This window comes from Streptomyces sp. NPDC093097 (assembly GCF_044754325.1).
In the GTDB taxonomy this organism is placed as follows: Bacteria; Actinomycetota; Actinomycetes; order Streptomycetales; family Streptomycetaceae; genus Streptomyces.
Genome location: NZ_JBIVOW010000007.1, coordinates 56,020 through 171,362, shown reverse-complemented (window position 1 = coordinate 171,362; position 115,343 = coordinate 56,020). Strand labels below are relative to the sequence as shown.

The 115,343-nt window shown below is 72.8% G+C and carries 71 protein-coding genes, 3 tRNA genes and 3 pseudogenes (2 of these 77 only partly in view); 25 read left to right on the top strand and 52 right to left on the bottom strand.

Translation table 11 applies throughout. The features are described from left to right. Positions 1-1,002 carry the 3' portion of an oxygenase MpaB family protein gene (locus ACIQE0_RS14870; protein WP_402331882.1) on the top strand. The gene continues 147 nt to the left of window position 1, outside the view, so only the last 1,002 of its 1,149 coding nucleotides appear in the window; its start codon lies beyond the left edge, outside the window; it ends in the stop codon at positions 1,000-1,002. A 205-nt stretch (positions 1,003-1,207) separates the two neighbouring features. Here ACIQE0_RS14870 and ACIQE0_RS14865 read toward each other — a convergent pair whose 3' ends face one another. Beyond that, positions 1,208-2,527: an APC family permease gene (locus ACIQE0_RS14865; RefSeq protein WP_402331879.1), complete on the bottom strand. Its 1,320-nt coding sequence runs from the start codon at positions 2,525-2,527 to the stop codon at positions 1,208-1,210. Between the two features lie 115 nt (positions 2,528-2,642). On the opposite strand from ACIQE0_RS14865, the gene ACIQE0_RS14860 reads away from it, so the two are divergent. Continuing rightward, positions 2,643-3,149, top strand: coding sequence for an Lrp/AsnC family transcriptional regulator (locus ACIQE0_RS14860; RefSeq protein WP_402331876.1), 507 nt, complete (start codon positions 2,643-2,645; stop codon positions 3,147-3,149). A 31-nt stretch (positions 3,150-3,180) separates the two neighbouring features. On the opposite strand, the gene ACIQE0_RS14855 is transcribed toward ACIQE0_RS14860, so the two are convergent. The 3 genes from ACIQE0_RS14855 to ACIQE0_RS14845 form a co-directional block, all read right to left on the bottom strand. Then, positions 3,181-4,833: an AMP-binding protein gene (locus ACIQE0_RS14855; protein ID WP_402331873.1), complete on the bottom strand. Its 1,653-nt coding sequence runs from the start codon at positions 4,831-4,833 to the stop codon at positions 3,181-3,183. A 46-nt stretch (positions 4,834-4,879) separates the two neighbouring features. After that, positions 4,880-6,364, bottom strand: a complete 1,485-nt coding sequence (locus tag ACIQE0_RS14850) for an aromatic amino acid ammonia-lyase (protein WP_402331870.1) — start codon at positions 6,362-6,364, stop codon at positions 4,880-4,882. 749 nt (positions 6,365-7,113) lie between these two features. Continuing rightward, positions 7,114-7,320: a hypothetical protein gene (locus tag ACIQE0_RS14845; RefSeq protein WP_402331867.1), complete on the bottom strand. Its 207-nt coding sequence runs from the start codon at positions 7,318-7,320 to the stop codon at positions 7,114-7,116. Positions 7,321-7,701: 381 nt separating this feature from the next. Here ACIQE0_RS14845 and ACIQE0_RS14840 point away from each other — a divergent pair, with 381 nt between their 5' ends. The 3 genes from ACIQE0_RS14840 (at position 7,702) to ACIQE0_RS14830 (ending at position 10,529) form a co-directional block, all read left to right on the top strand. Beyond that, complete coding sequence (locus ACIQE0_RS14840; protein ID WP_402331864.1) at positions 7,702-8,583, top strand: serine protease; 882 nt, start codon at positions 7,702-7,704, stop codon at positions 8,581-8,583. Positions 8,584-8,847: 264 nt separating this feature from the next. Beyond that, complete coding sequence (locus ACIQE0_RS14835; RefSeq protein WP_402331861.1) at positions 8,848-10,065, top strand: serine hydrolase domain-containing protein; 1,218 nt, start codon at positions 8,848-8,850, stop codon at positions 10,063-10,065. Positions 10,066-10,118: 53 nt separating this feature from the next. Continuing rightward, on the top strand, positions 10,119-10,529 hold the full coding sequence (locus ACIQE0_RS14830) for a RidA family protein (protein WP_366328964.1): 411 nt from the start codon (positions 10,119-10,121) through the stop codon (positions 10,527-10,529). A 145-nt stretch (positions 10,530-10,674) separates the two neighbouring features. Here the strand turns inward: ACIQE0_RS14830 and ACIQE0_RS14825 are convergent, their stop codons facing one another. Next, positions 10,675-10,815 carry a hypothetical protein gene (locus ACIQE0_RS14825; protein ID WP_402331858.1) on the bottom strand — a complete coding sequence of 47 codons (141 nt, stop codon included), beginning with the start codon at positions 10,813-10,815 and terminating at the stop codon, positions 10,675-10,677. Between the two features lie 330 nt (positions 10,816-11,145). On the opposite strand from ACIQE0_RS14825, the gene ACIQE0_RS14820 reads away from it, so the two are divergent. Together ACIQE0_RS14820 and ACIQE0_RS14815 are read left to right on the top strand one after the other, a co-directional pair. Then, on the top strand, positions 11,146-11,739 hold the full coding sequence (locus tag ACIQE0_RS14820; RefSeq protein ID WP_402331855.1) for a pyridoxamine 5'-phosphate oxidase family protein: 594 nt from the start codon (positions 11,146-11,148) through the stop codon (positions 11,737-11,739). A 277-nt stretch (positions 11,740-12,016) separates the two neighbouring features. Continuing rightward, a complete protein-coding gene (locus ACIQE0_RS14815) occupies positions 12,017-12,145 on the top strand; it encodes a hypothetical protein (RefSeq protein WP_402331852.1) in 129 nt (42 codons plus the stop codon). A 269-nt stretch (positions 12,146-12,414) separates the two neighbouring features. On the opposite strand, the gene ACIQE0_RS14810 is transcribed toward ACIQE0_RS14815, so the two are convergent. After that, complete coding sequence (locus ACIQE0_RS14810) at positions 12,415-13,140, bottom strand: dienelactone hydrolase family protein (protein WP_402331849.1); 726 nt, start codon at positions 13,138-13,140, stop codon at positions 12,415-12,417. A gap of 397 nt (positions 13,141-13,537) precedes the next feature. Here ACIQE0_RS14810 and ACIQE0_RS14805 point away from each other — a divergent pair. Then, positions 13,538-13,611 (top strand) — tRNA-Met (locus ACIQE0_RS14805). A gap of 104 nt (positions 13,612-13,715) precedes the next feature. On the opposite strand, the gene ACIQE0_RS14800 is transcribed toward ACIQE0_RS14805, so the two are convergent. Then, complete coding sequence (locus ACIQE0_RS14800; protein WP_402331846.1) at positions 13,716-14,666, bottom strand: LysR substrate-binding domain-containing protein; 951 nt, start codon at positions 14,664-14,666, stop codon at positions 13,716-13,718. Positions 14,667-14,761: 95 nt separating this feature from the next. Between ACIQE0_RS14800 and ACIQE0_RS14795 the strand changes: the two genes are divergently transcribed. Both ACIQE0_RS14795 and ACIQE0_RS14790 read left to right on the top strand, forming a co-directional pair. Further along, positions 14,762-15,856 carry a YeiH family protein gene (locus ACIQE0_RS14795; protein ID WP_402331844.1) on the top strand — a complete coding sequence of 365 codons (1,095 nt, stop codon included), beginning with the start codon at positions 14,762-14,764 and terminating at the stop codon, positions 15,854-15,856. Positions 15,857-16,293: 437 nt separating this feature from the next. After that, a complete protein-coding gene (locus tag ACIQE0_RS14790; RefSeq protein ID WP_402331841.1) occupies positions 16,294-16,782 on the top strand; it encodes an LURP-one-related/scramblase family protein in 489 nt (162 codons plus the stop codon). A gap of 131 nt (positions 16,783-16,913) precedes the next feature. Here ACIQE0_RS14790 and ACIQE0_RS14785 read toward each other — a convergent pair whose 3' ends face one another. The 4 genes from ACIQE0_RS14785 to ACIQE0_RS14770 all read right to left on the bottom strand — a co-directional run bounded on the left by ACIQE0_RS14785 (position 16,914) and on the right by ACIQE0_RS14770 (position 20,741). Further along, positions 16,914-17,672, bottom strand: coding sequence for an ABC transporter ATP-binding protein (locus ACIQE0_RS14785; RefSeq protein ID WP_402331838.1), 759 nt, complete (start codon positions 17,670-17,672; stop codon positions 16,914-16,916). Then, a complete protein-coding gene (locus ACIQE0_RS14780) occupies positions 17,669-18,715 on the bottom strand; it encodes an iron chelate uptake ABC transporter family permease subunit (protein WP_402331835.1) in 1,047 nt (348 codons plus the stop codon). Before ACIQE0_RS14780 ends, ACIQE0_RS14785 begins: the two co-directional genes overlap by 4 nt. Further along, a complete protein-coding gene (locus tag ACIQE0_RS14775; protein WP_366328982.1) occupies positions 18,708-19,670 on the bottom strand; it encodes an iron chelate uptake ABC transporter family permease subunit in 963 nt (320 codons plus the stop codon). The genes ACIQE0_RS14780 and ACIQE0_RS14775 overlap by 8 nt, the downstream gene beginning before the upstream one ends. 81 nt (positions 19,671-19,751) lie before the next feature. Then, positions 19,752-20,741: an ABC transporter substrate-binding protein gene (locus ACIQE0_RS14770; RefSeq protein ID WP_366328984.1), complete on the bottom strand. Its 990-nt coding sequence runs from the start codon at positions 20,739-20,741 to the stop codon at positions 19,752-19,754. A gap of 343 nt (positions 20,742-21,084) precedes the next feature. Here ACIQE0_RS14770 and ACIQE0_RS14765 point away from each other — a divergent pair. Further along, positions 21,085-21,158 (top strand) — tRNA-Met (locus tag ACIQE0_RS14765). 43 nt (positions 21,159-21,201) lie between these two features. Here ACIQE0_RS14765 and ACIQE0_RS14760 read toward each other — a convergent pair. Next, positions 21,202-22,332 carry a GlxA family transcriptional regulator gene (locus ACIQE0_RS14760; protein WP_402331831.1) on the bottom strand — a complete coding sequence of 377 codons (1,131 nt, stop codon included), beginning with the start codon at positions 22,330-22,332 and terminating at the stop codon, positions 21,202-21,204. A gap of 70 nt (positions 22,333-22,402) precedes the next feature. On the opposite strand from ACIQE0_RS14760, the gene ACIQE0_RS14755 reads away from it, so the two are divergent. After that, positions 22,403-23,428: an NADP-dependent oxidoreductase gene (locus tag ACIQE0_RS14755; RefSeq protein WP_402331828.1), complete on the top strand. Its 1,026-nt coding sequence runs from the start codon at positions 22,403-22,405 to the stop codon at positions 23,426-23,428. Between the two features lie 266 nt (positions 23,429-23,694). Then, complete coding sequence (locus tag ACIQE0_RS14750; RefSeq protein ID WP_402331825.1) at positions 23,695-24,102, top strand: YciI family protein; 408 nt, start codon at positions 23,695-23,697, stop codon at positions 24,100-24,102. 102 nt (positions 24,103-24,204) lie between these two features. Here ACIQE0_RS14750 and ACIQE0_RS14745 read toward each other — a convergent pair. Then, positions 24,205-24,420, bottom strand: a pseudogene (locus tag ACIQE0_RS14745) (LysR family transcriptional regulator); the annotation flags it as partial. A gap of 265 nt (positions 24,421-24,685) precedes the next feature. On the opposite strand from ACIQE0_RS14745, the gene ACIQE0_RS14740 reads away from it, so the two are divergent. Next, a complete protein-coding gene (locus tag ACIQE0_RS14740) occupies positions 24,686-25,492 on the top strand; it encodes an ATP nucleotide 3'-pyrophosphokinase (RefSeq protein WP_402331822.1) in 807 nt (268 codons plus the stop codon). A 242-nt stretch (positions 25,493-25,734) separates the two neighbouring features. On the opposite strand, the gene ACIQE0_RS14735 is transcribed toward ACIQE0_RS14740, so the two are convergent. Then, complete coding sequence (locus ACIQE0_RS14735) at positions 25,735-26,166, bottom strand: SgcJ/EcaC family oxidoreductase (RefSeq protein WP_402331819.1); 432 nt, start codon at positions 26,164-26,166, stop codon at positions 25,735-25,737. On the opposite strand from ACIQE0_RS14735, the gene ACIQE0_RS14730 reads away from it, so the two are divergent. From ACIQE0_RS14730 to ACIQE0_RS14720, 3 genes are all read left to right on the top strand, one after another. After that, a complete protein-coding gene (locus tag ACIQE0_RS14730) occupies positions 26,153-27,061 on the top strand; it encodes an AAA family ATPase (RefSeq protein WP_402331816.1) in 909 nt (302 codons plus the stop codon). The two genes, ACIQE0_RS14735 and ACIQE0_RS14730, sit on opposite strands and share 14 nt — an antisense overlap. Positions 27,062-27,223: 162 nt before the next feature. Next, the gene (locus ACIQE0_RS14725; protein ID WP_402331813.1) at positions 27,224-27,397 is read left to right on the top strand and encodes a hypothetical protein; all 174 of its coding nucleotides are present in this window, start codon (positions 27,224-27,226) and stop codon (positions 27,395-27,397) included. Positions 27,398-27,402: 5 nt separating this feature from the next. Continuing rightward, positions 27,403-27,540, top strand: coding sequence for a hypothetical protein (locus tag ACIQE0_RS14720; protein WP_402331810.1), 138 nt, complete (start codon positions 27,403-27,405; stop codon positions 27,538-27,540). Positions 27,541-27,741: 201 nt separating this feature from the next. Here ACIQE0_RS14720 and ACIQE0_RS14715 read toward each other — a convergent pair whose 3' ends face one another. The 3 genes from ACIQE0_RS14715 to ACIQE0_RS14705 all read right to left on the bottom strand — a co-directional run bounded on the left by ACIQE0_RS14715 (position 27,742) and on the right by ACIQE0_RS14705 (position 28,549). Then, on the bottom strand, positions 27,742-28,086 hold the full coding sequence (locus ACIQE0_RS14715) for a hypothetical protein (protein ID WP_366328998.1): 345 nt from the start codon (positions 28,084-28,086) through the stop codon (positions 27,742-27,744). Between the two features lie 164 nt (positions 28,087-28,250). Further along, complete coding sequence (locus ACIQE0_RS14710; RefSeq protein WP_402331807.1) at positions 28,251-28,382, bottom strand: hypothetical protein; 132 nt, start codon at positions 28,380-28,382, stop codon at positions 28,251-28,253. Between the two features lie 95 nt (positions 28,383-28,477). Continuing rightward, positions 28,478-28,549 (bottom strand) — tRNA-Leu (locus tag ACIQE0_RS14705). A gap of 507 nt (positions 28,550-29,056) precedes the next feature. Here ACIQE0_RS14705 and ACIQE0_RS14700 point away from each other — a divergent pair. Continuing rightward, a complete protein-coding gene (locus ACIQE0_RS14700; RefSeq protein ID WP_402331804.1) occupies positions 29,057-29,554 on the top strand; it encodes a carbonic anhydrase in 498 nt (165 codons plus the stop codon). Positions 29,555-29,671: 117 nt separating this feature from the next. On the opposite strand, the gene ACIQE0_RS14695 is transcribed toward ACIQE0_RS14700, so the two are convergent. Further along, positions 29,672-31,144: a PLP-dependent aminotransferase family protein gene (locus tag ACIQE0_RS14695; RefSeq protein ID WP_402331801.1), complete on the bottom strand. Its 1,473-nt coding sequence runs from the start codon at positions 31,142-31,144 to the stop codon at positions 29,672-29,674. Positions 31,145-31,202: 58 nt separating this feature from the next. Between ACIQE0_RS14695 and ACIQE0_RS14690 the strand changes: the two genes are divergently transcribed. Then, on the top strand, positions 31,203-31,976 hold the full coding sequence (locus tag ACIQE0_RS14690) for a B3/4 domain-containing protein (RefSeq protein WP_402331798.1): 774 nt from the start codon (positions 31,203-31,205) through the stop codon (positions 31,974-31,976). A 185-nt stretch (positions 31,977-32,161) separates the two neighbouring features. Here the strand turns inward: ACIQE0_RS14690 and ACIQE0_RS14685 are convergent, their stop codons facing one another. Both ACIQE0_RS14685 and ACIQE0_RS14680 read right to left on the bottom strand, forming a co-directional pair. After that, complete coding sequence (locus ACIQE0_RS14685) at positions 32,162-33,154, bottom strand: isopenicillin N synthase family dioxygenase (protein WP_402331795.1); 993 nt, start codon at positions 33,152-33,154, stop codon at positions 32,162-32,164. A gap of 308 nt (positions 33,155-33,462) precedes the next feature. Next, entirely contained in the window at positions 33,463-34,113 is a 651-nt protein-coding gene (locus ACIQE0_RS14680) for a TetR/AcrR family transcriptional regulator (RefSeq protein WP_402331792.1), read from the bottom strand. Positions 34,114-34,171: 58 nt separating this feature from the next. Between ACIQE0_RS14680 and ACIQE0_RS14675 the strand changes: the two genes are divergently transcribed. Next, positions 34,172-35,605, top strand: coding sequence for an aldehyde dehydrogenase family protein (locus ACIQE0_RS14675; protein WP_402331789.1), 1,434 nt, complete (start codon positions 34,172-34,174; stop codon positions 35,603-35,605). A 188-nt stretch (positions 35,606-35,793) separates the two neighbouring features. Here ACIQE0_RS14675 and ACIQE0_RS14670 read toward each other — a convergent pair whose 3' ends face one another. After that, on the bottom strand, positions 35,794-36,396 hold the full coding sequence (locus tag ACIQE0_RS14670; protein ID WP_402331786.1) for a dTDP-4-dehydrorhamnose 3,5-epimerase family protein: 603 nt from the start codon (positions 36,394-36,396) through the stop codon (positions 35,794-35,796). Positions 36,397-36,848: 452 nt separating this feature from the next. On the opposite strand from ACIQE0_RS14670, the gene rfbA reads away from it, so the two are divergent. Beyond that, positions 36,849-37,754 carry a glucose-1-phosphate thymidylyltransferase RfbA gene (gene rfbA, locus ACIQE0_RS14665; RefSeq protein ID WP_402332273.1) on the top strand — a complete coding sequence of 302 codons (906 nt, stop codon included), beginning with the start codon at positions 36,849-36,851 and terminating at the stop codon, positions 37,752-37,754. Between the two features lie 79 nt (positions 37,755-37,833). On the opposite strand, the gene ACIQE0_RS14660 is transcribed toward rfbA, so the two are convergent. The 29 genes and pseudogenes from ACIQE0_RS14660 to ACIQE0_RS14520 form a co-directional block, all read right to left on the bottom strand. Beyond that, positions 37,834-38,718 carry a GNAT family N-acetyltransferase gene (locus ACIQE0_RS14660; protein WP_402331784.1) on the bottom strand — a complete coding sequence of 295 codons (885 nt, stop codon included), beginning with the start codon at positions 38,716-38,718 and terminating at the stop codon, positions 37,834-37,836. A 61-nt stretch (positions 38,719-38,779) separates the two neighbouring features. After that, positions 38,780-40,351, bottom strand: coding sequence for a VOC family protein (locus tag ACIQE0_RS14655; RefSeq protein WP_366329018.1), 1,572 nt, complete (start codon positions 40,349-40,351; stop codon positions 38,780-38,782). Continuing rightward, on the bottom strand, positions 40,348-41,535 hold the full coding sequence (locus ACIQE0_RS14650; RefSeq protein WP_402331781.1) for a DegT/DnrJ/EryC1/StrS family aminotransferase: 1,188 nt from the start codon (positions 41,533-41,535) through the stop codon (positions 40,348-40,350). The genes ACIQE0_RS14655 and ACIQE0_RS14650 overlap by 4 nt, the downstream gene beginning before the upstream one ends. Then, complete coding sequence (locus tag ACIQE0_RS14645) at positions 41,532-42,515, bottom strand: aspartyl/asparaginyl beta-hydroxylase domain-containing protein (protein ID WP_402331778.1); 984 nt, start codon at positions 42,513-42,515, stop codon at positions 41,532-41,534. Before ACIQE0_RS14645 ends, ACIQE0_RS14650 begins: the two co-directional genes overlap by 4 nt. A gap of 39 nt (positions 42,516-42,554) precedes the next feature. After that, a complete protein-coding gene (locus ACIQE0_RS14640) occupies positions 42,555-42,950 on the bottom strand; it encodes a DUF5990 family protein (RefSeq protein WP_366329024.1) in 396 nt (131 codons plus the stop codon). Further along, the gene (locus ACIQE0_RS14635) at positions 42,943-43,548 is read right to left on the bottom strand and encodes an ankyrin repeat domain-containing protein (RefSeq protein ID WP_402331774.1); all 606 of its coding nucleotides are present in this window, start codon (positions 43,546-43,548) and stop codon (positions 42,943-42,945) included. The genes ACIQE0_RS14640 and ACIQE0_RS14635 overlap by 8 nt, the downstream gene beginning before the upstream one ends. Then, positions 43,545-45,299, bottom strand: coding sequence for a condensation domain-containing protein (locus tag ACIQE0_RS14630; protein ID WP_402331771.1), 1,755 nt, complete (start codon positions 45,297-45,299; stop codon positions 43,545-43,547). The genes ACIQE0_RS14635 and ACIQE0_RS14630 overlap by 4 nt, the downstream gene beginning before the upstream one ends. Continuing rightward, positions 45,296-47,056 carry an ABC transporter ATP-binding protein gene (locus ACIQE0_RS14625; protein WP_402331768.1) on the bottom strand — a complete coding sequence of 587 codons (1,761 nt, stop codon included), beginning with the start codon at positions 47,054-47,056 and terminating at the stop codon, positions 45,296-45,298. The genes ACIQE0_RS14630 and ACIQE0_RS14625 overlap by 4 nt, the downstream gene beginning before the upstream one ends. Continuing rightward, positions 47,053-47,982 carry an aspartyl/asparaginyl beta-hydroxylase domain-containing protein gene (locus tag ACIQE0_RS14620; RefSeq protein WP_402331766.1) on the bottom strand — a complete coding sequence of 310 codons (930 nt, stop codon included), beginning with the start codon at positions 47,980-47,982 and terminating at the stop codon, positions 47,053-47,055. Before ACIQE0_RS14620 ends, ACIQE0_RS14625 begins: the two co-directional genes overlap by 4 nt. Before the next feature lie 83 nt (positions 47,983-48,065). Further along, positions 48,066-49,559, bottom strand: coding sequence for a D-glycero-beta-D-manno-heptose 1-phosphate adenylyltransferase (gene rfaE2 / locus ACIQE0_RS14615; protein ID WP_402331763.1), 1,494 nt, complete (start codon positions 49,557-49,559; stop codon positions 48,066-48,068). Beyond that, positions 49,549-49,833: an acyl carrier protein gene (locus ACIQE0_RS14610; RefSeq protein WP_402331760.1), complete on the bottom strand. Its 285-nt coding sequence runs from the start codon at positions 49,831-49,833 to the stop codon at positions 49,549-49,551. Before ACIQE0_RS14610 ends, rfaE2 begins: the two co-directional genes overlap by 11 nt. Beyond that, entirely contained in the window at positions 49,830-51,455 is a 1,626-nt protein-coding gene (locus ACIQE0_RS14605; protein ID WP_402331757.1) for a carbamoyltransferase C-terminal domain-containing protein, read from the bottom strand. The genes ACIQE0_RS14610 and ACIQE0_RS14605 overlap by 4 nt, the downstream gene beginning before the upstream one ends. Further along, positions 51,445-52,590, bottom strand: coding sequence for a glycosyltransferase family 9 protein (locus ACIQE0_RS14600; RefSeq protein ID WP_402331754.1), 1,146 nt, complete (start codon positions 52,588-52,590; stop codon positions 51,445-51,447). Before ACIQE0_RS14600 ends, ACIQE0_RS14605 begins: the two co-directional genes overlap by 11 nt. 380 nt (positions 52,591-52,970) lie before the next feature. Further along, positions 52,971-53,171, bottom strand: a pseudogene (locus ACIQE0_RS14595) (MbtH family protein); the annotation flags it as partial. A 10-nt stretch (positions 53,172-53,181) separates the two neighbouring features. After that, positions 53,182-54,465, bottom strand: coding sequence for a hypothetical protein (locus tag ACIQE0_RS14590; RefSeq protein ID WP_402331751.1), 1,284 nt, complete (start codon positions 54,463-54,465; stop codon positions 53,182-53,184). Then, on the bottom strand, positions 54,462-55,508 hold the full coding sequence (locus ACIQE0_RS14585) for a TauD/TfdA family dioxygenase (protein ID WP_366329044.1): 1,047 nt from the start codon (positions 55,506-55,508) through the stop codon (positions 54,462-54,464). Before ACIQE0_RS14585 ends, ACIQE0_RS14590 begins: the two co-directional genes overlap by 4 nt. Then, the gene (locus ACIQE0_RS14580; RefSeq protein ID WP_402331748.1) at positions 55,505-58,078 is read right to left on the bottom strand and encodes an AMP-binding protein; all 2,574 of its coding nucleotides are present in this window, start codon (positions 58,076-58,078) and stop codon (positions 55,505-55,507) included. Before ACIQE0_RS14580 ends, ACIQE0_RS14585 begins: the two co-directional genes overlap by 4 nt. After that, positions 58,075-65,943 (bottom strand): amino acid adenylation domain-containing protein, encoded by a 7,869-nt coding sequence (locus tag ACIQE0_RS14575; RefSeq protein ID WP_402331745.1) that lies wholly within the window; start codon positions 65,941-65,943, stop codon positions 58,075-58,077. The genes ACIQE0_RS14580 and ACIQE0_RS14575 overlap by 4 nt, the downstream gene beginning before the upstream one ends. A gap of 16 nt (positions 65,944-65,959) precedes the next feature. Then, complete coding sequence (asnB, locus tag ACIQE0_RS14570; protein ID WP_402331742.1) at positions 65,960-67,861, bottom strand: asparagine synthase (glutamine-hydrolyzing); 1,902 nt, start codon at positions 67,859-67,861, stop codon at positions 65,960-65,962. A gap of 5 nt (positions 67,862-67,866) precedes the next feature. Continuing rightward, the gene (locus ACIQE0_RS14565) at positions 67,867-69,564 is read right to left on the bottom strand and encodes an aspartyl/asparaginyl beta-hydroxylase domain-containing protein (protein ID WP_402331739.1); all 1,698 of its coding nucleotides are present in this window, start codon (positions 69,562-69,564) and stop codon (positions 67,867-67,869) included. Continuing rightward, positions 69,561-70,550 carry an NAD-dependent epimerase/dehydratase family protein gene (locus ACIQE0_RS14560; protein ID WP_402331736.1) on the bottom strand — a complete coding sequence of 330 codons (990 nt, stop codon included), beginning with the start codon at positions 70,548-70,550 and terminating at the stop codon, positions 69,561-69,563. Before ACIQE0_RS14560 ends, ACIQE0_RS14565 begins: the two co-directional genes overlap by 4 nt. 2 nt (positions 70,551-70,552) lie before the next feature. Then, positions 70,553-72,310, bottom strand: a complete 1,758-nt coding sequence (locus ACIQE0_RS14555) for a condensation domain-containing protein (RefSeq protein WP_402331733.1) — start codon at positions 72,308-72,310, stop codon at positions 70,553-70,555. Between the two features lie 7 nt (positions 72,311-72,317). Next, a complete protein-coding gene (locus ACIQE0_RS14550) occupies positions 72,318-80,552 on the bottom strand; it encodes an amino acid adenylation domain-containing protein (RefSeq protein WP_402331730.1) in 8,235 nt (2,744 codons plus the stop codon). Continuing rightward, positions 80,549-83,941 (bottom strand): amino acid adenylation domain-containing protein, encoded by a 3,393-nt coding sequence (locus ACIQE0_RS14545; protein WP_402331727.1) that lies wholly within the window; start codon positions 83,939-83,941, stop codon positions 80,549-80,551. The genes ACIQE0_RS14550 and ACIQE0_RS14545 overlap by 4 nt, the downstream gene beginning before the upstream one ends. Then, positions 83,938-88,449, bottom strand: coding sequence for a beta-ketoacyl synthase N-terminal-like domain-containing protein (locus ACIQE0_RS14540; protein ID WP_402331724.1), 4,512 nt, complete (start codon positions 88,447-88,449; stop codon positions 83,938-83,940). The genes ACIQE0_RS14545 and ACIQE0_RS14540 overlap by 4 nt, the downstream gene beginning before the upstream one ends. Next, positions 88,446-91,679, bottom strand: a complete 3,234-nt coding sequence (locus tag ACIQE0_RS14535) for an amino acid adenylation domain-containing protein (protein WP_402331721.1) — start codon at positions 91,677-91,679, stop codon at positions 88,446-88,448. Before ACIQE0_RS14535 ends, ACIQE0_RS14540 begins: the two co-directional genes overlap by 4 nt. After that, the gene (locus tag ACIQE0_RS14530) at positions 91,676-98,095 is read right to left on the bottom strand and encodes an amino acid adenylation domain-containing protein (protein ID WP_402331718.1); all 6,420 of its coding nucleotides are present in this window, start codon (positions 98,093-98,095) and stop codon (positions 91,676-91,678) included. The genes ACIQE0_RS14535 and ACIQE0_RS14530 overlap by 4 nt, the downstream gene beginning before the upstream one ends. A gap of 38 nt (positions 98,096-98,133) precedes the next feature. Beyond that, positions 98,134-100,506, bottom strand: coding sequence for a penicillin acylase family protein (locus ACIQE0_RS14525; protein WP_366329068.1), 2,373 nt, complete (start codon positions 100,504-100,506; stop codon positions 98,134-98,136). A gap of 984 nt (positions 100,507-101,490) precedes the next feature. Beyond that, complete coding sequence (locus tag ACIQE0_RS14520; RefSeq protein WP_402331714.1) at positions 101,491-101,919, bottom strand: hypothetical protein; 429 nt, start codon at positions 101,917-101,919, stop codon at positions 101,491-101,493. Between the two features lie 102 nt (positions 101,920-102,021). On the opposite strand from ACIQE0_RS14520, the pseudogene ACIQE0_RS14515 reads away from it, so the two are divergent. Next, positions 102,022-102,387 (top strand): annotated as a pseudogene (locus ACIQE0_RS14515) (sensor histidine kinase); the annotation flags it as partial. A 224-nt stretch (positions 102,388-102,611) separates the two neighbouring features. Here the strand turns inward: ACIQE0_RS14515 and ACIQE0_RS14510 are convergent. After that, a complete protein-coding gene (locus tag ACIQE0_RS14510) occupies positions 102,612-103,994 on the bottom strand; it encodes a rhodanese-like domain-containing protein (protein ID WP_402331711.1) in 1,383 nt (460 codons plus the stop codon). 455 nt (positions 103,995-104,449) lie between these two features. Here ACIQE0_RS14510 and ACIQE0_RS14505 point away from each other — a divergent pair, with 455 nt between their 5' ends. Further along, positions 104,450-112,906, top strand: a complete 8,457-nt coding sequence (locus ACIQE0_RS14505) for a type I polyketide synthase (RefSeq protein ID WP_402331708.1) — start codon at positions 104,450-104,452, stop codon at positions 112,904-112,906. A 113-nt stretch (positions 112,907-113,019) separates the two neighbouring features. On the opposite strand, the gene ACIQE0_RS14500 is transcribed toward ACIQE0_RS14505, so the two are convergent. Continuing rightward, positions 113,020-113,361, bottom strand: coding sequence for an SH3 domain-containing protein (locus tag ACIQE0_RS14500; RefSeq protein ID WP_402331705.1), 342 nt, complete (start codon positions 113,359-113,361; stop codon positions 113,020-113,022). A 745-nt stretch (positions 113,362-114,106) separates the two neighbouring features. On the opposite strand from ACIQE0_RS14500, the gene ACIQE0_RS14495 reads away from it, so the two are divergent. Both ACIQE0_RS14495 and ACIQE0_RS14490 read left to right on the top strand, forming a co-directional pair. After that, complete coding sequence (locus tag ACIQE0_RS14495) at positions 114,107-114,922, top strand: thaumatin family protein (RefSeq protein ID WP_402331702.1); 816 nt, start codon at positions 114,107-114,109, stop codon at positions 114,920-114,922. Positions 114,923-114,939: 17 nt separating this feature from the next. Further along, positions 114,940-115,343, top strand: partial view of a glycoside hydrolase family protein gene (locus ACIQE0_RS14490; protein WP_402331699.1) — the 5' portion only. The gene runs 469 nt beyond the window's last position; the window shows 404 of its 873 coding nt (coding positions 1-404); it begins with the start codon at positions 114,940-114,942; its stop codon lies off the right edge, out of view.

Below are 115,343 nucleotides of genomic sequence, written 5' to 3'. Positions count from 1 at the left end.
GGCCAGGACAACGCGCAACTGCCGGTTCGCTTGCGGGAGTTCCTGGAGGTGGCGGCGGCCGAGCCGCCGGGGTGGAGCGAGGCGGACGTGCAGGCCGCGGAGGGTTTCTTCGCCCACCACCACGGTGAGGCGTCGATGCTTCAGGGCACCGTCGGACTCATCGGCACCTACCTCTCCCCCACCGGCGCGTTCACGCTCCGTTCGACCGGGCGCCTGGGCGGTGTGGAGGGTCCGGGCCGGCGACTGTCGCAGTCCTCCCGTCTCTTCCTCGACATGGGCAACAGGAACGCGCTGCGGGACGGGTCGCTCGCCGCGACCGTCACCAAGGTGCGCCTGGTCCACGCCTCGGTGCGGCAGCTGCACAAGAAGAGCGGCGAGTGGGACTACGAGAAGTGGGGCGAGCCGGTCTCGCAGAAGTACACCACCGGCGCCTCCTTCGTCTTCAGCACCCAGATCCTCCAGGCGATGAAGCACCTCGGCATCGACGTCTCGCGCGCGGACGCCCGCGGCTTCGTGTGTGCCTGGCACTACGTCAACCACTATCTCGGCACCCCGGAGCAGTGGTTGCTGCCCAAGGACGCCGACGAGGCCGAGCAGCTGTGGAACTCCCAGCGGGACACCGAGTGGCAGAAGACCGACGACGGGGTCTTCATGACCCGGCAGGCCGTCGACTTCTACCGGAAGTTCCTGCCGCCGGGGGCGCATGACGCCTATATGGCGATGGTCCGCGTGGCGCTCACCGACACGTACGCCGACATGGCCGGCCTCCCCCGCAGCGTCCTGGACCTGGCCGGCCAGCCGCTGGCCGCCGGCCACGACGTCATCAGCGGCATCGGCGGCGGCCTCTTCGGCGGCGCCACCAAAGAGGCCATCGGCGTCAACCCGTACAAGGAGATCCTCGGCATCGCGTCCAAGGCGTTCAACGGCGTCGAGCGCTTCGCCCTCACTCACGACGAGGACGACCAGCCGCAGATGCACCAGGAACTCCACGACAACCGCTGACGCCACGGTGCCTGCCTGGCCGACGTCCGTCGCACGCGCGGCGCGGTGGCCCGCGGGCTGCGCCAGGCACGGAGGGCGCCGAGGCGTAGGCAGGGGTGCGGGCGTCCCAACTGCTCGGCGATGTCTCCGGGTTGGGCCGCCTGCCGCATTCCCGGTCGGTGGTGGTGAACGCGCTTCCCGTCGGCGGGCGCTTCGCCCGTTCCGCCTACGGTTGCGACGCCGCCGACTCCGTTGGTTCCGGCCAGTGTCGGGCGCACCAGGCAAGCGCGGCGGCGGCGAGGAGCAGCGGCCAGATCAGGTACCACCCGGTCAGCGCAAGCAGGACGACGATGGTGGCGAGTGACGTCATGGCGGCGGCCATGCCCCATCGGGTGCCGTGTCGCAGCAGTCGGGCGCCGGCCGCCGAGCCGATGGCGTAGACGGCTCCCAGGCATGCCGTGGTGCTCAACACCAGGGGCTGAACCTCCGACTTCGTGGCGGCGGCGACGAGGAAGACGGTTCCCGAGATCGCCCCGACGACGGACAGGCTGCGCCGGGGTACACCGCCTGCCTCGGCGCCGCTGCCGAGTGCCCCGGGCAGCGCTCCGTCGCGGGCCAGTGCGGCTCCGAGCTTGGCCGTGCCGGCGATATAGGCGTTCATGGTGCCGAGTGTGGTGAGGATCGCGATCACGCTGGCGAGTACCTCGCCGAAGGGGCCGAAACCCAGTTCCAGCAGCGAGGCCAGGGAAGTCGCCGTGGTGCCGGAGACGCTGCCGAGCGCCAGCACCGTGACGGTCGCCAGGCCCAGATAGAGGACCCCTATCGTGAGCAGCGCTCCGACGGTCGCGCGCCTGATGTCGCGTTGCGGATGGGCGAACTCCGCGGACAGATGCGTGACGGTCTCCCATCCCGTGAACGACCACACCAGAAGTGCCGCGGCCGGACCGATCGCCGACCATCCGTGCGGGGCGAAGGGCCGTAGGTTTCCCGGGTCCGCGTGCGGGAGCGCCACCAGGATGCCCAGGGCGAGCAACAGCGCGAGCGATCCCGACAGGATGAGTTGGACCCGTCCGGAGACCCGCACCCCGAAGACGTTGGCCGCGAAGCCCACCACCAGCAGGCATGCCGCGTAGCCGGTGGTCGCCGCCCAGCCGCCGCCGGTGCTCCGTTCCAGATAGGACGCGCCGAAGAAGGCCAACGCCGGAATGCCCACCGGGGCGCCCAGATAGAACCACCAGCCCACGACGGTGGCGGCCCGGTGGCCGAACGCCCGGCGCACATACGTCGACACGCCGCCCGAGTCCGGCTGCCGTGCGGCAAGTGCCGCGAACGTCGCGGCCAGCGGGACGGACGTCACGATGAGCGCGAGCCAGGCCACCAGGGAGGCCGGGCCGGCCGCTTTCGCGGTCAGGCCGGGGAGCGCGAGGACACCGGTGCCCAGCACCGCTCCCACATACAAGGCCGTCCCCTGCGCGAAGTTGAGCCTCCCGACGGGAACCGAACCCTTCCGCTCAGCGGCGACCTGCCCTGCCTGCCGGGTACCCACCACCATCCTCCTTGCGTAGACGCACTTAACTTTATGGCGCTCAACTCCGCACCTCACAGGGGAACTTGTAAGCATCTGGGAGATTCAACTATCGAAAATTACGTACCATCGGCCAATGACTGATGATGTGAAAGCGTCCCTCGATGCGACCGACTGGCACCTCCTCAGCGAGTTGCAGACCAACGCCCGCATCACCTTCAGCGAGCTGGGGCGGCGCGTCGCCCTCACTCCGCCGGCGGTCGCCGAGCGGGTCAGGCGCCTGGAGCAGAGCGGGATCATCGAGGGCTACCGGACGCAGGTCAACCTGCCCAAGCTCGGACTCCCGATCCTGGCGTTCGTCAACATCGTCTTCCCCGGCGGCGACTACCGGGACTACGTCGGCATCTTCCGTGACTCCCCGGAGATCCTGGAATGCCACCATGTGACGGGTAGCGACTGCTTCATCGCCAAGGTGGCGGCGCGCTCGATGAGTCACCTTGAGGACGTCACGGCGCGTATCACGAGGATCGGCTCCCTCACGACGACGATCGTGTACTCGACCAGTGTGAGCGGCCGCGTGATCACCCACGGCATGACCGAAGCCGACGCGTCCGCTCCGCCTGAGCACGAGCAGGCACCGTAGGCGCTGTCTTGCAGGGAAGATCCAGCAGAAGTCAACTGTCGAGAGGGAAACCGGTGGTGCGCAATCGCTCGTGCAGCAGGCGCTTGTCCACCTTGCCCAGCGTGTCCCGGGGCAGTTCGTCCACGATGACCAGATGGGCGGGCAGGTACCAGTCGGTCATGCCGTTCCGTTTCAGGTGGGTGTGGAGCTCCGCGAGCGTGGGCGGTCGGTCTCGGGGGACGACGACGGCCCAGGGCAGTTCGCCATGGCGCTCGTCGGGCCGACCGATGACGGCGGCATCCTGCACCAGGGGGTGGTCCCGCAGCTCGCGCTCCACGTCCGTCACCGGGATCATCAACGCGGCCCGGCCGGACACCCGCTCGGCGACCCGGCCGAGGTACCGCAGTCCGCCGCGGCCGTCGGGGCGGACCAAGTCCCCGGTGTCGTACCAGCCGTCGGTCGTCCGCGGTGTCCAGGTGGGCCGTGCGGTGTCCCGGTCGAGGGTGGCCAGACACACGGCGGGGCCGCGGACATACGCCCGGCCGGCCGGCGGTTCCGTGTCGTCCGCGGGGCCGGACCGCACCTCGACGCCCGGGCGGGGGCGGCCGATGCTGTGCGCCGCCCAGTCGGCCGGGTCGTCGCGGCCGGTGCAGGTCACCCCGGCGGTCTCGGTCAACCCGTAGGCGTTGAGCACGGGGCAGGGGAAGACGCCGCGGGCCAGGTCGACGTCGCCGCGGGAGAGCGGGGTGGCGGTGCAGGCCAACGCGCGCAATGCCGGCAGGTGGTGCCGCGACCTGGCCTGGCATTCTGCCAACTGCCGTAGGTGGGCGGGGCAGAGCAGCAGGAAGCGGACGCGGTGCCGGTCGGCGAGATCGAGCACGGTCGGGGCGTCGAACTCGTCCCAGACGACCGTGGTGTGCCCGTGGACGAGCGGGCCGAGGACGGAGAACTGCAGGCCCAGGGTGTGCCCGAGCGAGGCGGAGGTGGCCACGCACTGGGGCCGTTCGCCCCCCGTGAACGGGCGCAGCATCTGCCGTACCGCGGCGTAGAGCGTGTTGCCGCTGTGCAGTACTGCCTTGGCGGCTCCGGTGGTCCCGGAGGTGAACGCCACCATGGCCACCGCGTCCGGGGGCTGCGGGGCGGGCGGTGGTGCCTGGCCCGCCGGTCCCAGGACGGTTGCGAGGTCCCTCGCCGCCGAGGGCGCTCCGGTGTCGAGCGTGACCAGTTGTGCGGTCGGTCGGGCGCGCCCCACAGCGCGGAGGGTCTCCTCCCGGGCTCGCCCCCGCCACTGATGCACCGTCATGAACACCGCGGCCTCGGTGGCGGCCGTCGCCCGCGCCACCTCACGCGCACCGGTCGACATCGGCAGCGGTGCCAGTACGGCGCCCAGTCGCAGCACCGCCAGCGCCAGCGCGGCCGTCTCCCACCAGTCGGGAAGTTGGTGGACCACCACCTGTCCGGGGCGGACGCCGAGCCGGTCGAGGCCGGTGGTGAAGGAGGCGACCTGTTCGGCCAACGTGCCGAAGGTGAGGGTCTGTTCCCGGCCCTCGGCATGCCGCCAGGTGACGAGGGCCGGGCGCTGCGGGTCCTGTGCGGCCCGCCGGTCCAGGTCCGCGGCGAAGGTGGTGTCCCGCCACCAGCCGGCCTTCCGGTATCCGGCGGCCGCCGACGGTCCGGGAACGAGCCCGCCGAACAGGTTCAGCACGCCTGCCCCCGTCCCCGCGCCCGCGCAGCCCTGGGTGCCTGGCCGGTCACAGCTCCCCCAACCTGTCGAGCAGCCCGACGGCGACCTCCACGTCCCCGGTCAGCGGCCGGTCCTCCATGCGCCGGTCGAGGGCCTCGTCGGCCAGCAGGAACGCCCGGGCCGCGGGCGTCCCGGCGGCCGGTGGTGTGCCGCGCTGGCGCAGTGCACGCACCGCGGCGACCAGAAGGCACGCGAGGACGACGCGGAGGCTCTCGACGGTCCGCAGCCCTTGGCGGGCGGCGAGCGAGGCGAAACTCGCCAGCTCCTCGAAGCCCTGGCAGAGCACCACGTGGCCGAGGGTGGCGGGGACCGCGGCGTTGTGCAGGTCGCTCAGGGCGTCGGCGACGGTGTGCCCGAGCACCATCACCCCCGAGCTCCCCTCCACGGCGAGAAAGGGGCGCAGCCCGGTCAGTGCCGGTTTGCACAGCGCCCCCAGCAGCGCGTGGGAGAGCTGGGCGACCTTGCAGACGGCCAGCCGGAGATGGTCCAGGACCAGTGCGGTCTGCGCGGCGAAGAATCCCCCGTGGTGATAGGCGGCCTGGTCCTCCGCGCTGATCAGCGGGTTCTCCGCGGCGGCGTTCAACTCGACGTCGAGCACCCGCTCCATGATGTCGGCGGCCTCCAGTGCCGCGCCGTACACCTGCGGCAGGCAGCGGAAGGCGAACGGGTCCTGCACACGGTCCGTCGACGGGCCGGCACGCTGCGTCGCACCCAGCAGGCTCCGCATGTGCGCGGCGGAGCGCACCGATCCCGGGTGCGGCAGAGCGTGGTGCACCGGCTCGGCGTACGGCTCCATCGAGGCGTCCACGCCGAGCAGGCAGAGCGCGGCGACGGCGTGCGCGGCGCGCAGCAGACGGCGCAGGTCGTCCAGGACGAGTGCCGACCGGCCCAGTGCCAGTGCATTGCTGCTGATCAGGGAGAGCGCATCATTGCTGTCCAGGGGGGCGGGCGACGGGGTGCCCTCCCACGGGACCTCGCCGGCAAGGGCCAGGCCCGTCTGGGCCAGCGCGGCGAGATCTCCGGTGCCGACCCCTCCGTACTCCTGGACCACCGGGTGGGCACCGCTGTTCACCGCCGCCACCAGGGCGTGCGCCACCTGCGGGTTGATCCCCGAACCGCCGGCGAGCAGCTGGTTGGTGCGGACCGCGAGCATGGCCCGCACCTCGCGGGCGGGCACCGACCGGCCGGCCCCGCAGGCATGGCTGCGGAGCAGCCGCATACCGTGCTCGGCGGCGTCCTGCGGCGTGACGGACACACCGCTGTTGGCGCCGACGCCCGTGGTGCGCCCGTAGAGGCGCCGGATGGCGACGAGGCGCAGGGCGGTGGCGTGGCAGCGTGCCATCCGTTCCACCGCGACGGGGTCGAGCACGGCCCGGGCGCGGCCGTCGGCGAGCCGCACCACATCGGCGTAGCCAAGTCCTGCCCCGTTGAGCGGGATGGTCCCCGCGGCGGTCGGGGCAGGGTCGCGTCGGCTGGGAGGCCGGTGCCCCACGCGCATGTCCTCTCTCACAGCGCCACGGCTGTCGCCACCCGGGCGGTGAGCGCTTCCGCGGCACCACTGTGCACCATGATGCCGGTCTCGTCCGGTTCGGGCAGCTCGGGCCGAAGCGGGCCCGCACACCCCGGCCCGGACGGGAACGGCGGGTGGCGCTCACCTCACCGTGCGGCGTCCTCCAGGAGGTCTCCGGCGGCGCGGTGGGGCGGCCGGGGAAGGGGGCTGAGCGTCGGCGGGCCGGTGGGGAACGAGCGCGCACCACCACGTCGGAAAGCCGCCGGACCTCGGCTTCCTCGCCGCATGCGCCGCACCGACGGCGCCCTCGACCGTGATGGCACTGGGCGGAGCGACCATGATCCTCGTGGCCCTGGCCGCGTGGCCGCACTTCGCCAAACGACTTACGTGGCCGAAGAGTTGAGCCGCGAATGGTCGCTCCGCGTCGCGGAAGGCCGCTGCCCGAGCGCCGCCGAACAGCCTCCAGCCTCCAGGCAGGACGGACTCGCCGACCCATGCTTGGCAGGCTCAGGGCACCGCCCACCCCCAAACGACGAAGGTCCTCTCCTCATACGAGGGGAGGACCTTCTGTTGGAGCGCCCGGCAGGCCTTGCACCTGCATCTCCCACCGGTTGGTGGATGTCTTTCCTTGGACCACAGACGCATGGCTCCCGCCCGTCACCGCGGGCCGAAGCTGCACCATGATCATATCGGATCCGTGGCGCCCCGCCGACCACCGCGGCCTGGCATGCTCAGCCGCCGGTGCCTTTGTCCGCCAGGAGGTCCCTGATGCGTGCGTCGACCTCCTGGCAGTCATAGCCCCGCCGCACGATCTCGAACGGGAGCTGGGCGACTGGCGAGTCGGCCTCGGACAGGGCACGGAGGTAGTGGTCGACCTGCCGGCGGTCATAGCCCCGCCGCGCCACATTGAAGCCTCGGAACTCAGACGGTTTCGACACTGCGCGTACCACTCCAACCCGATAGGGAGACGGGTGCGGCCGCCGCCGGTCGCCGGTGCGCGGGACTGAAGTTCATGCAGTTGCCGCGGCCCACAGCGTAGACCCTGGCGGCCGCAACTTTTCTGCGAAGCAGGGAAGTTCGGCTACCAGCCCGCGCCCGCTTAGGTGAAGTGGAGCCGATGGAAGGCCGATTGGGGTTCCGCACAGCAAGAGCGCACCAGATTCCCCCACCTCTTGACGATCTCCGCCCCGACTCCGCATCGTTCTCGGAAGGGCATTGCCGTGGGGTGCGCTCCAGCGCACAATGTGCATGACAAATCCGCCCCGGCGGAAGGAAACTGACGCCGTGGAACTCCGGACTCAGAGCTGAGAGGACCCCACATGTCTCGACCTCTCGTCGGCACCCTGGCCACCGCCGCACTCGGCGCCGCCGCCCTGCTGACCGCCGCCGCCCCGGCGGGCGCCGCCCCGGTCGGCCCCGCCGCGCACCACAATCCCACGCCACCGCGCACCCAGGCCGTCGACTTCGCCGGCACGGTGGCGCTGAACAACTGCTCCGGCTCGATCGTCAAGATGCCCACCTCGCAGCCGAACGACCCGGCATTGGTGATGACCAACGGCCACTGTCTGGAGACCGGGATGCCGGCGGCGGGCGAGGTGATAGTCGACCAGCCCTCCAGCCGCAGTTTCACCGTCCTGGACAAGTCCGCCGGGAACCTGGGCACGTTGACGGCCACCAAGGTCGTCTACTCGACGATGACCGACACCGACGTGACGCTGTACCAGACCGGCTCGACCTATGCGCAGATCGAGCAGAAGTACGGGATCAAGCCGCTGGAGGTGTCCACCGACCACCCCACCAAGGGCGCCGCGATCTCCGTCGTCTCCGGCTACTGGAAGAAGACCTACAACTGTAGCGTGGACGGGTTCGCCCCGACCGTGAAGGAAGGCGATTGGACCTGGAAGGACTCGGTCCGCTACACCCCGGAGTGCAACGTGATCGGCGGGACCTCCGGCTCGCCGGTGATCGACAACGCCACCGGCAAGGTCACCGCCATCAACAACACCATCAACGAGAACGGTGAGCACTGCACCGTCAACAACCCCTGCGAGGTGGACGAGAGCGGCAACGTCACCGTCCACCAGGGCATCGGTTACGCCGAGGAGACCTACACCATCCCCAAGTGCTTCGGCGCCGGCAACAAGCTCGATCTGAACGGCGACGGCTGCACCCTGCCCAAGCCGTCGGGCGTCCGCCGCTGACGGCCGGCCGCGGTCGGCAGTGAACCGGGTCCCGTGCGCCATGTGCACGGGACCCGGCATTGGGTACGGGGAGCCCAATCGCCAACGGCCCCCGAAGCCGGACGGTCCGCACCCGAGTGAGATCCGAACCTGCCAACCCCTCAACGGAGCCCTCTCGGTGGGGGTTTTCCCCACCCCAGCACGGTGGTCTCCCCTATGTACCGTCATGCCGACGTCGACTTGACTGCTCACCGGTCGCGCTGAAGAGGCTCAAGGAGACGACTCATGGGGATACGTGCAAAGTCGGCCGGCGGCACCTCACTTGCCACTACTGTCCTGCTGGTCGTCGGCTCGCTGGCGGCAGCGGCCCCCGCGCCGGCGGCGTCGGTTCGCCCAGGACCGAGTGGCTACTCCGTCGCCCAACTGCGGCACGACGTCGCCGCCGTCCGACAGGCGGGCGGCGGCGCGGTGAACGTGGTGGCTCGGGTCGACGCGCCGGGTGGGCCGTTGCAGGCCCGGGCAGGCGCCGCTGCCGCCGGTTCGACGGCGCCTGTGCCGTGGGGCGCGGAGTTCCGCATCGCGAGCACCACCAAGACGTTCGTGGCGACCGTGGTCCTCCAACTGGTCGCCGAGAAGCGGCTGTCGCTCGACGACTCCGTTGAGCACTGGCTGCCCGGCGTGGTGGCAGGCCACGGCAACGACGGACGGCGGATCACCGTACGCGACCTGCTGCGGCAGACCAGCGGCCTGTTCGACTACATCGATGACGCCGGCGTGCAGAAGATGCTGCGGAACTTCGACGCCAACCGCTACAGCGACACCCCGCCCACCGAACTCGTCGCCATCGCCATGCTGCACCGCCCCCTGTTCGCCCCGCAGCCCGGCGGCCGTACGCGCTGGGCCTACTCCAACACCAACTACCTGCTGGCGGCGATGATCGCGCGGAAGGCGGGCGGTGCGGACTGGCGCGAGCTGGTCGAACACCGCATCATCGCGCGGCTGGGTCTGCGCCACACCGTGATCCCCGGAGCCAACCCGTTCCTGCCTGAACCGCACGCACGCGTCTCCCTCAGCACCGCGCCCGGCACCTCGCTGGACATCACCGACAACAGTTACCAGCACACTGCCGACTCCGGCATCGTCAGCACCACCGAGGACCTCAACACATTCTTCCGTGCTCTCGCGAGCGGGGAACTCCTCCCGGCCGAGCAGTGGCGCGAGATGCGACAGACGGTCTCGCGCACCGACGACCCCGAGGACGTCCGGGAGCAGCCCTTGGGCGACTACGGCCTCGGATTGCGGAAGATCCCGCTATCATGCGGGAGTTACTCCTACGCACACGAGGGCGACGGGATCGGCGTCTACACCCGTCCCGCGGTCACCGCCGACGGCCACCGCGCCGTGACGATCTCCCTCACCAGCACCTCGACCCTGCCGGACCTCCCCGCCCTCAACAAGGCGACCAACGCACTGATCGACAACGCCCTGTGCAACCGCTCCTGAGCGGTGCCACCGGGCCGTACGCTCACCACTCGATGGGAAAGGACCCGACGACCGTGGCTCGTGCCGTGACTCTGATCCGCTCCGCGTCCCTGTCCGACGTCGCCGAGTACGCCTATGCGGCCACGGCGCCCGCCGAGTCCCGCCTGGTCTTCCTCGCCGGTGCCTGTCCACTCAACGACGACGGGTCCACGGCGGCGGTCGGAGACTACGCGGGCCAGGCACGGAAGGCCGTTGAGAACATGCGGGCCGCTCTCGCCGCGGCCGGCGCGTCACTCCAGGACGTCATCAGCACCAGGGTCCTCGTTGCATCCGCCCGGCGCGAGGATCTGGTCGCGGCCTGGGAAGTGGTCCGGGACTCCTTCGCCGACCATGACGTCCCCAGCACCTTGATGGGCGTCACCGTGCTCGGCTACAAGGACCAGCTCGTCGAGATCGAGGCCGTCGCCGCCGTACTCGATTCGTGAGTCCGTTGACGCACCGCGGGGGGCCGGCAGGGCAGTTCGCCGTTGTTCTGCTTCCCCCCGGCCGGCTCGGCAGCAAGAAACCACATCCGGGGGCGTGCGGTACGGCGCTCTGATTCTGGCTGTCGGACGTGGCCGGGCGCCTGCTTCAGCTGTCGTGCCTGGCGGTTCGGCGCTGCTCGGCGCGGTGGGCCAGTGCATCGAGGATGCGCTGCCATGCCGGTGAGGTCCCGGAGATCAGGGAGCACACCAACTCCCCCGCCCCGTTGCTGTCCCGTTCGCGCTGCACCTCCCAGGCTTAGTCCAGGCCGACCGCGCTGGCGCCCGGCAGGAACACCACGGCCAACCCTGACGCAGGGTCAAGGTCAACCCCTTCCGCCGCCGCACCCGAGACGCACGCAGTGCGCGGCCCGCAGCCCGCAGCCACCGCGACCTACGCCGCACCTGGCTCGACACACCACCGGGACGTGCGCACGCCGGGCATCCGCCCAACGCACCTATCCGCTACGACAGTTGACGTCCCCGGACAACCAGCGCGGCAATGGCCGAGGGATCCTCCTGGCATGTGATCTCTGTCTGCCGTCTCGCAGGAAAGTGCCCGTCCGCCATAATCGCTCCCATGGGAAAGAGCTACGAGCGGATATCCGGCAGACTGCGTTCCTTCATCGAATCTCAGCACATCTTCTTCACCGCGACGGCGCCGCTGGACGGCGACGGCACCATCAACCTTTCACCCAAGGGCTTGACCGGCTCGTTCGCCGTGCTCGACGAACTCGCCGTGGCCTACCTCGATTTCGCCGGCAGCAACGCCGAAACGGTCGCCCATCTGCGCGAGAACGGCCGTATCACCCTGATGTGGTGCGCCTTCGACGGGCCGCCCAACATCGTGCGTGTGCACGGCCGCGGAGAGCCGGTCTTCCGCGACGACGCACGCTGGGCGGAGCTGATGAGCCACTTCCCGGACATCGACCCGACCCTGCACGGCCTGCGCGCGATCATCGTGGTGACCGCGGAGAAGATCCGCGACACCTGCGGTTACGCGGTCCCGTTCATGACCTATGACGAGGACCGCTCACTGCACGCGTCGCGCTTCGCGCGCGAGACCGACGAGTCTCTCGATGCGTACTTCCACAAGAAGGAGCACATCGCCTCCAGCATCGACGGCCTGCCGGGGTTGCCGCTGCCGCTGCCACCGCTTCCGGGCACCGAGTGAATCCCGGCCGCTGGAGCGGGCACCACGGCTGATCCGTCCGGAAGCCGGTCACGTCGCAGAGGACGCGGACGAAGGCGGCGGCACAGGCCGACGCCCCCTGGACCTGACTGCCGGCGCAGCGACAACCCCCCTGACCGGCAAGGCAGATCGGCCCTGCCCATCTACCCTCCCGGCAGGGCGTCCAGGTCAGGCCCCGACCAGGGCACTGATCAGCTTGCGGGCCACCGCCTTCGTCAGTCGCGGTGAGCCAGTCCTCCCCGCACCCGCAGTGACGGGCGTGGTGCTGGCCCACATCCGGCTCGGCGCCCCGCAGAACGGTCCGATCGTGCACCTGCTGGGACAGGGAGAGGCCCAACGGCTTGCGCAATCGCTGCGGCTGCTGGTCACCGGCATGCTGGAGGCGTGACGGCCCCCAGAGGGCCGCGCCGCCTCACGGCCGTAGACCCAGTCACCTCCCACTGGTTGGCACCAGAGACCGCGTCAGCGGACATCGCTTCTTTGGTGCCTGATCGTGCTCTGACTGGGGTGTTCGGGCGGCGTACCGGGGGCCGATGACCGGTCGGGACTGTGGGCTCGGTGTTGGTGGTGCATCGGCGGGGCCCGGGAGCCCGGCCGGCGAACCGGCCGGGCGTCCGGGGCCCTACATGCCTGCCGACCAGGCGGTTGCCGACCGGATCACCCCGTCAAGGGCAGGCACTCGGCGAGCAGGTCGACGACGTCACGCCAGGCTCGCTGCGCGTGCCGTGCGTGGTAGCCGACGCCGGGGAGCACGTCCTGGTCGACCGTCGGGTGATGGAAGGCGTGCAAGGCACCGCCGTAGACCACCAGGCGCCAGTCGACGCCTGCGGCCTGCATCTCGGCGGCGAACGCTTCCCGTTGCGCGGGCGGCATGATCGGGTCCTCCGACCCGACCCCGGCCCACACCGGGCAGCGAATGCGCGCCGCCTCCCCCGGTCGCCCCGTGATCAGTCCGTTGACCGTCCCGATCGCGCGCAAGTCGGCGCCGTCACGCCCGAGTTCCACCGCGATCGCACCCCCGGTGCCATAGCCGACGGCGGCGATCCGGTCGGGGTCGGTCCGCGGTTCGGCGCGCAACACGTCCAGCGCCGCATGGCCGATGCCCCGCATCCGGTCGGCGTCGGCGAGCAGGGGCATGATGCGCGCCAGCATCTCCTCGGGGTCGGTGAACCAGCGCCCGCCGTTGATGTCGAAGGCGAGCGCCACATACCCCAACTCGGCCAGCGCGTCGGCCCGTCGGCGCTGGAAGTCGTTCAGCCCCGGCCCCTCGGGCCCGACCAGGACCGCGGGCCGGCGGTCGACACCGGCCGGGAGCGCGAGGTGCCCGACCATCGTCAAGCCGTCGGCCGGGTACTCGACCGTGCGCGTGGTAATCGTCGTCATGAGACGGGACTGTAGTGATCGTCCAGCCCAGGCGGGCCGTGTTCACCGCCGGCAGAACAGCGCGGGTGCGCCTATGACATGCGGGGTGCCAGGTGCACGACGTCGCCTGCGCGGGGAGCTCCGACCGGGCCGTAGTCGCCGGTCGACAGACAGCAGACAGCAGACAGCGGTCAGCGCGTGGCGGCCCCCGCGGGCAGGCCGCGCTGCTCCGCCGGCCGCCGAGGCGGCAGGCCCACCGGGAAACAGGCCGCGCGATGCGAGGTCGAGCCGCGACGACCGCCGCCGACTCCATATCGCCGGGCAAGGCGGCTCCACGCGGTACAGGTGGCCCTCGATCCGACCGTACCGAAGCCGATTCGGTTGATCCAGGCTCATGCCGTACAGTTGACCATGCCGACGCGGGGTGGAGCAGCTCGGTAGCTCGCTGGGCTCATAACCCAGAGGTCGCAGGTTCAAATCCTGTCCCCGCTACTCGAAAAGTGAAGGCCCGGTATCCACCGGGCCTTCACTGCGTTCAGGGTCATGGCCCGACGCTGCTGAGAAGTTCCGGAGCCGGCGCCAGTGTGAACCACGCCCTAGAGAGCATCCTCTCGCCGGGCCACCATCACCAGTTCCGCCGCCGGGCCCACCAGGCGCCGTCCGGTGGGCCAGACCGCGCGCAGGTCGCGCGTGAGGTCGACACCCGCCACCTCGACGCCGGTCAGCCGGCCCTCGCTGATGTCCCCGCGAACGGCCAGCTCGCTCAGGACGGACGGGCCGGTGCCGGCGATCACCGCGCCGCGTACGGCGGCCGTGGAACCGAGTTCGACCAGGGGCCGGGCACGGTCGCAGCCGGCCAGGTGCAGGGCGCGGTCCAGGGTCTGGCGTGTGCCGGATCCGCTCTCCCGCAGCACCAGCGGCGTACGGGACAGTTCCCGCGCCGAGAGCGGTTCGCGTCGTCGCGCCCACGGGTGCCCGGGGTCGACCACGACGACGAGCCGGTCCTCTGCCACCTGCCGGGTGGACATCACGCGGGGCAGGTGCGGTCCCTCGATGAACCCGATGTCGGCCTCGCCTGATTCGACCAGTTCGGGCACGTGCTCGCTGTTGGTCACCTGAAGCCCGATGTACAGCTCCGGCCGGCGGCCGCGCAGCTCGCTGATCCAGGTCGGCAGCAGGTACTCGGCGATGGTCAGGCTCGCCGCGACGCGCAGTTCGGCCTCCCGCCTGTCACGCAACTTCCCGGCCCCGGCGAGCAGTTCGTCCAGCTCGTCCAGGACCCGCCGGGCCTGTCCCGTGACGACCTGCCCGGCCAGCGTCAGCCGGGAGCCGCGTCGGGTCCGGTCGACCAGTACCAGTCCCAGCCCGCGTTCCAGGGTCGAGAGCCGGCGGCTGGCGGAGGGTTGGGATATCCGCAGTTGCTCGGCCGCACGGCCCAGGCTGCCCAGGTCGGCCACGAGGACGAGGAGCCGCAGCGACTCCAGGTCCGGTGTGCGCACGGGGAGGCGGAGGGTGGGGCGGTCCGGCGGGGTGGAGGGGGTTGTCACAGCCGTAGCGTATGAGGTGGTCATACGGCTCCGCTATGAGCTCGTGCTCGATCAGGGGCTACAGGGCAGGCGTGGGGCCGCGCAGAGTGGTGATCATGAAGGACGCCACTCTCCCCCGGTCAGGGACCTCCCACCCGTCCCGCCGTGCCTCCGCCCGCAAGCCCGGCGCCGCCCTCGGCGCGCGGCTGCCCGGGCTCGCCCTCGCCGTCGCCGTCGCCCTCGTCGCAACGGCGCTGGGCCGGCTGGTACCCGTCGTCGGCGGGCCGGTGAGCGGCATCGTGCTGGGGGTGCTGGTGGCGGTCGTGGTCCGGCCCGGCGAGCGGATGCGGCCCGGCATCGCCTTCGCCGGACGCGGGGTGCTCCAGGCCGCGGTGGTGGTACTGGGCGCGCAGCTGTCCCTGGGGCAGGTGCTGCGGGTCGGTGTCGGCTCGCTGCCGGTGATGATCGTGACCCTCGTGGTGTGCCTGGCGGCGGCGTACGTCATCGGCCGCCGTCTCGGTGTCGTCCGCGATCTGCGCACCCTGATCGGTGTGGGTACCGGCATCTGCGGCGCCTCCGCGATCGCCGCGGTCACGCCGATCATCGGCGCGGCGGAGGCGGAGGTGGCCTACGCGGTCTCCACGATCTTCGTCTTCAACGTCGCCGCGGTGCTGACCTTCCCGGTCCTCGGGCATCTGCTGGGCATGGGCCAGCACGCCTTCGGTCTGTTCGCCGGCACGGCGGTCAACGACATGTCCTCGGTCGTCGCCGCGGCCACCACCTTCGGTGGCCCGGCGGCCGATTACGCGGTGGTCGTCAAGCTCGCCCGCACGCTGCTGATCATCCCGATCTGCCTCGGCCTCGCCGCTCTCGCCCGCCGCCGGGCGCGGAGGGCCGACGCCGGTGCGGCGGGTTCGGAGCAGGGGCTGCCCGGCCCGGTGCGCGTCGGCCGGCTGGTGCCGTGGTTCCTCGTCGGCTTCCTCGTCCTGGCGGCCGTGAACACCGCCGGTCTCGTCCCCTCCGCGGCCCACGGCCCGCTCAGCATGCTCGCGGTCTTCCTGATCACCGTTGCCCTGTCCGCGATCGGCCTGTCCACCGACCCCGCCAAACTGCGCCGAGCCGGCGCCGCACCGCTGTTGCTCGGGGGCTGCCTGTGGCTGGTGGTGTCCGTCACGAGCTTGGCCGTCCAGTTCCTCGTCCGGTACGTGTGACGGACGCTCGCAACAGGGCGCAGGGTCCCGGCGGGTACCGACAGACTCCCGCGGGCATCGACCGTCGACAGCACGCACTCAGCAGAGCGTGAAGCTGAGGAGAGCGCAGGTGCGGCCCGGCCTTACCGCCGGGCCGCACCTGCGCGCGCCCGGCGCCCTCCCCGAGCGGCACCTGGTCCACCCTGCGTGCCGTCCTCGTCCGACCGGACGGCTGCCTCGCCCACGCCCCCATCCGCCGCTCCCCTCAACTTGGCTGCGGCACCCGCCCGTTGGGCCGCTCCACGAGCCGGAGCCGGCACGTTGCCGAGCGGCCCCGCGCCGCTGCCGCGCGCCGTCCCCGCCCCCGCGGCGGCGTCGGATCCGGATCCCCGTTACGCTCTGGGCCGGCACGGCGCCACCGGCCGGCCTGGCACCAACGATCTGGACGGGGAATTTCCGTGCGCTACCTGGTACGCGACCGCTTGTTGGCTTTCCATGAGGAAGCCTGGATCGAAACCGAGCACCAGGAGAAGCTGTACAAGGTCAACAGGAAACTGCTGCGCCTGCGGACCACCTTCGACTTCGTGGACACCGACGGCAACCAGATCGCCAGCATCGTCAAGAAGGCCCTCACCTTTCACCACACCATCCTGATCAAACGGGACGGTGAACTGGTGGGCCGGATCAGCAAGCGGACGTTCAGCCTCTTCGGGGACCGGTTCAAGGTCAGTCTGCGCGACGGGCGGCGGCTGCACATCGCCGGGAACTTCTGGGACCGGGAGTTCGACATCCAGCACGACGGCACCACCCTGGCGCACGTCTCCCGGCGCTGGTTCACCATCCGGGACACCTACGCCGTCGACGTGATGAGCCCGCAGGACGACATGCTGCTGGTCATCCTGGCGGTGTGCGTCGACCACACCCTTGAGGACCTCAAGGACGAATAGTTCAGCGGCCTCTGATCCGGTCCGTTCCGTATCCCGCTCGGGGCGGAACCCGACGGCCGGGCGGAACGCACGAGGTCCCGCCCACAGGAGGGGCGGGACCTCGTCGCCGGGCCGGATGTCGTGCGCGGGTGTCAGCGGTAGTACAGGGCCGTCCGCTTGCCGTCCACCTCGTGGATCTGGACGGGGGTGTCGAACACCTCGCTGAGGATCTCCGGGCGCATCATGCCCTCCGCCGTGTCGGAGGCGGCGATGCGTCCGTCGCGCAGGGCGATGATGCGGTCGGAGTACGTCGCGGCGAAGTTGATGTCGTGGATGATCAGTACGACCGTCTTGCCCAACTCGTCGGCCGCGCGGCGGAGTTGGCTCATCATGCGCACGGAGTGCTTCATGTCGAGGTTGTTCAGCGGCTCGTCGAGGAGGACGTACTGGGTGTCCTGGGCCAGCACCATGGCGACGTAGGCGCGTTGGCGCTGGCCGCCGGAGAGCTGGTCGAGGTAGCGGTGTTGAAGATCGCCGAGGTGGAGGAAGTCCAGCGCCTCGTCGACGTGGGCGACGTCCTGGGCGGTCAGCCGCCCCTTGCAGTGCGGGAAGCGGCCGAACGACACCAGTTCCCGTACGGTCACCCGGGCCGTGAAGTGGTTCTCCTGCCGCAGGATGGACAACACCCGTGCCACGTCCTGCGACTTGGCTTGGTGCACATCGAGGCCGTCGACGGTCACGGTGCCCGAGGTCGGCTCGGCGAGCCGACCGAGGATGGTGAGCAGCGTCGACTTGCCCGCGCCGTTGGGCCCCACCAGCGAGGTGACGCCGCCAGCCGGGATGCGGCCGGAGACCGGTCCGAGCACCACATGCTCGCCGTACGCCTTGCGGATGTCGGTGAACTCGATCACAGGGTGCCCTTCCGGAGCAGACGGACGAGGAAGACCGCCCCGCCGAGGAATTCGATGACGACGGTGAGCATGCCGGAGGCGTAGAAGACGTGCTCCATGACGAACTGCCCGGCCACCAGGGTGAACAGCCCGATCAGGAAGGCCAGCGGCATGACCGCGGAGTGCCGGTGGGTGCCGGCCATCTGGTAGGCGAGCAGCGCGGTGACGAACCCGAAGAAGGTCATGGGGCCCGCGAGCGCCGTGGACAGGGAGACCAGTACGGCGATCACCACCAGCATCAGCGTCATCTCGCGCTTGTGGTCGATGCCCAGGTTCGTCGCGGCGTCGCGGCCGAGCAGCAGGGTGTCGAGGCGGTGGCGCCGCCGCCAGAGGATGGTCCCCGCGACCAGGCACACCGCGCCGGCCAGCGGCAGGTAGGACGCCTCGGCGCTGCTGAGCCGCCCGAACAGCCGGGCCGAGAGCACGTCGTACTCGGCGGGCGACAGCAGCCGTTGGAGGAAGAGGGACAGGCTGGTGAAGGCGAGGCCGAGCGCGACGCCGACCAGCAGCAGTACCTGCATGCTGGCGTGGCTGCCGGAGAACAGCCAGCGGAACAGCAGGGTGGTGAAGGCGACCATCAGCAGGGTCTGGGTGATGAGCTTGGGCAGCCCGTCGGTGGTGGCGAAGACGCTGCCGCCGAAGACGAAGACCATCAGGGTCTGCATCAGTGTGTAGACGGAGTCGAAGCCCATGACCGAGGGGGTCAGGATGCGGTTGTGGGTGATGGTCTGGAAGACCACGGTGCCCACGGCCTGTGCGAAAGCGGCCACGACCATCGCGCCGAGCATGGTCAGCCGCCGCTCGATGGCGAAGTCGAACGAGCCCTGGACGAAGAGGAAGAGGAAGCACACCACGGCGGCGGCGGTCAGCGCGGCCGTCACTCCGATCCGTGCGCCGACCGACAGTCCCCGTCGTGCGCCGGCCTCGGCGGGCGGGGTCTGTGCGACGGGTGCGGGCGGTGAGCTCCGGGGAGCCTCGGTGGCCGTCGCGGGAGTCTCAGACATACGCCTTACCTCGCTGACGCAGGATCATCACGACGAACACGGTCGCCCCGACCGCACCGAGCACCACGGTGGCCGGGATCTCCAGTGGGAAGACCACGACGCGTCCGACGAGATCGCAGGCGATCATCAGGGCGACGCTGCTGAGCACGACCCACGGGAGGTTGCTCCGTACGTCGTCGCCGCGGACGAGGGAGACCAGGTTGGGCACGATCAGTCCCAGGAACGGGATGAAGCCCACCACCACGGCGGTGACGCCGGTCGCCAGGGCGACCATGGTGATCCCGGCGAACATGATGCGCCGGTAGGGCAGGCCGAGGCTGGTGGCCACGTCCTTGCCGAGTCCGGCGATGGTGAACCGGTCGGCCGCGAAGTAGAGCGCGACGACGATGAGTCCGACCACCCACAGCGGTTCGTAATTGCCGCGCACCACGGAGCTGAAGCCGCCGGAGCGCCAGGCGGCGAGCATCTGCAGCAGCTCGGTGGAGTTGGCGATGTACAGCGTCACCGCGCTGACCAGCGTGCCGAGCATGATGCCCACGATCGGCACGATGACCTGCGATCTGAGCGCGATGCGCTGGAGTACGCCGAGGAAGACGAGCGCGCCCGCGAAGGCGAACAGGCTCGCCACGATCATCTTCACCATCACCGGCGCGGCCGGCAGGTACAGGGTGAGCAGCAGAATGCCCAGGGCCGCCCATTCGCTGGTCCCGGTGGTGGTCGGTTCGACGAACCGGTTCTGTACGAGCATCTGCATGACCACGCCGGACACGGCCATCGCCGCGGCGGCGAAGACCAGCGCGAGCGTGCGCGGCACCCGGGAGATGAAGAACATGCTCCGGGCGTCGGGGTCCGTGAACAGGGCGGGGATGTCGATGTGGTAGCCGCCGACGAGCAGTGAGGCGGCGATCAGCGCCAGCACACACAAGGTGGCCAGCGCGAGCGGAAGTTTGCGCATGCGGTTTCCGAGGGGTCAACGGACGGCGTGCGGGCACCCGTGCCGTGGCGGCAGGGTGCCCGCGCCGGCGGGGGGGAGGGGTCAGCCGGCCTTGGTGAAGGCGGTCGCCACCTGGTTGAAGGCGTCGGTGTATGCCTGGGCGCCCTCGGTGACGTAGAAGTCCGTCGGCAGGTAGACGACCTGTCCCTTCGTGCGGAAGGTGGTCTTGTCCCATGCCTCCATGCCGTCGACCAGCTTCTTCGCGGCAGCGGACTCCTTGCCCGGCTCGGCCACGGCGGCGTCCCGGTCCATCAGGATCACCCAGTCGGGGTTGAGTTGGGCGATGGTCTCGGGGGCGAGCCCGGAGTCGTTGTGGACGGAGGTGCTCTTCTCGCCGTCGGCCTTGAGCACGTTCTCCAGCTTCAGCGGCTCGATGATCCGCCCGATGCGGCTGGCGCCGTTGTCGACCTTTCCGGCGGTGACGACGCCGAGGAACACCTTCTCGCCCTTGGTGGCGTCGGCGGCGGCGCTCTTGGCCTTGTCGAGCGCGTCGACGATCTCCTTGGCCTTGTCCTCCTTGCCGAAGATCTTGCCCAGCGCCTCGGTCTGCGTCTTGAGCGCGTTCACGTACCCGCCCTTGGCCTCGTCGGACGGCGCGACGTCCACGGTCTTCGCGATCTTGGACAGCTTGTCCTGGTGGCTGGCGAACCGGTAGCCGCCGATGATCAGGTCCGGCTCGGCGGCGTTGACGGCCTCGAACTTGGGCTCGCGGTGGCTGCCGGCGTCGGCGATCGAGGAGTCGTTCTTCCAGTCCTCGAACCCCTTCTTGGGGAGCAGCGGCTTCGGCACGGCGACGGGCTTGACGCCGAACGCCTTGAGGGTGGCGAAGGAGGTGTTGTCCAGTGCGACCACCCGTGCGGGCTTGTGCGGCACCTTCATCTCGCCGTTGCCCGTCGCGACCGAGACGGTGTCCTTGCCCTTGCCCTCGTCGGACTTCTTGTCGTTGCCGGATCCGCAGGCGCTCAGCATTGCGCCCGCGCACAGGATCGTGCCGGTGACGGCGAAGGTCTTACGAAAACGTGTGGAACGCACGGCGGTGACTCCTAGTTAGGTCTGACGGGCAGCCGGCAACGCCCCCTCCCGCAGCGCCGGCCACGTGCTACCCCCGGAAGGCTTTGCTTAGCCTAACCTAACTTTTGGAAGTGTTGATCCATTCATTACCGAATCACGGGATTGGGGACCCTTCCTCCGGGTCCGCGGCACATGCGGCCGGCCCCTCCCCGCCTGGCGTCGTCCGCTGTGCGGCGTCGGCACCGGCGTCTTGGCGACGGCCCGCGCGAACGCCGCCCAGGCGCCCCGACGCCATGGCCTTCCCTGCCGCTGCGGCCCTCGATTCGTTTGTGCCGCGTAAGTGCCGTAGAGTTCACCGTGCCGACGCGGGGTGGAGCAGCTCGGTAGCTCGCTGGGCTCATAACCCAGAGGTCGCAGGTTCAAATCCTGTCCCCGCTACTCAAAAAGTGAAGGCCCGGTATCCACCGGGCCTTCACTGCGTTCACGGCCCTTCTGCTGCTTCCCCGGCGCCGCCCGCGGCCGGACCCGAGGAACGGAACGTGCGCCGGTACGCCGACGGGGCGACCCCCGCCTCCGCCGCCAGGTGCCGCCGCAACGAGGTGGCGGTGGCGAAGCCGACCTCGTGGGCGACCCGTTCCACCGGCAGGTCGCTGGACTCCAGCAGGTGCCGCGCCCGTCGCAGGCGCTGCTGGGTCAGCCAGCGGCCGGGGCTCAGACCGGTCTCCTCCCGGAAGCGCCGGGCGAAGGTACGGGTGCTCATCGCCGCGTGCGCGGCCAACTCGCCCAGCGACAGCTGCAGTTCCAGCCGTTGCAGCGCCCAGTCGCGGGTCGGCCCGGTGCCGGTTCCGCTCGCCGGCGGCACCGGCCGCTCGATGTACTGCGCCTGCCCGCCGTCCCGGTACGGCGGCACGACGCAGCAACGGGCGACCTGGTTGGCCACCTCGCTGCCGTGGTCCTGGCGCACCAGGTGCAGGCAGACGTCCACACCGCTCGCCGCCCCGGCGGAGGTCAGCACGTCACCGTGGTCGACGAAGAGCACCCCGGCGTCGAGGTCGACCCGGGGGAACAGCTCCTGGAAGTAGTCGGTGAGCGCCCAGTGGGTGGTGGCCCGGCGCCCGTCCAGGAGACCGGCGGCGGCCAGCAGGAACGCACCGGTGCAGATGGACACCAGACGGGTGCCGGGGCGGACGCGGGAGAGGGCGGCGAGGGCCCGCGGGTCCGGGGCGGCGGCCGCGGCAGGGGAGAGCGCGTACGGAGGGATGACCACGGTGTCCGCCTCGGCCAGCACCTCGGGCCCGTGCCCGGGGGTGACGGTCAGGTCCGAGTCGGTACGCACGGGCTGCCCGTCCACGCTCGCGGACAGCACCTCGTAGCGGCCGTCGGCGGAACCCAGGACCCGGTGCGGGATGCCGAGTTCGAAGGGGTAGACGCCGTCGAGGGCGAGGACGACGACCTTGTGGGCGCCGGGCCGCGGGTCCGGGCGCATCCGGCGGTCCAGTTCGGCCGCGCGGTCGGCGAGGTCACGCGCCCGGGAGGGCGCTGCGGACGCGGGGCGGGCCGTGGGAGTGCTGCGGGTGCCGGGGGCGCAGCGGGCGGCAGGGTCGAGAGGCATGGCCAGAATGTATCGGAGGATGACCTTCTTGCCATCGCCCCGGGCCGGACCGTACGGCCAGGATCGAGGCATGACGTCGACACACACACCTGAGAACCTCAACTCCCCGGCCCCGGCGGCCGCCACGGACTCCCCCGCCCCCGCGGCCCCGGACGGCGCCCCCGTGATGCTCGCCCTGCACCAGACAGTCCTCGGCAGCCCCGAGGTGCTGCGGCTGACCGAGCTTGCGCGGCCCGTGCCCGGCCCCGGGGAGATCCTCGTCGCCGTGCACGCGGCCGGACTCAACCCCACGGACTTCAAGCACCGCGCCCTGAGCATCTTCCTGCCGCCCCCGCCGCTGACCCTCGGTTGGGACGTCTCCGGCACCGTGCTGGAGACGGGCTTCGGCGTCACCCTCTTCCGGCCGGGCGACGAGGTGTTCGGCATGCTCCCCTACCCGTACGGGGCCGGCTCCCACGCCGAGTTCGTGACCGGCCCCGCGCGCGCCTTCGCCGCCAAGCCCGCCGGGATCGACCACGTCCAGGCGGCCGCTCTGCCGCTGGCCGCGCTCACCGCTTGGCAGGCCCTCGTCGACACCGCGGGCCTCCGGGCCGGGCAGCGGGTGCTGATCCACGCCGCGGCCGGCGGTGTCGGTCATCTCGCCGTACAGATCGCCAAGGAGCGCGGCGCGCACGTCACCGGGACGGCGAGCGCCCCCAAGCACGACTTCCTGCGCGAACTCGGCGCGGACGCCTGCATCGACCACCGCTACGAGGACTTCACCGTCACCGACGAGCGCTACGACGTCGTCCTCGACGCCCTCGGCGGGGAAACCGCCACCCGCTCGGTGAGCGTGCTCCGCCCCGGCGGCATCCTCGTCTCCCTGCTGCCCGGCGCCGAGGACACCCTCGCCGCGGCGGAGCAGGCGCAGGTCCGCGCCGTCACCCTGCTCGTCGAGCACGACCAGGCCGGGATGCGCGCCATCGCCGAACTCGTCGACCGGGGCAGGCTCCGCGCCCACATCTCCGGCACCTTCCCCCTCGCCGACGGCGCCCGGGCCCACGCCCTGGGGGAAACGGGCCGCACCACAGGCAAGCTGGTCATCACCGTGCGCTGAGGCGAAGGGGTCCGGGCTAAGGGTCAAAGCGGCATCGCGGCCGTCGAGTGTGCGGCGCGGCAGAGCTGCCGTGGTGCCGGCGGCCGCGGCCGGCACCGTGCCGGATCGCGCCCCGCGGTGGCCCCGGACACACCGCGAGGCGGCCCGCCCAGGCTCATCCACAAGAGCCCAAAAGAAATTCGGTCGGCGATGTCGAGAACCTGTGACCGGCTCCGTCTCCACAATGAACGCGACCACAATGGGCCGCACCAGCGAGGAGAACCACGATGGCCAAGTACCTGTTGCTCAAGCACTACCGAGGCGCTCCGGCATCGGTCAACGACGTGCCGATGGGCCAGTGGACGCCGGAGGAGATCTCGGCCCACATGCAGTACATGAACGACTTCGCGGCCCGGCTCGAAAAGACCGGCGAGTTCGTCGACGGCCAGGCCCTCGCCCCCGAGGGCACGTTCGTGCGGTACGACGGCGAGGGTCGCCCACCGGTCACCGACGGCCCGTTCGCCGAGACCAAAGACCTCATCGCCGGCTGGATGGTGATCGACGTCGACAGCTACGAGCGCGCCGTCGAGCTGGCCGGCGAACTGTCGGCCGCCCCTGGGGCGGGCGGGAAGCCGATCCACGAATGGCTTGAGGTACGCCCGTTCCTGACCGCGTCGCCCACCGTCACGCAGTGACCTCGTCGATGGACGAGGTCCTGCTCCGGAGCCTCACGCCGAGCGTGCTCGCCGTCCTCGGCCGCCGCGGAGCCGACTTCGCGGCGGCCGAGGACACCAGACGATCCGGCGCCAGCCCGGTTCGACGTCGGCCAGCAGCCGCCGACCGAGCGGCGTGAGCCGCACCCGGCGGCTGGTCCGCTCGAACAGGGGCGCGCCGACGCGGCGCTCCAGCCGCTGCACGGTCTGGCTGATCCGCGCCCGGGAAACCAGCAGCCGCTCGGCGGTCCGCCCGAAGTGCAACTCCTCGGCCAGCACCAGGAAGGTCTCGATCTCCAGCCGCTTCCCGGTGGACTTATGGCACCGCTACGGCGTGCGCCTGATCTGGCCGTTCCGCGTCGCCCGAGCCTTGCCGGGGCGAGCGCAGCGACCATTTCACGCCGCGCAACGCACTGATCCAGCCAGGCAACGGCCTTCGGGGCGCGTGACCAGCCACCAATGCGCCCGGCGCGCGTTGCATCTCTCGGCACCGTCCGCACCCCGGTCCGCCGGGGCCGGCGGCAGCCACAGCCCCACGGCACCACAGAGAGGAAGCCGCACCCCTATGAACCTGTACGCCACCGCCCGCCGCACCGTCACCCGGGCCGCGCTCGCCACCGCCCTGGCCACCGCCCTCGGCGCCGGCGCGGTGCACACCGCCGCTGCCGCCCCGACCACCGCGTCCGGCGCGGCCCGCACCGCCGATCGCAACGGCGGCTGGAGCAAGGACGGACTGCACCTCAGCGCCGCCGACAACAAGAAGGTCGACGCGTTCCTGACCCACGCCCGGCGGGCGGAACGGTCCATCAGCCCCCAGGTCCGCGCTGCCGCCCTGCTCACCCACGCCACCGTCGTCGGCTTCGACCAGCGGCTGAAGTCCCCGGACTCGCTCAAGCGGAAGATCGCCACCCGGATGCAGGAGACCCCTGGGCAGAGCGTCGAGACCTCCCTTGCCCAGATCAACGACTCCGTCCGCTACACCCTCCAGTGGTCCACCCGGCAGTACACCCACGGCGCCACCGTCGCCGCCGGTCTGCTCTCCTCCTGGGGCAACGACAGCAAGCGCTGGTCCAACACCTGGGCCCGCGCCAAGGGTTACAAGGCCGTCAACTCCGCCTGGCGCGCGCCCCGTTCGGGCCAGGCATTCGAGGTCCAGTTCCACACCCCCCAGAGCAAGGCCGCCCAGCTGGCGACCCACAAGCTCTACGAGGAGCAGCGGCTGCCCAGCACCACTCCCCAGCGGGCCCGCGAGCTCCAGAAGCAGCAGGACGCCATCTTCGCCGCGGTTCCGATCCCGGCCGGCGCCGAGCGGCTGACCGCACCGGCGCGCCGGTCCCCCGCACCGGCGCGCCTCCCCGCTCGGACCGCCTGACCGCCAGACCGCCTGACCGCCTGACCGCCGGCCCGCGGCGCAGCCGAGTGCCGAAGTGCCGCGGTGCCGGCGGCCGTGCGCTCGACTTCGTCCGGTGTACGACGAGGCGAGCCCGCCGATCACGGGCTCGCCCAGTACGCCACACCTCACCAGCCGGGCCGAGGCGAGTGGAACGGCCCGGCTGTCCCCGCTGACGGCAGCGCCCACCCCGGCATACGCCAGCCCCGCATCAGCGCCGGGTGTCACACGGCCTGCTGGGCGACGGCCATGTTCTGGCCTGCCGCGATGCGCCAACCATCCGCCTGCTCGGCGATCACGTAGAGCGTCGCTCCCCGCGGACCGTTGACAGGGTTTCCTGTGCTGTCGGTGGGTGTCTGTGCCACGTTCACCGCGATCACGCCAGGGGCTATCTCCAGCATCTTGACCACGTCGTACCGGGCGAAGGAGTCACTCAGAAAGCTCTTCATCGCCGCAGCGCCGAACTCGGCGATCGCTTCCCTGCCGTCGAGACGCGTGCCGGTGGCGTTGGTCCAGGAGGCGTGTTCGGTGTACTGCTCGCCCAGCGCAACCGGGTCTTTCGCGTTGAACGCCTTCTCCAACCCCTTCACCACACCGGCCACCGCGGCCTGGTTCTCCGGCGCAATCGTCCCCACTACAAGAATGTCGCTCGTCATGACGGTGCCCTCTTTGTGCCAAGTTGCTCAGTTGGCGGCGGCTGCGATCGCCGCCACCGCCTACCCAACAACCTCAACCACGATCGAGGTCAACCCCGGCGAACCGGCCGAGCGCCACGCGCCGCTGTCGCTGCGACCCCCGCCCGCCCAGGACACCAACGCCCCGAATCGCCAGGCGGCTCGGCGGCACACCCCCTGGGGCGGCGAGCGGACCACACTCTCCTCGCACCGAGTGAAGGACGCCCGCACAGGGCCACTGCCTGAGTCGCGTGCCCCCTACGGCGGCCCCGCTTCGCGACCGTGCGATGGGTGGATCACGTCAGCGGAATCCATTTCCGTCGGCTGGGGCGGTTGCGCGAGGATGCCCAAGTACCTTGCTGCGATGCCGTGGAGGCGCCTGGTGGATGTGAGCCCCGAGCCCAGGCTGATCTTGCTGTGCGGGCTTCCTGGTTCCGGGAAGACAACGCTGGCCAAACGCCTGGCGAACGAGATCCCGGCGGTGCGCCTGTGTCCGGACGCATGGATGTCGGATCTCGACATCGACCTGTTCGATGAGCGAAGGCGCGAGCGGCTTGAGGGGCGGTTTTGGGCCCATGCCCAGGACCTGTTGAGGCTCGGAGAGACTGTGATCTTGGATTTCGGCTTCTGGGGACGCTCCGAACGGGACGCGAAGCGACGGGCGGCGCGCGCACTCGGGGTTCCCGTTGAACTGCACTACCTCACAGCGTCGATCGACGAGTTGCACCGCCGTCTCGAAGCCCGCAGCCGGGAGGGTGGACCAGGGACCGCCCCGGTCAGCCGCGAGTTGCTCGCGGAGTATGCGAAGTCCTTCCAGGCACCCGACGAGGACGAGCTGGGTCTCTTCGACGCCCCGCTTCCGGGGCGACGTGCATGACGGGACCCATGACGAAGGCGGGTACCACCAGGAAGCCGATGCAGCTGGCTTTGAACCACTCGGCCTCCGAGGTGGCGTGTTCGATCATGCGGGGATGACAGGCACATCGGCTTCTGGTACAGCGATGTCACGCATGGATCCCGGCGCCTGGAGAAGGACGGCATGCCCGTGGACTTCTCGGGCTGCCCCTACGGCCGGCCGTTCGCCTATCACCGGATGGACAGCATCGGTGCCCGCGTCGAGTTCGTCGACGTCAGCCGGCAGACCGCCTTCCTCGGCACCTGGCATCCGGGCGGGGTACCCATGCCTGTCATTGACGAGAAGTCCAGATACTGAGCGGAATGGTGCCGTCCTCCGCGGCCGGCCTCGTGCTGGCTGCTGCCGCGGAGAACGGCTACCGGGGTACCGCGGCCAAGGGCTGTGACTCCGGGACCCCGTCCCACTCCTGCGTCTACGTGCTCTCGATCCAGTACCGGTAGGCGGCCGTGCTGGTGTACAGGTCACCGGAGCCGTCGCCGCAGGATGCGGTCCGGCTGATGGCCAGGCCGGCGAGGTCCCGTCGACTGCCGCACCTGTGCAGACCTGTGCGGGTGTCCCGGACCGCCCCTCGACGGAGGCGGAGCGCGGCGCGTTCATCGACGTGCTCGTCGCCGGGATCAAGGACCCGGCACCGGAGCCCGTCAGCCGGCCGAGCGGATCCGGTAACTGACGGCCTCGTAGGGGAAGTTGCCCTGGCCGAGGGTGCCCGTGCGGAAGTACAGGTCGCCGCTCTGGCCCGGGGCGCCGGTCGTGCAACCCTTGTTGAAGAAGACGTCCACGGCCTGATTCGACGCGGCGTAGAAGGAGCGGACCGGGGTGGTGAGTTCCTGGCACACCCCGACCTTCTCAAGGTCGAGTTGGACGGCGGCCCCGGTCCGGTCGGCGCCTGTGTAGAAGGTGACGCTGCCGAGCGTGGCGGCCTGCGCCTGGCTCGCCCCGGCCAGACAAAGGGCCGCCGCGGCGCCGGCGACGGCGGCTCTGCTCACACGCCGATGGTTCGTCTTCATCCGTGTTACCTCACTTCTCATCGCATGCCAGGAATGCCAGGAAGAAAACCCGTGAGCCCGGCGACTCGGGACAACCCGAGCTACTTTGCTTCATCGTTCAATGAGACGAAAGAGGCAATCCGGCCAGGAACGGTCACCAACGATCAGGTTCCGGTGAGCGCCTCCCGCGCCTGCCGCGCGTCGACCAGGGGGATGATGACCCGCCAGCCGAACCCGAACCTCACCAGCCCCCTGGCGATGCTCCACGCCACCGTCGTGCACACGGACAAGAACATCCGGGAGGCCCTCGACAAGAGCGCCGCCACCATCGCCATCGTGAGTCCTCACAGCAGAAGGCCCCTTCCTCGGCAGAGAGGAAGGGGCCTTCTGGTGGAGCGCCCGGCAGGCCTTGCACCTGCATTTCCCACCGGTTGGTGGACGTCTTTCCTTGGACCACAGACGCACGACTTCCGCCCGCTGCTCGCGGGGGTGAAGCTGCACCATGATCATATCGGATCGGCGAGACTGCTGACGCCACATCACAACGGGCCCGGCTCAGGTACGCACGGCGCCGCCCGTTCCCCGGTCTGTGGGCCGTCGGTGGCAACGTCGCGCCGGCCCGCTTGTGCCTGCTCCGTACCGCCCACCCCGCGCTGAACAATGGCCCCGGTCAAGGCAGCGGGACGTGTCTGAGCGGTATCGAGAGGAACAGCCGATGGACAGAGCAGGGCGTCTGGATCGTAGAGCGTTGCTTGCCTGTGGACTTGCGGGCGGCGTCGCCGCGCTCGCGGGGTGCTCATCGCCGAGGGCCTCCCTGGCGGCGGCCAACGCTTCGCCGAGTCCGAGTCCGAGTCCGAGTCCAAGTCCGACCACGCCCTCCGCGGCACTCGCGAGACTGATGGAGGGCAACCGGCGCTGGGTGAGCGGAGACCTTCATCATCCCGACCGGGATCCGAACCGGCGTCAGCTCGTGGCTCAGGAGCAGGAGCCTTTCGGGGCGATCCTCTCGTGCATCGACTCCCGGGTGCCGCCCGAACTCCTCTTCGACACCGGGCTGGGCAATCTCTATGTGATGCGCACGGGCGGGGCGACGGTCGACCCGGTGGTCACCGGTTCTGTCGAGTACGGGCCCATGACCAGTGGCACCCCGCTCGTCGTGGTCCTCGGGCATCAGCGCTGCGGTGCCGTCAAGGCGGCGTACGAGTCCCTCCGCGATGGCACACCGCTGCCTGGCAATCTGCAGGCGATCGCCAAGGCTCTTCAGCCGGCATACGCGCAGGCACACCGGGGAGGCGGCGCCGACCCGGTGGACACCATGGCCCGCGCGCAGGTCAAGCTGACCGCCACCGATCTGCGTGCCAACAAGGACCTCGCCCCCCTCGTGAAAAAGGGCACCCTTGCCGTGGTCGGCGCCTACTACTCGCTCGACACCGGCAAGGTGGAAGTCCTGACCGGCGCGCCTGCCTGAGCCGTAGGACGGGATCCTGAGCCGTAGGACGAGGCCGCCTGTGTGGTCGGGTCGGTGACGAGCGGCCGGACCGCCTCCCTGTGACGACGCGACCGCGGCCCCTGTGTCCCTTGATGCCTACGACGTCACTTCTTTTCTCCGGCGGCGCCGATCGGGCAGGCTCTCGGCGATGCGGGCGACCGCCTCGGTGATGCGGGCCGGCGTGTGTGCGGCGTACCCGAGGACGAGTCCTGGTGGCCCGGCGTGGTGGCGGTGCCAGGACAGGGGCTGGGTGTGGACACCGTTGGCGCGCAGCCGCTCGGCCACCTCGGCGTCGTCGCAGGCCGGGTCGGCCAGGAGCACCAGCAGGTGGAGTCCGGCAGCCACTCCGAGCACGTGGGTGCCGGGGAGGTACTGGCGCAGCGCGGCCAACATGGCGTCGCGGCGGGTCCGTTGCCGGGTGCGGGTTCGGCGCAGGTGGCGGTCGTAGGCGCCGCTGGCCAGCAGGTGCGCAAGCACCAGTTGGGGAATGGCGGGGCTGGCGATGTCGCTGGCGTACTTGGCGTCGATGATCTCTGCCCTCAGGCGTCGAGGGGGGATCAGCCATCCCAGGCGTAGCGCGGGAGCCAGGGTTTTGGAGGTGCTGCCCGTGTGTGCCACGTGGTCGAGTGCGCTCGCCTGGACGGCGGGAACGGGTGCGCGGTCGTAGCGGTATTCAGCGTCGTAGTCGTCCTCGATCACCAGAGCCTTTGCTTGGGTTGCCCAGGCGAGCAGGGCCGCTCGACGCTGCGGCGCGAGGACGGCGCCCATGGGGAATTGGTGTGCGGGGGTGACCAGTACCGACTGCGGGTCCTCTCGGGCCAGGACGTCGGTGCGCATGCCGTCGCTGTCGACGGGGATCGGTTCCGGGGTCAGGCCCCAGTGGGTCAGTTCGTCTGCCGCGCCGCGCGAACCGGGATCCTCGACACCGATGCGGCGGCGACCGCGGGCATGCTGGACCTGCGCCAGCAGGGCCAGTGCCTGCGCGACCCCGGCGACGACGACGATGTCTCCCTCGGTGGCGCGCACTCCGCGGGTGCGGCCGAGCCAGCGCGCCAACTCTGCGCGCAGGGCGGGTGCCCCCGCGGGTTCCCCGTATCCGAGGTCGGCGCCGCTTGCCTGGGCGAGAACCTCCCGCTCGGCACGCAGCCATGCCGCACGCGGAAAGTGAGAGAGGTCGGGGAGTCCTGGTGAGAGGTCGTACTCGATGCCGTCCCGGGGGCCGGGCTGCGCAAGCAGCGGCATCCTGGCCTGCGGAACTGGTGTGTCCGGAAAGGCGTGTGGCCTGGGGCGCACCGTCGTGCCCGCACGGGGGCGGGAGGCGGTCAGTCCTTCCTCGCCCAGCCGCTGGTAGGCCTCGACGACGACTCCGCGCGCTATGCCGAGCTCCGCTGCGAGGGAGCGTGTGGCCGGTAGTCGGGTGCCTGCCGGCAAGCGTGACTGGACGATCGCCGCACGTAGTTGTGTCGTCAGCCAGTCGGTCCGTCCTCGGGGCGGAGCGGCGGCGGGGTCGAGTTGGAGGAAGTCAGAGCCGGTAGCCGGGCTCGGGGTGGCGCCCGCCCAATGGTCCATTGATTCATCCCGCAAGTGGTCCTGGTGAAGGAACCATGCTGCACCCCAGAGTGGCACCATGTCGACCACCGCACAGACGGGCTCCGGTCCGTACACCTTCCGTCATGCGCCCGAGGTCTGGGCGCGCTTCCCCACGCTGGTGTCGCTCGCGGCCTGCGCGCACGGCGTCGTCTCTTCTGTGGACGTGTCGGCGAAGGTCGCGACGTACCACGAAGTCGCCTTGTCGCGGCTGGAGAAGGGGACCGAATCGGATCTGCCGTCCATCCGGAGCTGGCGGCGGGCGTTCAGCCAGATGGGGCTGCGGCCCACCCAGTACAGGTGTGCCGCTCAAGCGTTGCTCCGCCGTCTGCGCAAGGAAGGCAGTCTGCCGTCGCTGCACCCGCTGATCGACCTGTGCAACGCGCTGTCCGCGGCCTTCGCGATTCCGGTGGCGGTTCTCGACCTCGCGGGGGTGAAGGGTGACTTGAGCGTGCGCCCAGGCGACGGAACGGAGGTCTACGCCACGTTCGACGGTCGTCTTGAGCACCCCGAGCCGGGCGAGATCGTGTTCGCCGACTCCGCCGGCACGGCCCACAGCCGTAGGTGGTGCAACCGTCAGGGCGCCGCCTCCGCGGTCCGGCAGGACACGTCCGAGGTCCTTGTCGTCGCCGAGGCGCTCCACCCTGAGGCCACTGCCGATATCAAGTCCCTGCGGGACGCGCTGAGTTCGGACCTGGGAGAGCTGTGGGGAGCCGTGCCGCCCACGCGGATCCTGAGCGCCGAGGCGCCTGCCCTGGCGCTGGATGCCTGGTCCGTCGACGGTGTCGAGGCCGGGCACAGGCAACGAGCGTGAGCCTGATATTCCTGGCCACCTCCTTGTGAGCGTCGCCGCCCCCGGCACGGGTGCGTTGTTCACCGTCGCCGCTGGGCTGTGCCGGGGTACGCGGGCGGGCTTGGTGGCCTCGTTCGCGTGAGGGTGGCGGTCCGGGAATGGGTGGCGTCCGGTCCGCCCTGGCCGGCGGGCCGAGTCGCGGCTACTCAGTCGACGGTGATCGCGTCGAGCTTCGCCCGCAGATACGTGTGCGAATCCACCGGCTCGTACGCCACTCGGCCCACCGGGGAGGGCACGGACTCCACGAGCGTCCCCGGGGTGCACTCCCCGAAGTACACGAGCGACATCAGTTCCTCGGCTGGCGCGTCCGCGGGCGGCGGCAGGACGCGGTGGCGGCCGGAACGCCAGCGGTCGCCGGTCCAACGGGCCATCAGATCACCGATGTTGACGGTGAAGGCGTCCGGGTCGTACGGCGCGTCCTGCCAGCCGCCCTCGACGGTGAAGACCTGCAGTCCGCCCTTGCCGGCCTGCCGGTCGAGGATCGTCACCGTCCCGAAGTCCGTGTGCGGGCCGATGCGGAACTGCCCCGGCTCCGGCGCGCCGACGACGTCGGTGCCCGGATACCAGTTGATGTTGAAGCCGTATGTCGGGTGGCCCATGTGCCGGGTGAAGAAGTCGGGTTCGAGGCCGAGGGCCTCGCCGAGCAGGCGGAGGAGGCGGTTCTCCAGCTCGGCCATCCGCGCCAGGTACTCCTCGCACAGCCCCCGCAGCTCGGGCACCTCGGCCGGCCAGACGTTGGGGGCGTACCACTCGGCGTTGACGACGGGGTCGTCGAAGGGCTCGTGTGTGGCGAAGGTCAGCGACTCCTTCAGGTCCGGCGGGGTCTCGGTCCCCTCCGCGTACGCGTTGGCCTCGGCGCCGGGACCGAGCCAGCCGCGTCCGCCGACCTGCGCCGCGTAGCGCCGCTTGACGTCCTCGGGCAGGGTGAAGAAGGCGCGGGCGGCGGTGCGGATGCCGGAGCGCAGGGCCGGGTCCACGCCGTGCCCGGTGACGAGCAGGAACCCGGCGGCCTGCAGGGCCTCGTCGACGGTGCGGACGACGTCCGCACGGGCCTGGGGGCCGCCCGACAGCCAGGGCCGCAGGTCGATGGTGGGGACGGGGACCGCGCCGGTACGGGCTTCACTCACCGATGTCCTCATTCCGCAGAGTCGGGACTCTTCTCCCACGGAATCATGCCGCGCCGCCCGCCGGCGGTGCGCTTTCGACGGGGTTGTCGAGGCCGGTGCGCTCCTTGGTGTGCGATGACCGAGGCGAGGCCGGTGCCGATCGCCGTGCCGAAGGGCGCGCCGAGTGCGGTCGCGGCGCTGAGGCCGGTCATGACGGTGGCGAAGACGGCAAGCGGTCGGTACACGACGGAGGGGCCTCGCTTCGACCGGCCCTCCGAACCGCTCGCCGATGTCCCGCAGCGGCGCGCCTTCGACGGCTTCGTACGGCCGAGGCGCCGCGGTCAGCAGGCGCCGCCGGTCTTGCCGCCCACGGCGCGCAGGGCGAAGGGCAGGAGGTGGTCGGCCGTCTCACGGGCCGTGGCCGGGTCCACCTCGTCCGGTGAGCGGGGGGTGAGCAGGAAGCGGCTCATGACCGGGCCGAGGACCACCTCTCCGAGCAGGTCGGTGTCCTCGACCGGCGGGATCTCGCCCCGCTCGACGGCGCGCCGTACGACCCCCTCCACCCGCCGGTACACCGGCTGGAGGAAGGCGGCGGTGAGCGCCTCGGCCAGGGTGGTGTTGTGGGCGGCCTCGCCGATCAGGGCGCGCATCAGCCGGCCACTCTCGCCGGTCATGGCGGCGGCCTTGTCCCGCAGGACGATGCGCAGGTCGCCTTCGAGGGTTCCGGTGTCGGGCAGGGTTCCCTCGCTCTCGGCGTGCACCGCGGCGGCGGCGATCACCAGGTCCTCCTTGGACGACCAGCGGCGGTAGAGGGTCGCGGTGGAGACCCCCGCCCGGGCCGCCACGGCGGCCGTGGTCAGCCCGCCGTAGCCGCTCTCGGCCAGGACGGCCAGCGTGGCGTCCAGCAGCGCTCGGTCCCGGGCGGCGTCGCGGGGGCGGCCCCGGCGCGGCGCGGACTCGGTGGTGCGGGACGGCGAGGTGCTGTGCTTCATGCCACGAGTTTACCAAGAGGCGAAACGAAATCATTTCGTTTCGTTTATGCTCGACGACATGCGCACCTCCACCGGAACCTCCGAGTCCGTCAAGAACCCCGAATCCCCCGAGGCCCTGCCCGTCGACGCCGCGGCCACCGTCGCCCGCCTGAACGCCACCTTCGCCACCGGCCGCACCAAGCCCCTGGCCTGGCGCACGGCGCAGTTGCGCGCCCTGCGGCGCCTGCTGGTCGAGCAGGAGGCGGCCTTCGCGGCCGCCTTCCACACCGACCTCGGCAAGAGCGCCACCGAGGCGTACACCACCGAGATCGGGTTCACCCTCAACGAGATCGACCACACCCTGCGGCACCTCGACCGCTGGCTGCGCCCGCGCCGCGTCCCGGTGCCGCTGGCACTGCGGCCGGCCGGGGCCCGTACGGTGCGCGAGCCGCTGGGCACGGTCCTGGTCATCAGCCCCTGGAACTACCCGCTGCAACTGGCTCTGGCGCCGCTGGTCGGCGCGATCGCCGCGGGCAACTGCGCGGTGGTCAAGCCCAGCGAACTCGCCCCGGCCACCTCGGCGGCGCTCGCCCACTGGCTGCCCCGCGCGCTGGACCCGCAGGCCGTGGCCGTGGTCGAGGGCGGCGTCCCGGAGACCACCGCCCTGCTGGAGCAGCGCTTCGACCACGTCTTCTACACCGGAAACGGCACGGTCGGCCGCATCGTCATGGCCGCCGCGGCCCGCCATCTCACCCCGGTCACCCTGGAGTTGGGCGGCAAGAGCCCGGCCGTCGTGGAGCCGGGCACCGACCTCGCGACGGCGGCCCGCCGGATCGTCTGGGGCAAGTTCATGAACGCCGGCCAGACCTGCGTCGCCCCCGACTACGTCCTCGCCATCGGCGAGGCGGCCACCGCGCTCGAGCCGCACCTGGCCACCGCGATACGCGAGATGTACGGCACCGATCCGGCGCAGAGCGCCGACTACGGCCGCATCATCAACGAGCGTCACTTCGACCGCCTGTCCGCCCTCCTCGCGGACGGCCGGATCGTCACCGGCGGCGACCACGACCGGGTCACCCGCTACCTCGCCCCGACCGTCCTTGCCGACGTGGACCCGGAAGCGCCGGTGATGCGCGAGGAGATCTTCGGCCCCGTCCTGCCGATCGTCCGCGTCCCCGACGTGGACGCCGCGATCGCCTTCATCACCGCCCGCGACAAGCCCCTGGCCTTGTACGCCTTCACCTCCTCCCCCACCACCAAGCGCCGTCTGACGACCGAGACCTCCTCGGGCGCCCTCTGCTTCGGCGCCCCCAACACCCACCTCGCCGTCCCCGGACTCCCCTTCGGCGGCGTCGGCGAGAGCGGCCTCGGCGGTTACCACGGCGAGCACACCATCGACACCTTCAGCCACACCAAGTCTGTCCTCGACAAGCCCCTCCTTGCCGACCCCCTCCGCCTCGCCTACCCGCCCTTCACCACCCGTAAGTCCCGTCTCCTGCGCCGCTTCCTGTGACGGTCGTCCACCTACCCGTGCCGTTGCGGATCCGGGTGTGGTGATTCCTCCTGACCCGGTGCCCGACCTGCTCCGATCCCGCCGACCTCGCAACGGACGAGCACGCCCCGCACCGGCGACGGACCCGCACCGCGCACCACGCAACGGCCTCCTGGCAAGCATCCGCGGTGAGCCGCTGCGCGGTGCGTTCAGGCCGGTTTCCCTTCGCGCAGGGAGCGGTGGAAGGCGGCGCAGGCGTCATAGGTCGGCAGCAGTCCGCGTCGTTCCAGCTCCGCGATGCCCGGGGCCCGTTGGTCCTTCTCCGAGAGGATCGGTTCGATGTGCTCGGGCCAGGCGATCCCGAGGTCCGGGTCGAGCGGGTGCACTCCGCGCTCCCTGCCGGAGTTGTAGGCCTGCGAGGTGAGGTAGACGACGACCGTGTCGTCGGTGAGCGCCATGAAGGAGTGGCCGAGCCCTGCTTCGACGTACAGACTGCGGTACGGGCCGTCGAGCAGGACGGCCTCCCAGGAGCGGTACGTGGGCGAGCCGGTCCTGATGTCCACCACCACGTCCAGCACGGCTCCGTTGAGACAGCTGACGTACTTGGCCTGGCCGGGCGGGACCTGCGCGAAGTGCACCCCGCGCAGTACCCCGCGCCGTGAGACGGACCGGTTGACCTGGGCCACCCCCGGCTCGTAGCCGAGCACGCCGCGCAGCGACCGACCGCTGTACAACTCCTGGAACTCGCCTCGGTCGTCGGCGAACGCACGGGTCTCCGAAAGCCAGGCACCTTGCACACCGAGCGGGCGCATCCGCGCCTCCTCTCACAGCGGTTCGGCGGTTGCGTGGACGGCGTCGCCGGTGAGCGCGGGAGAGGTCGGAATTCCCGCGGAGGTCCTCCCCGATGGCTCCGTCCCAGTCTGGCGCAGACGAACTGCCAAAGACACCGCCCGCGACCGCCCGGCCGACGACGCCCTCTACCGCATCGCCATGAACCGCATATGCTGGGACGAAAGCACCCAGGTCCTACCAGTAACGACGTGTGGTCGCGGGGGGGTGTCCGAGCGCGGCGTCGTCCGGTGCCGCAGAAGGTACGTGGCGCGCAAGCTCCACCGACACATCCCGTCACTGGCCACCACACCAATTCACCACTTCCGTCCGCCACTTGACGCAACAGAGGTGCCTCCGGAGGAGACGTGACCCACCCGATGTTCCGGGCGGCGCGCCGAGCGGCCGCGTGCCCCTGTCCTGCGGCCTCGATCCGGTGAAGGGCATCGTCCTGGCGGGCGGGAACGGGACGCGGTTGCAGCCCCTCACCCTGGTGGGCTCCAAACAGCTCGCCCCGGTCTACGACAAGCCCATGGTCTACTACCCGCTGTCCGTGCTGATGCTGGCGGGCATCGACGAGGTCCTCCTCATCACCCGCCCCGCGGAGATCGAGCTGTTCCGCAGGCTGTTCGGGTGCGGCGGCAGGCTCGGCATGCGTATCGACTACGCGGGCCAGGAGGAGCCACGGGGCATCGCCGACGCCTTCCGCATCGGCGCCGACCACATAGCGGGCGAGGACTGCGCCCTGGTCCTGGGGGACAACCTCTTCCACGGCGCCGAGCTGCCCGCCGTGCTGCGCAAGTCCGCGCGCGAGCTGCGCGGCTGCGTCCTCTTCGGCCAACAGGTCACCGAACCCCAGCGCTTCGGCGTCGCCGAGGTCGACTCGCAGGGCCGTCTCCTGTCCATCGAGGAGAAGCCCGAGCGCCCGCGCTCCCACCTCGCCATCCCAGGCCTGTACTTCTTCGACGACACCGTGACGGACATCGCGCGGGCCCTGCGGCCCTCGGCACGCGGCGAGTTGGAGATCACCGACGTGCTGCGCGCGTATCTGGCGCAGGGGCGTGCCGATCTGGTCCGGCTCGGCGCGGGCGTGACCTGGCTGGACGTGGGGACCCATGAATCCCTCCTCGACGCGGGCCGGTTCGTCCGGGACGTGCAGCGCCGCCAGGGCACGCATCCGGGCTGCGTCGAGGAGGTCGCCCTGCGCATGGGCTTCATCAGTGCGGACGCCTGCTACGCGCTCGGCGCCGAGATGGGCGACTCGCCCTATGGCCAGTACGTCATGGAGCGCGCACGCGCGCACCGTCCGGCCCCGGCGCCCGCCGTCTTCCCGGAGGAATGAGGCACCTCGGCGCCCGTGCGCGATCCGTTGCCGTCTGCCGCTCGGCTGCCGCTCCGTCAGGACGGCGGACGGTGGGCGTTCATGCCGGCGCGCTGAACACCAGCCGGTGGCCATCGGGCAGCTGGAACACGAACTCGCGTACGCCCCAGGGCTGTTCCACAGCAGGCTCGACCTGGCCGATGCCCGAGTCGACGGCTCGCCGGTAGAGGTCGTCGAATGCGGTGGCGACGTCGAGTGTGAGGGTCACCGGCGCACTCTGCGACCGCGGGGCGGTGACGAGCCGGATGCTGGGCCCGACACTCCACGGTCCCAGCACCAGTCCGGCGACCTCGACGGGCTCGCCCACCGAGAAGGCCACCCTGGCGGACAGCACCGACCGCAGCAGCTGGAGGGTGGCCGCGACGTCGGCCACCGGGAGCACGGGCTCGATGTGCAGCACGGGTGCCGGTTGCCGCTTGTTCCGCGGGTTCTCCAGGCCCCAGACGACCACCTCGTGGGGACCCTCACGGTGGGCGTAGTGCTGGGCCAGCATGCCCCGGCTGACCAGGCCCAGCCGTTGGCATACGGCCAGCGACCGCGCGTTGCTCGCCTCGACCCATGCCTCCACCCTGTCGAGTCCGGCGTGTGCGAAGGCGTACTCGATGACTGCCGCCGCGGCTTCGGTGGCGAAGCCCCGCCGCCATGCGTCCTTGGCCAGAATCCAGGTCAGTCCGGGAATCTCCACCGCGCCCAGCAGACCGACCAGTCCCACGACCGTCCCGTCCTCGGTCCGGACCGTCCACAGCACGGCACCGCTCTGCGCGTTCTCCTCGGCCAGCAGGCGCTGCGTGTCCGCTACCGAGGCGGTCGCCGGCCGGGGCCACCAGCTCATCACCTCCGGATCGCCGTACGTCGCGTGCAGTGCTTCGGCGTCCGCTTCGGGGTTCAGCGGTACCAGAGTGAGGCGGGCGGTTGCCAGTTTCACCGAGTTGAGCCCTTTCTTGACAGGAATGCGCGTCGAATATTTCGGCCCGGGATCGGAACGTTCATTTCACCGTGCCGACGATCCGTTCGGCGGTGCTCGGGCCGAGCCCGCGATCGGTCACCAGATGCCGATGAATGAACTCTCGTGCCGCAGCGGGGTCCAATCCGATGTCCCGTTGCTGCTGCTCGATGGTCGCCTTCCGTTCCCGGTAGCCGGCCGGCAGCCTTGCCACCGATGCGCACAGCACAGCGTACTCGGCGGCCAGGTAGAGCTTACGGAATTCGGAAGCGTGAAAATACCGGCCGTAGTAACTGATACCGCCGACATGGACCAGCTCGTCGGACAGGTCCTGCTGCCACACCGGGCTGCCCGCGTCACCGGCCTCGGTGAACATGTTCTGCGTCCGGTGCGCCAGCGGCCGCACCGCGTGGGTGCGGTATCCGGTGGCCGCGGCGGCTATCTGGTATCCGACCAGCGTGTCGAAGAACGGTGCCTCGGCCGGGGCCTGCGGGCGTCCGCGCGCGTCGGCGGGCAGTACCTCCAGCAGCAGCCGACGCTGGGCGGCGGTGGGTATCCGGCAGTAGGTCCGGTGGTGCAGGAGCGGCACCCTGCTGCCGTGCCAGTCGTGGTTCGCCGGCGAGAGATACCGTTTCCTGGCCCGTAGTTCCGCGATGACCGCGGCGTTGAGGAACACCAGGTGCGTGCAGCCGATCGGCACACCGGGGGCCGCCTGGTAGGTCCAGATCGCGTTGACCGCCACCCCCTCGTCGAATGAGGCGAGATCGGAGAAGACCTGCGGCTCCAGCACGAAACAGTCGATGTCGACGTATCCGAAGTTCGTCGTGTTGGCATCGAACAGGAATTCCCACGCGGTGTTGTCATCGATTTCCAGCGCGGAGTTGTACACCGGGCGGTCGAGGTTCTCGCTCAGCCAGCGCTCTTCCTCGCCGGGCAGCCCCGAACCGAACAGCACCAGGTTCACGTCCGCCGGAATGTGCTTTTCCGCGGCGACCACCCAGTGCAGCAGGCCGCTGGTGAAGAACATGTACACCGGGTTTCGACGGCTCGGCAGGTCTGCGTAGAACCGCGCGAACCTGGCGTACTCCGCGCGTTCCTCCCGTGCGAACCGGCGGTCGCGGGCGGCGGTACGGACCCGTGCGGGCACCGTCCGTTCGGTGAACTGCCGCAGCGCCGGACGCCAGGCGTCGACGGCCTCGGCGAAGGCCAACCGGTTGCCCCAGTCGTCGCAGATCTCCAGCATCCGGCTGGAGAGCGCGGAGACGCCGATGCCGACATCGATCCGGACGCCGCGTGCCCGCAGCTCACCGGCGACCCGGTCGATGTCGTCGACGAAGAAGACGGCGTCCCAGTACGCCTGGTCGGACCGGCGGCGGGCCGGTGGGCCGGTTGCCTCCGCGCGGTCCTCGCGCTGGGACAACAGCACGGTGCCGCCGCGGTGTTCGGCGGTGCACAGCGCCGCGTGCGGCTGGGCACCGCCGAGGAGACCGACCTGTGCGAACCCCAACTGGTCGCGGTAGAAACGCACCGCCCGGTCCAGGTCGCCCACCCGCAGACAGGGCACGCCCTGCCCGCTTCCGCGCGCCAGTTTCGCGAGTTTCCGTGTCACGCTCACCGCGGTGCCTCCTTGTCCTCCGGGTGGTGCGGTGTCTCGATCCCCGCCAGCTCGTACTGCTCGGCGACGGCGGCACGGAGTTCGGTGGCCACCGTGTCGAGTTGGCTGTCGTCGAGCCCCTGGTGCAACGGGATGCACAAGGTCCGCGCCGACGCGCGCTCGGCGCCGGGCAGCGGTGGCTGCGGTCCGTAGGCGCTGACCAGATGCAGCGGCGCGTAGCGGAAGCTCGTGTAGATCCCCCGCTGGTACAGCCGCTCGGCGACCTGGTCGCGGATGCGCCGGTCCATCTGGACCCAGTAGAAGTAGTACGAGGGTGCGTGTCCGGGAGGGGGCGGAGCCGGACAGCGCAGTCCTGCGACGCCCACGAGTCTGTCGTCGTACCAGTGGGTGATCTCCTGCCGCCGTCGGACGAACGACGGCAGCTTCTCCAGTTGCACTGCCCCGATCGCCGCGGCGATGTCGTTGGTGATCGACCGGCGGCCGAACGGACCGACCTGGAAGTCCCACCAGCGTCCCCCCGTACCGGCTCGGGCGTAGCCACTGACCTGTCGCAGACCGAGGTAGGCGCGTTCGGTGGCCCGCCGGGCCACCTCCGGGTCCCTGGCGTAGAGCATGCCGCCGTCGCCGGTCACCAGGATCTTCATCGAGTCGAAGCTCCACAGGCCGATCTCGCCGAAGGTGCCGCAGGCGGTCCCGGACGCCCGTGAGGCCACCGCGCAGGCGGCGTCCTCGATCAGCGGGATTCCGCGGTCGCGGCAGAGTGCGGCGATGTTCTCGATATCGCCCGGGTAGCCGCCGTAGTGGAGCACCAGGACGGCCCGGGTGGCCGCGGTGAGGCGGGCCGCGATGTGCGCCGCGCTCGGATTGAGCGTGTACGGGTCGACGTCGCAGAACACGGGTGTGCCCTGCCGTGCCGCCACCGCGTTGGCTGCCCCGACGAAGCTCACCGAGGGCAGGACCACCTCGTCCCCCGGTCCGATGTCCAGCAGCTCCATCGCCAGGAACAGCCCCTCGGTGCAGGAGTTCAGCGAGACGAGCCGGTCGGCCGGCACCCCGAGATGCGCGGCGAACGCCGCCTGGAACGCGCTGGTCCTGGGCCCTTTTCCCAGCCATCCGCCGGCGAACACCTCGCGGACGGCGGCCAACTCCGCTTCGCCGAAGGCGGGTTCGAATAAGTTGATCACCGGTGGGGTCCCTGCGTGGCGTCCGGGCGTTCCCAGCGGACCCGGTCGCCGTCGAGGTGCACGCCGGTGAGGCCCGTGCCGGCCAGGTAGGTCGCGACCAGTTCGCGCACCCCGGCGTCCGGGGTGAGGGTGATCTCCCCGTCGCGGACGGCCACCCGTTCCACGCCGCGTTCCCTCATGAACGCGATGATCTGCTCCTCGAAGTTCCGCCGCCGTCCGAGCACGCGCTGCCGGTGGTCGCCGTGCAGATCGGGGTGGAGCACGTCGAGGATGAGCACCACCCTGTCCTCGGTGCCGCGGTGCCGCACCTCGTGTTCGAAGGAGTCGTCGAAGACCAGGCAGGTGCCTTCCTGCCACTGCATCTCCCGGTCCGCGACGCGGATGCTGACGCCGTCCGGCACGATGATCGGCAGGTGGATCCGCAGCAGCCCGTTCGTCGGTCCGCAGTGCGGCATGATGTGCGTGCCGGGGGCGACCCTGGACATCGTGATCACTCCCGGGCTGAGCTCGGTGACGTCCGGGATCTTCTCCAGGATGCCCGCCGTGATCGGGAAGCGTGCGCGGACGTGGCTCTGCCAGCGGCCGTCCCGGTACAGATGCGCCTGCTTCCAGGAGCCCTTGCGGATCAGTCCGGCGTCGTCGGTGGTCGGCACCACCGGGTCGAGCGGAGCGTCCAGCACCCGCTCGACCTCCGCCCTGATGAGGGGGTAGTTCTCCTCCAGTCGACCGATGAACCAGAACGCGCCCGGATCGTGGACCGGTTGTGCGCGCAGCCCGGGGATGTGTTCACGGGCCCGTTGCAGCGGCTGGTCCCACACACCCTGCCGGACGGCCGCGTTGGCGCACTCCATGGCCTTCGCGGTGTCGCCGGCGTAGTGCCAGGCGTCGATCAGGCTCGCGTAGTAGCGCCGGATCATCTGTGTCAGGTAGGCGCGCGTGCCGACGGTGTCGGAGGCGCTCGCAGTCTCGTGCTCGGTCATGTTCGCCCTCTCCTCCTCCCCCAGCGGGTGAGGCGTCTTCTACACGGCGGACCAGCCGTCCCCGTCGAGGAGCGCCCGGCTCCGATCGGCGTCGACCACCGTTGCGTGGATCTCCGTCTGTCCGGCCACCTCATCCGCGGCGGGCAGGATGATCTTTGTGCGCCGGTGCCACGACTCCTCTCCCGTCCCCCGGAAGCTCAGGTAGAGGAAGCGCTCCTTGGGGGTGCCGTGGACGAACGGGCCGCCGAAGTCGGTGCGTTGGGGACCGGACGCCTTGCGTTCGCGCACGGTGAGGTCGACCTCGTAGCGCAGCGAGCCGTCCGGTGTGCTGACGCCCTCGACCAGTTCTCCCGAGGTGTCCTGCAGGCCGACGCCCTCCGCGTGTGCGGTGGGGTCGGCCCAGGTCACTACCGCGTGCAGGGTCCGCTCAGTCATGGTTGCTCCCGGTCGTCGATTCGGTGATGAGGTCGAGGTCGTCGGGCACTGCGAAGCCCAGTTCCTGCCGGCAGAAGCGCTCCCATTGCGCAGTGCCGGCGTCGAACAGGACGTCCTCGCCGGGCCAGATGCCCGAGGTGACGGTGAGGTCGTGGTGCAGGTAGACGAGTGTGTCGTCGGGTGCGGGGGCGCTGCCGGGGCGCTGCGCGGCCTCGGCGGGCCAGTCGCGGTAGGCCCGCAGTGCCTTCAGCGGATAGGCCCGGCAGTAGGGCATCCAGGGGGCGGCCGGGTCCTCGCCGCCGGACTGCCGGGCCCGTTCCCGCAGGATGCGGGCCGCCTCCCGATGGCCGGCCGCCAGCGCGATCTCGTACGGCGTCCGTTCCTCCTCGCCGGTGGCCAGCGGGTCCGCCCCGGCGGCCAGCAGGGCGGTCACCGTGGCCACGTCGCCGTGGCCCGCTGCCCAGTCCAGCGCGCTCCATCCTGACGCGTCCCGGGCGGCCAGTTCCTCTCTCGTGGGTGACAGGTCGGCGATCGCCTTGCTGTCACCGGTCCTGCTCGCCGTCCACAACGCGAGATCGCGTCGGCGCCCAGCGGTCATCCGTGCTCCTTCGACGGTGCTGTGTCAGTTGTCCACGCCGTCACCAGGGTGGTGAGGGTCGGTGTGCGCAGAAAGTCCGTCAACGCAATGCGGACATCATGCTCTTCTTCGATCCGCTTCAGCAGAACCGCGGCATCCACGTCGGTCCGGCCGTTCTGGAAGAATTCACCCGAACGATGTCCCGGGCCGACGGCTTGCGCCCAGATGTCGAGCAGCCGGGCATCGATCCGCTCCGCGTTCTTCGCCGTCCAGTCGGCCGCGCATCGGGGGCGCGGCCGCGGGACGGAAGCCAGGGTGACCGTCTCCCCCGCCGCCTGCGGACGGATGCCGGAGAGCCGGATGTCCGGCCGCTCCAGGATCTGCCGCAGCACCGTCCGGTACCAGCGAAGCCATCTCGGTCCGGCGGTGGCGGTGTACAGCTCGGCGGTGCACCGGAGTTGGCACACGAGCGGGCCGGTGCCGTAGTCGAAGCAGTTGACGCTGAGATCCGCGTGCTCGGGGACCAGCCGCGGCCGGCGGGGCGCCTCGTCCGCACCGACCACCGTCACCGAGAGTCCCGGGGACGGGCGTACCTCGGCGCGCGGGGCACTCAGCAGGTTGAAGTAGATCTGCTTGAGCGGGTGCGGCCGCAACTCCCGTGCCGGATCGAGCCCTTGCACCAGGTCGTCGCGCGGCAAGGTCGTGCTGTCGCGGGCGTTGCGCAGCGCGTCGCGGGTCCGGTGCAGCAGCTCGCGGAATCCCGGGTCGCCGGCGAGGTCGTTGGCGATCACCAGGTAGTCCGACAGGGGGCCCACCAGTCCCGCCGTGAGGGGGCTCTCGCGGTTCGCCGACGAGGACGCGGTGACCATCCGGTCGACACCGCAGGTACGGGCCAGCAGGCAGTGGAAGGCCGCCAGCAGCGTCACGAAGAGCGTGACGTTCTCCCGCCTGCTCCACGTGCGCAGTTGCTCGGTCACCGCGGGATCGAGATGCTCGGTGTGCGTCCAGCTGCGTGCCGGTGTGCCGGCGCTTCTCGGGTGGTCGGCGGGCAGCGGCAGCGCGGTGATGCCCCGGAGTCTTCGCTGCCAGCCCAGCAGTTCCTCGGCCCGGGCCCGCGGTGTCCACCGTGCGGCCTCCCAGGCCGCGTAGTCCGCGTAGTCATGGGCGTGCGGACGCCGATCCGCCGGGCGGCCTGCCACTCCTGCCTGGTAGAGGGCGCTCAGGTCCTGGCCGAGCAGGGGGATCGACCAGAAGTCCGCCGCGATATGGGGAATCGACATCACCAGCACATGGTCGGCGGGGTCGAACCGGACCAGTGCGAACCGGCAGGGCGGGCGCCGGTCGAGCACATACCCGCTCACCGCGGCACGGTGCAGTTCCTGGATTTCCCGCCCGCGGTCCCCCGCGGCGGGCAGCGCGCCGAGGTCGGCGAACGGCACGGAGATCCGGTCCGCCGGTTCGATGACCTGCCGGGGAGCCCCGTCGAGTACCGGGAACCTGGTCCGCAGCGATGCATGGCGTGCCACCAGCGCGCGCAGCGCGGTGCGCAGCGCGGGGACCCGCAGTGGCCCGCGCAGCCGCAGCAGCACCGCGTCGTAGAGCGGGGTACCGCCGAACTCCTGGTAGTGCAGCCAGTCATGGCGCTGGTTCGGGGACAGGTCCAGTGGCCGGTGCTTGGCGAGCACCGGAACACGGCTCTGCGCCGGTGCCTTTCCGTCCCGCTCTCGGCCGCTCCGCCCGGCCAGCAGCCGGCGCAGCCGTCCGTTCGTCATCGCGTCACCTCGGTGGTGGCCAGCCGGCGGTACAGCGGGTCCGACCGCAGCAGCTCCGTGTGCCGCCCGGCTGCCCGGACCCGTCCCTCGTCGAGTACGACCACCAGATCGGCCTGGCGGGCCACCGCGATGCGGTGGGTGACCGCGAGCACGACGCGCGCCCTGGACCGGTCCACGATCGTACGGAGCAGGATCTCCTCGCTGTCGGCGTCCAGTTGTGAGGTCACCTCGTCCAGCAGCAGCACGTCGGCACGGCGCAGCAGGGCCCGGGCCACCGCCAGGCGCTGCCGCTGTCCGCCGGAGACCGAGACGGCACGCTCGTCGACCGCGGTGTCCAGACCGTGCGGCAGGCCGGCGAGCCACTCGGCGAGCCCGACGGCCCGCAGGGCGTCGAGCGCTTCCCCGTCGTCGGTGCACCCGGTGCCGTAGCAGACCGCCTGCCGGAGCGTCGTGCCGAGCAGCGGGGCGTCCTGTTCCACATAGGCCAGCCGGCGGCGCAGTGCGGACCGCCGGAGCGCCCGGAGGTCGACGCCGTCGAGGAACACGCGTCCCTGCTCGGCGTCCAGGAACCGTTCGACGAGGTTGAGCAGTGTGGTCTTGCCGATGCCGGAGGGGCCGGTGATGACCGTGAGTCCGCGCGGTATGTGCAGCGTGATGCCGTTGAGGACCGTGCTGCCGTCGTAGCCCGCCGACACCTTCTCCAGCACGATGCCGGTGGGCGGCCGGTCACCGGCCGGGTCCGGTACCGGTGCCATGTCGGCGTCCGCTGCCTGGGGTTCGGCCGGGACGGCCAGGACGCGCTGCACCCGGCCCAGTGCGGCAAGTCCCTCCGAGACCGCGGTCGCCGCCTGGGTCATCGCCCCGACCGGGGCCCGCAGATACATGACGTACAGCAGGAAGGCGACCAGGTCGCTGAAGGACAGCGCCCCCGCGGCGATCTTCGCCGCGCCCATGCCCAGCGCGGTCAGGAACATCACGTCCATGATCACGCCGCTGCACGCGCCGACGAGCGCGGACCAGCGGGCCGCCCGTACGCCCTGCCGGTAGGCGGCCTCGGCCCGGCCGACGACACCACGGGCCTCCTGTGCCTCGGTGCCAAACGCCTTGACCGTACGGAACGCCACGAGCACCCGTTGCAGCCCGGTGAGCATCTCGCCGACGCTGGACTGCGTCGCCCGGGTCGCCTGGTGGAGCCGGCGCAGGACCAGCCATTCGATCCCGGCTCCCAGGGCGACGATCGCCAGCAGCACCAGCACCATCGTCACGTCGGTGAGCGCCATCAGCAGCACGGTGGCCAGCAGCACCAGCGGGGCGCCCGCGCCCCGGACCAGTGCCTCGGCCACGGCGCGTTCCAGCAGCGTGGTGTCGCTGCCGACCCTGGAGAGCAGATCGCCGACGGGCTCCCGCTGCACCGTCGCGACCCGGGCCCGCAGCAGCGCGCCGATCATGTCGGAGCGCGCGCCGAGCACGATGCGCTGCCCGAACCGGCCCAGGAGGTAGTTGCTGGTGAACAGCAGCACTCCGGACAGCACGGCCACGGCGCTCAGTGCGATCAGGCCGGGGACGAAGCCGGCGCCGGTGGTGACCGAGTCCAGCAGCCACTTCACCACGCGTGGCTGTGCCAGCACGATGCCGTAGGAGAGCAGGTCGAGGACGAGCAGCCCGGCCATCGCCGCGCCCATGCCCCGGCCGAGCCTCCACAGCAGCGGCAACTGCGACCAGGCGGACGGCCGGAGGGATGTGGTGGAGTCGCTCACGGGTGCTCGTACCTGGCCTTTCCGTCGCGGAGTTCGATGGCGGAGGCGTTGTTCTCCCGCAGGTGCCGGGTGACCCGGCTGGTGACACCGCGGTCGGCGGTGAGCCGCAGGGTGCCCTCGGTGAGCTCGGCGCGCTGGATGCCGCGCTCGCTCATGTAGGAGCCGATCCGGGCGTCGAACGCGGAGCGGGCGGACAGGATCCAGTCCCGGAGGCCGGGGTCGAGGGCGTGGTGGGAGACGTCGAGGAGCAGCACGACCCGGGGCTCGGTGCCCTCGTGCCAGACCTCGTGCTCGAAGGAGTCGTCGAAGACCAGGCACGCGCCCTCCTGCCAGCGCAGCGTGCGGTCCCCGACCCTGATCCGGGGGCCTTCGGGGACCCGCAGTCCGAGGTGCACCCGGTGCCGTGCGTTGGATCCGCCGCAGTGCGGCCGGATGTGCGTACCCGGGTACAGCCACGACAGGGTGGCCACCCCCGGGCCTGCGCTGCCGGCCTCCGGAATGCCCTCGATGACGCTCGCGGTGACCGGGAAGCGTGCGCAGGCGTCGGCGAAGCGGTGTCCGGCCTCGTAGAACGTCACCTGCTCCCACCGGCCCCGGTCCAGCAGCGGTTCCTCCACCGGGAGGAAGCCGGCCGGGGATGCGGCGGTGACCGCGTCGAGTTCGGCGCGGATCCTGGGGTAGCTCTCGGCCAGGTAGGCGGTGAACCAGAACTGCGCCGGGTCGAAGACCGGGCACGGCTCCAGGGAGGGCACGTAGTGTTCCGGGCGCTGGTCGGGATGGCGCCAGATGCCCTGGGCCACGGCGAGTTCGGCGCACGCCCGGGCGGCCTGCCGGTCGCCCTCGGCGAGCAGGGCGTCGATGAGAGCGCGGTAGTGCCGCCGGGTGTCGGTCGTGCGCCGGATGCCGGCGTTGAGGGGCGTGCTCATCGACAACCTCCGAGGAGACCCCGGTCGTCGTGCCGGGGAGGGGTCGGGCACCGGGGCTCACGAGGGGAGCAGGTCACGCCGTTTCACGCCCCCTTCTGGTCCTGGCCGGCGCGCTGCCGGTCCGCGTTCGGCAGTGCGTGGATATCGCGGATGATCTTGCTGGTGGACAGGTCGTCGACCGTGCTGAGCAGTTCGACGGTGCCGCCGAGCCGTTCCACCAGCGGGGCCTCCGGCAGCGTCCGGCGGGTGTAGTCGCTGCCCTTGACGTAGTGGTCCGGCCGCAGCCGTGTGATCAGTTCGGTCGGGCTGTCCGTCTCGAACGGCACCACCAGGTCGACGCACCCCAGAGCGGCCAGCACCCGCATCCGCTCCGACAGCGGGATCACCGGCCGGGCCGGCCCTTTGAGCCTGCGCACGCTCGCGTCGGAGTTCACCCCGACCACGAGCAGCCCGCCGAGTGCCTTGGCCCGGCTGAGCAGGGAGACATGGCCGCCGTGCAGGATGTCGAAGCAGCCGTTGGTGAACACGATCCGCTGGGCGCGGTGGGGCACGTCGGTGAGCCAGCGGGGCAGTGCGCCGTCGTTGAGGAGCTTGCCGGTCCCCGACAGCCGGCGACGCAGTTCCTCGGCGGTGCAGTGCGCCGTGCCGGGCTTGCGCACGGCGATGTCCGCGGCGGACGAGGCGAGTTCGGCGGCGGTGCCGGGGTCGGCGCCGGTGGCCAGTGCCATGGTCAGCGCCGCGGTGAAGGTGTCCCCGGCGCCGATCGTCATCCCGGCCTCGCCGTCGGCGTAGGTGCGCAGGCTCGGGCGGCCGGCCTGGACGACCACCGCGCCGTCCCGGTCCAGGGTGATCGCCGCCAGGTCGGCGCCGCTGCGTTCCCGTACCTGCTCGGCGTGGTCCATCATCTGCCGCACCCGGCCGCGGCCGTGCGCGGGTGCGGGGATGCCGAGCAGGTCCAGGGCTTCCGCATGGTTCGGCGTGACCACGTCGGGCCGGAGCGAGCGGAACGGCGCGGGCGCCCTGGAGTCGACCACGAGCAGCGGACGCCGGGGCGAGGCGGCCAGCACCGCCCTGACCTCGGGGGTGAACGTGCCGTAGGCGTAGTCGCAGACGATCACCGCGTCGCACCAGGGGAGTTGTTCGCTCAGCCGGGCGGCCAGTGCGGCGGACGCGCTCGGGCCGATCGGTTCCCGGCTGCCCTCGTCCATCCGCAGCAGCATCTGCCGCGGGGCCAGCACGCGGGTCTTGACCACCGTCGCCCGGGTCCGGTCGGTCAGCAGGTGTGCGGTGCCGACCGCGGCCGACGCCAGGGCCCGCCGGAGCCGCTGCCCGGCGGGATCGGCGCCGACGACGGCCAGCAGGCGGGTCTGTCCGCCGAGCGAGGTGAGGTTGGCCGCCACGTTGGCGGCGCCGCCGCACTGGTCGCGCGCCCCGGTGACCGCGACCACCGGGGCGGGGGCCTCCCGGCCCAGTCCCACCGGGTCGCCGGTGACGTAGCCGTCCACGATGGCGTCCCCGACGACGACGGTCCGCACGCCGGCCATCGCGGTCAGCAGGGCCAGCAGGTCACTCGTCATGGCTCGGCCCCCTGCCGGCGCGGGAATGCCGCTGGATGTGGTCGGCCATCCCGGCGATGGTCTGGGTCTCCATCAGGACGCCGACGGACAGGCTCGTCCCGAGCCGTTCCTCGACCGCGGCCACGATGCGGAGGGCGGCGATCGAATCACCGCCAAGGTCCAGGAACCGCTGCCGCCGGCCGATCTTCTCCCGCCGCAGTGCCGCCCGCCACAGCCCGGTCAGCTCGCGTTCGAGCCTGCGGCGTCGGTACCAGCCCACGACCCCGCGGCTCACGGCCGCCGCCGGCTGACGAGGGTGTGCGGCAGCACCAGGTAGTCCAGTCGGGACTCCAGCAGGGTGCGCACGGCGTCCGCGGGGGTCTCCGCGATCGGCTCCCCCTTGGTGTTCAGGCTCGTGTTGAGCAGCAGGGGCACCCCGGTACGGGCCTCGAAGGCGGCGATCACGTCGTAGTAGGCCGGGTTGTCCTCGCGGCGGACGGTCTGCAGCCGCGCGGTGCCGTCGACGTGGGTGACCGCGGGCACCGTCGGCCTGCGCACCGGCGAGGCGCGCAGCATGAAGGGGCTGTCGGCGAAGGCGAACCACTCGGTGGCCCGTTCGTTGAGGACCGCCGGTGCGAACGGCCGGAAGTGCTCCCGGAACTTGATCTGCGCGTTGAGGCGGTGGCGCATGGTCGGACTCCTCGGGTCGGCGAGGACGCTGCGGTGCCCCAGTGCCCGCGGACCGATCTCGCTGGCGCCGTCGAACCAGCCGACGACCGCGCCGTCGGCGATCAGGTCGGCGGTGGTGCCGATGTAGTCCTCGACGGCCTCCACGTGCAACGCGCCGGCGTGCTCGTCCAGGGCACGCCGCCGGGTCTCGGCGGGGTAGGTCCGCACGGAGTACATCAGCTCGGTGTTGTGGTACCGGCGCCGGGGATGTCCCAGGACGTGGTGCCAGTACCACAGGGCGGCGCCGATGGCGGTGCCGTCGTCCCCGCAGGCCGGATGGAAGTGGATCCGCTCGAAGTCCGAGGCGGCGAAGGCCGGTTCGGTGGCCACGACGTTCAGCGAGGTGCCGCCGGACAGGCACAGGTTGCGGCCGATCCCGTTGCGGGCGGCGATCGGGCCGAGCTCGGCGAACAGCGCCCGCATCTGTGCGTCCAGTCCGCACTGCACGTAGTACGCCAGCCGCGCGTTGAGTTCCCGGTCCCCCACCGTGATCGGAACCGGGTCCCGGTCGGCGAGGGCGACCAGTTCGTCAAATCCGTCGATCTCGGCGGGGGTCGGCACGTCGGACGCGTCGGTCGCGCCGTACGGGGCCAGTCCCATCACCTTGCCCGCGCCGACGATGCTCGTCCCGAACAGCCGCTCGGCGACGTAGCAGTAGCCGACGTTGGCGTTGAACCAGGCGTCGAAATCGCGGCGCAGCGGATACAGCTTGGTGTCCCGGCCCAGGTAGGCGCGGCAGCCGAGGGGATCGATGGCGACCGAGACCGCGGAGTCGAACGGCGAGGTGTAGAAGCTCGCCGCGGCGTGCAGCAGATGGTGTTCGGGGTTGACGGTGCACGGCAGGCGCGTGCCGTCGATGTCGACCCGCGCCTGGCGCTGGTCCACCCAGAACTCCAGCCAGGTCTCCTTGAGATCGGAGCCGTGCAGCAGGGCGATGTCCGGCGAGTCCATGGTGTGCAGATTGCACAGCAGCACATGGTCCACCTCGGACAGTGCGAGGCCGGCCTGGTCGAGCAGCTCCGCCAGGTCGGCCGCGCGCAGCCCCGGGTGCTTCTTGCGGCGGGAGAAACGCTCGGTGGTGACGAAGCCCGCCGTTCTCCCCTCGGACAGCAGGACGGCGGCCCCGTCGTGGTTGAAGTTGATCGACAGGATGTTCCGGACCGGCGTCGCCGGTGGTTCAGTGCGCACCTGAGGCCCTCGCTTTCCCCGGCTCGGGCGCGGTGGCCCCGAGCAGCCGTGACACCACGGCCCATACCTGGTCGACCTCGATGTCGGACAGACACCTCGGATAGCGCCCCGCGGCGCGGGAGTAGGGGATCGGGCAGTCGAACGCGCAGCGCCGGCCGGCCAGTTCGTCGGCCCGGTGCGTTGCCGACCGGCACGGATAGCGCAGCGACACCCCGTGGTGGTGCGGGTAGATCCTGGCCCAGAGGAACTCGGTGCCGGTGGGGCCGTAGAGGACCACGGTCGGCACGCGCACCGCCGCGGCGATGTGGGCGAGCGCGGAGTCGTTGCCGACCAGGAGGTCCATCTCGGCCAGCAGGTTCGCCGTCTGGTCGAGGCTGTTGCCGGTGACGACCTCGACGACCGCCGCCGGCAGCCCGGCTGTGCTGCCGGCGGCCAGTGCGAGCAGGTCCGCGCGGTCCTCAGCGGTGCCCAGCAGATAGCAGGCGGCACCGTACTGCCCGATCGCGCGACGGCACAGTGCGGCGTACCGATCGGGCGGCCAGCGGCGGTTCCAGTGCGGGGCGCCGCCGGGATGCACGGCGAGCCGTGGCACGCCGGTGGGCAGGTCCGGCACCGCCTGGGCGGTTCTCGGCAGCGGTGGCACCACGGCACCGGGCCGGAGCCTGCCGGCCAGGCCGAGGGCCGTGGCCAGTGCCGAGGCGTGGTCGAAGAGGTCGGCCCGGCCCAGCAGCGGCGGGGGGAGCCGGAGCGGATGGGTGAGGTCGTCGGGGGCGGTACCGGGCCCGCTCAGTCCCAGGCGGACCGGGATTTCGGCCCGCCGCGCCTCCGGTGCGCCCAGCCCCCTGCTGTCCGGATCGACGAAGCACACCCGTGCGCCGAGCGCGGCCAGTTCGCGGTGGAAGCGTGCCCGGCGCTGCGGGTCCCGGTCACCGGGGTCCGGGCACGCCAGCACGTCCGTCGCATAGCTGTGCCGTGCGAAGAACTCCGCGAACCGTCCCGCCACCGTGCTGCCGGTGACCATGGTGAGCCGGGCCGTCGGGAAGGCGCGGCGGAGCAGGGCCAGCGCGATGTTGCGCTGCACCAGGTCGCCGAGCCCCGGCTCCACCAGGCGGGCGAGGACACACACGCCGTCCACCGCCCTCACTCCGGGCGGCGTGCCAGGCTCGCCTGACCGGTGAGGGCGCCGAGGTCGACGGTGGCGGCGCAGGTCAGCGGTACGAAGTCCAGTTCCAGTCGCCCGCCGAGGCGGACCGTCCCGGTGCCGGCGGCGAAGTCCGCCCCGGCCGACTCGCAGTCCCCCTCGACCAGTTCCACGCCGAGCTCCGTGCCGCCGTCGGTGCCGGTGAACCGGAGGAAGACGTAGCCGCGGTCGATCGCCTCCTTGAGTGCGGCGGCGGTGCGGTCGGGGCGGAGCGAGACCTCGACCGGGTGGGTGCCGGTGGTGAGCCGGTCCACCAGGGTCGGGGTGCCCGCGAACGGGTCCTCGGGCACGTCCTCGCAGAGCCCGTCGGGGTTCTGCGCCATGAAGACGCGCAGGCTCAACGGCCGCATGTCGGTCCAGACTTCGCCGATGTAGGACAGGCACTCCTCGCGCCCCCCGGTCCTGCCGACCGTGGTCCAGCCGTCGGGCAGGTCCTGGTCCGCGGGCCAGATCGAATACTGTTCCTCGTGGTTGCGCACCACGTGGTAGGTGCGCTCGTCCACGGTCTCGGTCATGGGAAGCTCCTTATCGTTGGCTGAGGTCCGGCAGCGGTGCCGCCGGATCGGCGCCGATCTGGTCGATCAACTGCCGTAGTCGGTCGAGCAGTTGGTCCACGGCGGCCTCGGCGAGGTCGGGGCGGACGTAGTCGAGGACGAGCACCATGTCGTCGTCGAGTTCTCCTACGTGGACGTCGAGCAGCACGCCGTCGGTCGGGACGGCGCCGAACTGCCCATCCGCACCGAGCAGTTCGGCCTCCCGGAACAGCTCGATCGAGAGGCCGCCGGCCGGTGCCCGCTCGTTCCTGGTGCGGGCGCTGCGCGGCGGGTTCCGGCAGAAGTGCACGGTGACGTCCCACAGGGCGGCGGTGTGCGGCGGGTGCAGCGCACCGGTGCGCAGGCCGTGGTCGAGCAGGCGCGGGTAGGGCAGGTAGTGCACCACCGCGTCCAGGAAGCCCGTCTGGGTCCGCCGCATGACGTCGGAGAAGGCCGGGCTCCGCAGGCCGTCGACGTCGACGCGGAAGGCCAGTCGGTCGGTGAGCGGACCGAGGACCTGGCCGAGCGCGTGGTAGTCCCGCAGGTCGAAGTCGCAGGCGAAGCCGGAGCTGGCGGGCCTGCCCTGCGCGCGCAGGCACCAGGCCAGCAGGGCGACGACCGCGAGCGGGCCGTTGGTTCCCAGGGGGCCGCTGCCGCCGGTCAGCGCCGCCCAGCGCCGCGCGTCGATCCGCAGCCGCGCGGTGCCGACCCGGCGGGGGCCCGTCCGGGGGCCGCGCACCGGGGTCGCGTAGCGGGGGAACTCCCTGGTCCACCAGCGCCGTCGGGCCGCTTCCGCGGTGGGCGTCCCGACCGGCTCAAAGCCGGCCAGCTCGGTGGGGTCGCGGTAGGCCGCGGGCCGGAAGCGGCCGAAGTACGCCTGGAGCACCGCGCCGAGCGCCGCGTACAGGGAGCGCGCGTCCAGCGCGTCCCGCGGCGCGACCAGGCCGAGTACGTGGCGGCGCGCGGCGAGGGGCACCCAGTGGAACCGGATCGGCGCTCCGCCGTCGTGGTCGGCCGGGCGGTCGCGTTCGGCCCGCAGCAGCGCCACGCAGGACGCCGCCGGATCTCCCGGCCCGAGTGCGCCCGCGTCGTGCCGGCGCAGGTCGGGGGCGAAGCCGGCGAACGGCGGCGCGGCGGCCACCGTGCGCACCGCGGCGGCCAGCCGGTCGGCGTCCAGCTCGCCGTCCGTCCGGAGCGCCCGGACGTGTCGTCCCGTCCCGGTTTCCAGGAGTGCGCCGGGAGATCGCGGGAGATGCGCGGACCGCCGTGCCCTCATCGGATCACCTCGGCTCGCGCCGCGTCCCAGGACAGCGGGGCGGTCATGGCGACCGCCACCAGGCGGTCCCCGGTGTAGGGCTGCCGCCCGTGCGCGGCCAGCAGGTTGTCCACCAGCAGCACGTCGCCGGCCTGCCACTCCACCGCGACCTGCTCGGCCGCGTAGGCCGCCCGGAGGTGGTCGAGCACCTCGTCCGGGATCGGCTGCCCGTCTCCGTAGTAGGTGTTGAGCGGCAGGTCCGGCTCGGTGAACTGGGTCCGGAGCGCGGCGGAGAGCTCCGCCGGCAGGCTGCTGGTGTGGAAGAAGACCGCGTGGTTGAACCAGACCTGCTCACCGGTACCGGGGTGGACGGCGACCGCGGGCCGCACCTGGCTGGTCCGCAGGCGGTCGCCCGCGCCCCAGGCGACCTCGATGTCCCGTTCCCGGCAGTGTCGTTCGACCTGTGCGCGCCGGTCGGTCTGGAACGCCTCGCGCCAGTCCATCCCCAGACCGGTGTGGTAGTTGCGGACGTAGCGCACCCCGCGCTCGGCGAAGCCGGCGCGCACGTCGGCACGGATCCGGCCGAGCACCTTCCTGGCGTCCGCCAGGGGGGTCGCGCCGCCGGTGGCCGCCGGCCGCAGGCAGCAGAACACCAGGTGCTGCGGGAACTCCCGTTGGTAGGAGTTCTCGTGGTGCAGCGGGATCGGCTGGTCGGCGGGGTGGTCGGTGGCGGTGTAGACCCGGTCGCCGAGTGCGGTCCGCGGCGAGGACCGTTCCAGGTAGGGGCTCGGATCGCCGGCCAGCGCGCGCAGCACCGCGGCGAACCGGTCCAGGTCGACGCCGAAACCCCGGAAGAGCACCGCGCCGTGCACGTCCAGCCAGGTCCGCACGCGCCGCGCCGAGCAGGTGGCCCAGTGCGCGAGGTCGACGCCCGCTTCCGCGGCGCACACCCGCAGCGGCAGGGTCGCACCGGCCGGTGGTCCGGCCGTTCGCACCCAGTCCTCGGGGCGGGAGGGCACCGGGCGTCGCCGGCCGGGCCGCGGGCCTCCGGTGCTCGCCGTCATGGCCGTTCCCCTTCCTGCCGCGCCGTCCGGTCCGGCCGGCCGCCGGGGTCGGGGACCGGGATGCCGCCGAGCAGGGCGTGCACGAACCGGTCGTCGGGGCGCAGCCGCAGTGGTGCGCGCAGGGCGTCGGCGTCCACCGTGCCGATCGGGCAGAGGCCGAGTCCGGTCTCCGCCGCGACCGTCATCAGCAGCTGGGTCATCGCCCCGGCCTCGAACACCGAGAAATCCCGGGCGAGTTCGCCGTAGAGCGGGGTGATGGCAGTCATCCTGCTGATCAGGTAGAGCGCGAACGCCGCTTGGCGCAGGGGCGCCTGGTTGATCTCGGCGTGTGCGGCGGCCGGCACTCCGGGGCCGGTGCGGACGGGGATGATCTCGGCGCGGCCGGGGTGGACGTAGTAGGTTCCCGCGGCCAGGTCCGCCACCCGGCCCGGTGCGACGTCGACGTAGACGCCCAGGGGGTAGGCGCCGCCTGCCGAGGGGTACCAGTACTTGGCCTCGCCCGCGTGCCGGCTCCGGCGCACGGCGCCGAGCAGCGCCGCGAGGTCGGCGAAGGCGACGGGGGCGGGCGCGAACCGGCGGTGGCTGCGGCGCGCGGCAATCCGCGGATCGGCCGCGCCGCCCAGGCCGGTCCCGGCGACCTGGTCGTACTCCTGCCGGATGCCGCGGTGGGCGTCCTTGAACGCCTGGCGCGCCACCAGGTCGACGAGCAACTCCCCCTCGTCCGCCGCGGGTTCGGCGTCCGTGGCGAGGTGCGGGCCGACCAGCACCGCGATCGAGGGGAACCGCAGCAGTTCCTCGACCGCGACATCGATCCCCAGTTCCTCCTCGATCACGGTGGCCAGCCGCACCAGCTCCACCGAGGTGGCGCCCAGATCGATCAGGTTCATCTCCGGGTCGATCTCGTCCACCCCGAGGACCCGGCAGGCGATCTCGGTGGCCGAGGTCAGCAGTGCCTGGCCGTCCGCCGCCACCGGTCGCCGGTCGGCGACGGGTTCGGGGGCCGGGCCGACGGTCGTGGCAAGCCGGGCGCGGTCCACCCTGCCGTCGGGGGTGAGGGGGAAGGCGTCCAGGATCTCGATCCGGCCGGGCAGCAGATACGGAGAGACCTTGCGGCGCAACTGGTCGAGCAGTTCCGGCCCGGTGCGGCGCGTCCCGGGCGCGAGGCGGACGAAGCCGAGCGCGCTGTCGTCGGCCACCGTGACCACCGCGGCGGCCCGCACGCCGTCCGCCGCCGCCAGCGCCACTTCCGCGTCGTGCACAGACAGCCGCCTGCCGTGCACGAGGAGTTGCGCCGCGGCGTGTCCGACGGTCTCCACCGTCCCCGACGGGAGCACCCTGCCGAACGAGGCGGTGCGCAGCAGCCGTTCGCCGGACTCCGGATGGGCCGCCCACCGGTCGGTGCCGGTGCCGGGCCGGTGGGCCGCGCAGTCCGCGACCAGGCCGCCGTAGTGCACCTGCCCGGTGACCCAGAGCGGGCAGATCCCGCCGTTCTCGGCCAGCACGTGGAGGCGCTGGTTGCGCATCGGGCGGCCGATCGGCACCGCGGCCATGTCGGTTTCCTGGGCGGACAGTTCGCAGCAGGCGACCCAGGCCCCGTGCTCCTCGGCGGCGGCGAGGTGGGCGACGACGAGTTCCGGGCCGGAGCGCCGGCGCAGGCGTCCGAGCAGGGCACCGGTCAGCAACTCCCCGCTCAGCAGCACCAGTCGCAGCGGCTCGGGCAGCCGCTCGCCCCGGCGTTCCAGCTCGGTGAGCAGCAGGTCCAGCAGGGTCGGCGTGGAGTTCCAGACGCTGATCCGCTCCCGGACCAGCAGATCGGCCCAGGCGGCGGGCTCCCGCAGGTCGATGTCCGCGCCGAAGACCAGCGCGGCGCCGGTGAGCAGGCCCAGGCAGCACTCCCTGATGCCCTGCCCGGAGGCGATCGGGGCCAGGGCCATGATCCGGTCGTCCGGTCCGAGCCCGAACCGGTCGCCGAGATCGGCGGTCATGTTGAGCAGTTCCCGGTGGCTGATGGCCGTGCCCGCGTCGGCGCCGTCGTCGGGCAGCACCACCGCGGTGTCGCGCGGGTCGCGCGGCGGCGGGTCGGCGGGCGGGGCCGCCGGCACGCGGTCGATCGCCGTCGTGGCGATCCCCTCCGGCCAGTTGAGCCGGTCCAGCAGCCAGGACTGCGAGACGCACACCGGGATCCGGTCCCGGTCGAGCTGCCGCCACCGGGAGACCTGTGGCCGGCCGGGGTCCACGGGCACCGGCACCGCGCCCGCGCGCAGGATGCCGAGCAGGCCGGCCACCTGGTCGGCGCCCGGCTCGACGCACAGCGCCACCCGGTCCCCCGCCCCCACCGCCTGCCGGCCCAGTGCCGCGGCGACGCCGTCGGCGGCGGCGAGCAGCCCGGCCCGGGTGTGCCGGTGGCGGGGGCCCTGTACGGCGAGCGCGTCGCCGTGTTCGGCCGCCAGCGCCGCGAACCTCTCGTCCAGGGTGCCCGGTGGGACGGGTCCGGTCACCTCGTTCATGCGCAGCAGCAGTGTGCGTTGCTCGGTGGGAAGCACCGAGAAGCCTTCCCCGGCCATGCTCATGCTGGGTCGCCTCCACTTTCCACGGCTGCCGCCGCGAGGTTCGCAAGTACCGTCCTGAACGCTTCGAACATGCTCTGCACCAGCCCGTCCGGGAACGCGGCGGCGACGAAGTCCCAGGTGCAGACGAGCTTTCCGGCCTGCTCGCCGACCTGGTGGTCGAGGAGCACCTGGGGGGTCTGGCTCACCGCGTACACCGTTCTGGCGCGCCAGGCGGGCACCTGGGTGGCCGGCAGTGCGCCGTCCGACAGCAGGGTGCTGGTGAACACCACGGGCATCACCGAGTCGTCGCGGCTGCGCGGATCCGTGCTGCGCAGCATGCGCAGCACCTCCACGCCGGTGACCGTCCGGTGGTCCAGGTCCCTCCAGAGCCGGTCCTGCAGGCGCGCGGCCCGCGCCGGGAACGAGGGCGCGCCGGAGCCGTCGACGGCGAGCAGGGTGGTGGCCGTGAAGTCGCCGACCAGCGCGTCCACGTCCGGATGGAGCGGCAGCCGGTTGAACGTGGTGACGTTGAGGGTGAACCGCGGGCTGTCGCTCCAGGCCGCGAGCACCTCGCAGAACGCGGCGCAGACCGTCGCGGACGGGGTGAGGCCGGCCGCGGCCGACCAGGTGCGCACCGCCTGCCACGCCGCCGGGGCGAGTTCGGTGTGCAGGCGGTGGAACTCCGGGCGGGTCAGCTCCGCCGGCCGCCGCAGCAGTGGCAGGCCGGGGGCGGGCGGCAGTTCGGCGAGCCGGTCGGCCCAGTAGCGCCGCGCCCGGCGGTGGCGGGGACCGTCCTTGAGTCCCTCCACCGCCAGTACGTAGTCGCGGAAGGTGCAGCCGGGCGTGGGCAGTTCGGCCGCCGGGTCGTGGTACAGGACCAGCAGTTCGCCGGTGAGGAGGCGGGTGCTGTGCGCGTCGGCGATGAGCAGGTCGACGCTGAGGTGCAGCCGGGTGGTCACGGCGTCGAGGCGGCTGGCGCGCAGCTCGAACAGCGGCCATTCCTCGGGCGCCCTGACCTGGTGGGACATCGCCTTGCGGATCGCGGCGAGCCGGTGAGCCGCGGTCTCGGGTGCCCGGTCGCGCAGGTCCGAGGTGTCGATCCGGTAGGCGGGCACGGTGGCCAGGACCTGCTGGCGGCCGTCGCGCCGGACGACGGTCCGCAGCGCGTCGTGCCGTGCGATCAGCAGGCGGAGGGCCTGTTGGAGCCGGGGGACGTCGAGGTCGTCGACGTCGAGTTCCAGGTAGCTGTGGGTGGAGACCCCGCCGAGCCCGAAGCCGGCCCGGCGTCCCAGCCAGTAGGCCTGCTGGATGTCGGTGAGCGGGAACGGCTCGGTCCGCTCTTCCGGGCGGGGCGTCAGTGCGGCCGGCGGGCCCGGCTCGGGGCCGGTGCTCTCCTGCGCCTCGGCCACGGCCTCGGCCAGCGCCGCGAGCGTCGGGGTGGTGAACAGCCGGGTCAGCTCGATGCGCACGCCCAGTTCCTGCTGGAGTCTGGCGATGAGCCGGATGGCCTCCAGCGAGGTGCCGCCGAGCGCGAAGAAGCTGTCCTGCTCTTGGACGGTCGGCACCGCGAGGAGTTCCGCCCAGATGGCGGCCAGTTCTGCCAGCAGCCGGTCCTGCCGCAGCGGGTCCACCGCGGGCCGCGGTGGACCCGTCCGCCGTTCCCGGCGCGGCAGTTGTGCGTGCAGCGCGGCCCGGTCCACCTTGCCGTTGCCGGTCAGCGGGATCCGGTCGAGTCGGTGGAACGCGGTGGGAACCATGTACGAGGGCAGTTCGGCGCCGAGCCGGGTCCGCAGCGCGGCGGCGTCTCCGACGGCGTCCGGCTCGGCGACGAGGAAGGCGACCAGCCGCCGTTCCGTTCCCCCTTCGCCGGCCGCGACCGCGGCGGCCGCCCGCACCCGCGGCAGCCGCTGGAGCGCCGCCTCGACCTCGCCGAGCTCGACCCGGTAGCCGTTGATCTTCACCTGGCCGTCCTGCCGGCCGAGGAACTCCAGGTTGCCGTCGGGCAGATGGCGGGCCAGGTCGCCGGTCCGGTACAGGCGCTCGCCGGTCACCGGGTCGCGCGGGAAGCGGAACCGGGTCTGTTCCGCATCCCGCCAGTACCCCAGCGCGACACCGGCGCCGCCGATGTACAACTCGCCGGCCACCCAGTCGGGGCGCGGCCGCAACCGGTCGTCGAGCACCCGGATCGACTGGTGGGCCATGGGCACGCCGTAGGGAATGCTGCGCCAGGCGGGATCGACCTCACCGATGGGGTACCAGACCGACCAGATGGATCCCTCCGTCGCGCCGCCCAGGCTCATCAGCCGTGCTCCGGTGGCCAGTTCGCGGAGCCGGCCGGGCAGGGCGACGGGGATCCAGTCGCCGCTGAGCAGTACCAGCCGCAGCGTCGTGAGCGCGGTCGGTGCGAGCTTTCCGGCGTACTCGGTGAGGACCTCCGCCAGCGCGGGCACCGAGTTCCAGATCGTGACCCGTTCCCGGGCCACCAGCTCGGCCCAGTGCGCCGGATCGCGCCGTCTGTCCTGTGCGGGGAGGACGACCGTGCCCCCGGCGGACAGCAGGCCGAACAGGTCGTAGACGGCGAGGTCGAAGCTGAGGGCGGAGACGGCCAGGACGCGGTCGTGGCGGCCGACTCCGAACCGCCGGTTGACCGCGTCGATGGTGTTGGCCGCGCCGCGGTGGTCGATCATCACGCCCTTGGGCGTTCCGGTCGAGCCGGAGGTGAAGAGGACGTAGGCCAGGTCGGCGGGGTCGGTGCGCACCTGGGGCGGGCCGTCCGAGCGGTCGAGGTCGTCCGGCCGGTCGACGGCGATCGTCCGTACGCCGGGCGGGCGCGGCAGCCGGTCCGCCAGGGTCCGTTGGGTGAGCACGGTCCGCAGTTCGCCGCGTGCCATCAGCTGCCGCAGGCGTGCGTCGGGCAGTTCGGGGTCCAGCGGCAGGAAGGCCATCCCGGCCGCCAGCACGCCGAGCGCGGCGACCACCTGCTGCCAGCCCTTGCCGGTGGCGATGCCGACCAGCGCGTGGGGGCGGTCGCCGGTGCGCAGCAGGGTGTTCGCCACCCGGCGGGCCCGGTCGGCCAGCTCCTGGTAGGTCATCCTGGTCTCGCCGTCGACCAGCGCGAGGTGCCCGGGCTGCGCCGCCGCGCGGGCGAACACCGGTTCATGCAGGCAGTGCGGCCGCGGGGCGGTGGGGTCGGTGGCCGTGAGCGCCGACCGGACGGTCTGCTGCGCGACGGGGAGCGCCGGTTCCCGCCGGCCGGTCCAGTGCGCGGGGTCGGCCACCAGGTCGGCCAGGAGTCGGCGGTACGCCTCGAACATCCCGTCCAGTACGCCGGGGTGGAACAGTGCGTCGACCGCGTCCCAGTTGAAGACGAGACCGCCGTTGCGCTCGGCGACCTGGTGGTCCAGGTGCACCTGCGGGGTCTGCGTGATCCCGTGGCCGAGTTCGCCCAGCGGGGTGCGCCCGGCCTCGGCCGCGTCGGGGGCGGCGGCCTGCGGCAGGTTCGAGGTGAACACCACCGGGGTCAGCAGCTGCGGTGGGCGGCCGTGCTGCCGGGCCCACTCCCGCATGACCTGGACACCGCCGACCTGGGCGTGGTCCAGGTCGGCCCAGAGCAGCCGGTGCAGCGCGCCGGCGCGGTCCGCGAAGGGCGCCGCGGTGCGGTGGTCCACTTCGAGCACGGACAGCGCGGTGAAGTCACCGACGATCAGGTCGACTTCGGGGTGCACCGGTTCCCGCTGGAACACGGTGAGCATCAGGCTGTAGTGCGGGCGCCGGCTCCATCGGGTCACGGTCTCGGCGAAGGCGGCCAGGAGGACGGAGGACGGCGTCAGGCCGAACGCGGCGGCCCTCGCCTTGAGCACCGACCAGTCCGCCCGGTCCAGCGTCCCCGAGCGGCGTACGAAGTGCGGTCGGTCGATGCCCTCCGGTGCGGTGGCCAGGGGCAGTTCGGGTCCTTCGGGCAGGTCGGCGAGGCGGTTGCGCCAGTACCGCAGGGCAGTGCGGTGCTCCGGTCCCGTCCGGCGGCGTTCGGCGGCCAGCACATAATCCCGGAAGGTCAGCTCCAGCGGCGGGTAGGACCGCTTCCGGCCGGTGTAGCGGTCGGTCAGCTCGGCCATCACCAGCCCGAAGCTGTGGGCGTCGCAGATGAGCGCGTCGATGCTGAGGTGCACCAGGGTGTCCCCGCCGGGCAGCAGGGAGGCCCGGACGTCGAACAGCGGCCAGCGGTCGGCGGGCAGCAACTGGTGGGAGAGTTCGGCCCGCCAGCTCCCCAGCCGCGCCGTCCGCTCCGCAACGGTGGCCCATCGCAGGTCCTGGACGGCGATCCGGTAGGGAGGCACCCGTTCCAGCACCCGCTGCGTGCCGTCGTCCGCCACCACGGCGCGCAGCATCGGATGCCGGTCGATCACCGCCCGCAGTGCGGCCTGGAACCGGTCGAGGTCCAGTCCCGTCGCGGTCAGCTCCAGGTAGGCGTGGGTGGAGACGCGTCCGAGCACCAGGTCCGCGTCCCGGCCGACGAGGTAGGCCCGCTGGATGTCGGTCAGCGGGAACGGCGCGAACCGCGCCGCCGGGTCGGGGGCCGGCCGCGCCGGGACCTTCGGCGCGTCCCGGTGTCCGGCCGCCGCGTCGAGCCGGGAGGCCAGCGCGCGGGCCGTCGGCGCCGCGACGAGGTCGCGCAGGCCGACCGGCGTCCCGAGCCGCTCGCGCAGCACCGCCGCGACCCGCGCCGCGAGCAGCGAATTGCCGCCCAGCAGGAAGAAGTCGTCACTCGGGCCCGGTCGGTGGGCGATCGGCAGCAGCGCGGTGAAGACGTCGAGCACGGCGGCCTCGGTCGGCCCGGTGGCCGGTCCGGGCTGCTGCCGCGCCGCCGGCGCCGGCTGCGGCCGCAGTGCGCGCAGGCGTCGCCGGTCGACCTTGCCGCTGGCGTTCAGCGGCAGCTCCGCGATCAGCTCCACGGTGGCCGGCACCGCGTAGGCGGGCAGCCGCCTGCGCAGGAATCCGGTGACGTCGCCCGGCGGCCGCGCCGCGTCGGCGGCGACCGCGTACGCGGCGAGCAGGGGCGCGCCGATGCGGTCGGGGCGGGTGACGACGGCGGCGGCGCGGATTCCGGGGTGCCGCAGGAGTGCGCGTTCCACCTCGCCCGGCTCGACCCGGTGGCCCCGGATCTGCACCTGTGCGTCCAGCCTGCCCCGGTACTCCAGGGTCCCGTCGGCCCGGCGGCGCACCGCGTCGCCCGTACGGAACCAGCGTTGCCCCGGCCCGCCGCCGGGCACCGGTCCGAAGCGGTCGGCGGTCTCCCGAGGGCGTCCGTGGTAGCCGAGGGCCAACCCGGCCCCGCCGACGTGGAGTTCGCCGAACCCGAGCGTCGGCGCGGGCGGGCCGGCCGGGGTCAGCACGCGGGTGGCCACACCGTCGATGGCCCGGCCGATGGGGACCGTCGCCGGGTTGCCGCCGGGGGCCACCTCGCAGGCGGTGGCGTCCGCGGCGACCTCGGCGCAGCCGTAGAGGTTGAGCAGCCGGCGGCCGGGCAGCCGCCGGTGGAACCGTGCGGCCAGGTCGGCGTCGAGCGTCTCGCCGCTGCTGACCCAGGTGTGCAGGTCCGGCAGCCGCCGGTGCAGGTCGCTCTGGTCGTCGAGCAGGATGCGCAGCAGGGTCGGCACCACCACGAGCCGGGTCACCCGGTGCTTGCGCAGTCTGTCGACCAGCCGCTGGGGGTCGGCGGTGTCCTCGGCGCCGAGCAGCACCAGTGGCACGCCGGACAGCAGTGGGCCGAAGGTCTCCGCCACCGCGTCGACGAAGCCGGGGGACGTCCGGGCCGCCCAGACCTCGGCGCCGGTTGCGGGGTGGGCGCGCTGCATCCACCGGACGCGGTTGAGCACGCCGCGGTGGGTGCCGAGGACGCCCTTGGGCGGGCCGGTCGAACCGGAGGTGTAGAGCAGGTAGGCCACCGACTCCCGGTGGACGGGCCGGTTCGGGCGGCGGGCCGGGAGCGGTCCGGCCGGCTCGCCCGTGGCGTCGACCGCGATCAGGGGGCTGTCCATCGTGGCGCAGTGGGGCAGCAGCGCCGTGGTGGTGAGTGCGCATCGGGGCCGGGCGTCGGCGACGATCTCGGCGAGCCGTTCGGCGGGCTGGGTCGGGTCCAACGCCACATAGGCCGCGCCGGCCTTGAGCACCCCGAGCACGGCGACCACCGCGTCGACGGAGCGGGGCAGGGCGCAGGCGACCCGGTCGCCGTCCGCGACGCCCCGCGCCCGCAGCCGCCCGGCCAGCTCGTCGGCCCTGCGGTCCAGTGCGCGGTAGCTCACCGCGTGCCCGCCGTCGATCACCGCGATCGCATCCGGGGTGCGGTCCGCCTGGCGTTCGAAGGCCGCGGACACGCTGTCGGTCCGCGGGTCGGCAGGCGGTGGTGCGGGCTCGACGGCGGCCGGTGGGGCCAGCAGCTGGGCGGCGGTCAGGTCGGGGTCGTGTGCGCACCCGGCCAGCACGGTGTGCAGCTGCTCGGCGAAGAGCGCGATCGTGGCGGCGGCGAACAGGTCCAGGTCGTACTGGCAGGAGATCCTGATCCCGTCGGGCTGTTCCCAGATCTCGACCAGCAGGTCGAACTGCGCCGCCCCCAGTTCGATGTCCGGCTGCTCGGTCGTCAGCCCCGGCAACTCCAGTGATTGTTGGGGCTGTTGTGCGACGCACAGCACCCTGATCGGGGCCTCGCCCTCGCCGTCGGACCGGTGCAGCTCCAGCAGGCGTTCGTAGGGCATGTCCTGGTGGGCGAGGCTCTCCAGGGTGGAGGTGCGGGCGGCCGCCCAGAGTTCCCGGAAGCTCTGCCCGTCCGCGACCTGCGTGCGCAGCAGCACGACGTTGACGAAATAGCCGATGAGCCGGTCGAACTCCGGCCTGGTGCGACCGGAGACGAGGGTGCCGACCGCGAGGTCGCGCTGCCCGGTCCAGCCGTGCAGCACCACCGACAGGGCGGTCAGCACCAGCATGAACAGCGAGCCGCCGGTCTGCCGTCGCAGGGCGCCGAGACGCCCGGCCAGCTCCGGGCCGATCAGGAGGGTGTGGTTGGCGCCGGCGCCGCGGCCGGTGGCCGGTCGCGGATGGTCCAACGGCAGCTCGGTGTGCGGCAGGTCGGCGAGCCGCTCGCGCCAGAAGTCGGTCAGCTCAGCGGCCTCCGGTCCGGCGAGCCGGCTGCGTTGCCAGGCGGCGTAGGCGCGGTAGCCGAGCGCGGGGGCCGGCAGGCTCACCGGCCGCCCGGCGACAAGTTCGCGGTAGCAGTCCGAAAGGGCCTGTGCCAGCACGCCGTTGGACCAGCCGTCGGTGATCGCGTGGTGGAGGCTCAGCAGGACCAGGTGGTCGTCGGGGCCCAGCCGGAAGAGCACCGTGCGCAGCAGCGGTCCGTGGCGCAGGTCGAAGGGGCGGCGGGCCTGGGCGCGCAGCAGGGTGCCGAGCCGCTCGTCCTGGTCGTCGGTTCCGGCCGGCCGGGAGAGGTCGACCATCAGGAACGGCAGGGTGACCCTGGTGGCGACCGAGCAGACCAGGCTCCCGTCCTCGGCCTGGTACAGGCTGGTGCGCAGGGACTCCTGGCGTCGTGCGACGGCGTCGATCGCCCGCCGCAGCGCGACGGGGTTCAGCGGGCCGCGCAGCCGGACCGCGGTGGCGTAGGTGTAGGCGGCCGGGGCCAGTTCGTTGAGCAGCCACATCCGTTCCTGGCCGTAGGAGGGCCGCACGGTCTCGGCCGCGGGTGCCGGGGCGGTTGCGGCCGGGCCCGAGGAGAGCGTCCGCGCGAACAGTGCCCTGCCCTCGGGGGACAGTGCGGCGATCCGCCGTCGCAGCTCCACCGCCTCCGGCTCCGCGAGCCCGGCGAGGATCGTCTCCAGTGCCGGTTCCGTCATGACCGTCCCCCCTTCGTCATCCGGTCGCCTCGCCGGTGGTCATCCCGAAGGCGGCGGTGAGCACGCTGGTCGCCACCACCAGTTGCACCAGGCGTTCGCTGGCCGCCCGTTGGCCGGCCGGCCGGGTCGGCAGTGCGTCGAGCAGCCGGCGCACCGCCGCCGGGTGGTAGAAGGGGTTGTCCCGCAGAGCCGGCCCGGCGCAGAGCTCGCGCACCGTCGCCAGCAGCCCGTCGTCGCAGACGGTCGGCGGGGCGAAGAAGCCGCGTTTGGCGCCCGTGCACACCTCCTCGGTCAGCCGGTCGTGGACGGCGGCGCGCAGGACGTACTTGGTGGTGCCCGCGCGGGTGTACCAGGGCAGCGGCGCGGCCTTGGCGGTGGCGAACAGCTGGTGGTCGAAGAACGGCAGCCTGACCTCGACTCCGTGCGCGGCGTCCAGCCGTTCGGCGCCCAGGATGTAGTTGGGCAGCCAGCTCTTGGCGAACAGGTACAGCGACTGGTGCAGCGCGGAGCGTCCCGCCAGCTGTTGCCGGGACTGCTCCAGCAACGGTGTGCAGGCGTCGGTCCGGGCCAGCACCTCGGCGAACTCCGGGCGCAGCAGGGGCCGGGAGGGTGCCAGTACGGCGAAGTACCGTTGGGTGAGCCAGCTCGGCAGGAAGCCGAGCCGGTCGAGCACCCCGCGCAGATGCGGCGGCGCGCCGCACTCGATCAGCTTGCGGTATCCGGACCGGGCCCGGTCCCTCGCCGCCGGGGACCGGCTCAGCGCCAGGTCCTGCTGGAACTGCGGGTATCCGGCGAACAGTTCGTCGCCGCCCTCCCCGGCCAGCGCGGTCTTGAAGCCCCGGGCGCCGATCGCCGCGCTGTGCAGGTAGCGGGCGACGCCGTGCGCGTTCTCCTGCACCATCTCGCCGGCGCGGATCGTGGCGGCCAGGTGCTCGGCGAAATCCGCCGGGGTGAGCGCGATCCGGTGGTGGGGCACGCCGAGCCGGGCGGCCGTCCGTGCCGCGACCGGACTCTCGTCCAGCGTGACGTCGGCGAAGGAGACGGTGAACGCGGTGACCTCGCGGTGGCCGGCGGCGGTGGCGACCAGCGCCGAGGAGTCCACACCCCCGCTGAGGTGGCAGGCCACCGGGACGTCGGCGACCATCCGCAGCCGCACGGCCTCGTCCAGCCCGGCCCGCACCTGCGCCAGATGCCCGGTGAGCGCGGTCGGCGAGCCGTGCTCGACCGCGGCCAGCTCTTCGGTCGTCGGGTAGTCGAGGTCCCAGTACCGATGGACGGTGATCCCGCCGTCGCCGGCCAGCAGGTAGCAGCCGGGGGGCAGTTGGCGGATGCCGGCGAACAGCGTCCGGTCCGGGGGGAGGGCCATCTGGAGGTGGGCGGCGTAGGCTTCCGGGTCCCAGCGGGCCGCGACACCGCAGGCGAGGAGGGCTTTGATCTCGGAGGCCAGGTAGAGCCTGCCGTTGCGTTCGGTGTAGTAGAGCGGCTTGACGCCGAACCGGTCCCGCGCCGCGAACAGTTCCCTCCGGCGGCCGTCCCACAGGGCGAAGGCGAACTCGCCCCGCAGTTCCCGCAGCGCCCGGTGGCCGTCCCTGAGGTAGAGCCGTAGCGCGATCTCGCTGTCGCCGCGGGTGCGGCAGGGGTGCCCGGTGTCGGCCAGTGCGGTGCGGATCCGCCGGTAGTCGTAGAACTCGCCGTTCGCCACGAGCCGGGTCCGGCTCGGTTCGTCGCCGATCGGCTGGGCGCTTCCGCCCGGGTCGACCACGGCGAGCCGGGTGTGCCCCAGTACCGCCCGCCCGTCCGGTGAGCACCAGACGCCGGTGCCGTCGGGTCCCCTCGGGCGCAGCACCGCCATCGCGGCGGCCACCGCCTCCGTCGACACTCCCCCGTCCCGGGCGAAGATCCCGATGATGCCGCACACGCCGCTCACCGGTCCGGATGCGGGACGCGGAAGGCGAGCACGGCGTTCGGGCCGGAGCCCTGGTGCCGGCGCTCGCGTTCGAGGCCGTCGTCGAAGATCAGGCAGCCGCCGCCGGGCCAGGTCGTGCGCTGCTCCCCGACTCTGATCCCGCTGCCGGTCGCGACGATCAGGCCGAACTCGACGCGCAGGTAGGCGTTGCTCGGTCCGCAGCTCGCCGGCTGGCGGGTCGGGGGATGCTGGAGCATCAGCTCGACGGTCGCCCCGGGGAACAGCAGCGCTTCGGGGATCTTGTCGAGGACACCGCGCAGGACCGGCAGCGCTTCGGCCGACGCGGTCCAGGTGCCGTCGCGGTACAGCTCGACACGGTCGGTCCCGGGCCCCCGGTCGCCTTCGGGGCGCAGCCGGTCACCGAGCGGTGCGGCGTACAACTCCCTTGTGAGTGCCTCGTGTTGGGCGGTGAGCTGGGTGGTGAACCAGAAGTCGGCCGGATCGTAGTCCGTGCGCACCGGCAGCTCCCGGTGGAGCTCGGCGGGGCGGTGCAGGGCCGAGGTCCACAGGCCCTGGCGGACCGCGAGTTCGGCGCAGTCCGCCGCGGCCCGGGGCTGCCCGCCGGCGTGCAGTGCGTCGATGAGTGCCCGGTAGTGCCGGCGGGCCCGGCCGGCCAGCGGTTCGGGCAGCGGTGCGGACGGCTCCGCAGCGCGCCGGTCGCCGCGCCGCTCACGCGCGATCCGGGCGGCGAGCTTGTCCACCTCCGCCACGCGCCGATGCTCGGTGCGCAGGAACAGGGCGTGGTCGGCGATCGACTTCTCCCGGGTCATGCGGTGCCGCTGGTAGGTGTCGTCGAACGGGGCCTTGTAGTCCTGGTAGTGCCGGTGCTCGACGAAGACGCCGGGCACCGGGTACAGCCGGCCCAGGCGTCGGGCGAGGTCGAAGACCCACTGCTCGACCTCCCACTGCTGGAAGATCGTCGGGACGAAATAGCCGAGGGTGTCGTACCAGGACCTGCTGACGATCGGGAAGTCGCAGCCGCCTTCGGGGTACTGCGCCGCGTCGAAGTACAGGCACAGCACGGCGTCCCCGTGCAGTTCGGTGAGCTCCCCGGCCCGCTGGTCCAGGGCGACGTCCCAGCCGTGGTCCACGTAGAGCTGGTCGTCGTTGGCCATCAGCAGGAAGTCGCCGTCGGCGTGTTCGGCCAGCCGGTTCCAGGCGGCCGCGACCCCGATCGGCGGCCCGACGTGCAGGGCGCACCGGCCGATCGCTCCGTAGTGCCGGCGCGCCCGGTCGAACAGCTCCCGGTAGCGGGGCAGCGCGGGATCGTCCTCGTCGACGTAGCAGAGCACCTCGATCCGTCCCGGTGCGGCGGCGGTGCGCTGCACGCTGCGCAGGAACGCGTTCAGGTTGTCCACGCGGTTCCTGGTCGGGCACAGCAAGGAGAGCGGGCGCGGTGCGGTGGTGACCGCCGCGGCGCGCAGGGGGAACGCCGCCTTGGTCCACAGCCGTCGGGGTTCCAGGTGCAGGGCGTAGGCCAGCTTCTGCCGGACCAGCAGGCTGCTGTTGACGGCGTCGACGATCCAGCCGCGCCGGTCGCGCAGCAGGTCGGTGACGAGGTCCTGGAGTCTGCCGTCCCGGTAGCGGCCGTGGTGGCCCAGGAGCAGCCTGCCGAGGTCATGGGCGGCGTCGAGCGCCTTGCGGTCCGCGCTCACCGCTGGGCCTCCTCTCCGGTACGTGCCGAGGCGAGGTGTTCCGCGATCCAGCCGTAGGTGCGGCGCAGTCCCTCGTCGAGGGAGGTGGCCGGCTGCCAGCCGAGCAGCTGCCGGCACAGCGCGTTGTCCGAGACGCGGCCCAGCGGCCCGACCGGTTTGTCGGGCCGGTAGCGCGGAACGATCTCCTTTCCCGCGACGGCCGCGATCCGGCCGACCAGGTCCGCGATGCTGATCCGCTCCTCGGAGCCGATGTTCACCGGCTGGTCCACGGTGGACCGGGCGAGCCGGAGCAGGCCCGTGACGCAGTCGTCGATGTAGCAGTAGGACCTGGTCTGGGTGCCGTCCCCCCACACCTCGATCTCACCGGAGCGGCCCGGCACGGCGGCCACCTTGCCGCAGAGCATGGACAGGGATTTGGCCCGCAGCCCGGAATAGGCGCCCAGCGGACCGTAGATGGCGTGCAACCGCGCGATCTTGATGTCCATGTCGTAGGTCCGGCGAAAGGTGCCGCACAGGATCTCGGTGGTGAGTTTCTCCCAGCCGTACTCCATGTCCGGGTCGGCGGGGAACACCGGGTTCTCCCGCAGCGGGGCGCTGTCGGGCCTGCGTTGCAGGGAGTTCGGATAGACGCAGGCGGAGGAGGTGTAGACGACGGTGCCGACCGCCGCCCTGCGGCATGCCTCGACGGTGTTGACCGAGATCAGCAGGTTGTCCCGCAGGATCTCGGCGGGGGCCGCGTGCGTCCACCCGATGCCGCCCATGTTGGCGGCCAGCGCGAACACCTGGTCCGCGCCGGCCAGCGCCGCCGCGCACCGATCGGGCTCGCGCAGATCGGCGTGCACGAACTCGTCGGCCTCGCTGGGCCCGTAGGCGGGCGGGCGCACGTCCACCCCGCGTACCCGCACCGTCGGTTGGCTGCTCTTCAGCGCGTGGACCAGGTGCGCTCCTACGAAGCCGCCGGCTCCGGTCACCACGACCAGTGTCACGCTCACTCCTCGTCCATCGCTGTGCGTCGCGCCGTCTTCAGGTCACGGCCGGCTCTGGCCCGGTCGGCCCGGCGTTCCCGTTCGAGGTGCTGTGCGTGCCGCCGGGTGAGCAGGGTCCGCGGGGTGGACAGCGGCCCGGCCGGGTCGGCGACGAGTGCGGCCAGGCAGGTCGTCAACGCGTCCAGCAGGGCCCGCACATGGGACGCGGGGAGCCGGGCCGGATCGTGTCGGGCGAGCAGCCGCAGCTCGTCGCCGGGCACGATGTCGAGCACCAGCGGATAGCCCTCGTCGACCACGGTGCGCACCTCCCCGACGCGCAGCGGGCCCGCGGCGCCCGGGCCGACGGTGGTGGGGAAGTTCTCGATCACCACGATGGTGTCGAACAGGCCGGCGCCCCAACTCAGCCCGAGGCCGCGGGTGATGCGGCCGAGCGGGACGTGGCCGTGTTCGCGCATCCCGGCCAGCCGCTGCTGCAACGCGTGCAGCCAGGGCAGGACCACGTCGTCCGGCGCGCAGTCCACCCGGAGCGGCACCGTGTTGATGAGCAGGCCGACCAGTTCGGTGGCACCGGGCAGGCCGGGTGGGCGGCCGGAGACGGTGACGCCGAAGACGACGTCCGGGCGCGCGCACACCTCGGCGAGCAGCAGCGCCCAGCCGCCGTAGAGGACGGTGCTCACCGTGAGCCCGTTGCGGCGGCAGAACGCGTCGAGTTCGGCGGCGAGGGTGCCCGGCGCGGTCAGCGTCACGGCACCGCGCCGCACGGCGACCACCTGGCCGTTCACACAGCCAGGCCCGGCGATCCGGGTCGCCGCCGCCGGCCCGGTGAGCTGTTCGGCCCAGAACCTCTCGTCGGCGGCGCGGTCCCTGGTCCCAAGCCACTCCAGGTAGTCGGACAGGGCCGGCCGGTCCGGCACCCGGGGCCGCTCGCCCGCGGCCAGGGCCCGGTAGCAGTCGAGGAAGTCGGCGAGGACCAGTTGCTGGGACCAGCCGTCGAGAATCAGGTGGTGGTGGGTCCACACACAGCGGTAGGCGGTCTCGGACTCGCGGAGCAGGGTCAGCCGCAGCAGTGGCGCGCGGCTCAGGTCGAAGCCGCGCGCGCGGTCCCGGTCGAGGAACGCGGTCAGGGCGGCGGCCCGGTCCGCCTCGCCGAGGTCCCGCCAGTCGAGGTGGTCGATGGTCAACTCGGCTTCCGGTGCGACCACTTGGCGGGGTTGGGTCCGTTCGTGCCAGTCGAAGGACACCCGCAGCGCCGGGCTCGCGGCCAGGACCGCCTGCCATGCCGCGCCGAACACGGCCGGGTCGAGCGGTCCGGTCAGCAGGCAGCAGACCTGCACCAGGTACGCGCCCGGGCTGCTGCCGCCGACCGAGTGGTACAGCATGCCTTCCTGCATCGGGCCGAGCGGATACGCGTCGGGGGCGGGGGGCCGCGGCCGGGCGGAGGCGGGGGCCTCCCGCGTCGCCCGTCGCGCGACGGCCCGTACGGTCGAGGCGTCGAACAGGTCCTGGGCGGTGATCCGCCAGCCGGCCTGCTCCAACTTGGCCACGATCACGATGGCGTGCACCGAATCCCCACCCAGGGCGAAGTAGTCGTCGTCGATCCCGAGCCGGTCCAGTTCCAGCACTTCCTGCCAGATCGCGGCGAGGGTGCGTTCGGCCTCGGTCCGGGGCTCGGCCGGGAGCGCGGGGCCGTCGCCGTCGGGGGCGTCCTCGGCCAGCCATCTGGCCAGCAGCTCCCGTTTGGTCGCGGACAGCCGTGCCACGCGCGGATCAGATGCGGACATCGCTACCTCCGGCTTCGTCCGGCGGGCCCGGTGGGTGACCCGAACTCCGCAGCAGCTGGGCCGCCTCCCGCTCGGTCAGGGACTCCAGCCGGTCGATCAGTCGGTCGCGCCGTCGGTCGCGCGGCCCGGGCAGCGCCGAGTAGTCGATCTTGCCGTTCGGGGTCAGCGGCAGAGCGGCGCACTGCTGGATCTCGGCGGGGACGAGACGGCCGGGCAGCCGAGCGGCGAGCCAGCCGCGCAACTGCCCGCCGTCGGGCATCCGTTCGCGGTGGCCCGGGCGGGGGGCAGGGGACCAGTAGGCGGCCAGCCGCGAGCCACCGGCCGGCGTCGTGCGCAGCAGGACCGCGGCGCGGGCGACGGCCGGGTGCGCGGCGAGCGCCTGCTCGATCTCGCCGAGCTCCACCCGGAAGCCGCGGATCTTGACCTGCCGGTCGGTGCGCCCGCGGAACACCAACGCTCCGTCGGCCAGCCGGTGCACCACGTCCCCGGTGCGGTAACGGCGGGCGCCGCGGCGCTGCGGATCCGGGACGAAGACCGCGGCGGTCTCCGCGGGCCTGCCGAGATACCCCCTGGTGACCCCGTGTCCGCCGACCGCCAGCTCCCCGGGCACGCCGGTCGGGGCGGGCGCTCCGTCCGTGAGCACCACGGCCGAACTGCCCGTGATCGGGCGGCCGATCGGCACCGGTCCGGTACCGGAGTCCGCTACCGGCTGGACGCAGCAGCCGACGACGGTCTCGGTCGGCCCGTACTCGTTGAACACCACGGCGTCCGGGGCGACTTCGCGCAACGCGGCGACCTGGGCGGCGTCCAGTTGCTCCCCGCCGATCACCGCGGTGAGGCCGGCCAGTCCCCGCCGCCGCACGGCCGGTTGCGCCGTCAGCGCGGACAGATGGGACGGTGTGGCCTTCAGCAGGGTGTGGTGACCGAGGGCCAGGGCCGCGCCCAGCCTGGTCGGGTCGGTGCCGGGCACCAGGTGCGCGGTGCCGCCGGCCGCCAACGGGGCGAGCAGTGCGGTCACGGTCAGGTCGAAGGCCAGTGAGGAGTGCACCGGTGAGAAGGTGCGCTCGGTGATCCCGTACGCGGGCAGGCACCAGCGCAGGTAGTTGACCAGCCCCTGGTGCGGGACGCCGACCAGCTTCGGCCGCCCCGTGGAGCCCGAGGTGGCCAGCACGCACACCAGGTGCTCCGGGTGCCCTCGCGGGCGCCGCAGCCGTACCGGCGCACCGCGGCCGGTGTCGTCGGTGCGCAGGATCGCCCGTGGGGCGACCCCGGCGGGGGCGGCCGCCGAGGGGGGCAGCACCATGAACTCGGCGCCTGCCGCGGCGAGTAGAGCGGGTACCCGGTGCGGTGGGGTCTCGGGATCGAGGGGCAGATAGGCCGCTCCGGCGCGCAGGACGGCCAGCAGCCCGACGATGCTGTCGATGCCGCGGTCCGCCCACAGTCCGACCACGGCCTCCGGTCCGGCCGAGCGTGCCTGGAGCCGCCCGGCGAGGTGCCCGGCCCGCTGCCACAGCAGGCGGTAGCTGACCTGCCGCTCGCCTTCGAGCAGCGCGATCCGGTCGGCGCCCCGGCGTACCGCGTCCTCGATCAGGTCCAGTACCGACATCCTCGGCGGGGCCGGGAGTCCGGCCGACGGGGCGGGTGCCTGGGCGCGGCACCGGGCCGCGGCACGGTGCGGCGTCCGCGCGGCGGCCGCCAGCGCGGAGCGGAACCGTCCCGCGATCTCCGCGGCCCGTTCGGCGGCGTCCCCGGCCGGGTCGGCCTCCAGCAGCAGGCGCAGCCGTCCGGAGTCCGCGTCGACGTTGAAGTGGGCGGTCAGCGGCAGATACGTCTGGTCGGGCGCCTGGAGGTCGGACACCGCCAGGCCGTCCCGCGCGGACAGTGCGCTGTAGAGGTGGAAGTGGGTGAAGACGAACAGCGTGTCGAACAGGCGGCTCGCGCCGAACTCCCGATTCAGCGTGATCAGTGGGTAGCGCCGGTAGGGCGAGACCCTGGTCTCGGCCGCGTGGGCCGCCAGGGCCAGTTGGGCCCAGCTCGTCTCGGCCGGGACCGCGACGCGCAGCGGCAGGATGTTGTTGAAGACGCCCACCACCCGGTCGCCGTCGGCGCGTTCGGGCCTGCCGTTGGTCTCCAGACCGGTGATCAGGTCGGTGCGGCCGGTCAGCTGCCGGACGATCCACAGGTGGACGCCGAGCAGGACGTGCTTGAGCCCGACCCCGAGTTCGGCGGCGAGCGCGCGGAGGCCGTCCCGTGTCGCGTCGTCGATCTCCACGACGGTCCGCTGCTGGTACACCGGCCGCTCCGCGGGCGGCCGCCCCGGGGTCCGTCGGGGCAGCGTGCAGGGTTCGGCGCCGTGCAGTTCCGCAGCCCAGAAGGCGCGGTGCTCCGGCGAGCGCATGGCGGCGCGTTCCAGTGCGACGAAGTCCGCGTACCCGGTGCGCAGCGCGGCCGGGGCGGGCGGGCGGCCGCCCAGCGCCGCACGGTAGGCGGTGAGCAGTTCGGTGAGCACCAGCGCGGTGCACCAGCCGTCGAGGGCGAAACTGCTGACGGTCAGCCGGAACGCGGTGCCGTGGTCGTGCGCGGTGAAGCGCACCAGCGGCCCGTGGTCGAGGTCGAAGTGCCGCTTGCGTTCGTTCAGCATCCACGCGCCGAAGTTCTTGTCGCGGGCGGGGTCGGCGCGCCGGTCGAGCACCTCGACGGGCAGCCGCGAGAGGGCCGCGGGCACGAGCTGCACCGGCTCGGGATGGCCGGTGAGGTCGAAGGAGGAGCGCAGATAGGGGTGTTGGGACAGGACGTGGGCGACGGCCTGTTCCAGTGCGCGCGGTGCGAGGGTGGCGGCCACCGCGACGCTGGTCACGTACACCTCGTAGCCGGGATCGTCCCTTTCGTGGACCAGCAGGGCCCGCTGGGCCATCGAGACCGGGTAGGCGTCGGCGAGTCCGGGCCGCCCGGCCAGCGCCGGGCACAGGCCGAACGGCGGCACCGCCTGCTCCCCCGACCCGGGTTCCGGCGGCGGAGTCTCCTGCCGGGCGTCGAGATGGGCCGCCAGCTCCGCGACGCTGGGGTGGGCCAGCAACTCGGTGACGGTGAAACCGCATCCCGCTTCCCGGGCCGAGGCGACGATCCGGATCGCCAGGATCGAATCGCCGCCGAGGGTGAAGAAATCGGTGTGGACGTCGATGCCCGTCCTGCCGAGGTGCCGTTCCCACAGGGCCGCCAACCCCCGTTCGGTCGGGGTGAGTTCCGGGGCGGGCGACGGGGTGGCCGGCCGGTCCCGGTCGGGGGCGCGCTCCGGTGCGGGCAGTGCCCGCGGGTCGAGCTTGCCGCTCGCCGTGACCGGCAGCGCCTGGACCGCCACGATGTCCGTCGGCACCAGATGGCCGGGGACCGAGCGGCGCAGCAGGCCCCGGAGCGTGGCGGAGGGCGGGGCGTCCCGTCCGGTGACGTAGCCGGTCAGCCTGCCGTCCCGCACGAGCGCGACGGCGTCGGTCACGCCGGGCAGCGCCCGCAGCAGTTCGGCGACCTCGCCGAGTTCGACCCGCCGTCCGGCGATCTTCACCTGGTGGTCGGTCCGGCCGAGGAAGACCAGCGCGCCGTCGGTCCGGCGCCGGGCCCGGTCGCCGGTGCGGTAGATCCGCTCCCCCCGGCCTCCGCGGGGGTCGGGAAGGAACGCCGCCGCGGTCTGCGCCGGTCGTCGGAGGTAGCCGGTGGCCAGCCCCTGCCCGCCGATGAACAGCTCGCCGGGTGCCGGCACCGGCACCGGGCGGAGCCGGTCGTCGAGCACCCTGACCGACGTGTTGCTGATCGGTCGCCCGATCGGGACCGGTCCCGCGTCGGACGGTGCGCACCTCCAGGCCGTGACGTCGACCGAGGCCTCGGTGGGGCCGTAGAGATTGTGCAGCTGCGCGGCGAACAGCTCGAAGAACCGGTCGCGGGCGGCGGCCGGCAGCGCTTCGCCGCTGCACAGCACCCGGCGCAGCGGCGAGCGCCCGGTGGCGGTGCGCGCCGCTTCGGACAGGAACGGGGTGAACAGGCTCGGCACGAAGTGGACCGTGCTGATCCGGGCCCGTTCGATGAGTCGCGCCAGTTCCCGCGGGTCCCGGTGTGCGCCGGGTGCGGCGAGCACCACGGTGCCACCGGCGATCAGCGGCCAGCACAGTTCCCACCACGAGACGTCGAAACCGACGGGTGTCTTGTGCAGCACCCGCTCCCCGACGCCGAGCCGGTACTCCTCCTGCATCCACGCCAGCCGGTTGACGATGCCGCGGTGCGGTACGAGCACCCCCTTCGGCGCGCCGGTGGAACCGGAGGTGTAGAGCAGGTACGCGGGCTGTTCGGGGTGCACGCGCGCCGTATACCGGCGGTCCGGGTGGGCGGCGAGCAACTCCGCGGTGAGCAGGGTCCGGGCGGGCAGGGAGACGGTGCGGTCCCGCAGGGACTCCTCGGTCAGCAGGAATCTGGCGCCGCTGTCGGCCAGCATCGCGGCATGCCGGGGAGGCGGGTCCGCGGGGTCGAGCGGCAGCACGGCACAGCCGGCGTTCAGTACGGCGAGGTAGCCGATCGGCAGGTGGCGGCCCCGCCGGTGCAGTACGGCGACGGGTTCGCCGGGCGCCGCGCCCGCCGCCCGCAGCCCGGCCGCGACCGTCGTCGCCGCCCGGTGCAGCGCCGCATGGCTCAGCTGCGCGGTGCCGCCGTCCTCCGCGGGGGCGAGGACGGCCGTCGCGTCCGGGTGGGCGGCCGCGGCGGCGGCCACCAGGCGGTGCAGGCCGCCGGGGTCGGGCCGGTGCCGTGCCGGGCCGACCGCGGCGGCCCCGGTGAGGTCCTCGCTCAACGGGATCTCGTCCACCGCGCGTTCGGGGTCGGTCACGGCGGCGCGCAGCACCTCGGTGAGGTGTACCGACAGCGCGTCCACCGTGTCCGCGTCGAACAGGCTGGTCCGGTACTCCCAGCGGCCGGTCAGCGCACCGTCCAGCAGCGCCATGCTGAGGCTGAGGTCGAGCTGCGACCAGCGGCGCGGCACCTCGACCACAGAGGCGGTCGCCGACCCGAACGCCGCGCGCCCGGCGGTCCCTTGGGCCAGCGCGAAGGTGCCGTCCCGCAGCGCGCGGTGTTCCTGCTGGAGCACGAACTGGCTCTGCACCAGCGTCGCCCGGCCGGTGTCCCGGGCCGGGGCCAGGTCGGTGACCAGCCGGCCGAAGGGGTACCTGCCGTGTGCGAGCGCCGCGCGCAGCAGCGTCGCGGTGTCCGCGAGCAGGGTCGCGAACGGGGTTCCGCGGGTGCACCGGGAGCGGAGCGGTACCGGATTGACGAAGTAGCCGACGGCGTCGGCGAGTTCGGCGGCGTCCCGGCCGGCCAGCAGCGTGCCCAGCACGAGGTCCGGCCGGCCGGTGCAGCGGTGCAGCAGCGCCCGGTACGCCGCGAGCAGCACGGTGAACAGCGTGCAGTCCCGCTGCCTCGCCAGCGCACGCACCTGGTCGACCAGTTCCGGCGGCAGCCGGAACTCCGCGGTGGCGCCGTGGAAGTCGCGGTGGGGCGGGTGCGGCCGGTCGGTGGGCAGGGCGAGGCTCGCCGGTGCGCCGGCCAGCGTCTCGCGCCAGTACGCCAGATCGCGGGCGGCCGCCGGGGAGTCGGCGTAGTCCTCGGCGTCGGCCGGCGCGGCGGCCTGCGCGGCGTCTGCCGGGGCGGGCGCCGCCGGGATGCCGGCGGTCTCCGCGAGGTAGTCGGCGCGCAGTTCGTCGAGCATGACCAGGAACGACCACAGGTCCAGCACGAGGTGGTGCGCGACCAGCACCAGGAGGTGGCTGTGTGCGCCGCGGCGCAGGAGCGTTGCCGTGAACGGCGCCGCGCCGCCCAGGTCGAAGGGCCGCTCCACCCTCTCCAGCAACCGCGCCGTGAGGTCCTCGTCCCGCTCCGTCGGCACCTCGACGACGCGCAGTCGCGGGCCCTCCGGTTCCACCTGGCACCACGGCCGCCCGCCGTGGACCGGGAATCTGGTGCGCAGTGCCGGATGCCGCGCGGTCAGTGCCCGCAGGGCCCGGTCCAGCGCCGGTACGTCCAGCGGTCCGTCCAGCCTGAGCACCCGGGAGAGGTGGTACGCGGCGCCCCGGGGGTCCGACTCGTGCTCGAACCAGAGCGCTTCCTGGTTCGCGGTGAGCGGGAGCCGGTCGCCGCGGTCGGCCGTGCCCGCGGAGGTCCGCGCAGTCGTCCGCGCAGTCGTCCACGTGGTCGCCGTCACGGCGTCCGCCGCCAGGATGCGCCGGGCGAGGTCGTCGGGGCTGTCACCGGCGACGAGGGACTCGGCTCCGATGTCCACCCCGTACCGCCGCTGCACGCGGTGCCGCAGTTCCGTCGCCCGCAGCGAATCCAGCCCGAGCCGCACCAGCGGCTCGTCCGGCCGGGGTGGCGTCCCGCCGGCTCCGGCCAGCGCCGCCGCGGTGGCGGCCAGCGCGGCCGCCAGCACCGCGGTCCGCTCGTCCGGCGCCACCGCGGCGAGTGCGTCGCGGCCCGGCAGGTCGGGGACCTCGGTCCGGTCGGTGCCCACGGTGCCGATGACGGGCAACTCGCCGTCCAGATAGGACTGTCGGCAGTGCTGCCTGCGGACCTTGCCGCTCGTGGTCTTCGGCAGGGCGCCCTTGGGCAGGAAGACCATGCGGTGGGTCTCGATGCCGTGCCGGGTGGCGATCGCCGCTCGCACCCTGGCGGCGATCTGCGCCAGGTCCGGCTCGCCCGGTGCCGTGCCCAGTTCGTAGCAGAGCACCAGCCGTTCGGCGCCGTCGACGTCCACCGGGAAGGCCGCTCCGCAGGACGGCCGCAGCGCCGGATCCGCTCGTTCCGCCGTGTGTTCCAGGTCGTGCGGGTGGTGGTTCTCGCCCCGGATGACGAGGAGGTCCTTGCGCCGCCCGGTGAGGTGGAGGCCGCCGTCCAGCAGGAACCCGAGGTCTCCGGTGCGCAGGTAGGGGCCCTGGTGGGTGTCGGCGAGGCGGGCGCCGAAGGTCTCCCCGGTCTCCTCGGGCCGGTTGTGGTATCCGGCCGCGATGCCCTCGCCGCGCAGCCAGACCTCACCGATCCGCCCGTCCGGCAGCGCCCGGCGGGTGTCCGGGTCGACGATCCGCACCTCGGTCCCCGCGACCGGGAGGCCGCTGCACACGAGCGTGCTGCCGGGCTCGTCCGCCCGCACGGGGGTGACCCGGCCCGCCCTGAGGCCGGCGGGATCGGCGCGTACCGCGGTCGGCGGCCGGTCGAACGGCGTCGCCGTCACGATCAGGGTGGCCTCGGCGAGGCCGTAGCAGGGGAAGTGTGCGGCCGGCGCGAACCCGGCGGTGCGGAAACCCGCGCTGAAGCGGCGCATGGTGGCGTCGCGGACCGGCTCCGCGCCGTTGTAGGCCACCGCCCAGCCCGACAGATCGAGGGTGGCCCTGGTGGCCTCGTCGATGCGCTGCAGGCACAGCTCGTAGGCGAAGTTGGGGCCGCCGCTGACCCTGGCCCGGTACCGCTCGACGGCCCGCAGCCAGTTCAGCGGCGCCCGCAGGAAGGCGCCCGGCGGCATCAGCACCGAACGGGAGCCCAGGTACAGCGGTTGCAGCACGTTGGCGATCAGGCCCATGTCGTGGAAGAGCGGAAGCCAGCCGACGAAGGTCGCGTCCTGGTCGTTGCCGCAGGCGCGTTGGATGGCGCGCTCGTTGCTCAGCACATTGGCATGGCTGACCCGCACGCCCCGCGGAGCCCGGGTGGAACCCGAGGTGTACTGGAGGAACGCGGTCGCGTCGGGGTCGGCCGGTACCCGGGTCCAGCCGTCGGCGGCCGCGTCGGGAACGGCGCGGACGTCGGCCCGGGGCAGCCCGGCCGGCATCGCGGGGGCGTCCTCGGCCCGGCAGAGGACCAGCGCGGGCCGGGCGTCCGAGGCGATGGCGGCGAGCCGTTCCGCCCCGGCCCGGCCCCGGCCGGAGTCGCAGGGCACCGCGACGCTGCCCGCGTACAGGCAGCCCAGGAAGGACTCGACGTACTCGATGCCGGAGGGGTAGGCCAGGAGCACGCGCTCGCCCCGGCAGCCGCGTGCGGCCAACTCCGTGGCGATCGCCCTGGCCCGCAGGTCGACGGCGGCGAAGTCGCGGCTCGCGGTCTGGGTGACCCCGTCGGCGAGGAAGAGGTAGGCGGGGCGGTGCGGTGTGCGTTCGGCGTGCTGCCGCGCGATGTCGACGAGGCCGGCTGCCCTGGTGGTCATGTCGGCTCCTCCCCTGCCTCGGCCAGCCGCAGCGCCTCCCGGATCAGCGCGCTCCGTTGCCTGGTGCGCAGCTGGTCGACCGTCTGGGCCAGCGCGGCGAAGTCGGGTGCCTGGTAGACCTGGCGGATCGGGAGGTCGATGCCGAAGGCGGTGGTGATCCGGAAGTGGAACTGGGTGAGTTGCAGTGAATCCCCGCCCAGATCGAAGAAGTTGTCGTGCCGGCCGATGCCGTCCCGGCTCGTCCGGCCGAGCACTCCGGCGGCCAGCTCGGCGATCGTCGCCTCGGTCGGGGTGGCGGGCGGGCGGCTGCTGGGCCGGTCGGGCTCCCTGGGCGGGGCGGGCAGGGCGCCTTCGTCGAGTTTGCCGTTCCTGGTCAGCGGAAGCGCGGGCAGGACGACGGTCTGGCGCGGGATCAGATGGCGCGGGAGCCGGTCGGACAGATAGCTGCGCAGCGGTCCGGTGGCCAAGTCCCCTGCCGGTGCGGCCGGTTCGGCGACGAGGTAGGCGACGAGCCCGCGCCGCTCCCCCGTGCCGTGGGCGACCACCGCGCAGTCGCGTACGGCGGGGTGCGTCAGCAGGGCGGCTTCGATCTCGCCGGGTTCGATGCGGTAGCCGCGCAGGGACAGTTGCGTATCGCTCCGGCCGAGGTAGTCCAGGTCGCCGGGGAGCAGCCGCACCAGGTCACCGGTGTGGTAGCGCCGCCCGCCCGGCCTGCCGGGCGCGGGCCGGAAGCGGTCGGCGGTCGGTCCGGGGCGGCCGAGGTAGCCCCGGGCCACCCCGGCCCCGCCGACGGCCAGTTCGCCCCGGCCGCCGACCGGCAGCGGATGTCCGTCGCCGTCGAGCACCTCGACGTGCTGACCGGGAATCGCCCCACCCAGCGGGCTGGCCACCGGGCCGTGCCGGTCGGCCGGCCGCAGCCGGCGGCTGGTGACATGCACCGTGGTCTCGGTGACGCCGAACATGTTCACCAGCTCCGGCCCGCGGTCACCGAGCCGGTCGAACCAGGGGGCGAGCCCGGCCACCTCGCAGGATTCGCCGCCGAGGACGACGAGGGACAGCGGCAGCCCGCTCGCCCCGGTCCGCAGCGCGGTGGGCAGCAGGGCGCGAAAGGCGCTCGGTGTCTGGCCGAGCACGCCGACCCGTTCGGCCAGCAGCGTCGCCCACAGCTCGTCCGGTGCGCGGACCACGTCGGAGGGGACGAGTACCAGCCTGCCCCCGCTGGTCAGGGCGCCCCAGATCTCCCATACGGAGAAGTCGAACGCCGAGGAGTGGGTCATCGCCCAGGTCTGCCGTTCGCGCGTTGCGGGGAGCGCGGCCCGGCACGCGGCCAGCACCCCGGTCGCATTCGCATGGCTGACCAGCACGCCCTTGGGGCCACCGGTGGAGCCCGAAGTGAACACGACATAGGCCAGGTTGGCCGGGTGCGGTCGCACCCGGAGGGGCGACGCCGTCGCGGTCCGGTCTCCGGGCCGGTCCAGGAGCAGTGTGTCCGCACCGGGTTGCGGTGCGTGCCGCACGGTGGACCGGGTGAGCAGCAGGCGGACGCCCGCGGCGCGGGCCAGCTCGGCGCGGCGCCGCGGAGGGTCGGCCGGGTCCATCGGCACATAGGCCGCCCCCGCCTTGAGGATGCCGAGCATCCCGACCACCAGGTCGATCGAGGGCTCGGCGCACAGTCCGACCAGGTCGTCCGGTCCGCAGCCGCGGGCCCGGAGCACGGCGGCGAGCCGGTCGGCCCGCGCGTTGAGTTCCCGGTAGGTGAGCTGGCCGCGGCCGCAGCTGAGCGCGATGGCGTCCGGCTGCCCGGCGGCGATCCGCTCGACCTCGTGGTGCAGGCAGCCGCCCCCTTCCTCCGGGGCCGGGGCACCGGTCGCGGCCGGCGCGGGCCGGGCCGACCGGATCGGCGTCGGGGGCGCGTCCGGCTCCGCGGCGGCGGAGCGCAGCACGGTCGCGGTCCTGGCCAGGATCTCGGCCGCGGTCGCGCGGTGGAGCCGGGACCGGTCGAACTCCAGCTCCAGCTCCAGCCCGTCGGGCAGCGGGGAGACCGTCATGGTGAGCGGGAACTTGGCGGCCACCGGCGGCGAGGGCAGCACCGTCGCGGTCAGGCCGGGCAGTTCCACCCGCGGCGCCGGGGTGTTCTGGTAGGCGAACGCGGCCTGGACGAGCGGGGTTTCGGCGAGCGTACGCCCCGGGCGGACGGCCTCGACGATCCGCTCGAACGGGACCTCCTGGTCGTCGAGGCCCTGTCGGACGACCTCGCGCACCCGGGCCAGGAGGGTGCCGAAGCCGGCGTGGCCCGACAGGTCCAGGCGCAGCGGCAGCAGATTGACGAAGCAGCCGACCAGCCCGGCCAGTTCGGGCCGGGTGCGGCCGGCGACCGGGCTGCCGATCACCAGGTCGTGCTGTCCGGACAGGCCGGCGACCGCCAGCCCGAATCCGGTCAGCAGCACCGAGAACAGGGTGGTCCGCCGCCGGCCGGCCAGCTGCCTGAGCCGTTGCACCTCCGCGTCGCCGAGCCGGGACCGCAGGACCCCGGAGACCTGGTCGGCCGGCGGGTCGGAGGTCCTGCCGAGCAGATCCAGCCGTCCCGGTGCGCCGTCGAGTGCCGCCGTCCACCGGGCCAGTCGCTCGGCGAAGCCGGACTCCTGCGCCCGGCGCCGCTGCCAGGCGGCGAAGTCCCCGTACTGGACGGGCAGCGCGGCCGGCAGCGCGGGCGTCCCGGCGACGCGGGCCCGGTACAGCTCGGCGATATCGGCCAGCAGCACCCCGAGCGACCACCCGTCGCCGGCGATGTGGTGCCGGACCAGGACGAGTTCGTGTTCCGTCCGGCCGAGCCGGAACACCACGGCCCGCAGCACCGGGCCGGTCGTCAGGTCGAACGGGCGCAGGGCCAGTGCGGCGGCCTGCCGGCGGCTCGCCGCTCGCCGCGCGGGTGCCGGCAGCCCGGCGAGGTCCACCACCGGCAGTTCCACCAGGTCCGCGGCGGGCAGCACCTCGACGACGGGGCTGCCGTCGACGACCGGGTAGCGGGTGCGCAGCACGGTGTGCCGGCGCAGCACCTGCGCAAGTGCCGTGCGCAGGGCGGGCAGGACGAGTGCGCCGGTGAGGCCGAGGTGCAGCGGGAGGTGGTAGGAGCTGGCCGTCGGGTGGAAGCGGTGGGTCAGCCACATGCGCTCCTGCTCGAAGGAGAGCGGCACCCGTGCGCCCTCCGCCAGCGGGATGCCGTCGCCGGCGCTCAACTCGCGGAGGATTGCGGCCTTGTGCGTGACGATGTCCGCCTGGACCTCGGCCGTGAGCACACCGCGCCGCGCCACGCACCTGAGCCGGTCCCCGTCGGCGGTGACGGTGATCCCGCGCCGGCGCAGCTCCGCGAGAAAGGCCCCGGCCCTCACAGCAGCACCTCGTCCCCGGTGGCCCGCTCGATCGCCGCGGCCTGGGCCGCGATGGTCGGCGCGTCGAAGAACTCCGCCATCGACAGCTCGACCCCGTGCCGCTCCCGGACCAGGGACAGCAGCCGGAGGGCGATCAACGAGTCGCCGCCCAGCTCGAAGAGGCTGTCGTGCACGCCGATGGGATCGCCGCCCAGCAGGCTCGCCCAGTACGCGGCGAGGGTGCGTTCCAGCGGGGTGGCCGGTGCCCGGTACGCGGTGGACAGGTCGGCCCGGTCGCGGCGGGACGGGGCGATCCGCAGGGCGGCGAGCGCCGCGCGGTGGTCCTCGGTACTGAAGTCCGCGTGCCTGGCCAGCAGCGCTCGCAGGTCCTGGGGGCAGACCACCACCTGCGGGGCCCCGTCGGCGGCGAGGATGCGGTGGAACAGTTCGACGCCCTCCGCGCGGCCGATCCCGTCGAGCAGGTCGCCGGTCGATGCGGGGTGCTCCGCGGTGCGGCCGTAGCGCGCGAGGAGCTCCTGCTGCGCCGAGGCGCGCATGCCCACGTCGGTCCAGTCGGTCCAGGCGATCGACACGGTGGTTCCGGCGCGGCGGCAGGCGCGGTGGGCGGCGTAGGCGTTGAGGAACTCGTTCGCGGCGACATAGCCCACTTCGCCGAACTTCAGCTTGTGCAGCACGGTTCCGATGGACGAGCAGAGCACGAAGAAGTCCAGTGTGCGCTCGCGCAGCACGCTGTCGAGCACGACGGGGCCCAGCACCTTCGCGGCGATCGCCTCGTCGGTGGCCTGCTGGTCGCGTCGCTGGATCATGCCGGCGGTGTCGGGGCTCCCGGCGGCGTGGACGACTCCGGTGATCGGCCCGAACAGCTCCTCGGCCTCGGTGACGACCGCCCGCATCCGAGTCGCGTCGGCCACGTCGGCCTGCCGGACCAGGACCGCGGTGCCCTTGGCGGTGAGCGCGGTCAGCCGGTCGATCAACCGCGTGGTGTCGTCGCCCGCCGGATGGGCCGCCAGGTATCCGCTCCAGTCCTCGGCGGCGGGAAACGGCGTGCGGCGGGTGAGCACCAGCGCGGTGGCCCGGCCGGCGAGGGATTCCGCCAGGCTGAGCCCGATACCGCCGAGGCCGCCGCAGACCAGGTGCACCCCGCCGGTCGCCGCGGCGCGCGGCGCGCCGACCGGGTCCAACCGCAGTGGGGTGTAGCTCCGTTCGAAGCGCTGCCGCCCGCGGTAGGCGATCTCGGTGGCCGGGTCCGGGGCCAGCAGTTCGGCCACGATCCGGTCCGCCAGCCGGTCCAGGTCGCCGTCGGTGCGCCCGATGTCCATCGCCGTGGCTGACATCGCGGGCAGTTCCCGGGGGATGACCTTGACCGCCGCGGTCACGGTGGACTGTTCGGGGTGGTCGAGGTCGTCGCCGAGCACGGACTGCGCGCCACGGGTGACCGCCACCAGCCGGACCTGCTGGGCGCCTTGGTGTGCGCCGAAGGCCCGCGCCAGGTGCAGCAGACTGTGCAGTCCGCTCAGTTGCCCCTGCCGTACCGCGGCCTCGTCGAGCGGCCCGGCCTCGCGCGCCGCCGTGGCGGACCACAGGTGTGCGACCAGGCGCGGGGTCCGGCCCTGGGCGGCGAGTTCCGCCAACAGTGCGTGGTAGTGCGGTAGTTCGCTGGGGCGCTCGTGTCCGGACGGGACGGTGACGGGGTGCACGCCGAGCGCGGTGAGCCGTCCGGCGACCGCCGCGCCGAGCGGGCCGTCGGCGAACAGCAGACAGGTCGCGCCGTCCTGCCGGGCCGGCGGGCGCACCGCGGCGGTGTGCCGCCAGCCGGGCAGATAGCCCCAGTCGTGGAGCTGCTTCCCGGATGCCGGCCGGGCGGCGAGCGCGGAGGTGGCCGGCCGCGCGTCCGCGGCCTCTCCCGGCGCCAGGGACCAGTAGCGCTTGCGCTGGAACGGGTAACCCGGGACCGGGGTGCGCCGCGGCCGTTGCGGCCGGTGGAAGGCGGTCCAGTCGACGGGGCACCCCGCGGTCCACAGCGTCCCCACCGCACGCAGCAGGTGCGCGGTCTCCCGCTCTGCCGCCGGGTCGCCGCCGGCCGCCGGCAGACAGCTCGCGGTCGACGCCGAGCCGGGCGCCAGTCTGCGGGCCGCCAGCCGGGCCAGTCCGGCGTCGGGGCCGAGCTCCAGCAGCGCGGCGGGCGCCGCCTGCGCCAGATGCCCGGCGCAGGCGGCGAAGAGCACCGGCCGCCGCATGTGCGCCAGCCAGTATTCCGGGCGGGTCACCTCGGCGGGATCGGCCCAGTCCCCGGTGACGTTGGACAGGAACGGCAGCCGTGGGGCGGCGAATTCCACCTCGGCCAGGGCGGTGCGCAGCCGGGCGAGGAGGGGGTCGACGGCGCTGGAGTGGAACGCGTGCCGCACGGCCAGCGTCCTGGTCCACACGCCTTCCCCGTCCAGCCGGGTGGCCAGTGCCGCCACCGCGTCGGGGGCGCCGGCGACCACGCACCGGTCCGCGGAGTTGACCGCCGCCAGCGTGAGGCCGTCGTCGAGCCGCGGGCGCAGGTCGCCGGCGCCGAGCGCGACGGCCAGCATCCGGCCTTCCGGCAGCGTGGCCTGCGCCTGGGCGCGGACGGTGACCAACCGCAGCGCGGCGGCCAGGGGGAACACTCCGGCCACGGTGGCGGCGACGTACTCACCGAGGCTGTGCCCCAGCATCGCGACCGGTTCGACGCCCCAGTCGATCAGCGTCCGGGCCAGGGAGTAGGACACGGCGAACTCGGCGGCCTGGAAGGCGGGCGCGGCACCTTCGGGGCCGGCCCGCTCGGTGCGGAGCATCGCGAACAGGTCCACGCCGCCTTCGGCGAGCGGCCGGGCGCAGGCGTCGAGATGCCGCCGGAAGTCCGGCTCCCCCGCGTGCAGTCCGAGGGCCATGGCCGGATAGCCGTGGCCGTGGCCGGGAATCAGGAAGGCGGTCCGCCCGGTGCCGTGGACCGCGCGCGTCGGCGGCGGCCCGGTCATCAGTGCCGTGGCGGCGTCCGCGGCCGTGGTGGCCGCCACGGTTCGCCGGTGGCGGTGCGCCCGTCGGCCGGCCAGTGTCGCCGCCACGTCGCCGAGGTCGGCGTTCGGCAGACCGCGCAACCGCTCGGCCAGTTCATGGCCGGCCCGCGTCAGGGCCGCCGTGGAGCGCGCGGAGAGCACGACCAGTTGGCAGGCCCTGCGCTCGCGGGCGGGCGCGGGCGGGACGGGCGGCGCTTCCAGTACCACATGGGCGTTGGTACCGCCGATGCCGAAGGAGCTGACCCCGGCCCGGCGCGGGGAGTCCGATACGGGCCAGGGGGTGGTCGAGGCGTTGACGTAGAACGGGGAGCCGGCGAAGTCGATGGCCGGGTTGGGCCGTTGGTAGTGCAGGCTTGCCGGGATCACCCCGTCGCGCACGGCGCCGACGGTCTTGATCAGCCCGGCGATGCCCGCCGCCGCGTCGAGATGGCCGATGTTGGTCTTCACCGAGCCGAGGGCGCAGTACCCGACCCGGTCGGTGGTCGTGCGGAACGCCGCGGTCAGCGCCTCGACTTCGAGGGGATCGCCGAGAGTGGTGCCGGTGCCGTGCGCCTCGACGTACCCGATGCTGCCGGCGTCGATCCCGGCCGCCGCCTGGGCCTCGATGATCACGTCCCGCTGGCCGTCGACGCCCGGCGCGGTGTAACCGGCCTTGCGGCGGCCGTCGTTGTTCACCGCCGATCCCAGCAGCACCGCGTGCACCTGGTCGCCGTCCCTTCGGGCGTCCGAGAGCCGCTTGAGCAGGACCAGTCCGACGCCGCTGCCGCCGACCGTGCCGGCGGCCGAGGCGTCGAAGGCCGCGCACCGCCCGTCCGGCGAGTAGATGGCGTCCTCGGCGTACACATAGCCCTGGGCCTGCGGGACCTGGAGCGAGACGCCGCCCGCCACCGCCATGTCGCACTCGAAGGACTGCAGGCTGCGCAGCGCCAGGTGGACCGCGACCAGCGAGGAGGAGCAGGCCGACCCGACGCACATGCTGGGGCCGGTGAGGCCGAGCTTGTAGGAGACCGTGGTCGCCGCGAAGTCCTTGTCGTTGTGGATCAGCAGCGGGAAGCCGCCGAGCGTACGGAGCAGTTCGGTGTGGGGCAGGAGGTTGCGCACCAGGTAGGAGCTGAGGCCGCAGGAGAGGAACACCCCGACGGGGAAGGGCAGTGCCGCCGGGTCGTAGCCGGCGGTGTCGAACGCCGTCCAGGCCGTCTCCAGGCACAGCCGGTGCTGCGGGTCCATCACCTCGGCCTCGCGTGCGGAGTAACCGAAGAACTCCGCGTCGAACTGCGCCAGGTCGCCCAGCGTTCCCTCCGCGCCGACGAAACGGGGCCGGTGCTCCGGTCCCGGGTCGGGGAACCGGCTGATGCTCTCGGTCTCCGCACGGAGGTTGGCCCAGAACTCCTCGACGTTCTCCGCTCCGGGGAAGCGGCAGCTCAGCGAGACCACCGCGATCGGCTCACAGGCTTCCTGACCGGTCATCGCTCGCCCCCCTCCTCGACGGCCCGGCGCGGCGTCCCGGCGCGCCGGCGCCGGCGGCCGCGGACCAGCGCCGCGGGCTCCGCCGGCGCCGCGCCGGCCCCGGCCCGGCCGAGGTGATCGGCGAGGCCGGCGATGTCGGGGAACCGGAACAGGTCGACCAGCCGAAGCCCCGGGTGGACGGTGCGGACGAGGGCGCCGTGCAGCCGGAGCAGGGTGAGGGAGTTCCCACCGACATCGAAGAAGGCCTCGTGCACGCCGACGCGCTCGACCCCCAGGACCCGCTGCCACTCGCGGGCGATGGCCCGTTCCAGCTCGGTTGCGGGGGCCGCGCCGCGCGGGTGCGGCCGGTGGAGCGCTGCGGCGCGGGCGGCCAGGGCCGCCCGGTCGGTCTTGCCGTTGGCGTTGTGCGGCAGATCGGCCAGCACCACCAGCGCCGAGGGGACCATCACGGCGGGCAGCAGCGCGCGCAGCGCGGCCAGGGCCCGCTCCGGTGCGATCTCCCGGCCCGGTGCCGCGCTGGCGAACGCCACCAGCCGCCGGTGTTCGGCCGCCCCGTCGAGCACGACGGCGGTCTCGCCGACCGGCGCCACCTTGCGCAGCGCGTGCTCGACCTCCCCGAGTTCGATGCGTACGCCGCGCAGCTTGACCTGGGTGTCCTCGCGCCCCACGAAGTGCAGTTCGCCGTCGGCGCGGCGGCGCACCAGGTCCCCGGTGCGGTAGACGCGGCTGCCGGGCCGGCCGTACGGGTCGGGGACGAACGCCGCCGCGGTGCTGCCGGGGAGGCCCCGGTAGCCTCGGGCCAACGCCGGTCCGCCGATGAGCAGTTCGCCGGTCATACCGTCGGGAACCGGCCGCCCGTGGCGGTCGGCCACCCAGACCCGTGCCGTACCGATCGGCGTCCCGATGGCGGGCGGGTCGTCGCCGGCGCCGACCACCGCGGCCGTCGCGTAGGTGGTCGCCTCGCTGGGACCGTAGAGGTTGCGCACCACGGTGCGGACGCGGCGGCGGCGCAGCCGGTCGGCCAGTTCCCTGGACAGGGGTTCGCCGGCGAGGTTCACCGAGGTGACCGCGTCGGGGATCCCGTCGGCGTCCAGCAGGGCGGCCACCGCGGACGGAACGGAGTTGAGCAGGCTCGCCCCTGCCGCGGCGGGGGTTTCCGGCACCCGCAGGGCGTCCTCGGCCAGCACGACGGTGCCCGCGTGGACCAGCGGTGCGAACAGTTCGAAGAAGGCGAGATCGAAGCCGACCGACGTGGTGGCCAGGACCCTTCGCAGTTCGGCCGGGTCGAACGCCGCACCCGCCCAGCGCAGGAACGCCGCGGCGCTGCGGTGCTCGATGGCCACCCCTTTGGGCCGGCCGGTGGATCCCGAGGTGTAGAGCACATAGGCCAGCGCCGTCGGCGGCACCGTCACCCTGCGCGGCGGGGACGCCCATCCGGACCGCTTCGCCGACACCCTTACCAGGGACGGGAGTCGGCCGCTTCCGGCGCCCCGGCGGGCCGGCAGTTCGTCGTCCGCGATCAGCAGCCGGGCATCGGTCTCGGCCAGCATCGGCAGGACGCGTCCGGCGGGCTGTTCGGTGCCGATCGGCAGGTACGCGGCTCCGGTCTTGAGCACTCCCAGCAGCGCCACGAGCAGTTCCGGCGTCCTGGGCAGCCGGACCCCGACCACGTCGCCGGGGCGGCATCCCCGGGCGAGCAGCTCCGCGGCGAACTGGTCGGACCACTGGTCCAGTTCGCGGTGGCTGAGCTGACGGGAGCCGTGCACCACGGCCACCGCATCCCGATGGCGCGCCGCGGCGGCGGCCACCAGCCGGTGCACCAGTTCCCCCTCCCCGGGGTCGAGGGCCGCCGGGGCGCGCACCCCGCGCCACTGCCGCGCGGTCAGCAGCGAGCACCGCGAGACCGGCTGTTCCGGTTCGGCCGCCACGGCGGCGAGCAGCGCCCGGAACTGGCGGCACCACAGGGCCAGTTCGGCATCGGTGCACCGTCCGCCGTCCGCCTCGAAGGTCAGCTCAAGGCCGTCGGAGGTGTCCGCCGCGGTGACGGTCAGCTCGTACTTCGCCGCCGCCGCGGGCACCTCGACCAGCCGCGTCCCGATGCCCGGCAGGCTGGGGGGCCGGGGCGGTTGCTGGTAGGCCAGCAGCACCTGGAACAGCGGGGAGGTCCCCAGCTCCCTGGGCGGCCCGACCGCGTCGACGATCCGCTCGAAGGGCAGCAGCCGGTGTTCGAGCGCGTCGAGCAGCGTGTTCCTGGTCCGGCGCAGGACCTCGGTGAAACCCGGCTCACCGTGCAGCCGCAGCCGCAGCGGCAGGGTGTTAATCATCAGGCCGACGGTGCCGGCGGCCGGCTCCCCGTCGCGCAGCGCGACCGGCGAGCCGATGACCACGTCCTCCTGGCCGCAGTACCGGCCGACCAGGCATCCCAGTACGGCCAGCAGCGCCATGTACGTGGTGCTTCCGGTCCGCCGGCACAGCCCTGCCAGACCGGCGAGTTCCGCCCGCTCGAACCGTTCGGCCCGGCGTACCGGGCGGGTCGGCCGACCGCCCCGGGCACCGCCGAACGGAGTGCTGCGCGGTGGGGCCGCGTCGAGCTCTTCCCGCCAGAACTCGACCGATCCCACCGCCTTCTCGGTCACCTCCCGCTGCTCGGCGACGAGTTGCGGATAGCTCGCGGTCCGCGCCCGCGCGGGCGCTGCGCTGCCGGTGGCCGCGCAGCGGTACAGCGCCTCGATCTCCTCGCGCACCACGGCGAGCGATCCGCCGTCGAACACCACATGGTGGACCGACAGCACGAGCAGATGCCGACGCGCTGCCAGGCGCAGCAGGAACCACGCCACCGGCGGCCCCGCCGTCAGATCGAACGGCCGGGCCGCGAGTGCGGAGAGCAACCGGCGCGCTGCCCGCTCCGCACTCCGGTCCCCCGCACCGGACAGGTCGACCAGCCGCAGGCGCGGCGGCGCCGCCGTGATGCACTGCGCGGGCTCCGCGCCGTCGTCGGTGAACGCGGCGCGCAGCATCTCGTGCCGACCGCCGATCCGATGGACCGCCGCGCGCAGGGCGAGCGGGTTCAGCGGTCCGGTCAGCTCGATCGCGGTGCAGACGGTGTACGCCGGGTTGTCCGGCTCCAGCCGTTGCAGCAGCCACAGCCGCTGCTGGGCGGCGGCCAGCGGCAGCCGCCCACCGCGCTCGCCGCCCCGCGTCCCGCCGCCGGCCGTCCTCAGCACGCTCATGCCCGGCCGCTTTCGGGCGCCGCGGCGAACACCCCGCCGGACGGGGCCGGTTCCGCGCCCGGCGCCCTGGCCTGGTCCACCACGGACGCGAACTCGGCGATGGTGGGCGCGTCGAACAGGCTGCGCACCGACAGCCGGGTACGGAACAGCTTGTTCGTCGCCGCGATCGCCTGCATCGCGCGCAGCGACTCGCCACCGACCTCGAAGAAGTGGTGGTGCACACCGACCCGACCGGCCTTGAGCACCGTGGACCAGATGTCGCACAGCAGCCGTTCGGTCTCGGTACGCGGTGCCGCATACGGCAGTTCGGCCGTCGGATCGGCATCGGGGAGCCGCGCCCGGTCGACCTTGCCGGTGCTGGTCAGCGGCACCGCGTCCAGCACGGTGAAGGTGCTGGGCACCATGTACCTCGGCAACCGGTCCCGGACGTACTTCTGCAGCTCCGCCCGGTCCGGCCGCTCGCCCGGCTCCGGCACCACATAGGCGACGAGCTGCCGCTCACCGGTCTCCTCACCGCGGGCCATCACGATGGACCGCTGCAGCGCGGGGTGGGCGTCCAGCACGGCCTCGATCTCCATCGGCTCCACCCGGAAGCCACGGATCTTGACCTGGTGGTCGTTGCGGCCGAGGAACTCCAGGTCGCCCGTGGGCAGGAACCGGCCGAGGTCGCCGGTGGCGTAGCGGCGGGCGCCGGGGGCCGCGCCGCAGGGGTCCGGCCGGAACACCGCCGCGGTGGCGGCCGGTTGCCCCAGATACCCGCGGGCCACGGTGGCCCCGCCGATGTGCAGTTCACCGGCGACCGCGACCGGCGTCTGCCTGCCGTGCTGATCCAGCGCCCGCACGCGGGTGTTGGCCACCGGGCGGCCGATGGGCAGCTGGTGCTGCGCCACCGCCTCCGTGCCCGTCCACACGGTGCTCCACACCGTCGTCTCGGTGGGGCCGTACTCGTTGGCGAGCCGGGCGCCGGGGGCCTTCGCCCGCAGCTCCCCGTACAGCGCCGACGGCGCCGCCTCCCCCGCCGTGATCACCCTGACCAGGGAGCCGAGCTCGCGCGGGCCGGACTGCTCCAGCAACGGCCCCAGCAGGGACGGAACGGCCAAGGTGTGGCTCGGACGCTGCCGGGCGATCGCGGTGGCCGTGCTCACCGGGTCGAGCTGCGTGCCGTCCGTCGGCAGCACCAGGGTGCCGCCGGTCGACAGCGTCCAGAAGATGCCAGCCACCGAGCTGTCGAACGCGAAGGAGGACAGCAGCAGGAAGCGGCCGACCGGCTCCGCGTAGGCGGTGTCCCTGGCACGGACCGAGGCCACCGCGTTGCGGTGCTCGACGACGACGCCCTTGGGCCGGCCGGTCGAGCCCGAGGTGTAGATGACGTACGCGGCGCTGGCCGGGCACGTGTCAACGGCCGGATTGTGCACGGGTTCTGAGCCGACCGCCCGGAAGGCAGGGTCCACCGGGAACGGCTCGGCCGCCGGCGGCACCCGGCCGGCCAGGTGCTCCTGGACGAGCACGACACGCGCCGCACTGTCCGCCGCGAGGAAGGCGGTGCGCTCGTCCGGTTGTGCCGGGTCCAGCGGGAGGTAGGCGGCTCCCGCCTTGAGAACGCCGAGCAGGAACACGATCTGGTCCAGGGAGCGCTCGGCGAGCACACCGACGACGTGTTCGGGCCCGACTCCCCTGCGGCGCAGCCCGTGCGCGATCCGGTTGGCGCGCTCGTTGAGTACCCGGTAGCTGACGGCCCGGCCGTCGCACTCCACCGCCACCCGGTCCGGGGCCGCGGCCACGCGTTCCTCCACCAGCGCGTGCAGGGCGCGCTGCGGCAGCGGGCCGCGGCCGCCGTCGGTGAACCCGTCGAGCAGTGCGCGGTCCCGGGCGGGCAGCTGGTCGACGGTCCCGTAGTCCGCGGCCGGATCGGCCGCGATCGCCGTCAGCACCCGTACATAGCAGTCCCGGACGCTCTCCATCACCTCGGCGGAGAACTGCAGGCTGTCGTACTCGACCCGCACCTCCAGCCGGTCGGTCGTCCGGTTGAGCCGGAAGATGCCGCAGAACGGGAAGGTCGACTCACCGTAGAGCTCGTTGGCCACATGCTCCACGCCGGCCTCGATCCACCGGTCCAGCACGTCGAACACGTGGTAGTTGGTGAAGAAGAACAGCGTCTCGGCCAGCGGCTCGTTGCCCTGGTGCCGCTTGAGTTCGGCCATCGGCAGCCGCCGGTAGGGCATCGACTGCCGCTCGGAGTGCAAGGTGGCCTCGATCAGCTCCAGCCAGCTGCCGCCGGCCATCTTGACCCGCAGCGCGAGGCTGTTGACGAACAGTCCGATGGCGGTGCTGCCGTCGACGACCTCGGGGCGGCCGTTGGTCACGGTGTAGGTCAGCGTGTCGACGTTGCCGCCGTAGGCCGACATCACGGCGAGGTGGGCGGCGAGCAGCACGCTTTTCAGCGGCACCGCGTGCGCCGTGGCCACCTGCTGGAGCCGGTCGGACAGTTCCCGGGACACCGGGACGACGATCCGGACGATCTCCCGGTCGCCCTTGTCGGCCCGCGGCCCGGCGGCGGCCCCGATCCTCGGCAGCCGCATCAGCGTGGCATCGGCGAGATAGCCGTTCCAGAAGTCGTAGTTCTCCTTGCGCCCGAGCGCGTCCAGTTCGAGGGCGACGGCGTCGTTCATGCCCGTCTGCGGCGGCCGGATCGAGAGCGGCTCGTCGAACATGAGCGAGAAGTAGTGGCCGAACAGCTCCGTGATCATCAGGGCCTCGCTCCAGCCGTCCACGATCTCGTGGTGGAAGCCGTAGGTGAACTGGAACTCCTCGTCGCTGCGGCGGTGCACCATGAACCGGATGAGCGGGTAGTCGTGCAGTTCAAAGCCGCGCAGCTTCTCCCGGTCGATCCACGCGCTGAGCCTGTCGTCCTGATCCCGCTCGGAACACCCGCGCAGATCCTCGAAGTACAGGGGCGTCTCGAAGCTGCCGTGCACGATCTGCAACGGCCGGCTGTAGGTCGTCATGTCGAACGACGTCCGCAGCATCGGATGGCGTTCGACGAGTTGCCGGACGACGGTGCGCAGCACCTCCAGATCGAACGGGGCGCGCAGGCGCACCGACGCGATCGCGTGGTAGACGGCCGACTTCGCGGCGAAGTCCCGGTGGAAGATCATCCCTTCCTGGAGCAGGCTCAGCGGGAAGGCGTCCCGCACTTCGTCGGGGAGCCGCTCGCGGTCCTCGGCGTCGATCAGGGCGAACGGGGCGGTCGCCGGCGCGTCCGGTTCCGGGCGCCGTCGGTCCACGGCGGCCGCGCAGTCCCCGATGACCGGGTTCTGGTGCAGCTCGGCGACCGTGAGGTCCAGCCCCCGGGACTGGGCCCGGCTCACGACCATCACGCTGCGAATCGAGTCGCCGCCGAGCACGAAGTAGTTGTCGGCCGCCCCGACCCGGTCCACGCCGAGCACCGTGGCGACCGCGCCGGCCAGGATCTCCTCGGTGTCGGTGCGCGGGACGACGTATGCGGCGGGTGCCGCCGCCGACCGGCGCGCGGCCGACGGCACGGGCAGTGCGGCCCGGTCGAGCTTTCCGTTGGCCGTCATGGGCAGCGCGTCGAGCAGCATGACGGCGGCGGGCACCAGCAGCTCCGGCAGCTGGGTGCGGCAGTGTTCGACCAGTGCGCGGGGGCTCGGGGCCGGACCGCCGGTGTCCCTGCCGGGCACCACGTAGGCCACCAGCCGCAGTTCGCCGGTGAGCGGCGAGGAGCCGCCCGGGTCCTCGTCCCGTCGGGCGACGACCACCGCGTGCTCGACCCCGGGGTGGGCGCGCAGCACGCTCGCGACCTCGGCGGGCTCCACCCGGACGCCGCGGATCTTGACCTGTTCGTCGGCACGGCCGAGGAATTCGAGGATGCCGTCGCTGCGGCGGCGGGCCAGATCGCCGGTCCGGTACCACCGGGAACCCGCTGTCCCGAAGGGATCGGGGACGAAGCGCGCCTCGGTGAGCCGTGGTGCGTCGAGATAGCCGTCGGCGACACCCGCGCCGCCGATGCAGAGCTCGCCGATCGCACCGTCCGGCACCGGGCGGCGGCGCGGATCCAGCACCTGCACACAGGTGTTGGCGATCGGCGTCCCGATCGGCACCCACCCGTGCCATGGCCCGTCCGCATCGAGCCGGTGGACGGTGCTGCCGACCACGGTCTCGGTCGGGCCGTATTCGTTGACGACCGTGGCACCGGCGGCGTGGAACAGCGCGGCGCTCTCGGCACGCAGCGCCTCACCGCCCACCACCACCGTGCGCACACTGCCGGTGATCTCCTCGGGAGTGACCAGCTGGGCGACGATGTCCAGATGCGTCGGTGTGAGCTTGACGAGGCTGAGGTCCCGCATGCCGCGCAGGGCCGCCACCAGCCCGACGACCCCGGCGTCCTCGGGCAGCAGGATGACCCGCTGGCCGGTCAGCAGCGGCCCGAGCAGACCGGTCAGCGTCAGATCGAAACCGATCGAGGTGTGCACCAGCGCGCCGTTGCCCTCGGCCATGGCGTAGGCGGTGGCCGCCCAGGAGAGGTAGTTGGTCAGACCCCGGTGCGGGACGACGACACCATGGGGTTTCCCGGTGGTGCCGGAGGTGTACAGCAGGTAGGCGGTGTCCTGTGCGGTCACCGGCACCTCGACCGGGGTCCGCGGCCGGGCGGCGAGTTCGGCGGGGTACCCGTCCATCACCAGCGCCGGCAGCCCCACCTCGCCGAGCCGGTCCAGCACCTCCCCGGTGGTCAGCAGCATCTTCGGCGCCGCGTGCTCCAGTACGCGTTCCATCCGGGCCCGCGGATAGCCGATGTCGACGGGGACGAACGCGGCACCGGCCTTGAGCACGCCGAGCAGCGCGACCATCAACTCCGGGGACCGCCCGAGGGACACCACGACCTTGTCGCCGCGCGCCACCCCGGACGCGATCAGGTGGCGGGCCAACTGGTCGGCGCGCGCGTCCAGTTCGGCATAGCTGAGTTCGGTGCCCGCGTACGCGACGGCGACCTGGTCCGGCTGCCGGGCCGCCTGCCGCGCGAACAGTTCGTGCACGGCCGCCGCCGGTACCTCGACGGCCGGGCCGGCACCGGAGGCGAGGACCAGGTCCCGCTCGTGCGCGCAGAGCAACTCGATCTCCCCGATCGGTACCGACGCGTCCGCGAGCACCGCGCGCAGCGCGGCCGTGAAGCCGTCGGCGAGCGCCCTGGCGGTGGCGGAGTCGACCAGGGCGCCGTCGTACCGGACCTCGACGGCGAGGGTGTCACCGGCCCGCACGCAGCTCAGCTCGACGGCGGCGGTGCCCGCCCTCCGCTCCTCGGTGATCGTGCAGCGGACCCCGCCGGAACGCATCGGCTCGGCGACGACGTGGAAGGCGAAACAGGCCGGCGCGGTACGTCCGGCGGCCCGGTGGCCGACCGGCGCGGCAGGGTCCAGATGGTCGATCCGCTGCTCGGCGTCGCGACGCAGGTCGGCGGTCTCCCTGGCGAGGGAGAGGAACTCCTGCTCTGCCGTGAACGCCGCGCGCAGCGGCAGTTCGCGTTCCAACGCACCGACCGTGTGGTCGAGCGCCCGGTGGCTGCGGCCGGACGAGGCCAGCAGGACCAGGCAGTCCCGCTCGCCCGCCACCCGCCACGCGACCACCCGGAACACGGCGTCCAACACCGCGGCGGCGTCGAGCCCGTTGGCCGTGGCGAAGGCGTCGAGCCTGCCGGCGGCCGCAAGCGGCGCCGGGCGGTAGGTCCGCCAGTCGGGCTGGTGCCCGTCGCCCGGGTCCGCGCTGCCCAGTACGGCGCCGCCGTCGGCCGCGGCCAGCAGGTCGGCCCAGGCGGCGCGTTCGGCGGCGCCCTCCGCCGCGGTGAGCAGTTCGTTGTGCCAGGCCGCGAAGTCCGCGTACTGCACGATGTCCGCCGCGGGCGGCTGCGCCTGCTCACCCGCATACGCCGCGGCCAGTTCCTCGACGACCAGGCGCAGCGACCTGCGGTCGGCGAGCAGGACGTGCGCGGTGAGGAGGAGGACCGCCCGGTCGGCTCCGATGTCGGCGAGCAGGACCCGGAATCCCTGGCCGTTCCGGGCGTCGACCGCCGCCCGTTCCAGGCCCGCGAGTTCGTCCAGTGCCGAGGAGGGCACCGCGTCGGGCCCCGACGTCAGCTCGGTGCGGCGCAACTCGACGTCGACGGGGTCGTCGATGACCTGGGCGGGCTGCGCCCTGCCCTCGCCGACGACGAGCCTGGTGCGCAGCGACTCATGGCGACGCACCACCGCGGACAGTGCCGCGCGCAGCCTGTCCCGGTCCAGCACGCCGTCCAGCGTCACCCGCAACTGCACCGCGCGGTGCCGGCCGACGGCGGGCGCGTGCGACCAGAGTCGCCGCTGCTGCGGGGAAACGGCGAACCCTGGATTGTCTGTCACTGCCATCAGCCACCTCCGCTACATGTGCGTACGCTGCGAGCCGATTACCGCCATGCGACGACGGTGGTTCTCAATGCGGGGTCCGCGAGGATCGCCGGCCAGCTGAACAGGCAGTCGCGTGCCGTGTTCCGGGCGAACAGCCCTTGCTGGTCGGCGAAGTGCGGCGAGCCCGGGTCGATGGACTGCGAGAAGGTCAGCAGCCCCTTGGCCACCGGGCCGTGCTCGGTGAACTGCACCGCCAGCAGCATGCTGGTGCCCGAGTTGACCTGGAAGCCGTCCGAGGGCGGGACCGGTTGCGTCGTGGTCCCCGGCTCCGGGGTGTACTCCACGACGTCAAGCCCGCCGAGCGCATCGGCGCTTCCCGGCATGGGCAGCCGCCTTCCGCCCTTGCTCTCCTGCTGTACGGCGCCGAGCGGGACGTCGAGGGGAAGCCCCAAGGACTCCAACGCGTGCTGGGCGCCCAGGATCGCCGGTCCCAGCACCGCGGGATCCGGGCTCGGGGTGCCGGGGGTGTGCACCGGATCGCGCGGGTCGAACGCCGTGCGGAACAGCGGGCCCACCGCCGTCAGCGCGTCGGGGGCGACGGCCAGCACCTTCGACATGATCTCGCGCCACAGCACGGCTCCTCTGCTCCCGACGGAGAACCGGCCGTCCCAGTCATCGAGGACGTGGCAGGCCTTCGCCGCGGCGACCTGCGCACGGCACACCTCACGCACCGGGCCGAGCAACAGCCGGGAACTCAACGTCTCGTTGGACAGCACCGCGGACATCAGCTCCCGGAGTCCCAGGCGACGCTCACGCCCCTGGCCGGAGTCGGCGAGCAGGAGGGCGTTGAACCGCGCCCTGGCCTCCAGCGCCGTGCGCTGCTCCCCCAGCACGGCGGGAAAGCCTTCCAGAGGGTGGTGCGGATTGGCGATCCATGGGCTGTTGTTGGCGTTGAAGACGTAGTCCCGGCGGGTGAGTTGCGGCCACCTGCTCGGCGGCAGCAGTCCCGGCGCGGCCGCGTCGGGGCTCACCAGCCAGTCCTGCCGGGGATCGCTGCCGTCCAGCAGGCCGATCGGACTCGCCAGCCACGCCCTGGTCGCCACATCGCCCAGATAGGGCGTGCTCGCCGCGTCCCCGTACCAGGCGTTGCCGCAGCGGTCGGTGGCCAGGGTGTTCAGCCATGGCGTGCCGTACCGCGCGTTCGCGGCGGCGACCTCCGCGACGCTGCCGGCCCGCGCCATGTCGAGCCAGAAATCGAGCAGGCGGGTGTTGCCGGCGTTCGCGTCGCGGAAGGCGACGGCGCTGGTGGTACTCCACCCGTAGCCCGGTTCCAGCGAGGAGAGATCGACGATCGGCCCGTAGTCGGTCGACCACAACGTCCGGGTGACCGTGCCGAGTCGGCGGCCGGCGAGCCTGACCTTGACCGACACCGTGGTCGACCGCAGCTGTCGGACGCGGTCACCGCGGCGGTAGCGCGTCGGGTCACCCGCGGTCAACTGGAGCCTGGCGAAGGTGTAACGGGCCCCCGGTGCGACCGTATGGGTCCAGGCGACCTTCTCGTTGAAGCCGATCTGGACTCCCGGCAGGCCGCCGACCCCGGCACCGTAGACGTTCAACTCGCCGGGGACCGTGAGCTGGCACTCCCACAGCTGGAGCTCTCCCTGCCAGGGGAAGTGCGGGTTGGCCAGCAGTGCCCCCCGGCCGGTGGCCGACCGCTCGCCGCCGATCGCCCAGCCGTTGCTGCCCAGCGCCGCATGAGGGGAACCCGGCAATGACGGCCGTACCGAGCCGGCCACGACAGCCGGGGGGACCCGCAGGTTCCGCTGGTGCCGTGGATCAGCGGGACGGACGGCCGGCGGCTGCGCCACGGCGATGGCGGGCAGCACGACCCGGCCGCTGGAGGCGATCGCGAGATCCTGCTCGTAGGCGAGGAGATCCACGGCGGTGAGAGGGGCCACCCAGGGCTGTCCCGCGCACCAGCCATGGACTCCTCGCGGCCCGACCGTGGCCAAGTAGCGGTTGTACCCGGCGGCGTAGCCCTCGATCATGGACCGAGCACGCCCCGACAGCGTGCGAAGTGACTGCCTCGCCCGGTCCACCAGGCGCAGGGCGCGATACCCCAAGTCCGATGCCAGGTAGCGGTCCCCCGGTCCGCGGCCGAACCACCGCGCGCGCTCGCTGCGGACCTTGACCACCTGGTCCGCGAGATCGCACAGCCGATCCTGGGCGTAGGCCCAGCCCTGACCGAACGCCGCACTGCCCAGACTCGCCGCCCGGATGTGCGGGATCCCATAGCTCGTCCGGTATATCTCGGCGCGGTAGCCGACCCCGGTGCCCCCGAGCCGCCGACCGACGACGAACGCCGACGCCGCGCCCCCTTGCGTCCGGGCCGGCGAAAGCACCGGCAACAACCCCGCGAGGACGAACACCACGGCCGGTAGGACCAGTGAGGCTCGACGCCGGAATTCCAGAGAACCAAGGGACACCGACAGGGCCTGACGCCTCCAACAGGCGTATTGGTTCGTCGACATGAAAGCCATTCACCCCCGCCGGCAGCTCGCCCCCGACCGCCCGCATCGGGCTGACAGCAACTTCTACCCACCACCATTCAGGGAGACAAGAGGCCAGTAATGCCTTCCAGCCCCCGCCCTGCCCCCACAAGCAGCCACCGCACAGAACAAATGAACGACACCTGCGGCTGCCAACTCCCCACGAAATGCGGAGACTTGTGGCTACAGAGCAAGTAGCGCCGCCTGAGAAGAGAGCACACGAAGCTTTACCGCGCAGATTTCGAACAGGGTGCAAACACACTCGCTCACCCCCACGATCCGCACCGTCATCCACATTGCCCGAAACCACGCGGTGCCCTCCGGAAGCCTTGGCCCTCGGAGTCGAGAATCGGGTTTATCCGGCTCGAAGAATCACGGTTCGGCGGCGGCTCGATTTCGCCAACACCTCTCGGGCCCATCGACGACACACACGCTACTGACGGATAACCTCTGGGGTAAGAATTCGTCACCACGAAGGAATGCGGCCCGCCGCCCGCAGGACCCGAGGTTGCCGAAATGGCGTCCCCTGCAGAAACGTTCGAGGTCGCGCGAGGGGCGACAGGCAATGCCGCGACACGACAAGGCGGAACCAGCCGCCGGCCCTCCGTCCAGCAGCTGGTTCCGCTCCCTCTCGCCTCTGGATCCGCTCCTTCTCGCAAGGACGCCGAAGACTCCGACACCCGTGCGATCACTCCAAGTCTCGGCGTTTTAAGCCCAGTTGACCGGGATCTCACCCTGGGTCGAAGCACATACAGAGGGCACCACCTACGGCGGCGTCGGGGCGCGATCGGCGAATTCGCCGCAGTCCTCCGGCCCGCGAGATGCCGCACGACTCATTCAAGTCGCCGATGTCGCGAACAGCCTTGGTCAGACCGTCCGTGCCACAGGGGCGCCGGCCGGGGCGGCCGGCGGGTTCGCAGCAGGCGGGACGGGCGGATGGGGAGTGGGAGTCGGGGTGGGGATCGGCTTCGGAGTCGGAGTCCGGTGGGTCGGGACGGACGTCGCACACTGCTTGTCCAGGTTGCTGATGTCGTTCCGGAGCGCCTGGATCGCGGCGCCGCCACGGGGAGTGGTGCTCACGGCGACCTGTGCGGCGCTACGAAGAACCCGCCAGTCCTGTGCGGTGCTTGACCGGCCGGCTTGGGTCAGATGTTGCTTGGTCTGCGCTACCGCCGCATTGCACCTGCTGGAATCGTGCGCCTGGGCGGCCTGCGCCACGGGGGTGACGACGACCAGGGCGCCGAGCGCGACGGCGCTCAGGGTGCCGGCGATGGTGATCCTCTTGGCGGTCTTCATGCGTCCTACCTCTCGCTCTCGGCTGGGTTGAGAAACGGACGTCCGGCTCTTGCTCGGGCCTACATCCCCCAGTGGGCAGATTGCCCCGACGACGCCTCACGCATCGACGCGGACCCGGTCCGGCTGCGGCAGATGACCGGCAACCTGGTCTCCAACGCGATCCGGCACACACCCCGCGGCGGCACGGTGACCCTGCGCTCCCGGGCGGCGGACGGGACCGTGCGGATCGACGTGGCCGACACCGGTGCGGGCATCGCGCCGGACGAACTCCCGCATGTCTTCGACCGTTTCTGGCGCGCCGAGAAGTCCCGCAGCAGACAGACCGGCGGCAGCGGCCTCGGCCTGTCGATCGTGCGCAAACTCGCGGAGACGCATGGCGGCACCGTCACGGCGCGCAGCACTCCGGGCGCAGGCTCCGTCTTCCGGCTCACCCTTCCGCTGCTCCCGGAGACGGGCGACGACGGCTGACGGCGACGGGTCCGGCGGCGCCCACTTTCCTCTCTGCGCGGAACGGGAATCGCGCCGGCCGCGGGCAACCGATCCGTCCGCTCGATCCCCTCTTGGATCCGGCCCCCGCCCCCTCACGCCAAGAACCGACTGGTGCCCCGACTCAGGCTTCCGTATGGGTCGTTGACGCAAGGGGGTGCCGATGCGGCGGTACGCCGGTCAGCCGGCGGGGAGAGGTGGGACCTTCAGGCGGCGGACTGCTGCGCGGCGTCCCAGGCGGCGTAGCCGCCGAGGAGATCGGAGACGTCGGTGAAGCCGTGGTGGCGCAGGAGGCTGGCGGCGATGGAGGAGCGGTGTCCGCCGGCGCAGTGCAGCACCAGTGGGCGGTCGGTGGGGATTTCTGCCAGGCGTCGGGGCAGTTCGTTCAGGGCGATGTGCAGAGAGCCCTCGACGGCCCCCTCGGCCCGCTCACCGCAGGTGCGTACGTCGATCACGAGCGGGGCCCGCTCCTCCGCGAGGGCGGTGCGCAGGTGGTCGACGGTGAGGCGGCTGGCGGGGGGGAGGTCGTCGGCGAAGGCCACCAGTGCGGTCTCGGTGTCGCGCAGATGGCCGGCGACGTGGTCGAAGCCGATGCGGGCGAGGCGGGTGATCACCTCTTCCTCGCGCCCTTCCGGCGCGACGACGAGGATCTCGGCGTCCGGGGTGAGGACCGCGCCGGCCTGTTCGGCGAAGCGGCCGTCGGCGGGGACGTTGAGGGCGCCGCGGAGGTGGCCGGTGGCGAACTCCTGCGGGCTGCGGGCGTCGAGGACGACCGCCCCGGCGTCCCGGCGGGTGCGGAACTCCGCAGCGTCCAGCGGGCGGTGGGATCGCGCCGTGTCGAACAGGGCGCGGTCCTGCCGGTTGAGGGTGGCGTCGTAGCCGAAGTAGCCGGGGGCGGCGGACTGGCCGGCGGTGACCAGGGCGACGAAGTCGTCCTGACTCATCGGCGCGCAGGCGTAGTTGGTGGCACGCTGCGCGCCGATGGTGGACTGCCGCTCCGTGGAGAGGTTCTTTCCGCAGGAGGAGCCGGCGCCGTGTGCGGGGAAGACCCGCACCTCGTCCGGCAGCCCCATGAGCTTGTGCTGGACGCTGTCGTAGAGCATCCGGCCGAGTTCGTCGGCCGTGACACCGGCGGAGGCCAGCAGGTCCGGGCGGCCCACGTCGCCGATGAACAGGGCGTCGCCGGTGAGGACGCCGTAGGGGACCTCGTCCGTGGCGTGTTCGTAGACGAGCACGCTGATGGATTCGGGGGTGTGTCCGGGGGTTTCCATGATCTGGAGGGTGACGTCGCCCAGGCTGATCCGTTCGCCGTCGGCGAGCCCGCGGATGGCGTATTCGGTTTCGGCGCGGCGGCCGTAGCCGATCCAGGCACCGGTGCGTGCGGCCAGTTCCAGGTGCCCGGCCAGGAAGTCCGCGTGGAAATGGGTGTTGATGACGGCCTCGACCGTGAAGCCGTGCGCCTCGGCGTCGGCGACGTACTCGTCGATGTCGCGGCGCGGGTCCACCACCACCGCACGGCCGGTGTTCTCGTCGGCGATCAGGTACGAAGCCTGGGAGAGGCAGTCGAGGTAGTACTGGGTGAAGAACACGTGATCTCTCCTGATTCCAGCGGTTTCGGCCCCCGGGGGCGGGACAGCCGCATCGGCCCGCCACACACCCGGGTAAATACGGGGAGGGGTATCGCTCGCACTTCCCACAATACCCCCCTGGGTATCACCCGCCGAACGGGCCACCCCTACCGCCCGCACGTACCCCCTCCCCCGCCCCACCCGACCCGAGCCGCTCCGGATAGCGACACCGGCGCCGCCGCACCACCACGTCGCACACCGTCACGGAACGCACATCCCGGATGGCAGAAAGTGCTCCCGCCCCCACCGGCAGCACGCCTCGCGACCGTCCGCAGCCACCGAGGCGCACGGACAGCCGCTGCAGCGGGCCCGGGTGTCAGGACTTGCGGGCCCGCCATCGGCCGTCCCCGTCGGCGGGCAACCAGGTGGATCACGACGTCGTCCTCAACGAGGGGGCGTCTCAAGGAGGTTATGCGGTGGGTACGCACGCCGACATCGTCAAGCCGCTGCCGGAGCTGCTCGGGGACCACGCCCGTCGCCTCGGGGACAAGGTCTGTTTCCAGGACCGGCTCAGGGCCGTGACCTACCGGGAGCTGGCCCGGCGGACCGCACGGCTCGCCGGTCACCTGGCCGCTCTCGGCCTGGCGCGCGGTGACCGGGTGGCCGTACTGCTCGGCAACCGCGTCGAGGCGGTGGAGAGCCTGCTCGCCGTCGCCCGGGCGAGCGGCGTGGGCGTGCCGCTGGACCCCGGGAGCCCGGAGGAGGAGCTGGCCCGCCTGCTGGACGGCAGCGGGGCACGGGTGCTCATCACCGACGCCGCCTGCCTGGCGCGACGGCGAGCACTGTCGTTCCGGTCCGGGCTGACCGTGGTGGTGGCCGAAGGCGGCGACGAGGACGGGGCCGGGGGTTCGCCTTCGTCCGCGGATGCCGCGGAGCCGGCGGACGGGGCCGGCGCGGCCGGGGGCCGGGCCGCCGCGGTCGCGGACGGTGTGCTGCGGTACGAGGAGTTGGCGGGTACCGAGCCGCGGAGGCCGGCCCGGGACGATCTCGCACTGGACGACGTGGCCTGGCTGCTCTACACCTCGGGCTCCTCCGGCGTGCCCAAGGGCGTCCTGTCCACCCAGCGCAACCGCCTCTCGCCGGTCGCGACGGGCCTCGTCGGCGTCCTGGGCCTGTCCGAACGGGACCGCGTGCTGTGGCCGTTGCCGCTCCATCACGCGATGAGCCAGGTGGTGTGCGTCCTCGGGGTGACCGCGGTGGGGGCGAGCGCGGTGCTGCTGCCCCGGTTCTCGGTGGCGGGCGTGCTCGGCGAACTGCGGTGTGCAGACGCCCCGTTCACCTTGCTCGGCGGGGTGCCGACCACGTATGCGGCGCTGCTCGACGCGGTCCGGGGCGAGGCGGGCGGTGCGGACGGCGGCGGTCTCGGCGCCCCCGCGCTGCGGGGTTGCGTCAGCGGTGGTGCCGCGGCGGGGCCCGGGTTCCGCGAGTCCTTCGAGGCGATCTGCCAGGTCCCCTATCTGGAGCACTACGGCAGCACGGAGGCGGGCCCGGTCACCATGGCGGCGCCGGGCGAGGCGACGGCGCCCGGGGCGTGCGGCCGGGTGCTGCCCGGCACCCGGGTCCGGGTCGGCGGGGGTCCCGACGGCCGGGACACGGGCGAGGGCGAGTTGTGGGTCGACGGGCCCGGGGTCATGGCCGGTTACCACGGCAGGCCGGAGGCCACCGCCGAGGTGCTGCGCGACGGCTGGTTCCGCACGGGTGACCTGGCCAGGATCGACGCCTCCGGTGAACTGACGATCACCGGCCGGGCCAGTGACCTGATCATCCGGGGCGGGGTGAACGTCCATCCTTCGGAAGTGGAGGCGGTGCTGCGGCGGCTTCCGGGGGTGGCGGACGCCGCCGTGGCCGGACGCCCGCACCCCGCCTTCGGCGAGGTGCCGGTCGGCTACCTGGTCGCCGGGCCCGGCGGCGGCGTGCTGGACAGGGGGCGCATCCTCGCCGCCTGCCGTGCGGAACTGTCCGGCGCCAAGGTGCCGGTCGAGCTGTTCGAGGTGGCGGGCATCCCCCGTACCGGCTCCGGGAAGATCCTGCGGCGGGACCTCGCCGGCCTGCCCGCGCGGGCGCTGGGCGCGGAGGCGACCGGGAAGCCGGCGGAGGACCTGCTGACCCTGGTGCGCAGCGAGGCGGCGGCGGTGCTCGGCTGTGCACCTGAGGCGGTGGAGCCGAGCACCGCACTGCGGGACCTGGGCATGGACTCCGTCACGGCGACGGTGCTGCGGGAGCGGTTGTCGGCGGTGACCGGCCTGCCGCTCTCCGAGGCCGTCGCCTTCGACTTTCCCACGGCCGCCGCGCTCGCCGCCCACCTCGGGGAGCGGAACGCCGCCGCGCCGGCCGCCGCCGGGCCCATGAGCCTCAGTGCGGCCCGGCCGGACGACGATCCCGTGGTGATCGTGGGGATGGCGTGCCGCTACCCCGGGGACGTGGCGTCTCCCGAGGAGCTGTGGCGGCTGGTGGCCGACGGCAGGGACGCCATCGGCCCCTTCCCCACCGACCGGGGCTGGGACACCCGGGCGCTGTACGACCCGGACCCCGGGCGGCCGGGACGGACGTATGTCCGCCAGGGCGGCTTCCTCTCCGGTGCGGACCGCTTCGACCCCGGCTTCTTCGGCATCTCCCCCCGCGAGGCGCTGGCCATGGACCCGCAGCACCGGCTGCTGCTCGAAGTGGCGTGGGAGTCCTTCGAGCACGCCGGTCTCGTCCCCGCCACCCTGCGCGGCTCGGCGACCGGGGTGTACGTCGGGCTGATGTACAGCGACTACGCCCGCCACCTGGCAAGGACGCCCGAGCAGGTCGAGGGGTACCTCGGCCTCGGCAACGCCGGAAGCGTCGCCTCGGGGCGCATCGCCTACACCTTCGGCCTCGAAGGACCGGCCCTGACCGTCGACACGGCGTGCTCCTCGTCCCTGGTGGCCCTGCATCTGGCGGCGCAGGCGCTGCGCCGGGGCGAGTGCGCCTTCGCGTTGGCCGGCGGCGCCACGGTGATGTCGGGGCCCTCGTCGTTCGTGGAGTTCAGTCGCCAGCGGGCGCTGGCACCGGACGGCCGCTGCAAGGCGTTCGGCGCGTCCGCCGACGGCACGGGGTGGGCCGAGGGCGCCGGGATGCTGCTGCTGAGCCGGTTGTCACAGGCGCGCCGCGCCGGACTCCCGGTGCTGGCCGTGGTGCGCGGCTCGGCGGTGAACCAGGACGGGGCGAGCAACGGCCTGACCGCACCGCACGGACCGGCGCAGCAGCGGGTGATCCGGCAGGCGCTCGCGGACGCGGGGCTGGCTCCCGGCGACATCGACGCGGTGGAGGCGCACGGCACCGGCACCCGGCTCGGGGACGTCATCGAGGCGGAGGCCTTCTTCGCGACGTACGGGCGTCAGGAGCGCCAACTCCCCCTGCGGCTGGGCTCGGTGAAGTCCAACATCGGTCACACCCAGGCCGCCGCCGGAGTGGCCGGCGTGATCAAAATGGTGCAGGCGATGCGGTACGGCGTGCTGCCGCGCACGCTGCACGCCGACGAGCCGACGCCCCGGGTCGACTGGTCGCCGGGGCGGATCGCGCTGCTGACCCGGGCGGTGGAGTGGCCCGCGACGGACCGTCGGCGCCGGGCGGGGGTGTCCTCCTTCGGCATCAGCGGCACCAACGCCCATGTGGTGCTCGAAGAGCCGCCGGGCGAGGGGGAGTTCGCGCCGCCTGCCGTGGCCGGCGGCGGGGCCGTCGGCGGCCGCGTCGGGCCCGGGGCGGTGCGGGAGGGTGCGGCACCTCCCGGACGGGCCGCGGTGGCCGTTCCGGTGTCGGCCAGGAGCGCGCCGGGGCTGCGGGCCCAGGCACGACGGCTGCACGACCATGTGGCCGCCGCCCCCGACGCGTCCCTGGTGGACCTCGGGTACGCGCTCGCCACCACACGTGCGGCCTTCGAGCACCGGGCCGTGGTGGTGGCCCGGGACCGCGCCGAACTGCTCGGCTCCCTGCGGGCGTTGGCGGAGGGCGAGACCCGACCCGGAGTGCACACGGGCACGTCCCGCCACCAGGGGCCGCCGGCCCTGCTGTTCACCGGCCAGGGCAGCCAGCGCGCCGGCATGGGCCGTGAACTGTACGCGTCGCGGGATCTGCATCCGGCCTTCGCCCGTTCGCTGGACGAGTGCGCCGCCCTGCTCGATCCGCTGCTGCCGGTGCCCCTGCGGGAGGTCATGTTCGCCGGGCCCGGTACGGAGGCGGGCGCGCTGCTGGCGACGACCCGGTTCGCGCAGCCGGCGCTCTTCGCCCTGGAGACGGCCCTGTTCCGGCAGTTCGAGGCCTGGGGGGTACGCCCCGGGGCGGTGGCCGGGCACTCGGTGGGCGAGGTGAGCGCCGCCCATGTCGCCGGGGTGTTGTCCCTCGCGGACGCCTGCACACTGGTGGCGGCCCGGGGCCGGCTGATGGACGCGCTGCCTGCGGGCGGCGCGATGGCGGCGGTGGCCGCGGGCGCGGACGAGGTGGCCGCCCATCTCGCCGGCACCGGCTGTGCGGTGGAGATCGCCGCGGTCAACGGGCCCGCCTCGGTGGTCGTCTCCGGCGACGAGGCCGCGGTGTCGGAGACCGCCGCGTACTTCCGGAAGCAAGGCCGCTCGGTGACGCCGCTGCGGGTCGGCCATGCCTTCCACTCCGCTCGGATGGAGCCCGTGCTCGCCGACTTCGCGGAGGTGGTCCGGCGGCTGTCCTTCGCCGCGCCGCGGCTGCCGCTGCTCACCGCCGTGGCGGGCCGGGCGGCCACCGACGAGGAGCTGTGCACACCACAGTTCTGGGTGGACCACGTCCGCCGCCCGGTCCGCTTCGCCGATGCGGTGGCGTACCTGCGTGAGCGAGGCACGGCGCACTACGTCGAACTGGGGCCGGACGGAGTGCTCACCGGCCTGGTACGCGAGGGCCTCGCCGCGTCCGGCCCGGACGCGGGCGGCGGCGCGCGGGGCCCGGCACCGCTGGTCCTGCCGACGCTGCGCCGGACGCGGCCGGAAGCGGACGCCCTGCTCGACACGCTGGCCGCGCTGCACGCGCACGGCGTGCCCGTCGGCTGGCGGGCCGTCTTCGCCGGCCGCGGCGGGCGGCGCGTCGCCCTGCCCACGTACGCCTTCCAGCGCCGCCGGTTCTGGCTGGCGGACGCCCCGGGGCGGCCGCCCGAGTCCCCGACGGCCGAACCCGCCCACCCGTTCCTGGAGACGTGCACCCGCACGGCCGACGACGGCGGGTGGCTGCTGAGCGGGGTGCTCTCGGTGCACGACCAGCCATGGCTTGCCGACCATGTGGTGGCCGGTCAGATCCTGCTGCCGGCGACCGCCTTCGTCGAAATGGCCCTGCACGTCGGGGAGTTGGCGGGCGCGGCCGTCCTGGCGGAGCTTGTCCTGACCACGCCGCTGGCCTTGCCCTCGGAAGGCGCCGTCGCCTTGCAGCTGAAGGTGGCGGGGGCGGACGCCGCGGGACGGCGGGCCGTGTTCTTCCACTCCCGGCCGCACACCGCGGCGGGTGAGGAGCCCTGGCTCCGGAACGCCGTCGGCACTCTGGCGCCGGCGCAGCCGCCCGGGGACGGGGAGGCGGCCGCCGCCGGGACCGGCGGTGTGCCCCGGCCGGACACGTCCTGGCCGCCGGCGGCCGCGGTGCCCCTGGGTGCCGACGGGCCGGGGAGGGGACCGTACGAGCAACTGGCCGCCGACGGGCTGCGTTACGGTCCCGCCTTCCAGGGCATGCGCGCCGCCTGGCGGCACGGGGAGGAGTGGTACGCCGACGTCGCGCTGCCCGAAGCGGCCCGAACACCGCGCCCGGAGGCATCCCACCCGGAGTTCGTCCTGCATCCCGCACTGCTCGACGCGGCGCTGCACGCCCTGGCCCTGAACGGCCTCGTCACCGACGGTTCCGGGGCGTCCGGTCCGGCGGCCGGCGGGTTGTCCCTGCCGTTCGCCTTCAGTGACGTGCGCGTGCATGCCCGTGGCGTGCGCCACGTGCGGGCACGGGTGGCCCCCGGGCCCGACGGGCAGACCCAAGTGGAGCTGACCGACGAGACGGGCGCACCGGTGGCGACGATCCGTGCGCTGACGCTCCGGCCCCTGCCGCGTACCGGCTCCGCGACGGCGGACGCAGCCACCGGCCCCCTCCCCGGGGCAGACATTGGCGCTCTCCACCGGACGGACTGGGTGCCGCTGGCCGCGCCGCCCGCATCCGTGGCGATGCCCCGCTGGGCGGTTCTGGGCACGGCGGGCACCCCGCTGGTGGACGCCCTCGCGCCCCCGGGCTCCGACGTCCCGGTGTACCGCGCCCCGGCGGCGTGCGACGCGTCGTCGGCCGTCGTCGTGGCACCGTGCCCGTCGCCCGACACGACCGGCGACGCGCAGGACCAGGCCGCCGAGTTGCTGCGGGCGGCGGACCGGGCGCTGGGGCTCGTGCAGAACTGGCTCGCCGAACCGCACCTGTCCCGCTCCCGTCTCGTCCTGGTGACGTCCGGTGCGGTCACTGCGGCCGACGGCGGCTCCCCCGCGGGCGGTGCCGCCGGTCGCGGGAGTGACGGCCGGTCCGGCGGCGAGACGGCATCCGTCCCGTTGCACACACCGGTGTGGGGACTGGTCCGCTCGGCCCTGCGCGAGAACCCGGACCGCTTCGCCCTGATCGACGTGGACCGACACCCCGACTCCTTCAGCGCGCTGCCCGCCCTGCTGGCCGCCTCGGTGCCGGAGGCAGCCCTGCGCCGGGGGACGGCGTACGTACCGCAACTGGTGCCACTGGCCGAGGCGGCACCGAAGCCGCGCAAGCGACGGCCGCTCGACCCGGAGGGCACCGTCCTGGTCACCGGCGGCACCGGTTCCCTGGGCATGCTGGTGGCGCGGCACCTGGTCGCCGCCCACGGCGTCCGGCACCTGCTGCTCGCCGGCCGACGCGGGCCGGACGCTCCGAGGGCCCGGGAACTCGTCACGGAACTGCGCGAGGCGGGCGCCCAGGTGACCGTTCGGGCCTGTGACGTCGCGGACCGGACCGCGCTCGCCGCCCTGCTCGACGCGGTACCGGCGGCCCACCCGCTGACCGGCGTCGTGCACACCGCGGGGGTGCTGGACGACGGCGTCGTCACGGCGCTCACCACCGACCGCCTGCGGCGGGTGCTGCGCCCCAAGGCGGACGCCGCCCTCGCGCTGCACGAACTGACCCGCGGTCACGACCTGGCCGTGTTCGTGCTGTTCTCCTCGGTGGCGGGCACCTTCGGCTCCGCCGGCCAGGCCAACTACGCCGCGGCCAACTGCGTGTTGGACGCCCTGGCACGCCACCGCGGCCGGCTCGGGCTGCCCGCCACGTCGATCGCCTGGGGTCCCTGGCGGCAGGACGACGGCATGATGGCGCACCTCGGCGACGCGGACCGGCAACGGATGGCCCGTACCGGGTTCGCCCCCCTCGGACCGGAAGAGGGCCTGGCCCTCTTCGACGCCGCCGTGGCCGGTGACGAGCCCGTGGTGGTGGCGGCCTGCCTCGCCCCGGCCGCGCTCCGCGGCGGCGAACCGGCGGCCGACCGGCGCCCAACCCCTGCCGCCGACGCGGGCGTTCATCGCGGGGACCGGCTCGGCCCGGTGCCCGCGGCTGCTTCCCCCGGCGAGCGGGGCGGGGGCCTGCTCACCAACGTCCGGTCCCTGGCGGCCCGCGTCCTGGGCCACGCGGAGGGGGCGAACGAGATCGACGCGGACGCCCTGCTGGCGGACCTGGGGCTGGACTCACTGGCCGCGGTCGAACTGCGCAACGAGCTCGCGGCGTGGACGGGGCTGGCACTGCCCTCCACGCTGCTGTTCGACTTCCCGACGCCGCGCGCGCTCGCCACCGAGCTGACGCGGCGGTACGCCGCCGAGGCTCCTGCGGGCGCCACGTCCGACGGCCCGGCACGGCCCGAGGCCGTCGCCCCTGGGGGCTCCCCGAACCGACCGGCGGACGACGCAGCGGACGACGCAGCGGGCGGCGGTCCGGAAGGCAACCCGAAGGGGGCTCCGGAGGCGGGCCCCGCGCCGGGCGCCCGAAGGCAGACCGCCGACGCCCCGCACACCGGGGAAGCCCCGGACTCCCTGGGCGCGCTCTTCCGCACCGCGTGTGCCCGAGGTCGGAGTTGGGACGGCATGGCGCTCCTCACCGTCGCCGCGCGCCTGCGCCCGGTCTTCGACCGGACCGGGGCGCCCGGTGCGACGCACGAACCCGTCGTGCTCGCGGCGGGCGGCACGGGGGCCGAACTGGTCTGCGCCCCCGCGCTCAGCGCGGTGTCCGGACCGCAGGAGTACGCGCGTCTCGGTGCCGGGCTGCGCGGACTGCGGCCGGTCTCCGCGGTGCGGCACCCGGGGTTCGAGTCCCGAGAGGCGCTGCCCGCCACACTGGATGCCCTCGTCGCCGCCCAGGCCCTCGCCGTCCGCGCCGCCGCGGCCGAAGGCCCCCTGGTGCTGCTGGGGCGGTCGGCCGGCGGCTGGGTGGCCCATGCCGTCGCCGAGCGTCTGGAGTCCGAGGGCGCCGCCCCGGCGGCCGTCGTCCTGGTGGACACCTATCCGCCCGGCCACGGCGACCAGGGTCAGGCGCTCTCCGTGATGACGTCGGACATGCTGCGCCGGGCTGCGGAGTTCGCCTCCGCCAGCCCCCACCGACTCACCGCCATGGCCGGATACTTCGCGCTCTTCAACGGCTGGGAACCCGCGCCGCTCGCCTGTCCCACCCTGTACGTACGAGCCCGGGACCTGCTGCCCGGCGCCGAACCCGCCCCGGACTGGAGCCTGCCGCACGCCGAAGTCACCGTGCCCGGCGACCACTTCACCATGCTGGAGGAACACACCCGCACCACCGCACTCGCCATCCACCAGTGGCTGGGCGGCCACAGCACGGGTCGGCCCCAACCTGCCCCGAGGTGAGGCGAGTTGCCGGCCGGCAGCCACACCGCCGACTGCCGGTCCCGGAAGCGGAGCGGCCCCGCCGCTGTCCGCGAGGGAAACGACGGGGCCGAGGTGGGCCGCTGATCAGTGGATCAGCAGGACTTGGGCGGGTGAGCCAGGGACATGAAGTGCCCCGACCACACGTAGTGCCCTCCGGGCGCGAGGTCTTGGATCGCGTACCAGATGTGCCCGGAGGGCCCCTTCGCCTGGCACCAGACCCGGACCTTTCCGCCGGCCTGAACGGTGCCCAACCTCTTGGAAGAACTGCTGGGCTTCGCGTAGACGGGGGCCTTGGTGTACGCCATCAACTCCATACCCTGGGAGGCCGAGGCGCGGGTCTCCGCGTGGCCATCCGCCTGGGCCACGGGCGACAGCGTCGCTGCCAGCGCGAGCCCCGCCGCCCCTACCGCCGCTCTCCGTGCGAACGTGCTCATGAACATGCTCCCTGAAGGTCCGAATCGGTCATCGGTCTGTGCGCAGGCGGGTCCTCGCGGGCCGGATGTTCCCCCCCCTGACGCCGCGAACACCCGCGACCTTCACTCTGCTTCGCCCCGGATCCGCCGGCATCGACGCGCAGCATGACCGGGCAGTCACCGGGGGGAGGGGCGACCGCGCCCGATTCCGTCGCAGGGAGGTGGCGGCCATGGAAGAGGCGTGGTAGAGGAACGGCCACGCAGCGGGCCGGTGCGCGTGACCGGTCGCGGCGCACCCCGCCGTCCCCCCTCCCCCTGGCCGGAAACGGGTCTCGTCGTGGTGTAGTCCATTGACAGGCGCGAAGGCAGCGGCTGTCATATGGGCCTGTCGGGGTCCCGTACGCACGCCTGGGGACTTCCGCGCCCGGGGATGGGAACGTTGCCATCCTGCACGACCCCACCGATGACCGGCCGCGACACCGTCCGCCTACCGCTCCCGCATCCACCGGCCCCCAACCGCCCACGTACGGCCACGCGCACCTGATGTGCCCTCGTGGCCAGGGCTGCGGCAGGCCCCGCCCCGTCCTCCCGGCGCACCGCGGGCGCCCGACTCCGGCTCGGCCGGGACCGCCGGCCCCGGGCCGCCGCGCCGCGCGCCGACACTCGCCCCGCCCGCCCACCGACGTGACCGGCCCGGCCCCGCCTCCCCGCCTCCCCGCCTCCCCGCCTCCCCGCCTCCCACCACACATTCGACGGAGGAGCTTTTTTGCGCAAGGCTTTGAGCACTCTGGCGGCCACGATCGCCGTGGTCGCCGCCCTACTGGCGCTGGTCCCCTCGCAAACGGACGCCCGGCCCCGGGCGAGGACGGCCACGGGCACGACACTCGACGACGCCGCGCCGGCCGCGGCCACCGCGGGCGCCCACACGGTGACGTTCGTCAACAGCACCGGCAAGAAGATCTGGGTCGGCAGCGCCGTCAACGCCGACGGTTCCAAGAACTTCGGGTCGTTGCCGGTCCTGGAGCCCGGGCGGTCGGCGACGGTCACCGTCCCGGAGGACGCGGCCCCCGGCCACTGGCGCGGCAAGTTCTTCGCCCGCATGGGGTGCAGCGGCGAGTCCGGCAGCAGCTTCCACTGCGAGCTGGGCGACTGCGGCGTCTTCGCCGACCACTGCGCGCCGAACACCGGTGAACAGCCCGTCAGCCTCGCCGAGTTCAACTTCGACCGCGGCGACGGCCTGGCGCCTTGGTACAACGTGAGCTACGTCAACGCCTTCTCCGTGCCGATCACGATCACGCCCACCGAGGTGTCCGGCTCCGGTGGCGGCTGCGGCGAGGTGGGCTGCGCCGAGGACCTGCTGCCGAAGTGCCCCGCCGCCGACCTGACGCGGTGGGACGACGGCACACCGAAGGTGTGCACCAGCCCGAACCGCGATGCCAAGACCCCCTACAGCGACATGATCACCACCAACTGCCCGAAGGCGTACGGCTGGTCGGGCCAGGACCAGGAGCCGGGCAACCAGGTCGTGCAGCAGTGCAGCCGGTGCGGCGGCTTCACCGTCGAATTCCACCGCGGCGCCTGAACAGACGGGAACGCACCATGCGCAGAAGAAGCATCCTCACCGCCGCGCTGGCGGCCCCGCTCGCGCTCTCGGCCGCCGGCCGCGCCGCGGCGGTCCCGGCCCCGGACGGCACCCCGGCGACGGCCACCGACCGGATCACGGTTCCGCACGCCGCCAACGTGAAGAAGAAGGGCATCAGCGCCTGGAACTTCCCCGGCGACGCCCAGGACCTCGCCGATTCCCGGTCCGGCTGGTTCTACACCTGGTCCTCGGGCCGGTCCGGGATCGCCGCACCCAACGGCGTCGAGTTCGTCCCGATGATCTGGGGGCCGCGCTCGGTGACCGACGACGAGCTGAACCAGGCCAAGCGGCAGGGCACGACCCTGCTCGGCTTCAACGAGCCCGACCATCCGGGGCAGGCGACCATGCCCGTGCAGCAAGC

Excerpts from the sequence above, each read along its gene's own strand:
- ACIQE0_RS14795 (WP_402331844.1), top strand. The coding sequence starts at position 14,762 with ATGAAGGACGCCACTCTCCCCCGGTCAGGGACCTCCCACCCGTCCCGC.
- ACIQE0_RS14575 (WP_402331745.1), bottom strand. The coding sequence starts at position 65,943 with ATGACGGAACCGGCACTGGAGACGATCCTCGCCGGGCTCGCGGAGCCG.
- ACIQE0_RS14645 (WP_402331778.1), bottom strand. The coding sequence starts at position 42,515 with ATGACCGAGCACGAGACTGCGAGCGCCTCCGACACCGTCGGCACGCGC.
- ACIQE0_RS14840 (WP_402331864.1), top strand. The coding sequence starts at position 7,702 with ATGTCTCGACCTCTCGTCGGCACCCTGGCCACCGCCGCACTCGGCGCC.
- ACIQE0_RS14860 (WP_402331876.1), top strand. The coding sequence starts at position 2,643 with ATGACTGATGATGTGAAAGCGTCCCTCGATGCGACCGACTGGCACCTC.
- ACIQE0_RS14540 (WP_402331724.1), bottom strand. The coding sequence starts at position 88,449 with ATGACCGGTCAGGAAGCCTGTGAGCCGATCGCGGTGGTCTCGCTGAGC.
- ACIQE0_RS14760 (WP_402331831.1), bottom strand. The coding sequence starts at position 22,332 with ATGCCTCTCGACCCTGCCGCCCGCTGCGCCCCCGGCACCCGCAGCACT.
- ACIQE0_RS14730 (WP_402331816.1), top strand. The coding sequence starts at position 26,153 with ATGTCGCTCGTCATGACGGTGCCCTCTTTGTGCCAAGTTGCTCAGTTG.
- ACIQE0_RS14775 (WP_366328982.1), bottom strand. The coding sequence starts at position 19,670 with ATGCGCAAACTTCCGCTCGCGCTGGCCACCTTGTGTGTGCTGGCGCTG.
- ACIQE0_RS14755 (WP_402331828.1), top strand. The coding sequence starts at position 22,403 with ATGACGTCGACACACACACCTGAGAACCTCAACTCCCCGGCCCCGGCG.
- ACIQE0_RS14720 (WP_402331810.1), top strand. The coding sequence starts at position 27,403 with ATGGTGCCGTCCTCCGCGGCCGGCCTCGTGCTGGCTGCTGCCGCGGAG.
- ACIQE0_RS14530 (WP_402331718.1), bottom strand. The coding sequence starts at position 98,095 with ATGGCAGTGACAGACAATCCAGGGTTCGCCGTTTCCCCGCAGCAGCGG.
- ACIQE0_RS14735 (WP_402331819.1), bottom strand. The coding sequence starts at position 26,166 with ATGACGAGCGACATTCTTGTAGTGGGGACGATTGCGCCGGAGAACCAG.
- ACIQE0_RS14690 (WP_402331798.1), top strand. The coding sequence starts at position 31,203 with ATGTCGACCACCGCACAGACGGGCTCCGGTCCGTACACCTTCCGTCAT.
- ACIQE0_RS14670 (WP_402331786.1), bottom strand. The coding sequence starts at position 36,396 with ATGCGCCCGCTCGGTGTGCAAGGTGCCTGGCTTTCGGAGACCCGTGCG.
- ACIQE0_RS14740 (WP_402331822.1), top strand. The coding sequence starts at position 24,686 with ATGAACCTGTACGCCACCGCCCGCCGCACCGTCACCCGGGCCGCGCTC.
- ACIQE0_RS14590 (WP_402331751.1), bottom strand. The coding sequence starts at position 54,465 with ATGAGGGCACGGCGGTCCGCGCATCTCCCGCGATCTCCCGGCGCACTC.
- ACIQE0_RS14675 (WP_402331789.1), top strand. The coding sequence starts at position 34,172 with ATGCGCACCTCCACCGGAACCTCCGAGTCCGTCAAGAACCCCGAATCC.
- ACIQE0_RS14750 (WP_402331825.1), top strand. The coding sequence starts at position 23,695 with ATGGCCAAGTACCTGTTGCTCAAGCACTACCGAGGCGCTCCGGCATCG.
- ACIQE0_RS14820 (WP_402331855.1), top strand. The coding sequence starts at position 11,146 with ATGGGAAAGAGCTACGAGCGGATATCCGGCAGACTGCGTTCCTTCATC.
- ACIQE0_RS14810 (WP_402331849.1), bottom strand. The coding sequence starts at position 13,140 with ATGACGACGATTACCACGCGCACGGTCGAGTACCCGGCCGACGGCTTG.
- ACIQE0_RS14680 (WP_402331792.1), bottom strand. The coding sequence starts at position 34,113 with ATGAAGCACAGCACCTCGCCGTCCCGCACCACCGAGTCCGCGCCGCGC.
- ACIQE0_RS14585 (WP_366329044.1), bottom strand. The coding sequence starts at position 55,508 with ATGACGGCGAGCACCGGAGGCCCGCGGCCCGGCCGGCGACGCCCGGTG.
- ACIQE0_RS14550 (WP_402331730.1), bottom strand. The coding sequence starts at position 80,552 with ATGACCACCAGGGCAGCCGGCCTCGTCGACATCGCGCGGCAGCACGCC.
- ACIQE0_RS14685 (WP_402331795.1), bottom strand. The coding sequence starts at position 33,154 with ATGAGGACATCGGTGAGTGAAGCCCGTACCGGCGCGGTCCCCGTCCCC.
- ACIQE0_RS14620 (WP_402331766.1), bottom strand. The coding sequence starts at position 47,982 with ATGAGCACGCCCCTCAACGCCGGCATCCGGCGCACGACCGACACCCGG.
- ACIQE0_RS14835 (WP_402331861.1), top strand. The coding sequence starts at position 8,848 with ATGGGGATACGTGCAAAGTCGGCCGGCGGCACCTCACTTGCCACTACT.
- ACIQE0_RS14710 (WP_402331807.1), bottom strand. The coding sequence starts at position 28,382 with ATGTTCTTGTCCGTGTGCACGACGGTGGCGTGGAGCATCGCCAGGGGG.
- ACIQE0_RS14635 (WP_402331774.1), bottom strand. The coding sequence starts at position 43,548 with ATGACCGCTGGGCGCCGACGCGATCTCGCGTTGTGGACGGCGAGCAGG.
- ACIQE0_RS14520 (WP_402331714.1), bottom strand. The coding sequence starts at position 101,919 with ATGAAGACCGCCAAGAGGATCACCATCGCCGGCACCCTGAGCGCCGTC.
- ACIQE0_RS14535 (WP_402331721.1), bottom strand. The coding sequence starts at position 91,679 with ATGAGCGTGCTGAGGACGGCCGGCGGCGGGACGCGGGGCGGCGAGCGC.
- rfaE2 (WP_402331763.1), bottom strand. The coding sequence starts at position 49,559 with ATGACGAGTGACCTGCTGGCCCTGCTGACCGCGATGGCCGGCGTGCGG.
- ACIQE0_RS14695 (WP_402331801.1), bottom strand. The coding sequence starts at position 31,144 with ATGGACCATTGGGCGGGCGCCACCCCGAGCCCGGCTACCGGCTCTGAC.
- ACIQE0_RS14780 (WP_402331835.1), bottom strand. The coding sequence starts at position 18,715 with ATGTCTGAGACTCCCGCGACGGCCACCGAGGCTCCCCGGAGCTCACCG.
- ACIQE0_RS14725 (WP_402331813.1), top strand. The coding sequence starts at position 27,224 with ATGCCCGTGGACTTCTCGGGCTGCCCCTACGGCCGGCCGTTCGCCTAT.
- ACIQE0_RS14580 (WP_402331748.1), bottom strand. The coding sequence starts at position 58,078 with ATGAGCATGGCCGGGGAAGGCTTCTCGGTGCTTCCCACCGAGCAACGC.
- ACIQE0_RS14630 (WP_402331771.1), bottom strand. The coding sequence starts at position 45,299 with ATGACGAACGGACGGCTGCGCCGGCTGCTGGCCGGGCGGAGCGGCCGA.
- ACIQE0_RS14640 (WP_366329024.1), bottom strand. The coding sequence starts at position 42,950 with ATGACTGAGCGGACCCTGCACGCGGTAGTGACCTGGGCCGACCCCACC.
- ACIQE0_RS14500 (WP_402331705.1), bottom strand. The coding sequence starts at position 113,361 with ATGAGCACGTTCGCACGGAGAGCGGCGGTAGGGGCGGCGGGGCTCGCG.